We start from the raw sequence: 114,613 nt of genomic DNA on the forward strand, positions 1-114,613 counted from the left end.
ACTGGCGGCGTCTGGCCAAGCTGAAATCCACCTATGCGGATGCGCTGCTCAAGCTGATGGACCCGAAGACCCAGCGTGTGCATACCACCTTCCAGATGACGACCACGACCACGGGGCGTCTCTCCTCCAACGAGCCGAACCTCCAGAACATTCCCATCCGCACGGAGGAGGGGGCACGCATCCGTCAGGCTTTCGTGGCGGCTCCGGGGTACAGGCTTCTGTCTGCCGATTACAGCCAGATCGAGCTGCGCCTTCTGGCCCATGTGGCACAGATTGAGCCATTGCTGGATGCGTTCCGTCACGGGCAGGACATCCATGCCCGCACGGCGTCCGAAGTGTTCGGCATCCCGTTGGAAGAGATGGACCCGCTGACAAGGCGACGGGCCAAGGCCATCAATTTCGGCATCATTTACGGCATTTCGGCCTTCGGGCTGGCCCGGCAGCTTCAGGTGCCGCAGGGCGAGGCCAAACGCTATATCGAGGCCTATTTTGACCGCTATCCCGGTATCCGGGATTATATGGAAAAGATGAAGGAAGAGGCCCGGGAGAAGGGTTATGTGCTGACCCCCTTCGGTCGCCGCTGCTATGTGCCGGGAATCACGGCAAAGCAGGCAGCGCAGCGGTCCTATGCCGAGCGTCAGGCCATCAATGCTCCCCTGCAGGGTGGGGCGGCGGACATCATCAAGAAGGCCATGGTCACCCTGCCGGACCGTCTGGCCGAGGCCGGGCTGAAGGCCCGGATGCTGCTTCAGGTACATGATGAGCTGCTTTTTGAAGTCCCGGAAGCCGAGGCTGAGGAGACGGCGGCCCTCGTGAGGGAGGTCATGGAATCTGTGGCCAGGCTGGATGTGGCCCTCTCCGTGGAAACGGGGCTTGGCCAGAACTGGGCTGAGGCGCACTGATGCAGCCGGACAGGAATGAGGAGACAGGAACAGACATGACGGACCGTTCGAAGACCGGGGCAGGCCCGGAAACTGACCCGAAGAAAACAGTCGTCCGTCGGGCCGGGCTGGTCGTTCTGGGGCTGATACTGCTGGCAGGGCTGCTGGGCTATGGTGGTTACTGGCTCTCCACAGGGGCGGATGAAGGGGCACGGGTTCACGCACAGGGCAATGTGGTGGGCGGCTCCTTCCGGGTCTTTTCCCTTGGTGGTGGCATGGTGACGGAAGGTGATTTCCGGGGCTCATGGACGGTCGTCTGGTTTGTAGACCCACGCTGCCCGCCGGAACGCTGCCAGCCTCCGCTCAAGGCTCTGGACCAGACCCTCGTGACGATGAAGCAGAAAGGCCAGCCTGTCCTGCCTCTGGTCGTCTCGCTGGATGCCCGGGCGGAAGACCCGGACACGCTGAAGGACTATGTGATGGGCGTAGCCCCGCACATCTTCCCGGTCTTTGCGACCCCGAACATGACACAGGCCATGACACGCCTCTACCATGCGCCCTATGCGCTGGAGCCGGGGCAGAGTTACTATCAGTCGGCTCCATCTTTTGTGGTCATGACACCGGAAGGTCATTACGCTGACACGCTGCCCGTGACGGATGATGCAGCTGGTCTGACGGCGGGTCTGGAACAGATCATGGCCCGTTCAGGACAGAATTGAGAGCAAGGAAGAGCCCACATGCTACGTTACCCCATTCTTCTGCTGGATTATGACGGCACTTTGGCCGAGACCCGCCCTGCCATCCTGCGGAGTCTGGAGGAGGCCTTCACGGATATCGGCCGGACGCCACCGCCCCGTTCCTACCTGAAGGAGCGGCTGGGCAAGGGGGATGCGCTACAGGGGTTCTATCAGAGCATTGTGGATGAAGGGGCCTCCATGGATGAGGCCCAGCGTTATGTGGCTGCCTACCGCCAGCGTTATGCCCAGGCGGATGAGGAAGAAACCTATCTGTATGACGGAGCCCATGAGGTGCTCCAGATTCTCCAGGGGCGGGGCTACAGGATGATTGCCGTAAGCAACAAGCACGGCCCGACCCTGCGGCACAGCCTTGCCCGGTTTCAGCTGGAGCCGTTTTTTGAGGCGTCCATCGGTGCTGAAGAGGGGCTGCCCCGCAAGCCGGAGAAGGAGGTTTTCACGCAGCGTCTGGCCCATATGCTGCCGGGCTGGGGGGCGGAGCAGTGCCTCATGGTGGGTGATACGACAGCGGATATCGGGTTTGCCCAGACCCTTGGCATGGATGTCTGCTGGGCCAGTTACGGTCACGGTGTGGCAGAGGTTTGCAGGGAGATGAAACCTACCTATCAGTTTGACAGCTTGTGGGAACTGCCGAATCTGCTGTCAGAAACGGAAAGCTGACAGAACCCGGCGGACAGGTTCATACGGAACAGGCCCGGCTCATTTTCATGGGCCGGGCCTGTTTTGCAGGTGCGGAAAATCTTACAGCCCGATGTCGCTGCGGAGCATCTTGTCATCCCACTGGATGGTCGCAGCAGCTTCATAGGCCCGGGAGCGTGCCTTGGCCGCCGTGGGACCCGTGGCGCAGATGGTCAGGACACGCCCGCCATTGGCCAGAAGCCGGTCGCCATCCATCTTGGTTCCGGCATGGAAGACGGATACACCGGGCAGCTGTTCCGTCCGGTCCAGCCCGGAAATGACACCGCCCTTGACGGGCGCATCCGGGTATCCCTTGGCGGCCAGCACCAGAGAAATGGATGGCTTGTCCGAGAAGCGGATGCTGTCCTCGGACAGCGTGCCTTCCGCCAGAGCCTTGAGGGCAGGGAGAAGGTCGCTTTCCAGACGGATGAGCAGGGCCTGTGCTTCCGGGTCACCAAAGCGCACGTTGTATTCGATCAGCTTCGGCCCTTCTTCCGTCAGCATCAGGCCAGCAAAGATGACGCCACGGAACGGCGTGCCCCGGCGGACCATCTCGGCCAGCATCGGGCGGACCGTGAGGTCCAGTGCGGCTTCCTGCGCCGCCCGGTCGAAATCCGGTGGCGGGCAGATGGCTCCCATGCCGCCGGTGTTTGGCCCGGTATCGCCATCACCGACCCGCTTGTGGTCCCGTGCAGCCCCGATCAGGCTGGCTTTGTCATCCGCACAGAAGGCGAAGAGGGACACTTCCCGTCCGACAAGACATTCCTCGATCACCAGCGGCAGGCCGAGGCGGTCGATGGCTTCCAGAGCCTCATCCACGCTCTGGGCCACGACCACGCCTTTGCCGGCGGCCAGACCATCCGCCTTGATGACGATGGGAGCACCCTGTTCACGGACGTAGGCCTTGGCGGCCTCCTTGCTGCTGCTGGCGTCGAAACGCTGCCAGCGGGCGGTGGGGATACCGGCAGCATCGGCCACTTCCTTGGTGAAGGCCTTGCTGCCTTCCAGAGCGGCGGCAGCCTGGGAGGGGCCAGCGCAGGCGATACCCGCTTTCTGGCAGGCATCGGTCAGCCCTGCCACGAGGGAGACTTCTGGCCCCGGTACGACGAGGTCGATCTTTTCCTTCCGGGCGAACTCGACAAGACCGGCAATGTCATCAGCCGCAATGGGAACACAGCGTGCGCAGGCTGCCATGCCGGGGTTGCCGGGGGCGGCAAAGAGTGTGTCCAGCAGAGGGGACCGGGCAATGGCTGTGGCAAGGGCATGTTCCCGCCCACCTGAACCCACCAGAAGTACGCGCATCCTGTTTCCTTTTATATCTCGTGTGATGCAGATAGCCGCTTTCACGTCATCTGCCATTTAGCATAGAATGGCCGCATGATGGAACGAGAGAGCCTTCTTTCTCCCGCCGGACCGCAGGGCGGTACAGGGCCGGGGAGCAGCAACATACCGGAATATTCCGTAGGAGCCATTTCCTCGGCGATCAAACGTGTGCTGGAAGGCATCTTCGGGCGGGTACGTGTCCGTGGCGAGATCACGGAGATGAAGCGGTATGCTTCCGGTCATGTCTATCTCTCCCTCAAGGATGAGGGCGGGAAGATATCGGGTGTCATCTGGCGGGGGAACGTCTCCCGGCTGGGGATGGTGCCGGAGAATGGAACGGAGGTCATCGCCACCGGGAAGATTTCGTCCTATGGCGAACGCTCAAACTATCAGCTCATCATCGACAGCATGGAGTTTGCAGGGGAAGGTGCCCTTCTGGCCCGGATCGAAGCCCTGCGTGTCCGCCTGCGGGATGAGGGGCTGTTCGATCAGGGGCGCAAGAAGCCCATTCCGTTCCTGCCCCGTTGCGTGGGGGTGGTGACGTCCCGGTCCGGGGCGGTGCTGCACGACATCTGCACGACCATATCCCGCCGTTTCCCGCGGGATGTCCTGCTCTGGCCCGTGGCAGTGCAGGGGGAAGGGGCAGCCCGTCAGATCACCCATGCCGTGCAGGCCATGGGGAACCTTCCCAATCCGCCTGATGTGCTGATCGTGGCCCGTGGTGGTGGCTCATTGGAGGACCTGATGGCCTTCAATGATGAAGCCGTGGTACGGGCCGTGGCGGCCTGCCCCCTGCCGGTGATTTCTGCCGTGGGGCATGAGACGGATACGACCCTCGTTGATTACGCTGCCGACCGTCGGGCCCCCACACCGACTGCCGCCGCTGAAATGGCGGTGCCCCTGCGGTCCGAGCTGATGGCGGACCTCGCCCATCGGGCGGCACGGCTTTCTGGTGGTCTGGCGGGGATACTGCAGCGGCAGGGGCTGCGGCTCCAGGCCGTGGCGGCCCGGATGCCGGACCTTCCAGGGCTTCTGGACACAGCCCGGATGCGGCTGGATGATCGTGCCCAGAGGCTGGAGCTGGCCCTGCCGGGATTTGTGATGCGTGCCCGTGCCCGGCTGGGGCAGGCTGCCTATCATTTGCCCGCCGTGGAGACCGTCATGGGGCAGCGGCGTGGCCTCGTGGAGGCACAGGCCGGGCGGTTGCAGTCTGGTTGGGAGCGGTATCTGGATGGCTGCCAGATGCGTCTGTTGCGGGCGCCGTTGCGGCTGGAGACGGTGCAGTCCCGGCTTGCCCTCCAGCGGACGAGGCTGGAAGGGGTGGCCCGGCATCTGAAGGCCGTCTCACCCCTCGCCATTCTGGAACGGGGCTATGTTCTGGTGCAGGATGAGGCAGGTCATGCCGTGACATCATCCGCTGCCCTGCCAGTGGGGAGCCATGTGCAGCTTTCCTTTGCGGATGGTGTCCGGCAGGCCCGGCTGGACCCGGATGAAGGCCGCAGATAGTCTGCACAGGAGATTTCGGAGCCCCGGGAGCCATCATGGCGTCCCGGGGAAGGACAGGACATCCATGAGGATGTGGAGGAGGGATATGGTGCGTAACATTGCGAGGGGCCGCCACAGATGTGGCTTGCAGAGACTGGGCTGTGGCCTGCTTCTTGTGGCAGGGAGTGTCCTGGCAGGCTGTAGCAGCCAGCCAACAGCCCGGCAGGTCGAGGCAGCGCAACATCCGGCCATCCAGAGCTTTGCCGGGGCGCCGTCTGGTGGGGGGAGCGGGGACAGTTCGTCCTCACCACAGATGAAGACGAACCTGCCATCTGCTCCCGTCAATACACCGCTTTGTGGTACGGCCCTGCGTGAGCAGGCCAGTACGGGGAGCGAAATCTATGGTCGCAGTCTGGCCACAGGCAACAGCTGTACCCGTAATGCCTGCTTCCAGCCATTGACGGGGACGTTCATTGCGGAGGATGGCAACAATAGCGTCTGTCGCTAACATCATATTTTTTTTGTGGATGTGAAAAGGGCGGCCAGAGAGTGATCTGGCCGCCCTTTTTCATGGGCTCCGATGGGAGGGGGAGGAGGCGCCTTTAGCGCTTCCACCAGCCGACACGCCGCTTTTTGGGCTTTGCCTCATCGATATTGACAGGCTGCGGTGCTGCCACATTCTCGACCGGGGCTGTGTCCTCAGCCTTGGGGGCGGCTGCTACAGGGGCCTCTTCTGCCGTGTCCGCCTTTTTGCGGCGAGCTGGGCGCCGCCGACGGGCTGGTTTTGCCTCTGTCTCGGTTGGTGTCTCATTGTCCACACCGGTTTCAGCGACAGAAACAGGCGCCTCTTCCGCAGCCGGGGCAGCGTCCGCTTCTGCCGTTTCGTTCCGTGCCGGGCGGCGGCGGGGACGGGGGCGGCGCGCCTGACGACGAGCGGCTTCCTCTTCAGCCTCGGCAGGATCGACTGGACGGGCCGGTATCTTCACGACACGATTGTCGTCTTCTTCCTGGTCTTCGTCCACCACGATGCGGCTGCGTGTAGCCGGGCGGCGACGGGTACGGGTGCGACGGGCCGGTTTTTCATCATCCCCTTCTGCAGGGCTTCCCGTTTCCACGGGCTGCCTGTGGGGGCGGGAAGAAACGGCAGGTTCTTCTTCTGTGGCAGGAGGGGCTTCAGCACGTCCGCTCAGGCGGGCCTCCTGCTGTTCCATCATGTCGAAGATGTCGATGCCAGCCCCCTGGAAGGGATTGGCCGGTGTTGGTCCCTGATAGCCAGAAGATGCCTGACTGGGGGCCGGTTCATCCTGATGGCGTGCCGGGCGGCGACGGGATGCAGGGCGTTCACGGCGGCGGCTGGGCTGCTCGGTCTCTTCCTCACGGTGGCTTGGAGCAGACGGAGCGGCGGTCGTGACACGCCGTGTCCTTGTCCGGCGACGACCGGGCATGAGAGCCTGGTCATCATTGGTATCTGCCGTGCTGTCAGCCTCTGGCGCTGCGGGGCTCGCCTCCTGCAGGCTGGTCTCTGCCGTTTCGTCCCGGGTCTCCTGCTCGTTGCGGCGACGTCCACCACGGCGGCGGCGGCGACGACGGGAGATGCTTTCACTGCCCGTTTCCTGTTCGTCCCGGGTATCTTCGGCCTCGGCTGGCAGGCTGGCTTCCATTGCAGGGGCAGCCCCTTCCGTGATGTCGATCGTACGGACCGTGTTGACAGGGCTGTCCTCACGGGAGGGTTTCTGGCGTGCGGCCAGCCGTTCGATGCGGAGCTCGCCTTCCGGCAGGCTGTCGTCATTTTCGAAACGGATGGTCATGTCATGCCGTTGTTCAAGCTGGCTGATGGCAGCCCGTTTGCTGTTGAGCATGTAAAGAACGATGCTGGGGCTGACATGGACGATAATGTCCGAAGAGCGACGGCGGCTGGCTTCATCCTCCACGCTGCGGAGGACCTGGAGGGCCATGCTTTCCACACCCCGGATGAAGCCGGTACCCTGACAGTGCGGGCAGGGGCTGAGCATGCTCTCGGCAATGGAGGGGCGCAGACGCTGCCGGGACATTTCCAGCAGGCCGAAATGGGAGATGCGGCCCAGCTGGATGCGGGCACGGTCCACCCGGAGGGCATCCTTGAGGCGCTTTTCCACCTGGCTGTTGTGGCGGCGGCTTTCCATGTCGATGAAGTCGATCACGATTAGCCCGGCCAGATCACGCAGGCGCAGCTGGCGGGCGACCTCCTCGGCCGCTTCCAGATTGGTGCGGAGGGCGGTTTCCTCGATATTGCGCTGGGAGGTGGACTTGCCGGAGTTGACGTCAATGGCCACCAGAGCTTCAGTCTGGTTGATGACGAGATATCCGCCGGATTCCAGCTTTACCGTCGGTGAGAACATGGCCTCCAGGTGGCTCTCCACCTGATAATGGGCGAAGAGATTCTGCCCCCTGTTCTGCCACATGCGGATGCGGCTGGCATTGTGGGGCATCAGCAGGCGGGCAAATTCCTTCGTGTTTTTCCATGCCTCTTCCCCATCCACCAGTACGGTCTCGATATCACGGGTGAACAGGTCCCGGATGGCCCGCTTGATCAGGCTTGCTTCCTCATAGATCAGCGCCGGGGCGATGGAGGAGAGGGCGTGGTTGCGGATGTTGTCCCATAGCTGGAGAAGGTAGTCGCAGTCTTTGGTGATTTCCGCTTCCGGGCGGCCTGCACCGGCCGTGCGGATGATCATGGCCATCGTCCGGGGCAGGTCCAGCTTGCCGACAATGTCCCGCAGGCGACGACGGTCCGTTTCGGAGGTGATCTTGCGGGAGACCCCACCGCCACGCAGGGCGTTGGGCATCAGCACGCCATATCGTCCGGCAAGGGAGAGGTAGGTCGTCAGGGCGGCGCCCTTGTTGCCACGTTCTTCCTTGACAACCTGGACAAGGATCACCTGCCGACGGCGGATGACTTCCTGAATGCGGTAATTGCGGAGGAACCGGGCCATGCGGCGGCTGGCGCTCTGTTCCTCACCGGTATCATGTTCCCCGCTGACGATCTCCGGGCCGGGCTCGTCATCCTCGGGAAGGCTGTCTTCGTCATCATCAGCCTCTGGATCGCTGTCCCGGCCCCGCTGCTCGGCAGCGTATTCTTCTTCCTGCAGGGCAAGGAGCTTTTCCCTGTCCGCAACGGGGATCTGGAAATAGTCGGGGTGGATCTCGCTGAAGGCCAGAAAGCCGTGGCGGTTGCCGCCGTAATCCACGAAGGCCGCCTGGAGGCTGGGCTCTACACGGATGACCTTGGCGAGGTAGATGTTGCCTTTGAGCTGACGGCGCGCTGATGTCTCGACATCATAATCTTCAATGCGCTTGCCGTTCATGACCACAACGCGGGTTTCTTCGGCGTGTGTGGCGTCTATGAGCATCTGCTTTGTCATGAAGGACTGGACTCCGTGGCGCACGGGGCATGGCCCTGTCTGCGCCGATTGTCTTGGTCAGCAGAGGGCAGGTGGTCCGGTCTCTTGCGGGCAGATACCCTGAGGGGGTCGCCAGATTGGATAACACAGAACAGCATTGCAGCCTCTGGTAAACACGCTGATGGCAGGTCCTGCCATCGGGAATTGACGCAGCCCGCCGGGGGATGGTGTGGCCATCCGGGTAGGCTGCCTGTGGTTCGGATGCAGTGTCTCCGCCAGGGTGTGAGCACACCGGGAACAACCGTCCCGGGCTATCTGCACCAAACGGCGCGAAAGGTACTGCATGTGCGGGCCCTGTCTGATGCTGTCCTGCCTGCCCGTTGTCAGGGGCGGGGATGCATGGGAGATCCGGGCTTCTGCAAAGCGACAATGGCCTAAATCGGCCTTCATGGCAAGTGGGTAGTTGGGGGGTGGTGAAAGGGGCAGAATAAAGCCATTTTTTCCTGTCTGTATCGGGCTGTTAACCAAAGAAAGCAGGAAGATTGTTCCCGTGGCAGGAATGATCGCCTAATGGGGTGTGACAGGCAGGACCTGGACCGGAGAGGGAGGAGGATCACCATGGCAAAGCTGACACGTCGTCATCTTCTTGGTGCGGCTGCCAGCGGGCTGCTGGCGGGCGGAGCGGGAAAGGCTGCGGCAGCACGGCATGGCTTGCGGAAGGCCCCCGCCGTATTGCGTGGAGCATCACCGCCCAGACCCGTCATCATGCTGGACCCCGGCCATGGCGGAAAAGACCCCGGGGCCATCGGTGTCTCAGGAACGTATGAGAAGCATATTGCTGTGGCTGCAGCAACGGAGCTGCGCGCGCTTCTCATGGCGTCTGGCCGGTATGATGTGGTGCTGAGCCGGACGGATGACCGTTTCATCCCCCTTGCCGGGCGGGTGGAGCTGGCCCATCGGCACAAGGCGGATCTTTTCATCTCCATGCATGCCGATGCGCTGCATCAGTCTGATGTGCGTGGGGCCAGTGTCTATACGCTGTCCGGCAACGCTTCGGACAGGCAGACCGCCCTGCTGGCAGAGACGGAAAACAGTGCCGACCGTTTTGCCGGGCCGGGCATGGCCGACGTGCCGCCGGATGTGGAGGAAATACTCAACAGTCTTGTTCGTGAAGAGACGCGCCGGGGGTCTGCGCATATGGCGGCCAGTGTGATCCGGTCATTCCAGAACCGCATCCAGCTCCTGCATCATCCATCCCGCCATGCGGCCTTCCGGGTTCTGAAGTCTGGAGACATTCCGTCTGTTCTGGTGGAAATGGGGTTCATGTCCAACCATCTGGATGAACAGGCGCTGCGTCGTGCTGCCCACCGTACGCAGATCACCCAGGCCATGAAACAGGCCATTGATGGCTATTTCCTACGGCAGCGGAAAGGGATGCTGTAAAAAAACAGAGAGTTCCGCTTGCATTCCCTGTCATTGCTCGCTAGCGTGGAGGGGTAATGACATTTTTTCACGCCCTCCTTCTACGACTTATGAACCCCTGAACGCCATACAGGCGAGCAGGTTGCTTTGCTGCGTTCAGGGGTATTTTTTCCCATTTCGGGTTTTCGTAGATATCTGGAGTTAGAGCGTAGTTATGTCTTTTCAGCATCCTTCCTTTGGTCATGTTGCCGATAACCGTGTCATCATTTTTGACACGACCCTGCGTGATGGTGAGCAGTCCCCTGGTTTCTCCATGAATCTGGGCGAGAAGCTGCGGATGGCCCATGCGCTGGCAGCTCTGGGCGTTGACGTCATAGAGGCAGGCTTCCCGGCTGCATCGGAAGGAGACTTCGAGAGCGTGAAGCAGATTGCCGATAATGTGGATGGCCCCGTCATCTGTGGTCTGGCCCGCAGCGCCGCCAAAGATATCGAGGCTGCCGGAAGGGCCATCAAGGGCGCACGGCGTGGGCGTATCCACAACTTCATCTCCACGTCTCCACTGCACATGAAGTACAAGCTGCGGATGGAGCCGGAGCGGGTGTTGGAGCTGATCGCTTTCGGCAACAAGGAATCCCGCCGTTACACGGATGACGTGGAATGGTCTGCTGAGGATGGATCCCGCACGGACCCGGATTTTCTGTGCCGCTGTGTGGAAACGGCCATTGCCAACGGGGCAACGACCATCAACATTCCCGATACGGTCGGGTTTGCAACCCCCGATGAGATGGAGCGCATCTTCAATATGCTGAGGGAGCGTGTGCCGGGGGCGGATCAGGTCATTTTCTCCACGCACAACCACAATGATCTGGGGCTGGCTGTTGGCAACACGCTGGCAGCGGTTGAAGGTGGTGCCCGACAGATTGAATGTACGATCAACGGCATTGGCGAGCGTGCTGGTAATGCCGCTCTGGAAGAAGTCGTGATGGCCCTGCGGACCCGTCATGACCGTTATGGCATGGAAACCGGCATTGAAACGCCCCGCCTGCTGGGCATGTCCCGTCTGCTGGCGACCATCACGGGCTTCGATGTCCAGCCGAACAAGGCCATCGTGGGGCGGAATGCCTTCGCCCATGAGAGTGGCATCCATCAGGATGGCATCCTGAAGCATGCCGGGACTTATGAGATCATGACGCCGGAAAGCGTGGGCTGGACGAGCACCTCGCTGGTGCTGGGCAAACATTCCGGCCGTGCGGCCTTCCGGGACAAGCTGAAGGCTCTGGGTTATGATGACCTGACTGAAGAGACGGTCAATGCGGCCTTCCAGCGTTTCAAGACCCTGGCAGACCACAAGAAGATCGTTTTTGATGATGATGTGCGGGCACTGGTGGATGATGAGAGCCGTGACCATGAGCGTGTCCGTCTGACCTCGCTGGAGCTGAAGGGCGGTACGCAGCATGCTGCCCAGGTCGTTCTGGATATCGAGGTGGATGGTGAGGCCCGTCATGTCTCTGCCACGGGCAATGGGCCTGTGGATGCCGTGTTCCGGGCCATCGGTGAGGCCTTCCCGCATCAGGCGACGCTGGCGCTGTTCTCCGTGGCCAATGTGACAGAAGGTACGGATGCGCAGGCCCGTACGACCGTGCGTCTCCAGGAAGGGGGGCGCCTGGTGGACGGGCAGGGGAGTGACCCGGATACGGTCGTTTCGGCAGCCCGGGCCTATATCCATGCCCTGAACAAGCTGCTGGTGAAACGTCTGCGGGGTGAACCGGAAGAAATGTCTGCCTGAAGATGAGAGAAGGGGACCGGTAGCCGATACTGCCATGCCTGCATGTCGGCTGCTGTTTTCCTTCTGTCATGGTGGGGATGAAACGTTACCGCATGTTAATTGAAGCGGAGTTTTCTGCGAAAAATATTGTCTCTGGCAGGAATATGGCCTTGCTGAACTGTTGTGGGGCTCTATAATTTGTGGCGAATGCTGTGGGTGGTGTTCTGCTTATTTTCATTCCCCGTGCGTGCGGGGTTATCCGGCCAGGAGTTTTGAATGTTCTCTCGTCTGTTGGGGCTCATTTCCGCTGATATGGCGATCGATCTCGGCACTGCCAATACCCTCGTTTATGTCAAGGGGCGTGGCGTGGTGCTGAGTGAGCCTTCCGTCGTCGCTGTAACGGAAGTGCGCGGGCGCAGACAGGTCCTGGCCGTGGGAAATGAAGCCAAACTGATGGTCGGCCGTACGCCGGGGAACATTCAGGCCATCCGCCCTCTCCGTGACGGTGTCATCGCCGACTTCGAGAGTGCGGAGGAGATGATCAAGCATTTCATCCGCAAGGTTCACAACCGCCGTTCCTTCTTCAGTTCCCAGATCGTCATCTGTGTGCCGTCCGGTTCCACTGCCGTGGAGCGCCGTGCCATCCAGGAGAGTGCAGAGAGTGCTGGTGCCCGCAAGGTCTATCTGATTGAGGAGCCGATGGCCGCAGCCATTGGGGCCGGTCTGGCCGTGACGGAGCCTTCCGGCAGCATGATCGTGGATATCGGTGGGGGAACGACCGAGGTTGCCGTGATCTCCCTTGGCGGGATTGTCTATGCCCGGTCTGTCCGGGTTGGTGGCGACCAGATGGATGAGGCCATCATGGCTTATATCCGTCGCAACTATAACCTCATGATCGGGGAAAGCTCCGCCGAGCGGATCAAGATTGATCTCGGCGCTGCGTCTTTTGACGCCAACATACAGACGGAAGAGCGGACCATGCCGCTCAAGGGGCGTGACCTGCTGAATGGCGTCCCCCGGGAGATCACCGTCAGTGAGGCCCAGATTGCCGAAGCCCTCCAGGAGCCTGTCGGGCATATCATTGATGCCGTAGCCACCGTGCTGGAGCATACACCGCCGGAGCTGGCCGCTGACATCGTGGAGAAGGGCATTGTCCTGTCCGGCGGGGGAGCGCTGCTGCGGCGTCTGGATGATGTCCTGCGTCAGGCTACCGGCCTGCCGGTTTTCGTGGCAGAGAATGCGCTTTCATGCGTGGCTGTGGGGACTGGCCGCACGCTGGAGCACATGCAGCAGCTCCGCAGTGTCCTGAGCAGCATGTATTGATCCCTGGTCTCCGGCGGGGGGATGGTATCCTCCGTGACCGGGGGCTGAGGGGAGGGAAAAGGCGGGCCATGGTCTCCATTCACACACGTCAGCTTCTGTCCGGGCTTGTTCTGCCGGTCATGGTTTTTCTGGCTGTGGGGACTGTTCTGGCCGGGCAGATATGGCCGGGCAGGGCCATACAGATTCGCATGGCGGCGGCGCAGAAGGCCGGGGCCATCTATCAGGTTCTGTTGTTCCCTCAGCGGCAGTTTCATGAATGGCAGATCACCCTGCAGGGGGTGGGGGACCTGCTGGCCGCCAATGCGCAGCTTCGGCAGGAAAACCAGAAACTTGCTTACTGGCATGGTGAGGCCCAGACTCTTCGGCAGGAAAATGCCCGCCTGAAGGCTGTGCTGCACTGGGGAGCGGAAGATACCCGGGATTATGTCAGCGGATGGGTCGTTCGGGATGAGAGTGGCCCTTACCTGCGGGCGGTTCTGTTGCAGGTGGGGGAACACCGGGTGCAGCAGGGAAGTCTGGCCGTTGATTCTTTCGGGCTTGTCGGGCGTGTCAGTGAGGTGGGACCGCATGTGGTGCGAGTGCTGCTGATTGAGGATGCTGCCAGCCGGATTCCCGTCACGTTACAGAGCAGCGGGGGGGATGCCATGATGATTGGCGACAACACGCCTTATCCCCGTCTCATGTATTACAATCAGAGCCTCATGCCGGAAGAAGGCGAGCATATCGTCACACGGGGGCAGACAGGCCTGACAGGCGGTGTTGCCGTTGGTCATGTGCATTATCTGGCGCCAGGGCAGCCGGTTGTCATCCCTGATGCTGCTCTGGGAAAACTGGAGCTGGTTCGTATTTTTGATGGTGGCTTTACCCTGGAGGCCCCACCCAGTGCGGGAAGGGTCCGGGAGAAGCCTCCGCTCCTGCCGGATCATCGGGATGGGGAAGCCCCTTCGAATTGGCAGAATCTGCGCCGTTTTCTGCCATTTTCGTCTCTCAGGAACGGCTGAGGGTACTTTCTGGACGGTCGGCGTTCCTGATATACGGTCTCAAATTAAACCGTTTGTTATCATCAAGGCCTTATAAGGCGGTCAGGTGGCATTTGTGGCACGATTCGGGTAATGGCATGAAACCTGCCCCGAAGGCGTGATCTGCCCTCCAGGGAGGTTTGCTTTCTGTAGAAGAGAGCACTATTTCCGGGAAGGCACGGGGGCGGTGGAGCAGCAACGGGTACGGGGCTATGGCATTACGGTTGGAGCAGGGGCGTCTGGATCATGAGGCGCTGGAGGGAACACGGCAGCGCAAGCTGATGGTTCGTGTGCGGCGCAAGCTGTCCCCCTGTGTCATCATGGTGGTTCTGGCTTTTGTGTTGTCCGCCCCGTTCGGCATACTCGGGCAGACCGAACTCCAGACAGCCCTGACACTGGGGACGGTCTGGTTCTGGGCGCTTTACCGTCCTGCTTTCATGCCCCTGTTCGGGCTGTTCTGTAGTGGGGTGGTGATCGAGTTCTTCAGTGCCAATCCGCCCGGCGTGCTCCTGTTCTGGATGCTGGTAGCCTATGGCGTGGCTCATGGCTGCCGTGTTGGTCTGTCCCGTCGTGGATTCCTGCTTTCCTGGAGCCTGTATGGGTTGATTGTGCTGGGAGAGGCCCTGACAGACTGGGTGTTGATGGTCATCCGGGTCCGGGGGGCGCTGTCGGTCTATCCCATTGTTTTTCAGGAGGCTCTCGCTGTAGGGAGTTATCCCTTTCTGCATGTTCTGTATTTATGGGGGCTTTCTGTTATGGAAAAGCATGACAGACTGTAATAGACTATGACCATCTAAAGTGTGGAAGCCTTGAGTTTTCCTTCCTTAATCTTTTTTTAAGCGTATATTGCAGATGTTCTTCCGGCGTGATGAAACTCGTCCGCCATTTCGGAAACGAAGTGGGCCAGCGGCTGACCTGTCTTTTTCAGAAGAACAGGCTGTCGGTGGGGGTATGTTCACACGCCGTGCCCTGCTGCTTCTGGCAGCGCAGACAGGGGTCATGGGGACGCTTGCCCATCATCTCTATCAGATGCAGGTCGTTCATGGCGATGAGCTGAAGGAGCAGGCACGCCGCAACCGGACCAGCCGCCGCCAGATTGCACCAGCCCGTGGTGAGATCTACGACCGCTGCGGTGTGCTGCTTGCCGGCAACCGTCCCAACTGGCGTGCGCTGATCATGACGGAGGAAACGACGGACCTCCAGGCCGTGGTGGACCGCTTTGCTACGATCGTGCCGCTGGATGACCGTGACCGGGCCCGTATCGAGCATGATCGCAAACATATCCATCGTTACGTCCCGCTGACCCTCAAGGAATTCCTCTCCTGGGATGATGTCGCCCGGCTGGGGCTGAATGCTCCGACCCTGCCCGGTGTTCTGATCGATGTGGGAACAACACGGGAATATCCGTTCAAGGACCTGTTGTCCCATATCATCGGGTATGTGGCCCCTCCCAATGAGACGGATGTCCAGCGGGATGGCATCATGGCCCTGCCGGGGATGAAGGTGGGGCGTGCCGGGGTCGAGCAGACGCAGGAAAGCCATCTGCGTGGACAGCCCGGCACGGTGGAGATGGAGGTCAACGCCCATGGCCGTGTCATGGGCGAGCTTGAGCGTGTGGAAGGCCAGCCCGGGGCCCGGCTGGAGCTGACGCTGGATAGCGCCTTGCAGACCCGCATCCGGGAGCGGATTGGTGAGCGTGTGGCCAGTGCCGTGGTGATGGACTGCCGCAATGGCGAGGTGATGGGGCTGGTCAGCACACCTTCTTTCGACCCGACCCTTTTTGATGGTGGCATCAGCCGGACACAGTGGAACAGTCTGATCACCGACCAGCGCACGCCGCTGGTGGACAAGGCCGTTTCCGGCCTTTATCCGCCGGGCTCCACCTTCAAGCCTGCCGTGGCACTGGCCGCCCTGAAGGCCCATGCCATCACCCCGTCGGACCGTTTTTCCTGTCCGGGTTATTACGACATGGGGGGCGTGCGCTTCCACTGCTGGAGCCGTTACGGGCATGGGTCGATCAACCTGCATCAGGCACTGAAATATTCCTGCGATGTCTATTTCTATCAGGTGGCCCGGCGCTGTGGCATGGAGGCGATTCATGAAGCCGCCGCCTTCCTGGGGCTGGATGGGAAGCTGCCGATAGAGCTGCCCCACATGCGGGCAGGGTCCGTTCCGACCCCGGAGATGCGCCGTCGCCATGGTCACCACTGGAATGGTGGTGATACCGTCAATGCCGGTATTGGGCAGGGGCTGGTGCAGACAACACCTCTGGCACTGGCCACTTATGTATCCCGTCTGGCAACGGGGCGGTTTGTGCAGCCACATCTTCTGCGCTCGGTGAGCGGGCAGGGCATTGCACCGGTTCTGGATCCCCTGCCTTTCGCAAAGGAGGCCCTCGCTGCTGCCCGGGGGGGGATGTTTGCTGTGGTGAATGAGCCACAGGGCACGGCTCCGGCCGCCCGGTTGAGCCTGCCTGGTGTACAGATGGCTGGCAAGACCGGCTCTGCACAGGTGCGGAACGTGCCGAGAGCCCTGCGTGAGAGCGGGCACTTCAACTCCATGAACCTGCCGTGGCAGTATCGTCCTCATGCGTTGTTCATCTGCTTTGCACCTTATGACAATCCCCGTTATGCGGTGTCTGTCGTGGTGGAGCATGGCAATGCGGGTGCGACCGAGGCGGCCCCTCTGGCTGCACAGATCATGACGGATACTCTCATCAGGGACCCGGCCAGCCGGACCTCCCTGTCCCGGGGGGTCGTGGCGAGGGCTGACGGCCTGGATGACTGAGGGATAGAAGGACGTCATGCCGCTGAAGGACTTCACCGTTCCCCGTACGGCCCGCCGCCTGCTGCGGGCAGAGCCGAACCTGCGCATGTTCTCCCGGCTCTGGCAGATCAACTGGTTCTTTGTTCTGCTGGTCTGCTGTCTGGCCGGTGTGGGGTATGTTGCCCTGTATTCAGCCGGTGGCGGGCGTGCGGAGGCTTTTGCCCAGCCCCAGCTCATCCGTTTCTGTTTCGGTCTGCTGATGATGCTGGGCGTGGCGCTGGCCAGCCCACGGGTCTTGAGGATGCTCTCCGTGCCCATTTATGGGCTGTCCATCCTGCTCCTGGTACTGGTGCTGAAGATGGGGCATGTGGGCAAGGGGGCGGAACGCTGGATCAATCTGGGCGGCTTCCAGTTCCAGCCCTCCGAGTTTGCCAAGATTGCCCTGGTCCTCATGCTTTCAACATGGTTTTACCGGATCGGGCGGGACCGTATGGGCAATCCGCTGCGGCTCATCATCCCGGCGCTTCTGACACTTCTGCCGGTTGTGCTGGTGTTGAAGGAGCCCAATCTGGGGACAGCAACCATTGTTGGTGTGATCGGGGCTTCACTGTTCTTTGCGGCGGGGATGCGGTGGTGGCAGATCATCATCCTTGTTGCGCCCCTGCCGTTTCTGGGGCCCTTCATCTATAATCATCTCCATGATTATCAGAAGGCTCGGATTGATACCTTTCTGCATCCTGAGCACGATCCGCTGGGGGCAGGGTACAACATTCTCCAGTCCCGTATTGCTCTGGGGGCGGGTGGGCGCTGGGGGCAAGGCTACCTGCATGGCACGCAGGGGCAGCTGAGCTTCCTGCCGGAGAAACAGACAGACTTCATCTTCACCATGATCGGGGAGGAATGGGGGTATGTCGGGGGTGTGGCCGTCATCGGGCTACTGTTCCTGATCCTGCTGAGCAGCATGCTGATTGCCCTGCGTTGTCGGAACCGCTTTGGCCGGCTGGTCGGGCTGGGCATCGCCATGGATTTCTTCCTGTACTGCGTGGTCAATCTCTCCATGGTCATGGGGGTCATCCCGGTGGGAGGCGTGCCGCTACCGCTGATCTCCTATGGAGGGTCGGCCATGCTGACCATGATGTTCGGTTTCGGTCTGCTGCTTTCCAGCTGGGTGCATCGGGATGACCCTGACTGATCTATTGGAACCGTAGGGCCGAGACCCCATCTGGAGGAGGTCGGGTTGCGGAGTATCGTGGCCGGTTTTTTTCAGGTGTCTGTTTTTTATGCATCAGTGGCTTCTTCCCCTGCTGGCTTTTACGACCGCAGCGGCAATTTTCACCATCACGCCGGGGCTGGACTCCGTCATGGTCCTGCGGACGGCTGCCTCCGATGGGCGCCGTGCTGGGATCGGGGCCATTTTTGGCATTGCCGTGGGGCTGAGCCTCTGGGGGCTGGCAGCGGCCTTCGGGCTGACGGCCCTTCTGGCGGCGTCTTCCACGGCGTTCTTCGTCGTCAAATGTGTTGGTGCGGTTTATCTGGTCTGGATGGGCGTCAGCCAGCTTCTGCGCCCCCGCATGGCACTGACGACGGAGGCCGGGCCGGAGCAGGCCCGGCGGGTGGAACATCGCAACGCCTTCTGGCCGGGATTCCGCCGTGGGATGCTGACGGACCTGCTCAACCCCAAGGCGGGTATTTTCGTGATCACCTTTTTCCCTCAGTTCATCCCGCCCGCCACGGATGTGGTGGCGTTTACGCTCGTGCAGGTGGTGATCCAGGTCGTGCTGACCTTCATATGGCTGGGGCTGCTGGTGGCCCTGACGGTCCCGCTGGCACAGTTCTTCAACAGGCCCGTCGTGGTGCGCCGTCTGGACCGGCTGACCGGGCTGGTCTTCATCGGTTTCGGAGCCAAGATATTCCTGACAGACAGTCCCTCGCACTGAGAGGGACACATAAAAAAGGCCGTTGAGAGAACGCTCCCACCGGCCTTTTTATCGTAGCCTGTTTGTGAGACTGAAGCTCAGCCTTCGATCCGGCCAAAATCAGCAATCAGCTGGCCACTGCGGCTGAAGGCCGACAGCAGGCGCAGACGGTTGAGACGCTGGCCAGCATCTTCCGCATTGACGGTCACAGCCTCGAAGAAGCGGTCCATGATCGGACGCAGGGCGGCGAGATGCTGCATGGCACTGGTGAAGTCATCATCGGCCAGACTGGCCGTGATCTTCGGCCCGGCCTCATTCAGGGCCGCATCCAGGTCACGTTCCTCATCCTGTACATAGAGTGCCGCTTCAGGGGCCTGATGGTGCGGGCCGTCCTTTTTCTCCTCGATGCGCAGGATGTTCGTGGCCCGGCGGTAGGCTGCCAGAAGGTTCTGCCCGTCTTCCGTGCCCATCATGTCGGACAGGGCCTCCACACGGCTGAGCAGGCGGACCAGGTCGCCATCCAGATGATCGGTGAAGAGGCTCCTGTTTTCCTGCACCTGCGTGACGGCCAGCGTGGCATCCAGCACGTCGTGACGGCGGCCCTCATTGCGGAGCTGGACCCGGAGCCTGTCGGTGAAGAAGGGTTCCAGCTCACCCAGAGCGGAATCTTTGCCCTCCTTCCCGGCATAGGCCTCGGCTGCTCTGGAGAGCAGGCTGCCGAGATCGATACGCAGGCCATTGTCCCGGATGGTGCGGATCACCCCAAGGGCGGCACGGCGCAGGCCATACGGGTCGCCAGAGCCGGTGGGGGTTTCCCCGATGGCGAAGAACCCGGCCAGCATGTCCAGCCGGTCCGCCAGAGCGACGGCAACGGAGACGGGAGCACTGGCCGTGCCATCCTGCAACCCACGGGGCATGTAATGTTCGGCGACGGCCTGGGCCACTTCCGGGGCTTCACCATCATGGGCGGCGTAATAGCCGCCCATCACGCCCTGAAGCTCGGGGAACTCACCGACCATGCCGGTTGTCAGGTCGGCCTTGGCGAGCAGACCGGCCCGTTCGGCGTGTTTTACCTGTGCGTCACTCAGCTGCATGGCCGTGGCGATGATGCCTGCCAGAGTGCTGATGCGCCGTGCCCGCTCTTCCTGAGTGCCCAGTTTCGCATGGAAGGTGACAGGCTTCAGGGCCTCGACACGGCCGGCCAGTTTCGTCTTGCGGTCGAGGTCCCAGAAATGGCGGGCATCGGCGAAGCGGGCCCGCAGGACACGTTCATTCCCGGCGATGCAGAGCGTGCCGCCGTCGCTGAAGGTCTGGTTGGCCACGAAGGCGAAATAGGGAGCGGCCTTGCCGTCTTTCGTGCGCAGGGCAAAGTACCGCTGGTTGACCCGCATGGAGACCTGCATGACTTCCGGTGGAAGGTCCATGAAGGCATCATCGATGCGGCCCAGCAGGGGCACGGGATATTCCACCAGCCCGCTGACCTCACGGACCAGCCCTTCATCCTCGACAAGCGCCAGCCCCTTCTCATCAGCGAGCGCATGGACACCCTGACGGATGAGATCGGCCCGTTTCTCCTCGTTGATGACGACGTGGCGGGCTTCCAGCTCCTTCAGCCACTGTTCCGTGCCGGTGACGGTGAACGTGCCGGGGGAGAGGATGCGGTGGCCTTCGGTCACGTTGCCGCTCTTCAGCCCGTGGGCGTCGTCATCCTGACGGGCCAGGGTGAAGGGAACTGTCTGGCCATCCAGTAGGCAGACAATGTGATGGAGCGGGCGTACCCAGGTGAAGAGGGAGCCATTGCCCCAGCGCATGGCCTTGGGCCACGGGAACTTCCAGAGGAGGTCCGGCAGCTGTTCGGCAACCAGCTCCGCCGCCCTGACTGGCGGCAGGGTACGGTTGAGAACCCAGAAACCGTTTTCCTTCGTCAGCTCATCGGGGCTGACGCCATGTTTGCGGGAGAACCCGGCAAGGGCCTTTTCCGGGGCATTTTCCCGGGGGCCACGCTCGGAAATGGTGCGGGTGGGGATGCTCTCATCCACCTCGAGGCTGGCCGCAATGTGGCGGGCACCATGAAAGCTGCGGATGTTGCGGGGGTTCAGATCGGCGAGGGCCTGTTCCAGCAGGCGGGCGAGGTCCTCGGCAGCACGGGCCTGCATCCCGGAGGGGATTTCCTCGCAGAAGAGGTCAAGAAGCAGTTCAGCCATGGGTGGTTTCCTCCTCGTCTCCAGCAAGCCATGCTTCGCAGGCAGCTTTGGCCAGCGTGCGTACACGCCCGATATAGGAGGCACGTTCTGAAACAGAAATGACCCCTCGTGCATCCAGCAGATTGAACAGATGGGAGGCCTTCAGGCACTGGTCATAGGCGGGTTGGGCCACGCCAGCTTCGGAGAGGCGGATGGACTCAGCCTCGGCTGCCCGGAACTGCGCCAGAAGCATGTCCGTATCAGCCAGCTCGAAATTGTGCCGTGAATAGTCCCGCTCTGCCCGGAGGAAGACATCTCCATAGGTTAGGCCCCGGCCATTGAAGTCGAGGTCATAGACATTCTCGACCCCCTGCACATACATGGCCAGACGTTCCAGCCCGTAGGTCAGCTCGGTGGAGGGAACGACGGTCGGGATGCCACCAACCTGCTGGAAGTAGGTGAACTGTGTGACTTCCATGCCGTCGCACCAGACCTCCCAGCCCAGCCCCCAGGCCCCGATGGTGGGGTTTTCCCAGTCATCCTCCACGAAACGGATGTCGTGCTTTTCCGGGTCGATCCCGATGGCCCGGTAGCTTTCCAGCAGCAGGTCCTGGCTTTCCTGCGGGGTGGGTTTGAGCAGCACCTGATACTGGTAATAATGCTGGAGGCGGTTCGGGTTCTCGCCATAACGGCCGTCGGACGGGCGGCGGCAGGGCTGCACATAGGCGGCAGCCCACGGCTTGCGGCCCAGTGCACGCAGGGTCGTGTGAGGGGACAGTGTACCCGCACCCAGTTCAGTATCGTAAGGCTGGAGAATGGCACAGCCCTTCTGTGACCAGAACTGATGAAGGCGCAGGATCAGATCCTGAAAGCAGGGGGGCCGGGATGTGGACAATTCACTAGGCTCCATTAACGTAAAGATGTCTGCATATTACAGGATGAGAGGCCGGATCACCAGCGGGTAGGGGTGGGAGAGGGTAAAGAAGTTGCCGCCGTGCAGGGCGGTTTCTTAAGATGGTCTTTACGGCAGGTGCATTCTGTGGGCCTCTGCCGGGAGAAGAGGGGGCCAAGACCCTTGCGGGGGATGGAGAGCTGTATCATATCATGTGGCATGAAGAGACAGCGCCCATGTCGCGCCCCGCCCGGGCGGGCAGGGGCTGCTGAGCAGTTGTGAAGGACAGCACGCCCATGAACTCGGAAGAACGTGATCTCATAAGTCGCTTTGTTGCCCGTGTTGGGGGAGGCGTGGGGCTGCCGAATGGCCAGAGCCCGGCGTCCCTGCCGCCGATCGACCCGGAGGCAGACCGCTTCATCGCCGAGAATTTCCAGCGTTTCCCGGAGGCCCGCTACCGTATCACGCAGCTGGCTGTCGTGCAGGAGGCGGCTCTCTCCCAGGCGCAGGCCCGCATCCGTGATCTGGAGTTCCAGCTCCAGCAGGCGAGGGGGCAGATCGCCCAGCTCCAGCAGCAGGCCAGTCAGCTGGGGCAGCAGTCAGGTGGGTTCTTCTCCGGGCTGTTCGGTCGGGGGGCTTCTGCGTCCGCTCCACCGCCTCGCGGGGCCTCCCTGCCACCGGGCTGGGGGCCTGCCTCTGGTGCTGCTGCGCCGGAGATGGGGCGGAGCTATGCCCCGCCACCGGGTTATCAGCCGGGTATGTTCGGGCGGTCCGGCTCCGGCTTTCTGGGGTCTGCCCTGTCCACGGCGGCCGGTGTCGCAGGCGGGATGATGGCGGCCCATGCGCTGGAGGGTCTGTTCTCCGGGGAGCATGGCCATGAAGGTGTCGGTGGTGCTGGCGATGGTTTTGGCAGTGAAACGACCATCATCAACAATTATGGGGACAATTATTCTGATCCGTTTGCCGGAAGCGGGACAGATGCCGCAGGGTTCTCTCCGCAGGATTTTGGCCCGCAGGATGCGCCGGTTGATAATGGCGGTGGCTTCGGTGGTGATGACATCGACAGGGACGATTTTTTCTGAGATCGGCTCCGAACGGAGCATGATGCAGGCGGGGCCTTCAGGGGCCCCGTCTTGTCATCATGGAGTACATATTCCGGCCGTGATGGCCCCCTGTTCGGAACAGGCTATGTGACCGCCGGGGGCTGACAGAAAGGGACAGGACAGAGAGTTATGGAAAAAGCCCCCCAGCCCGTTCTCGGGCCTGATGCCAGCGCTGAGACACCGGACCAGCAGCCGGACCGGACCCTGTATGATGTGGCTGCTGTTGAGGATGTCAGGGAAGGAGAGGTTTTTTCTGTCATCATCAAGGAGCAGTCCATTGCTCTCGTGCGTGTCGGGGGGGAGGTTCATGCGCTGGGGGGGCGTTGCCCGCACAAGGGGGCGCCGCTGCGGGGGCGTCTGCACTGTTACAGCAAGGCTCACGGTGATGTGATTGTCTGCCCGTGGCATAAGGCGGTGTTTGGCGTACGGGATGGCCGGGTGAAGGAGCCGGTCGCCTTTTCTGGCCTGCCCGTCTATCCTGTCCGCCTCGTGGAGGGGCGGGTGCTGGTCGGGGTCAGTCCTTTGCCTGCCAGAGTTCCTGAGCCCTGCATGGAGGACAGTTCCGTGCTGGTGCTGGGTGGCGGTGCGGCGGCAGCCAGTGCCATCTATACCCTGCGTGAGGAGGGTTTTGCCGGTAGTATCATCCTCATCGGAGATGAGAGCCTGCCTCCTTATGACCGTCCATCGCTCAGCAAGGGCATTTTTCTTGGGGGGCCGGACAAGGTTCAGCCTCCGCTGCTGCTGAATGATGCTTTTTTTGCCCATCATGAGATCACCCGTGTGCAGGGGACAATCACCAGTCTGGACTGCACGGCAAAGCGTGTCGAACTGGCTGACGGGCGGGATTACAGTGCGGACCATGTGCTGATCACGACAGGGGGGCGGCCTGCGAAGCCGGATCTTCCCGGCATCGAGCTGACCGGGGTGATGACCATGCATGGCGTGCAAGATGCCCGCCAGATTGCAGAGGAGATCACGGGGGAGCAGGCTGTCGTGCTGATAGGTGGCGGGCTGACCACGCTGGAGCTGGCTTCTGCCCTGCGGCAGAAAGGGGCTGGTGTGACGGTGATTGCCCCGGAGCAGGTCATTCCCATGGAGGCCCAGTGGGGGCGGGAGGTCGGGCGCATCCTGCTGCGCCTGCATGCTGACAATGGCGTAGCCTTCATCACGGATAGTGAAGTGGTGAACATATACGGAAAGGACCATGTGGAGGGCATCGAGCTTGATGATGGCATGAAGCTGCCCTGCACCCATGTTCTGGTGGCTGTCGGCAATGAGCCATGTCGCAGTTTCCTGCCTGATGATGTTGGGACGGACGCTGATGGTGGGGTGTCTGGCATTGTTGTGGATGAGGACATGCGGGTTCTGCCCGGCATTTATGCAGCGGGGGATGTGGCCGCCTTCCAGCATGAAGGAACGCTTTGTCGCATTGAACACTGGCGTCAGGCGCAGATAGAGGGGCGGGCCGCTGCCCGGACCATTCTTGGTCTGTCCCGGCAGCCCATGCCCATCCCCTGGTACTGGACCCAGCAGTTCGGCAAAAAGCTGGAATATATGGGGTGGGGAGAGCCGTTCGACCGGGTCTTGATAGAAGGGGACTTGAGCGGGTTCGACTTCATGGCGGCTTACATGAGGGGGCAGAGGGTGGTGGCGCTGGTTTCGGCTGGCCGGTCTTCCGCCATGGCTCGTGCTGCGGTCGATTTTGATGGGTTCGTTGCAAAAGAGGTGCGGACAAGCATCGTGTGATAGGGCTTGCATCCTGTTTGTTCCACATGGTTAACGGCTGCCTTCTGCAGGGCAGCCGTTTTCTGTTTCCGCAGCCGTTTTGTCGGGAGAGGGGGACATGGGATGGCATGACTGTCAGCTCATGCTCATGCCGTGGGTACAAGTGAGAGTCTTCGTATCTGTTCTGCAATAATTGTAAGTTCTGTTTTTACCAAAAAGAAATATTAATGATACATTATGAATGTTTCATGTGGTCTGGATTTGCAAATTAAAAAAATAATTAATTTTTATATGATTATGCAAGTGCTATGAGGCGTAATCCATTCTTTTGTTACAACATGTATTGAGATATTATGCCAGATACTGCACCGTCTCGTCCGCATACTTCCATTTTTCATCAGGAATGGTGGCTTGCTACGGCCAGTCGGCAGGCAGTGTCCTTCATTGATGTGGAAATGGGGGGCAGGGTTGTTTCCCGTTTTCCTTTCGTAATGAAAAAGAGGCTTGGCTCTCCTGTCATCAGGATGCCCAAATATACCCGCACGCTGGGGCCGGATTTTGCTCTGCCACCATCAAAAACATTTCGCCAGGAGCAAAATATCAGGCATGTCGTGGACAGGACCGTTGCCAGCCTGCCCAAATATCATGGTGTCCATTTCTATCTGGACCCCGACAATGCGTCCTCCTTTGCGTTCAGGCTGGCTGGGTTCAGGGTGTACCAGGATTTCACCTTCCGCATCATGCCTGAAAAAACGCTGGACATGGCCTGGCAGGATTGTGACCAGAAGACCCGCAACCTCATCCGCACGGCGGATAAAAAACTCACTGTCCAGCAGTCTGGGGATGTGGCTCCGTTCATCGACTTGGTCAGGCAGGAACTGCCACAGAACCATCATGACTATGCCCTGCTGGAAGACCTGTTTACGGAGGCCCGTAATCGGGACCAGGCCATGGCGCTCTATGCTCATGATGGGGGCGTGCCCGTTTCGGCAGCCCTGCTCGTCTGGGATGACAGGGTACTGTACTACTGGCAGGCCGTCCGTGTCCGCCGCTCCAGAGTGCCGGGCATGAACATGCTGCTGATCTGGAAGGCGATCGAGGAAGCCAAGAGGCGCAACCTGATTTTTGATTTCGATGGTTTCGGGTCTGTCAGAACGGCCAAGATGCTGGCCAGTTTCGGGCAGAAGCCGGTCATAAGGCCGGAAATCCGCTTCGAGACGCCCCTTTACGCCATGAAGTGCCGTCTCATCAATGTTGTCCGGCGGCATGTGCTCAGGAAGTACCGGGGTTACGATCTTTTCTGAGGCCATCATCTGGCCCTGGTTCCGGGGTGGTGGCGCTGATTAGGATTGGCTTTTCCACCACGATTGGGGTAGGAAATCCCTTACGGGGAGAGCTGCGTTCAGGGCGTGGCCGCCATTCCATGTAGCGAGCCGGAGCATTGGGCACAGCCTGTGCGGAGCCGGGTCACAGACAGATTGACGAGGTTTGAATTCATGCATCAGTACCGTACCCATTTCTGCAACGCCCTGCGTGCTGATGATGCAGGCAGGAGCGTACGGCTGTCGGGCTGGATTCACAGCAAGCGTGACCATGGCGGGCTGCTCTTCATCGACCTGCGGGACAATTATGGCGTGACGCAGATCGTCGTTCCGTCCGAAGGGGCACTGCTGGAACAGGCCGAGCGTCTGCGGGTGGAGAGCGTCATCACCGTGACGGGTGAGGTCGTGGTGCGTGAGGAGGGGCAGCGCAACCCTTCCCTGCCAACGGGTGATGTGGAGGTCCGGGCCAGCGGGATTGACGTGCAGTCCCGGGCGGAGGTTCTGCCCTTCCAGGTGGCCGGGCAGGAGAACTATCCCGAGGACCTGCGCCTGAAATACCGTTACATCGACCTGCGCCGGGAGAAGATGCACCGCAACATCATGCTGCGTAGCCAGGTCATCACCAGCCTGCGCCGCCGCATGGTCGAGCAGGGCTTCACGGAATTCCAGACTCCCATCCTGACGGCCTCCTCCCCGGAAGGCGCACGGGACTTCCTCGTTCCGGCCCGTCTGCATCCCGGCAAGTTCTACGCCCTGCCGCAGGCTCCGCAGCAGTTCAAGCAGCTGGCGATGGTGGCCGGGTTCGACCGTTATTTCCAGATCGCCCCCTGCTTCCGTGATGAGGCCTCCCGTGCGGACCGCAGCCCTGGCGAGTTCTATCAGCTCGATTTCGAGATGTCCTTCGTCACGCAGGAAGACATCTTCAGCGTGCTGGAGCCGGTTCTGGCTGGCGTGTTCAACGAATTCACACCGGAAGGCTGGAAGATCACGGACGGGGCCTTCCCCCGCATCCCGTATGCCGATGCGATGCGGGATTACGGGTCCGACAAGCCGGACCTCCGCAACCCGCTCATCATCAGGGACGTGACGGAACAGTTCGCTGACTCCGGCTTCGGTCTGTTCGCCCGCATTGCAGCCTCTGGTGGCCGTGTGCGTGCCATCCCCGCACCGGGTGCGGGCAGCCGCCCCCGGGCGTTCTTCGACAAGCTCAATAACTGGGCACGGGATCAGGGGGCCGGGGGCCTCGGTTACATCATCTTTGATGAGGAAGGTGGCAAGGGGCCGATCGCCAAGAACCTGGAAGCTGACCGTGTCGAGAAAATCCGTGAAATCTGCGGCCTGAAGGCCGGTGATGCGGTCTTCTTTGCAGCGGGCAAGGGGGATGAGGTCGTCAAGTTCTCCGGCGTGGTGCGGACGAAGGTGGCGACCGATCTGGATCTCATCGAGAAGAATGCCTTCCGCTTCTGCTGGGTCGTGGACTTCCCGATGTATGAGCGCAACGAGGAAACGGGCGAGATCGACTTCTCCCACAATCCGTTCTCCATGCCGCAGGGCGGTCTGGAAGCCCTGAACACGCAGGACCCGCTGACCATCAAGGCCTATCAGTACGACATCGTCTGTAACGGTGTGGAGCTGTCCTCCGGTGCCGTGCGTAACCACCTGCCGGACGTGATGCTGCGGGCCTTCGAGATCGCCGGTTATGGCCCGGATGTGGTGGAGGCCCGCTTTGGCGGGATGCTCAATGCGTTCCGTTATGGTGCCCCGCCGCATGGTGGCGCTGCGCCGGGTGTGGACCGTATCGTCATGCTGCTGGCCGATGAGCCGAACATCCGTGAGGTCATTCTCTTCCCGCTGAACCAGAGCGGTGAGGACCTGATGATGGAAGCTCCGGCTCCGGTCGAGCCTGCCCGCCTGAAGGAACTTTCCCTCAAGCTGGACCTGCCCAAGCCGAAGCCCTCCGCTGGTGGCAGCAAAGCTCAGGAAAAGCAGGGCTGATTCTGGTTCTCTGATCTGTTGATCTGATCCGGGCAAGGCCGGGGCGGCGCGATCCGCTCCGGCCTTTTTCGTGTCAGGTGTTTCTTCCTGCGCCGCTCTGTCCCATTCTGGGAAAGAAAGGGAAGGAGACCTGTCATGAATTTTGATGAGATCATGCCGGATTATGTGCCGGAAATTGCACCGGACGTACGGGAGGAGGTCATGACCATCCTGCGTCAGATCGAGCGGGACCATGATGTTGACATCCTGTTCGCTGTGGAAAGTGGCAGCCGGGCCTGGGGCTTTCCCTCACCGGACAGTGACTACGATGTCCGCTTCATCTACCGTCACAGGCTGGACTGGTACCTGTCCCTGAAGCCGGGCCGGGACGTGATCGAGCTGCCCATTTCCGATGATCTGGACGTGAATGGCTGGGACCTGCGCAAGGCCCTGAACCTGCTGACGAAACCCAATCCAACCCTGATGGAGTGGCTGGTCAGCCCGGTGCGTTATCTGTGGCGGGAGGAAGCGGATGAGCTGGCTGCTTTTGCCAGACAGGTCGAAGCTGGACTGAGCTGCCAGCTTCACTACCTGAATCTGGGCCGCAACAGCTGGAGACGGGCGATCCGGGAGGATGGCAGCACGCATTACAAGCGGCTCTTCTATGCACTTCGTCCAGCCATGGCCTTACGCTGGATGCGCCTGCATGAGCATGGCCAGCCTCCGATGAACTTTCAGGCTCTCTGTCAGGGCTGCGACCTTCCGGCCGCCGTGCTCAGGCCCATCCGGGAGCTGCTGCACCTCAAGTCCAGAAGCCGGGAGCAGCAGAGCGGCCCTTCCATTCCTGCCGTGAATGAGCTGATCGAAGCCGAATTCGCCCATGCCGAGGCCATGACCCTGCCAAGGCCGGGCACGGACGTTCACGAGCAGGCCGAAGCCTTGTTTCGGAAGCTGGTGAAAGCCCAGTTCTAGGAAAGGCTGACCACTACCGGCACATGGTCGGATGGCTTTTCCCGTCCCCGTTCGTCCTTGTCGATGGTGAAGCCGGTCAGGCGGTCGGCAAGGCGGGGGGAGAGCAGGGCATGGTCGATCCGCAGGCCGGAATTGCGCTGGTAGGCTCCCGCCTGATAGTCCCAGAACGTGTAATGCCGCCCAGCAGGGTGCAGGCAGCGCAAGGCGTCCGTCAGGCCGGACCAGAGAAGGCGGCGGAAGCCCGCACGGCTTTCCGGGCGGAGCAGGGCATCGTCCGGGGACAGGGCCTTGGGGGCGTAATCCTCTTCTGTCGGGCAGACATTGTAATCCCCGATGAAGGTAAAGGATCGTTCCTCTTTTTGCAGGGTCAGGGACCGCTGGTGCAGGGCCTCAAGAAAGTTCAGCTTTTTGGCGAAACCGGCGTCCCCGCCTGAATTGCCATTGGGCAGGTAGAGATTGCCGATGGTGACCCCTTCAAGCTCCGTCTCGATGTAGCGGGCCTCGTCACTCTCGAAGCCGGGCAGATGATCGGTCGTGACGGTCAGAGGGACACGGCTGATGAGAGCCACCCCATTATAGGCCTTCTGCCCCGCCACGGCGACGTGAAATCCGGCTTCCTCAAAGAGTTTCGGAAACTGGTGCGCCTCGCACTTGATCTCCTGAAGGCACAGCAGGGTGCAGTCCGGGTTACGGTCCAGCCAGTCCTTTACCAGATGGGCACGGGTGCGGATGGAGTTGATGTTCCAGCTGGCAAAGGTCAGGGACATGGGGTGGAGGGCCTCCAGAGTGAAAAGTCAGGCGAGGGAGAAGCTGCTGCCACACCCGCAGGATGAGGCGGCATTGGGGTTGTTGACGGTGAAATGGGCACCCATCAGCTTGTCGATGAAGTCCAGCTCGGCCCCTTCCAGAAGGTCGAAGCTGACGGGGTCGATGAACACGCGGGCCCCGTCCTTTTCGATCAGATGGTCACCAGCCTTTTTCTCCCGCACCAGTTTGAACTGGTACTGGAAGCCATTGCATCCTCCGGCGAGAACGGACACACGCAGGGCCATGCCGTCCGGTTCGGACTGCTGGCTGATGATATCTGCAATGCGGGCAGCTGCCGCCCCTGAAATGCTAAAATCGGCCACGGACAATCTCCATAATCATCACAAAATTTCACGCCATTGCAGCATACATGGCGGAGAGATGTTGACACTATAAGGCCGGCCGCCAAGAATCGAAACCGGAAAGGCTGTATGCTTCGTGCGGCCCGCTCGGATATGGGGATGGCAGATGGAAATGGCCAGATACGCAGTGCAGCGGCAGGGTGCCCGTGGGCGTCAGTTTGCCGAGGAGGAAAGCCGCACCCGCACGCCGTGGCAGCGGGACAGGGACAGGGTGCTTCATTCATCCGGTTTCCGTCAGCTGCAGTACAAGACGCAGGTCTTCCTCAATCACGAGGGGGATTTCTTCCGTACCCGCCTGACCCATTCGCTGGAAGTTGCCCAGATTTCCCGTTCCATTGCCCGGACACTCGGTGTCAACGAGGACCTTGCGGAGGTGATCGCCCTGGCGCATGACCTTGGCCATACGCCTTTCGGTCATGCCGGTGAGGATGCGTTGCAGGCCGCCATGAAGGACTGGGGCGGGTTCGACCACAATATCCAGTCCCTCCGGCAGGTCACCGAGATCGAGGCCCGCTATCATGGTTTCGACGGCCTCAACCTGACATGGGAAACGCTGGAGGGGCTGGCGAAACATCACGGGCCTGTCCGCCGTCCTGCACCGTGGCTGGCCAGTTTTGATGGGCGCTACCCGCTGGAACTCTCCAGCCATGCCTCCGTGGAAGCGCAGATCGCCGCCATCTGTGACGACGTGGCCTATCACGGGCATGACCTTGATGATGGTCTCCGTGCCGGTCTTCTGAGTTTTGAGGACATCGAGGCGGTTCCCCTGCTGAAAACCTGCCTCGAGGAAGCCCGGTCTCTGAACTGGTCAGGGCATGGAGCGTTCGACCGTGACCAGCGTATCCGTCATGAAACGGTCCGGCGTGTCATCAATCGGCTCGTCAGCGACCTGATTGAACAGAGCCGGAAAGCTCTGGATGAGCTGAAGCCGCAGAATGCCGATGACGTACGCCATGCGGGTCGTGCCATCGTCGAATTCTCTCCGGAAATGGCAGACCGGAACAAGGAAATCCGCACATTCCTTCACGCCCGGATGTATCGCCACTGGCGTGTCCGGCGGATGACCCGCAAGGCCCGCATCGCTCTGGCCGACATATGTGCCATTCTGGGGGATGAGCCGGAACTTCTGCCCACGCCCTGGCAGGAGTTGGCCCTGGAGCGGCGACGTGCAGGCAACGAGGCTGCTGCACGTCGTGTCGTGGCTGATTATATTGCCGGGATGACAGACCGTTTCGCCATGGAGGAACATCGCCGCCTGATGGACCTGTCCGTTCTGGGGTAAGAGGTTGCAAGAATCGCCTGTTCTGGCAGCGAGTGCCTGCTGGGCTGTTCCAAAAAGAGGCGGTGGCTTTTATAGTGGCACGGAACAAGGATGGCAGGCAGTTCTGGTGGCCTGTCATGTAGTGGATCATGACCCCCTTTCAGGGGATTTTGACAGGTTGGATAGAGAAAGTTGCAGAATATGGCCGGCATTGCCCCGACAGCATCATCCCCGGATTGTCTTTTCGCCATCATGCGGGAGAAGGTCGTAACAGCTCTCAAGGCCGTTCTGCCAGACCTGCCGGACGATGTCGCAGCCCGGGTGGAGGTCACGCCTCCCCGTGATGCCGCCCATGGGGACATGGCCACCAATGCCGCCCTGCTGGCCGCCAAGCCCGCAAAGCGCAAGCCGTTCGAAATCGCCAGGGAGCTGGTGGCCGAGCTGGCCGCCCTGCCGGAGATCGCCCATGTGGAGATGGCCGGTCCGGGCTTCGTGAACATGACGCTGAAGCCGGAGCTGTTTCACGATGTCGCCCGGGCCGTGCTGAAGCGTGGGGCCGCCTATGGGCGGTCCACCCTCGGGGCGGGGCGCCGTGCCAATGTGGAATATGTGTCCGCCAACCCGACAGGCCCGATGCATGTCGGTCATTGCCGTGGTGCTGTTGTGGGGGATGCGCTGGCCAACCTGCTGGAGGCGGCAGGTTTCAGGGTCACACGGGAGTATTATGTCAATGATGCCGGGGCACAGGTCATCGCCCTGACATGGGCCGCCTACTGGCGCTACCTTCAGGCCATCGGTACGGATATTCCTGCCGAAGAATTCGGAGAGCTGGCACCCAGCGGCCTGCAATATCAGGGTGAGTATCTCATTGCCGTCGGGCAGGCGCTGGCCGGAAAGCATGGCCGCTCCCTCGCATCCGCCGATGGTGGCGTGGCCCCGGTAGACACATGGTTCGAGACCGTCCGTGCGGAAGCCCTTGAGCACATGATGGGCATGATCCGGGATGACCTTGCCGCTCTGGGTATCCATCACGAGATTTTCAGCAGCGAGGCCGAAGTGCTGAAGAGCGGCGAGGTTGATGCCGCCATTGCCAGCCTTGAGACGCGTGGCCTGCTTTACGAAGGCGTGCTGGAGCCCCCCAAGGGCAAGAAGCTGGAAGACTGGGAAGCCCGCCCGCAGACGCTGTTCCGTTCCACCGAATTCGGTGACGATCAGGACCGTGCCCTGCGGAAGTCTGACGGGTCCAACACCTACTTCGCCAATGATGTCGGCTATCACGCCCGCAAGGCGTCCCGCTCCGATCTGCTGATCGATGTTCTGGGAGCTGACCATGGCGGGTATGTCTCCCGCATGAGGGCTGCCGTCGCCGCCCTGACGGAAGGGAAGACGGATTTTGAGGTCGTCATGTGCCAGATCGTCCGTGTGGTGAAGGACGGTGAGCCGGTGCGCATGTCCAAGCGGGCCGGAACCTTCGTCACGCTGCGGGATCTGATTGATGAGGTGGGCCGGGATGCCGTGCGCTTCACCATGCTGACCCGCAAGGCCGATGCGCAGATGGAGTTCGACCTGAACGCCGTCGTGGCGCAGACCCGGGACAACCCGGTCTTCTACGTCAACTATGCCCATGCACGCTGCCGGTCCGTCCTGCGGTTGGGGGAAGAAACCTATGGTGCCGCCGCCGTGACGGAAGAGGCGCTCGCCGGGCAGGACCTGTCCATCCTGACAGCGGATGAGGAGCTGGCCGTCCTGCGCCGCATTGCCAGCCTGCCACGGCAGGTCGAGGCTGCCGCTCTTGCCCGGGAGCCGCACCGCATCGCCACATACTGCATCGATCTGGCATCGGACTTCCATGCGCTCTGGAACCGGGGACGTGAGGAAACCAGCCTGCGTTTCATCCAGGATGATGCACCGGAGGCCAGCAAGGCCCGGCTGGCCCTCGTGGCCGCCATTGCCTCAACATTGCGGATCGGCCTTGGCATCCTTGGTGTCGAAGCCGTAGAGGAGCTGCGCTGAACCATGTCCATGCCGGACGATCACCATAACGACATAGCGCCCCCTCAGGCTGATGACCGCCTGGGGGGAGGAAGCCGCAGGCCGCCCCGCAGCCGCCCTGATGAATCTCGGGGAGAACGGGCCGAGGTACGGTCAGGCCTGCTGGCGTCGCTCATGGGGGGGCAGTCCGGCACACGGGGATTGATGCTGCTTGGCGTGATCGGGGCTGCGCTGCTGCTGGGGATTGGTGGGGTCTGGAGCTGGATGGCCAGCCATCATCCGTCTGGTGTTCCGGTCATCGGTCCGCCACCTTACCCTGTGAAGGATCGTCCGGCTGATCCGGGTGGCATGATGGTCATGGGTGATGACACCACGAAGAGCGATGTGACCGGTCGTGGAGCCGTGCATCTGGCTCCCCCGCCTGAACAGCCGGATGCCAGCCTGCTGGCCGGTCGTCTGGCACCGTCCGACTCCGGGCCCGGGGCAGGAGAAGCGGCCCAGAAGGTAGCGTCTGCCAATAGCGGACCGGCAGGGGATGCAGTGTCGCCCGGGAAACAGGTGGCTGCCCCCGGAGGGGACGCGGATGCTGGAAAAGGTGGCGTGACCCAGGGCGGGGACATCCAGAGCACGTCCCTGCCGCCAGATGATACGGCGGATCAGACGGCAAAGGGAGATGTGGCGGATAAGGGGGCGTCCTCAGCCACAGTGTCCGCGCCGAAGAAGCGCGAGCCATCATCCGATGCTGGGGATGAGGCCGATGAGGCGGACAACAGTCCGGATGAGGCCAGCAGCAGGGTGGAGACGCCAAAGCGGAAGACACCGCCGGCCCGCAAGGCTGCTGGGGATGATGTGTCTGATGAGGCGTTGCCGCCGCCTGTACCCGCCCGGGCAAAGCCTGCCACCCCGATGGTGTCTTCTGAGGGACCTCGCAGAAAGGCTGCTGAAACAGGTGCGGCAGGGCGGTATGAGGTCCAGCTTGCTGCTCTGGCCAGTGAGGATCAGGCCCGGCAGGAATGGAGCCGCCTGCGCCACAGGCTGCCCGACCTTCTGGGAGGGTATGATCCGGTCTACCGGAAGGTGGAACGGGACGGGAAAACCTTCATTCGGCTGCGCATAGGCGGGTTTGAGGACAGGGCGGCGGCACGCCAGCTCTGTGTCCGGCTGCATGCACAGGCACAGGCCTGCGCCGTGGCGACGAACTGATCGTGGCGGCATCAGCCAGTGAGTGACGCATTGCATCTCGTGCTGGAGGGATTCGAGGGACCGCTGGACCTTCTGCTTGACCTTGCACGTTCCCAGAAGGTGGACCTCCAGCAGATTTCCATTCTCCAGCTCAGTGAGCAGTATCTGGAGGTTGTGGAGCGGGCCCGGCAGGGGGCGGCGGCCCTGCGGCTGGAAATTGCGGCGGACTGGCTCGTCATGGCAGCCTGGCTGGCGTGGCTGAAGTCCCGCCTTCTTCTGCCCTCGGCCGAGCAGGATGATGAAGCGGAGGATGCTGCGGGCCAGCTGCATGAGCGGTTGATCGACCTGGAGCAGATGCACCGGGCGGCCGCCTGGCTGGAGGAACAGCCACGGCTGGGACGGGATGTTTTCGCCCGGGCCGAGGCGGAAAATCACACACGGATTGAAATGGCACCGCTGAAGGGGGATGTGCCGTCCCTTGTTCTGGCCTATCTGGCGGCACGGCGGCGGGGAGGGCGCAAGCGGACCTATTCCCCCCGCGTGGCACGGTACTGGAGTGCCCAGCAGGCGCGGGAGGCTCTGGCCCGCCTGCTGGGGCGCAGGCGGGTGGCAGGCTGGCAGTCCCTGACAGATGTTCTGCCAGAGCTGATGGAAGGTGGAGCGCTGGAGAAGCGGGCTGCTTTGGCCGGTGCCCTGATGGCCGGGCTGGAAATGGCTCGTGGCGGCAGGCTGGAGCTGCGGCAGGACAGGGCCTTCGGCACTATTGAATGGCGGGAAAGAGAGGAGACCGGGCATGAATGAGAGAGGGCCAGCCTTTCAGGAGCTCCCGCCGGACATGGCCGGGCAGGATGAGTTTGCCAGAGCTGTAAGCCTCGTGGAGGCTCTGCTTTTTGCCAGTGCAGGGCCGGTGACGGCCAGCAGCATTGTGGGGCTTCTGCGGGAGCAGGGGCTGGAGGCACAGGCCGACAGTCCGGGTGCCGTGCTGGATGGGGTAGCCCAGCGGTACAGGGGCCATGCGGTGGAGCTTCAGGCCATTTCCGGTGGCTGGCAGTTTCGGACGAGAGCCATGTTCGGCCCGGCTCTGGCACGGGTGATCGAGCGGCCGAGACGGCTGAGCCAGGGGACACTGGAGGCTCTGGCCATCGTGGCCTATCACCAGCCCTGCACCCGGGTGGAGATCGAGACGATCCGCGGGGTCCGGCTGGGGCAGAGCATTCTTGATACATTGCTGGAGGAAGGGCTGATCACGCCCAGGGGTCGCAAGGAGGTACCGGGCCGTCCCGTACTGTGGGGAACGACGCCCCAGTTCCTGAAACTGTTTGGCCTTGCAAGCCTTGCAGACCTGCCCCGTAGGGAGGAATTGCTTTTCGAGCCTTCTTCCGATGGGGCGGGAACTGGGCTAGAAGACACCATACAGCCTTCATGAGGGGAGATGGCCACCGATGTTCGACCTGAGCTGGACAGAAATTGCCCTTCTGGTGATCGTGGCCCTCGTCTGCATCGGCCCCAAGGACCTTCCGGTAGCCATGCGGACCCTGTCCAGAGCCATAAAGGGCATCCGTCGGTTGGGGGCAGAGTTCCAGCAGCATATTGATGAGATGGTCAAGGAGGCGGATCTCAGCGAGGCGAGGGACCAGCTGCGGGAGATCAGGCAGTTCAGCCCACGGGAGCAGCTGCGCAGGGCCATTGACCCGGACCGCTCGCTGGACAGGCAGCTGGATGTTGGGCGGCAGGAAGGGATGCCCATGGCGCCTCCACCGCCACCACCACCACCTCCACCACCGCCCGCACCGGGCAGTGAGGAGTTGGGGGGCTCCCGGTCCCATGTTCCCCCCGCCCAGCCTCATAACGCCCGTATGCAGGCACAGGCAGAAGCGCTGGAGCGTGCCCCGGCCATCCTTCCTCCGACAACAGCCCTGCGGTTGATCGAGGAATCCCGTTATTGGCACCGTCCGGCATTTCTTCCGCCGGAGATTGCCCTGCATAATGGTCGTCGTGCGGCCATCCTGACAGCAGCCCAGCCCTCTGAGAGCATGAAAGGAGAGCCGCAGCATGGTTCAGCCTGAGACATCCGGTGATACGGCACGGACACCCGCCCAGCAGGTGGAGCAGCCTGCTGGGGCGCCGGGGGGCGGAACGGTGCCAGGGCAGGCGCAGGAGCGCAGCGTGGCCGGTGATACGCCCATGCCCCTGCTTGATCATCTGATGGAACTGCGGCGGCGGCTCATCTGGTCTCTGGCAACCTTTGTGGTGGCCTTTCTCGTCTGCTATCATTTTTCCGGCGAGATATACCGGTTTCTGGCGGCGCCTCTGGCCAGCATCATGCGGCAGAAGGGCGAGCAGCCGCATCTCATCTATACCGCCCTGTATGAGGCTTTCTTCACCTATGTGCGTGTGGCCGTATTCGGGGCGTTCTTCCTGTCTTTTCCCATGATGGCCATCCAGGCATGGATATTCATTGCGCCGGGCCTGTACCGCAATGAGAAGAAGGCGTTCGCCCCGTTCCTGATCGCCACGCCGCTGCTGTTTCTGGCCGGGGCGGCGCTGGCCTATTATCTGGTCTTCCCGTTTGCGTGGAAGTTCTTCCTGTCCTTCCAGCAGCTTGGTGGTGAGAACCAGATGGGGATTGAACTTCAGGCCCGCGTGTCGGAATATCTGAATCTGGTCACGAAGATGATCATGGCCTTTGGCATCTGTTTCGAGCTGCCTGTGGTGCTGACCCTTCTGGTCCGGGCCGGACTGGTGGGTACGGCCCTGCTGCGGCGCATCCGCCGTTATGCCTATGTAGGTGCCTTCGCCATTGCGGCGGTCATCGCCCCGCCGGATGCCATCACCATGCTTGGGCTGGCCATACCGCTGGTCGGGCTGTACGAGGTGTCCATCCTTGCCGCCCGCATGGTCGAGCCGAAGCCGGTTACGGCCGATGATGATGATGAGGCCCTGCCCGAGCGTGGGGACGCCGCCTGAAGGCGACATTTCCTCGGCAGGGGAAACTGGTATAGACAGACCCTGACAGTTGTAGAGACCCAGCGGAGTATCCCGACCCATGCATGACCTTAAAGCCCTACGTGCAGACCCCGCCGCTTTTGATGCCGCCCTTGCCCGTCGTGGCCTGCCCGCCGTGGCTGAATCCCTCGTGAAGGAGGATGAGCGGCGCCGTGCCGCCCTGGCCGAGTTGCAGGAGGCACAGGGGCAGAGAAAAGGGCTGGCCAAGGAAATCGGACAGGCCAAGCGCAAAGGTGAGGATACGGCTGGGATCGAGGCCCGTGGTGCCGCCCTGCGGGACCAGATCGCCACTCTGGAAGCCCGTGCCAATGAGATACAGAAGCGTATCGATGATGTGCTCCAGCAGCTGCCGAATCAGCTGGATGCAAACGTGCCTGATGGCCGGGATGAAAACGACAATGTGGTCGTGCATCAGCGGGGGGAGGTGCCGTCCTTCGCTTTCGAGGCGAAGCAGCATTTCGAGCTGGGCGAGGCTCTGGGCATGATGGACTTCCCCGCCGCGGGAAAAATTGCCGGGTCCCGCTTCGTGATGCTGCGGGGCGCCCTGGCCCGGCTGGAGCGGGCACTGGGGCAGTTCATGCTGGATACCCATACGGGTGAATTCGGTTATGAGGAAGTGACTGTCCCTCTGCTCGTCAATGATGCAGCCATGTATGGCACGGACAAGCTGCCGAAATTTGCCGAGGATTCCTTCCATACCGATGATGGCCGCTGGCTGATCCCGACCGGTGAAGTGCCGCTGACGGCCTCCGTCATGGGGGACATCCTGCCCGCCGAGAGCCTGCCACGCCGCATGACGACCCTTTCCACCTGTTTCCGGTCCGAGGCCGGGTCGGCAGGGCGGGACGTGCGGGGGATGCTCCGTCAGCATCAGTTCACCAAATGTGAGCTTGTGTCCGTCGTGGCACCGGAGGAGAGCGAGGCGGAGCATGAGCGCATGACCCGTGCTGCCGAAACGGTGTTGGAAAGGCTGGGCCTGCCCTTCCGCCGGGTGCTGCTCTGTGCCGGGGATACGGGCTTTGGTGCGGCAAAGACGTACGATCTGGAAGCCTGGCTGCCGGGGCAGCAGGCATGGCGTGAGGTGTCGTCCTGCTCCAACACGAGGGACTTTCAGGCCCGCCGCATGAATGCCCGGATGCGCCGGGAGAAGACGACGGTTTTCGTCCATACCCTCAACGGCTCTGGCCTTGCTGTGGGCCGGGTCATGATCGCCCTGATGGAAGTCCACCAGCAGGAAGATGGCAGCATCAGGGTGCCGGAGGTTCTGCGCCACTACATGGGTGGTCTGGACGTCATCCGGGCCTGAAAAAGCAGGAGGGATCATCCGTATCGGCTGGGATATGGATGATTGCTTGATGGTGCTTGAGGCCTGAAAAATATTTCCATTGAGTCATGAGCCTGCTTGCTGGTCAGTGGCGGGGGGCCTGTGATAGATGTCGTGGACTTGATCATGTGCAGGCGGCATGGACGCTCTGGCATATTTTGTTTTTCAGGATAACTCATGACACTGCTTCGTTCTCTGGGATGTGCCTTTGCTGTGGGTACATTGGCCCTGTCTGCCTGCTCATCATCTATCGGGCCACACAACATGCGGCGCGACCGGCTGGATTATGAGAAGGAGATGAGTCGGCAGCAGAATCAGGAGATGCTCTTCAACATCGTGCAGCTCCGCTATTCCCTGTCACCTACATTGATCGAACCGACACAGATCATCTCGGCCTATACGGCAGAGACGAATACCAGTGCGAACATCAGCGGTACGCCCTGGATTCAGGGTGCCGGGGGAACACTGGGCGGCTCGCTGGGCTATTCCTATAGTGACAGCCCGACGGTGACGTATCAGCCGGTTTCCGGGATGCAGTTCTCGGTCAACATCCTGCGGCCCATCTCACCGCAGACGCTTCTGCCGCTGATTTCCAGCGGTCTGCCGGTCGATACGCTGTTGCAGATGACGATGCAGTCCATCGGTCCAGCCAGCAACACGACCAGCACGATTGCCGGGACGGAAGGCAAGGAAGCTTCCATCCGTTTCACCTATCTGCTGCGGGCACTGCGGAAACTCCAGGCAGGCAATGCGCTGAGTATCCGGAGCATTGCGCCGACACCGGCAACCAAGACGCAACCCGCTCAGCCAGAACGGACCTTCATCCTGCTGCCCCACAGCAGTGCGCCGGAGATTACCGAGCTTCAGGGGCAGGTGCGGCAGGCTCTCCAGTTGCCACCGGGCTGTGAACAGGCCGAGGTCATCTATGGCCGTACGGCGGATCATCCGGGCCAGGTGGCGATGGTGACACGTTCCATGCTGTCGATCTGGGAAGACGTTGCGAGCACGATGGAAGTGCCGCAGAAGATGGTGGACAAGGGCGTGACGGCTCCGTCCGTGGTCCGTGGTCCGAACGAACCGCAGCCGGCCATCATCATTCATTGCAGTCCGGAGAAACCCAGCAACGAGCAGGCTTACACCTCCGTCGAGTATGAAGGGTCATGGTACTGGATTGCCAAGGATGACCTGGCCAGCAAGCTGGCTTTTTCGATGCTTCAGTTCATTCATGCCATTGCGGAGACAGCTTCTGCCAAGGGGGCCATGGTCACCATTCCCAGCCGCTGAGGCTGACTGGCTGACCTGAAACAGGAACGGGCGTGCCTTGTGAAAGGCCCGCCCGTTTTTTGAGGTGGATTATTCCTTCCTGCGCCGTTTGTGTGGTTTTTTCTTCTCGAAGCCTCCAGCCTTGCCTCGTGGTCCCTTGGGCCGACCATGATTTTCCTGCCGCCCGGGAGGCGGGCCAGTCCGGCGGCCCTGATGGCGGCGGGAGGATTCACGCATCCGGCTCTGGGTGCGAAGAACCTGCTCGATCCATTCATCGAGAATGGCGGCATTGCGTTCGGCAACGATGAGTTCCGGATAGTTCTCCGGGAAGCGCATGGCCAGCCACCGCCATGTGACAAGGCGACGATGGCGTTTCTCGGCCCGTTCCAGCTCTTCCCGCCCGGCCGTGGCCGCAGCGGGGAGGCGGCCCGTGCCGGGGGGGAAGATGCGCTGCCCACGGGCATGGAGGGCGGCCCATTCCACAAGGCGGGGGATGCCGTTGTCCCGTGTGTTGATCGGGCACATGGCGTAGGTCCAGCGGGTGGAGAGGTCCAGCCCGTCCACGCCTTCCAGTGCGGCGGCAATTTCCAGAGCCTGCTCCATGTCGGCAAGACGGTAATTTGGGTCATCCGGGCGGAGGACGGCCCGCTTGATGCGGGTCAGCACGCCGTAAAGGCTGTCTGATCCCATTTCCTGCGCAACGGCCTGCACGATGTCCGCATCGGGCTGGACGAGGGGGCGGAGTTCCAGCGTGGGTTCCGGCGGAGCGTCCAGCATCTGGCGGATGAAGCTGGGGCGGCCTGCCCCTTCCAGCACGCAGACCAGCCCTTCCTCATGCTTGCCGAAACGGCCTGCCCGTCCACCGATCTGTTTGACTTCCTGCGAGACAAGGTTGCGTGTCTGCCGTCCGTCATATTTGCGCAGCGTGCTGAACACCACCCGGCGGATGGAGAGGTTGAGGCCCATGCCGATGGCATCCGTCGCGATGAGGATGTCCGCTTCACCCCGGTTGAAGCGGGCGGCCTCGGCCCGGCGGACTTCCGGGCTTAGGGCACCATAGATGACGGCGACCCGGCGGTTATGGGCCATCAGTTCGGCCCGGAGGTCCAGCACGTCCCGACGGGAAAAGGCGATGAGGGCATCACCGGCCCGCAGGTCCGTCAGGGCCAGTGTTCCGGCGGGGCGGAGCGGGCTTTTGCGCTCCAGATGGATCTCATCCACCGGGTCATTGCAGAGTTCGGCAATGCGCTTGACGAGCGGGATGCAGTCCGCCGCTCCGAGGATGAAGACGTGCCGTGCCGGAACGCCCATGATGGCGGCCGTCCACGCCGCTCCCCGGTCCGGGTCGCTGAGCATCTGGGCCTCATCGATGATGGCTACGTCAACAGGGTTGCTGAAGGGGCACATCTCCACCGTGGCGGCCAGATGGCGGGCCGTGGGGTCGATGATGCGTTCTTCTCCGGTTGTCAGTGAGGCCGGAACACCCCGGCTGAGCATGGCTTCCCGGAATTCATGGGCCAGCAGCCGCAGGGGGGCGAGGGCCAGACCGCTCTCTGCCTGGGAGAGGGCCTCCAGTGCCGTGTGGGACTTGCCGGAATTGGTAGGGCCGGTCACCAGCGTGATGCGGCGTTTCAGCGCACGGGCAGTGCGGAAATGGGCGGCGAAGCGGTCCAGTGCGGCGACACGGGCGATGGCCGCATTGCCCTTGCGGGCCTGCGGGCTGTCATCATAGCCGTCACTCTCCTTCTGGCCCGTGCCACGTCGCCAGCTGTTGAGCAGGGGGCGGCATTTTTTCAGCTCTGCCGGGTCGAAATGGAAAATTTCCAGCCCGTCCGGCTGCATGTCCCGCTTGGCGACGGGGATGCGGTTCTCGGCGATCCAGCGCAGGGCCTCCCGGCGGGAGCAGTGCAGCAGGGCAGGAACCTTCTCGAAGCCGACAAGGGTGGCTTCCCAGTCCCTGATCTTCTGGAGTTCCCGTGCTCGGCGGGCTTCGGCCCTGGCCCGGATATCTTCCTGCTCCCGTGCCCGGCGTTCCTCCTCAAGGATCATCTCATCCTCGAAGCCAAGGTCCACGCCACCAAAGGCCCGGGCGATGCTGTGGGAGAGCCGTTCAATCTGCGTGCCGGAGAGGAAGGTGCCGACATCGGCAAAGTCCGCCCGCATGTCGTCCAGCACCCGCAGGGGGGTGTCTGCCATGTCCCGCCAGCGTTCTTCCAGCACGCTTTCCAGCACGGCGTTCTGGCCGTTCTCGTCAATCAGCGGATCGCTGATGCGTTCGGCCGCCAGAAGGACATCGGCCTTGCGGACCCAGACATCTCCGTTGCGATGGGCACGGTTCATCATGCCACTGGCCCAGCTGCGGCGGCGGACCTGGCAGAGCGCATGGAGCAGCTCGGCCTCGTTGATCTCCGTCTTGTCGGCTCCCAGCCGGCGGGCGACCTGCCGCAGGAGGGAGGCCCGTTCCCGTGGGGTGATGGCCAGGTGCGCCCCAAAGGCAGATTCAGCCTGTTCGAGGGCACGCTCTGCCGGGGAGGCGGGGGTGAAGGAGGAGGGATCGTGGGGCTGGGAACTGTCTGTCATGCAGGTGTTTTCAGGAGGGCAGGGCCGGGAAGTCAAGAGAAAAGGGGGCATGGCGTCCCGTTTCTGGTGACAATCGGGTAAAAGAAAGGCATGTTGTCGAACATGCCGGTCGGTGCCCCCGGTCTCCGGGTGGTGCCGTGCCCTGTTGACTGAACATGATGTGATTTTTGCATTTCTGGAGATGACGACGGATCATGAGCACGCCTTACCCCGCTGAATCCGCCCCCACACCCGTGATTGATGAGCCGTTGACCGGCCTTGTCCCCTTTGAAGGGCATGAGGGCCAGTATCGCCTTGCCGAACCGACCAAGGAATATGGTCACCTCTATCCGGCCAAGGTCCAGCAGGTCCATCACTGGACGAACCGCCTTTTCAGCTTCACAACGACTCGTGACCCTGGCCTGCGTTTCTCCAACGGCCAGTTTGCGATGATTGGCATCGAGGTGGAGGGCAAGCCGCTGCTGCGTGCCTATTCTCTTGCTTCCGCCAACTATGAGGATCAGATGGAGTTCCTCTCCATTGCCGTGGAGAATGGCCCGCTGACCTCCCGCCTGCGTCACGTCAAGGTGGGTGACACGGTGCTGATCGGCCGCAAGCCGGTGGGGACCCTGCTGCTGGACAACCTGAAGCCGGGCCGCAATCTTTATTTCCTCTCCACCGGGACAGGTCTTGCGCCGTTCCTGAGCCTCATCAAGGACCCGGACGCCTATGACCGTTATGAGAACGTGATCCTCACCCATACGGTGCGTGAGCGTGGCGAGCTGGCCTATCGTGATTACATCACGAACATCCTGCCCAAACATGAGTTCCTCGGTGAGGATGTGGCCGCCAAGCTGAAATATTATCCGGCTGTCACCCGTGAGGAGTTCCCCGTGCAGGAGCGCATCACGGCCCTGATCAATAACGGGCGCATCTTCCGTGACCTGAACATTGACGAGCTGGACCCCGAGCATGACCGCGTGATGATCTGCGGGTCCCCGGAGATGCTGGCCGATACCCAGAAGCTGCTGGAAGAGCGTGGCTTTGAGGAAGGCAACATGAGCCGTCAGGGCTCCTATGTGGTCGAAAAGGCTTTTGCCGAGCGGTAAAGGCGAGGCTGTAAAATCAGCGGACCCGTAAGCGGGCAGGTTCGAGCGGGTATGAGTAGGCGATGTGTGGCGGGGCCCCTCACGCATCGGTGAAGCCCCTCGGGCCTGCCCGTTCTGCTATCTGGTGGAAACGGGTCATGCAGGTGTGGCGATAATCAGGGCCTGTTTCCCCTGGCTGAAGGGGGAGAGGTGGGAGGAACGTTATGCAGGATTATGATCTCTTTGTGATCGGTGCGGGGTCGGGCGGGGTGCGCTGCGCCCGCATTGCAGCCCAGAATGGTGCCCGTGTGGGTATTGCCGAGCGCAGACACTGGGGTGGTACCTGTGTCAATCTGGGCTGTGTTCCCAAGAAGCTGATGGTCTATGCAGCCGAAACGGGCCGGATGATCGAGGATGCCCCGGCGTTCGGCTGGGATGTGCAGCGCCCGTCCTCCTTTGACTGGTACGGCTTCCTTGCCGCCAAGGACCGGGAAATCGAGCGGCTGAATGGTATTTATGTCTCCATGCTGGAGAAGGCCGGGATCGACCTCTACACGGGTGATGCCCGGCTGCTGGATGCCAATACGCTGGAGATCGGCCCGTCCGTTCTGGCACCGGAGGCTCCGGTCCAGCGCGTCCGTGCCAGGAAGATCGTTCTGGCACCCGGCTCCACCCCCGTGCGGCTGGATATTCCGGGTGCTGAGCTGGCCATCACCTCTGATGAGCTGTTCCATCTGCCCGAGCGGCCCCAGAGGGTTGCCATCATTGGCGGCGGTTATATCGGGGTGGAATTCGCCGGGATTCTGGCGGGCATGGGCTCGCAGGTGGACCTGTTCTACCGCCAGCCCCTGCCACTGCGTGGATTTGATGAGGAAGTCCGTACGCATCTCAGGGAGCTGATCGACCTGCATGGCATCACCCAGCATCCGGGCACCTCGCCGGTCCGTCTGGAGGATATTGGTGGCGGCAGGGCCGTCCGTCTGGTGATGGATGACGGGGCCTCTTACGAGGTCGATGCGGTCATCATGGCTACGGGGCGCCGGGCTGCCGTGGATTCCCTGGGGCTGGATGCCGCAGGTGTGGCGGTGGAGAAAGGACATGTCGTGGCGGGGGTGGATGGCAGGACCAATGTGCCCTCCATCTATGCCATCGGGGATGTCAGGGATCAGTACAACCTGACCCCTACTGCCATTGCGGAAGGTCACATGCTGGCCGAGCAGCTCTTCAATCCGCAGGGGCGGACATGGTCCTTCGAGACCCTGCCGAAGGCCGTCTTCTTCTCATCCCCCGTGGGTGTCGTGGGGATGAGCGAGGAAGAGGCAGCCAAAACGCATGATCTTGCCATCTATACGTCCCGCTTCACCCCCATGCGGCAGACGCTGCCCAAACGGGCAGGGAAGATACTGATGAAGCTGGTGGTGGACCGTCACAGTGATGTGGTGCTGGGTGCCCACATGGTCGGGCCGGATGCTCCTGAGATCATCCAGATGCTGGCCATTGCCGTGACGGCGAAGCTGACAAAGAAGCAGCTGGACCAGACCGTGGCCCTGCACCCCAGCACGGCAGAAGAGTTCGTGACGATGAGGACGCCCACCCGTCTGGTGGACCGCCACTGAACGGGCTGGCAGGAGGGCAGGGCGGATCATGAACTGGCTCAAGTTACAGCCGAATACCCTGAGTGCCGTTCTGTTCTCCCTGCGGACGACCATCGCCTCGCTTGTGGCGCTTGCCATCGCCTTCTGGATGGAGATGGGATCGCCCCAGTGGGCTGCCATGACGGTCTGGATCGTGGCGCAGAATTCCCGTGGGATGAGCCTTTCCAAAGGGCGCTGGCGCATTGCCGGAACCCTGCTGGGCATGGTGGGAGGCATCAGCCTGATAGCGGTAGCCCCGCAGCATCCGTGGATTTTCTTTGTGTTGCTGGCCGGCTGGGTTGGCTGGTGTACCGGCATGGCCTGCATGCTGGAGAATTTCCGGGGTTATGCCATGGTTCTGGCCGGTTATACCGGGGCCATCATTGCTGTCGGTGCTTCGGAACATCCCGATCAGGTCTTCTATATTGCCATGGCCCGCGGGTCTTACATCCTGCTGGGTGTGGTGTGTGAAATGGTGGCAGGAATGGTCACCGTGCCGGGGGCAGACCGGGTGGCCCGTACGGACCTCCAGCAGCGTATGGCTGCCCTGCTCAGCCAGACAGCCGCGGCTCTGGCCCTCATCCTGCGTCAGGACGAGAAGGGTGTGGCGGAGATGACCCGCATTCTTGGCTCGTTGCAGGGGTTCAATGATCAGCTTGAATTCATCCGTATTGATTCCCGTCATGCAGGCGAAGAGGCGGATCAGGCCTATGTGACGCTGGAGCGTGTGTCCTTCGTGCTGGCCCGTGGGGTGGGGGTCCGCTCCCGGCTTGCATCAGCACCGCACATACCGGCCCGGCTGGCAGCCGGCCTGGAACGTGTCGCCGGGGAGCTGGATGGCATCGCAGCCCTGCTCAGGCAGGACACGGCTCATGTCATGGCTGGGCTGGGCCAGCTTGAAACCATGCTCCAGGAAAATCATGACGAGCTGGAACGCTGCCTCTCCCGGGATGATGAGGATGCTCTCCAGCAGGGTATTGTTGGGGTAGGGGTGGAGATCATGCTCATTGATTTCCGCTCGGCGGTGGAGTCCCACTATGCAGGTCTGCGGAAACTGCCCGCCCTGAAACGCCATCGCATAAAACGTCAGGCGGATGGGCGGCTTGCAACCATCAACGCCATCCGGGCTGCCGTGGCCATATTGATCGGCGCCTTTGTCTGGGAGGTGACGGCATGGTCCTATGGGGGGGCTTACATGAGCCTGCTCAGCGTGGTGTGCGCCCGGTTCGCAATCATGAACAACATGATCCTGATCAGCAAATATTTCTTCTATGGGGCTGTCTGCTCCGTACTGGCCAGCATCATTCCGGTTTTCCTGGTCATGCCCATCACGTCGGACTATGCCGTTTTCGCCATACCGGTTGCCGTGCTGATGTTCCTCGGGGGGCTGGCACTGCGTATACCCGCTCTGGCAGGGGTTGCAGCGTCCTATGTCAATTTCTTTCCGTGGGTTCTAACTCTGGACAATCAGGCCAGGGTGGATGAGGTGACATGGTTCAACCAGTCGCTTGCCCTGTTGCTTGCCTTGTGGAGCGGTGTGCAGGTGTTCCGCACGGTTCTGCCTTTCTCCGTGACACAGGCATGGGCACAGTTGCGGCGGCAGCTGGTCAAGGAGATTCAGAAGCTGAAAGAGCCCCTGCGGGGACGGGCCCAGACCCAACGGCTCTGGACCAACGAGACAACCCTGCGGATGGAGCAGATCATCCGTTTTGCGGGCCAGATCCCGCAGGATGAGGTTGACAGCATGATTCGTGGCACGCTGGCCGTCATGACGGTCGGGCGGAACCTGTTGACCCTGCGGGACCTTGTTGCGCTCGGGCGTCTGCCCCCAAGCGCCCTGGCCGCCGGGGAGCATATGGTCCGGGACATCATCCATCTGACTGAACAGGGGCAGGAAAGCAGCCCGATGACGGTGGAAGAGTTCACGCAGGAACAGGCCCATCTGGAAACTGTCTTCCATGGCAGTAGAGGGCTGTCCCGTCGGCGGGACCTTGCTGCCGGGATAGGCTGCCTCAGGATCATCCGCTTTGAGTATCAGACAAGCCGGACGTTCTTTCTCAGGGGGTATGGCGCCGCAGCAGGGCAGGTACTGGGGGCAGGATGAAAAAAAGCCCCGTCTCCTAGCGGGGAGACGGGGCTTTTCCGGGGGCGGGCTGACCGTTTACAGGTCGCTTTTCCCCTCAGAAACCATTGCCGCGCGGGGCGACCCAGCCATTGCCGGTAGCGTCACCCACCTGGCCACTCTGGATGGGGTTGGTATCCTGATAGGAGCTGCCGAATTTGCCGAGATTGCTGCCCGTGACAGCATCACGGTTGGAGCGGAGATGGGCCTCGTGCTCCGGGTCCGGGCCATTTTCGAACTCCGTGGAGGGAACATCCTGATAGCCCGGCGGCGGCGGACGATGCCCCCGGGCACGGAAGTGCTCACCACCTTTCACGGCGTTTTTCTGTGCCTGCTGGGCAGCCTGTTTTGAGGAGGTAGTGGCGGGGTTGTCCTGATAGGGGGTGCTGAAGTGGACCGTCTGGGCCATGGCACCCGGCATAGCAGCCGGAACAAGAGCCGCAAGACCGAGGGCAGCCGTCACGGCTGTCAGGCATCTGGAGACTGAATGAAAAGGCGAAGCCATGTGTGTTCTGTTCCTGCGTAGATGGGAAGTACTTCCTTCCCCCATATATCCTTTCAGGCGGCGGGATGATCAAGCCTTTTCAGGGTAAAATGATGAAGGAACCGCAGGGCGGTCATGGCATGGCCGCATGGGCGAAAGGAGCCGGGTTGAATATTTTGCGGCCTGCTCTACCATTCGGCGGGCATTTCGGTCATAAAATCACCCACTGGAATGACAGCTCCAACCATTACGTTACGGGCGGCCCATCCCATGAGCAGGGTCGCTTCCCTTGTCGCAGGAGAACAAGATGCAGCAGTCAGACGGGCACAGCAGCACGACACAATGGTCACCGGCCAGCTGGCGCCTGCGTCCGATCCGTCAGGCCCCGACCTATGAGGATGGGGCAGCCCTTGCCGCAGTGGAAGAACGTCTGCATCGCTATCCGCCGCTCGTTTTTGGCGGGGAGGCCCGCCGCCTGAAAGAGCGTCTGGCGGCTGCCTCCCGCGGGGAGGCCTTCGTTCTTCAGGGAGGGCCTTGTGCCGAAAGTTTCGGGGAGTTCACCGGGGACATCATCCGGGATACGTTCCGTGTCCTGTTGCAGATGGCTGCCATCCTGACCTTCTCCGCCAAGGTTCCGGTCGTGAAGATCGGGCGCATGGCCGGGCAGTATGCCAAGCCCCGTTCTTCCGATGTGGAGAAGCGGGATGGCGTGGAGCTGCCCTGCTACCGTGGTGACAATGTCAATAGTCCGGAATTCACTGCCGAGGCCCGCAGGCCGGACCCGGCCCGTATGGAGATGGGCTATTTTCAGGCGGCAGGCGTGCTGAACCTGCTGCGGGCCTATTCCCGGGGCGGGTTTGCCAATCTGCATGACATCCATCGCTGGAATCTGGACTATGTCCGCAACTCCCCGCAGGGTGAGCGTTATGAACAGCTGGCCTCCCAGGTGGAGGATACGCTGGCCTTCATGAAAGCCTGTGGCGTGGAGGACAATGCCCCGCATTACGATGAGGTGGAGTTCTATACCTCTCATGAAGCCCTGCTCCTGCCTTATGAGCAGGCTCTGGCCCGTGTGGATGAGGTGACAGGCCGCCATTATGGCCTGTCGGCCCATTTCCTCTGGATTGGCGACCGTACCCGCCAGCCGGAGGGGGCGCATGTGGAGTTCCTGCGTGGGGTGGACAACCCGATCGGCATCAAGGTCGGGCCGACCACGACCATTGAGGATCTCCAGAAACTTCTGGAAATCCTTAATCCGCAGGATGAAGCAGGCCGCATCACGCTCATTTCCCGCATGGGCCACAGCAAGGTGCGTGAGCTCCTGCCCCCGTTGCTGGAGGCCGTGCGCAGGACAGGCCGGACCGTGACATGGATATGTGACCCCATGCACGGCAACACCACCACGTCGTCCAACAAATACAAGACCCGTGCTTTCGAGCATGTTCTGGACGAGATCATGGGCTTCCTTGATGTGTTCGAGCAGGCCGGTGTGGTGCCTGGTGGCATTCATCTTGAGATGACCGGCAGCGACGTGACGGAATGTACGGGTGGTCCCCGGTGTCTGACGGATGCCGATCTGCCGACCCGGTACACGACATTCTGTGACCCGCGGCTGAATGCCGAGCAGTCTCTGGAGATCGCCTTTCAGCTTTCAGACCGGCTGAAGCGTATTTTCGGAAAACGCTGAAGGTGTCCGCCCGGCCGTAAGCGCAGGATCGGCCCAGTTCTGTCAGGGGAGACAGCGTGATGAGTTGGAAACAGACTCTCGAGCAGGCCCGCAGCCCGCAGGAGGCGTTGGATGCGCCGCAGATCGAGGGACGGACGGATGCCTATTTCCTGCGGATGCGGGACATCGTCAGCCAGTTTGGCGATTGTGAGGTCACCTATGCCGTGTTCGTCCGCCGTCCAGTCGTGGCGGCCTATGGGCTGGCCCTGCAATGGGTGCAGAATGTCGCCCGGCATCAGGGTTTTTCCGTCAGGATCACGGAGGTGCATCCAGAAGGTACATGGGTCGGAGCAGGGGATCCGCTCTTCTATTTGACAGGGTCGCTTGTTGCGCTGGCGCCGTTGGAGACGTTGCTGCTCCAGAAGACGGGTGCTGCCTGCGTGGCAGCTCATAACGCCTACCAGATGGCCCTTGCCCTGCCGAAGGTGCCTTTTCTGGCGATGGATGCCCGTCATTGTGCCGGTGGTGAGATGCAGGAGCTGATGGCCTATGCTGCCGCCGTGGGGTCACGGGCGGCACAGGCGGAAGGGGCCGTGGGCTTCATCGGCAATGCCAACCATGCCACGGCCCGTTTTTTCGGGCAGGAGCGTGGATTGGGGACCATGCCTCATGCCTTCATCGGTTATGCCGGGTCTACCCTGCGGGCGGCGGAAATGTATGTGGAGCGGTTCCCTGATGAACCTTTGACTGTGCTGGTGGACTATTTTGGGCAGGAAGTGACGGACATGCTGGAAGTCTGTCGCCGCTTTCCGGAAAGGGCCGCCGCAGGTGAGTTGAGTGTGCGGCTGGACACGCACGGAGGGCGCTTCCTCGAAGGGCTGGACCCGCAGCGTTCCTATGAGGTGCTGGAGCGGAACACGCCAGGCACCATCCGCCGCTACCGGTCGGAAAAGGAGCTGCGCTATCTGGTAGGGACGGGCGTTTCTGCGGCCGCCATCTGGCGGATGCGGGAAGCGTTGGATGAGGCAGGTTTTCCGAAGGTGAAAATTGTCGTTTCGTCCGGGTTCGGTATTTCCAAATGCATGGCCATGCATGATGCTTCTGCACCGATCGACATTGTGGGGACGGGGTCGTTCTTGCCGGATCGTTGGTCAGAAACCTACGCCACGGCTGATATTGTTTCCTACGACGGTGAGCCGAGGGTGAAGATCGGGCGTGAGTTCCTTCTTCAGAAAATTCAGGAAAGGGCCGGATGATGAATGACGAGGATAAAGAAGCCAGACGGGCTTTCATCAATGGAATCCGGGGCGGAGAAAGCGGGCAGAGTACGGAGGAAGCCGTGCAGGCAGAGGCCGAGGCAACCATGAAGCAGGATGAAGCCGGTTGGGTTGTCCGTATTCTGGATCAGTCCGGCGCCAGTGAGGGTGACGATGATGTGGTGGAAGAGGTGAAGGGCTTCTTCGACCTCGCCCACGCCAACGCTTTTGCCCGGGCCTATGTGCGGGACAGCATCGAGCGGTGCCGTGTCCCCGGTGCGGCGGATCGGGATGTGTTGCAGAGCTGGTTTGCTTTTGGCGAGAATGCCGAGGTCGTGGATGCTGGGGAAGACGGATGGAAGTCCAGCACGGAACTGGATGATTTCGTTTCCAGCCCGGCCACGCCGATGGAACGTGACTGGCGGGCACTGGACCCCCGCCGCCTCGTGAGTGACGAGGAACTGGCCGGACCGCCTGATGAGGACGGTCAGGATGACGATGATGATGAGGCCTTCGTGGCGGAGGTCATCCGCCGCCGTCAGGACGGGCAGCAGTAAGGGACCGGGAACCGGTCCTGCAGCCATGCGTCCCATGAGAGAATGAGAACAGAGTACGGTATGAAAGTACGTTTTGCCCCTTCACCAACAGGGCATCTTCATGTTGGCAATGCCCGTCTTGCCGTGGCGAACTGGCTGTTCGCCCGTCGGCATGGTGGCCGGTTCCTGCTGCGGATGGATGATACGGATACGCAGCGTGGCAACAGTGCCTACGAGGAAGCCATCCGCCGGGACCTGACCTGGCTGGGGCTGGACTGGGACGAGTACGCCCGCCAGTCGGAACGTCTTGCCCGGTATGAGGAGGTGATCGAGCACCTCAAGGAAACGGGGCGGCTCTATCCCTGCTTTGAGAGTGAGCTGGAGCTGAAATACAAGCGGGAGCAGCGTCTGCGGGCCGGCAAGCCGCCGCTTTATGACCGTGGCATGCTGAAAATGACGGCCGAGCAGCGTGCCCGGGCAGAGGCCAACGGCAAGGTGCCGTACTGGCGTTTCAAGCTGAGCGGGGCTACCCGCCGCTGGACCGACCTCGTGATGGGGGACTGCCATGTGAAGCTGACCGCCGTTTCCGATCCTGTTCTGGTGCGGGCGGATGGCAGCATCCTCTACACGCTGGCCTCGGTGATTGATGATCTGGACATGGGCATCACCCACATCCTGCGGGGTGAGGACCATGTGACCAATACGGGCGTGCAGCTTGACCTTGCCGAGGCCCTCGGGGCGAAGGAAGGGCGTTTCACCTTCGGGCATCTGCCGCTGCTGCTGGGGCAGGATGGTGGCAAGCTGTCCAAGCGTCTGGGCGGGCTGGCCCTTTCCACACTGCGTAATGACGGGATCGAGCCCCGTGCCCTCGTGGCCTATCTGGCCCGTCTGGGCAGTTCGGATGACCCGCAGGCCGCCTCCAGCATGGATGAGATCGTGCGCGGCTATGACATCGGCCATGTGTCCCGGTCAGCGGCCCGGTTCGATGTTCCGCAGCTGCTGGGGCTGAACCGCCGTGTCCTGCATGGCATGTCCTATGAAGAGATACGGCCTCACCTGCCGGAAGGGGCTGATGAGGCCTTCTGGCTGGCCATCCGGGGCAATATCGATCTGGCCGTGGAGATCGCTCACTGGTGGTCTGTCGTGCAGGGGGACATCGTGGCTCCGTCCCAGCCTGAAGAGGCAGGGTTTCTTCAGGAAGCAGCCCGTCTCCTGCCGGAAGGACCGTGGGATGGGACGGTCTGGAAGCGTTGGACTGACGTGCTGAAGAGTGAAAGCGGCCGCAAGGGAAAGACGCTCTTCCTGCCCCTGCGTCTGGCCCTGACAGGCGAGGATGCCGGGCCTGAACTGGCAGCCCTTCTGCCGCTCATGGGGCGGGAGCGGGTCCTGCACCGTCTGCAGGATGCCATGCAGCATTGACCTGATGAGACCGGGGCGGGCTGCCTGTCAGTCTGTCCCGGCAGAGGTCTCATCTGTCACGGTGATGGGCTCCTCATCCCTGGCGGGCAGCGGGTCTGGAGATGTCGTGTGGAAGAGGCTGAAATCCACTTCCATCAGGCCCTGTCCGGAGGCTCTCAGAAGGCTGACGAAGCGTGCCCCGTAGAGCATGTCCTGTGCCATGTAGGTATGGTGGGCGAAGACATCCTGCGCTGAAACGGGATCGGTGGCATTGAAGATGAGGAAAATGCGGGCCTGTTGTTCCTCAAGGGTGGCTTTGTCCAGCCCGTGGAGTGGACTGCTTTCCGTGATGTGGTGGGTGAAGGAGAGGCTGACCGGAAAAACCGGGAAATGGTTGTAAACCAGTGGCAGTATTTCCAGCTGGAGCGAGGTATGGCCATTTTCGTCGCATCGCGTACGGGCCAGAATGGCCTCCACGCTGGTATTCATCAACGGTGTATTGCGCAGGTTTCCCAGCCGGAAATTGAGTTTGAGATTCTCCCCCTCCTGGAAGATCGTGACGATGCTGCTGAACAGGACCCTGGCCTGCGGGCGTGAAAAACGGGCGAAGACAAGCCCGGTGATGATGGCGGTCGAGATGACCCCCACCAGCATCTCGAACGTGGCGAGTGCATTGGCCGCTGGGCTCTGGGGATAGATATATCCATATCCGACTGTGGAGAGGGTCTGGGCGCTGAAGAAGAAGTCTCCCCAGAAATTTCCACTGTGCACGTTGCTCAGCCCATGCGGCACGAGATAGAAACCGACGCTGAACAGCAGGTTGAGCAGCAGATAGGCGGCTGTCATCGTGGCAAAGAAGGGCAGCCACCCCATGGTCAGACAGTTGTGATACATGTCTCCCAGCAGGCGGCCCTTTGTTTTCCTGCGCGTGACGATGTTCAGGATGTTGTCCTGCGAGAGAAGGCTCAGACCCGGTGTCTGTGGTGCCGTCTTATGCTGGTGGAGCAGGGTTTCTGGCAGTTTCAGATGCATGGGGAGCCTATGGCAGGATGGAGGGATGGGGATGCTGCCTGCCCGGAATCTGGCCGGGCAGGCTGGGACGGGTCATTTCATATGGCGGATTTTCCGGGCCCGTGAGAGTTCGCTCACGACACCATGCAGTGTCCGCAGTTCCTGCTCTGTCACCTCTCCACGGGCGAAAAGATGGCGCAGGTTGCGGATCATGCCCGGCCTTTTCTGCTCGTGGTGGAGGAAACCGCACTCATCGAGGTCCCGCAGCAGGTGGGTCATGAAATTTTCCACCTCGCCCTTGGTTGCCACATGCGTCTCGTTGGTCATGAGATACTGCTCCGGCACCGTATCTTCGGTCAGGTACCACTCATAGGCCATGACCAGCACCGCCTGGGCCAGATTCAGCGACATGAAGCGAGGATTGAGCGGATAGCGGATGAGTGTGTCCGCCCGGGCCATGTCCTCATTGTCCAGCCCTGCCCGTTCGGGACCGAAGAGGATGCCGCTTTTCAGCTTCCGGCTGCTGGTGGCCCGCAGTTCTGCTGCTGCTCCACGGGCTGTCATGACCGGTTTGATGATGTGGCGGGGGCGTGGACAGGTGGCAAAAACACGGTGGAGGTCGGCGATGGCGTCATCCACCGTCTCGAAGACCGTGGCCTCTTCAAGGATGCGGTCGGCACCGGAGGAGGCATACCAGGCCCGGGGCTGCGGCCAGCCGTCACGGGGGGCCACGAGGCGGAGATGGAACAGCCCGCCATTGGCCATGGCCCGGGCGGTGGTCCCGATATTTTCAGCCAGCTGCGGGCGGACAAGGATGACGACGGGGTCAAAGGGAGCGGGCGGAGCCAGATCAGCTCCACCATTACGGCCTGTCATGGGATGACTTATCCTTTCCGCCATGTTGTGCCGGCAGGTCCATCTTCCAGAAGGATGCCCTGTTCTGCCAGGTCGTTGCGTATCTGGTCGGCCAGTGCAAAGTCACGGGCCTTGCGGGCGGCCAGACGTTTTTCAATCAGGGCTTCAATGGTGGCGGGATCAAGGTCTGTCCCTCCCTGGAACCAGTCTGCCGGTTTCATGGTGAACAGCCCAAGCAGCTGCCCGCCGGCCCAGAGGTGGTTCGCAGCACTCTGCTGGCCTTCCAGCGCAGCATCGGCGTAACGGTGGAGAGCGCTGAGGGCCAGCGGCGTGTTGAGGTCGTCACACAGGGCTTCCAGCATGTCGGCCGGAATGCTGTCCGTGCTGGCTGGTGGCGTTTTCTCCAGCGCCCGGTAGAATCGGTCCATGATGCGGCGGGCTTCGTCCAGCTTCTCCCATGTGAAGTCCAGCGTGGAGCGGTAATGGGAGCCAAGAAAGAGCAGCCGCAGGGCCTCGGCTGGAGCACGCTCCAGCACCTCATGGATGGTATGGAAGTTGCCCAGGGATTTGGACATCTTCTCACCATTGGAGAGCAGCATCCCGGTATGGACCCAGTGCCGGGCGAAATGGCCATGCGGATAGCAGCAGAGGGATTGTGCCCGTTCATTCTCGTGGTGGGGAAAAAGCAGGTCGTTTCCACCGCCGTGAATGTCGAAACTCTCCCCAAGATAGCGTTCTGCCATGGCGGAGCATTCAATGTGCCAGCCGGGGCGGCCACGGCCATATGGGCTGTCCCAGCCCGGCTCATCGTTGCGGGAAGGTTTCCAGAGGACGAAATCGCCAGGGTTGCGCTTGTAGTCGGCCACGTCCACTCGGGCACCGGCCAGCATGTCCTCCAGCGAGCGGCCCGACAGGGCCCCGTAACTGGGGAATGATGTGACGTCGAAGAGAACATGCCCCTCCGTCTCATAGGCATGGCCCTGCGTGATGAGGCGGCCGATCATCTCCAGCATGTCGGGAATGTGCTGGGTGGCTCTGGGTTCCACAGTGGGAGGCAGGATGTTCAGGGCAGCAAGATCGTCGTGGAAGTCTTTCGTGGTCCGTTCTGTCAGATGGGAGATGTCTTCATCATTCTCCCGTGCCCGCTGGATGATCTTGTCGTCAATGTCGGTAATGTTGCGAACGTAGGTAACCTGTGGGTAGAGCGCCTTGAGCAGCCGGACAAGCACGTCTGCACTCAGCATGGAGCGCAGATTGCCGAGATGGACCCGGTCATACACGGTTGGCCCGCAGAAATAGAGGCGGACATTGCTGGCATCATCGGGGGTGAAGGGAACAGTGGTGCGCTGATGGCTGTTGTGAAGCCTCAGGCCGGGCCGGGGGGAGATGGGGGCTGTATTGCTCTTCTGCGTGCTCATGTCTGTTCAATGCGACAGAGATGCGTTTGGTGCAACAGGGGAATTTATTTTTAGAATTTGCACTTTGCTTTATATGCGATAGAGACGGTCTCATGTCTGCATCACGTATGAAACAGGGCCCCCAGATTGTGGGGATGCCGACCCATATCCGCACTCTTGTGCAGGTTGGCCTGCCTCTTGCGCTGTCCCAGCTTTCGGAGATGGCCATGGCGGTGACGGATACCGTTCTGCTGGGCAGCCTGGGGGTGGATGCAGTCGCCATCGGGGGAATTTCCAACAATTTCTTTTTCACGACGATGATCTCCTTTCAGGCCGTGCTTGGTGGAGTCGGCGTGTTGCTGTCCCATGCCCGTGGTGGTGTGGAGCATGGCCATGGGGGCGGGCATGACAGGCGCAGCATCATCAGTGCGGGGGTCGTGCTGGGCATGGTGGCGTTTATTCCCTGTCTGCTCCTTCTTCTCTGTTCCAGCGGTATTTTCAGCCTGATGGGGGAGCCGGAGATGGTGACCAGGCAGGGAGGGCAGTTCATCAATGTGCTGCTCTATGCCCTGTGGCCCAATCTGGTTCTGCTTGGCCTGTGTCGTGTGGCTCTGCCATCCCTGGGAGCGGAATCCCTGCTGTTGTGGACGATGCCAGCCATGGCCCTGTGCAATGGGGTGCTCAATGCGGCCCTGATTCATGGCTGGTTCGGCCTGCCAGCCTATGGGCTGTTCGGGTCCGCTCATGCCACGATGCTGACGGGCTGGGCCATGAGCCTCGTCCTGCTGCTTCTCTGCCTCGGGCGGCCACAGCTCCGGCACCTGCTGAAGCCTGCGAGGGTCCACTGGCCGCTCTTCAGGGAACTGCTGGTGCTGGGTCTGCCCATGATGGTCACGGCAGCCTCCGAGCTGCTGCTGTTCCAGATCACGACTCTCAATGCAGGGCGATTGGGGACACGCAGCCTTGCGGCGCATCAGGTTGCATTGAACACGATTTCTTTGCTTTTCATGGTGTGTCTGGCCATCGGGCAGGCGGCGAACGTACGGGTGGCTTACTGGCGGGGGGCCCGGAAGAGGGCAGAAGCCTGTCGGGCTTCCAGCGGTGCCCTGTTGCTGGTGCTGGCCTGGACCATTCTGACGGGCCTTGTCCTCATGCTGCTGCCGGGTTGGATCGCCCGCCTCTATTATACTGGTGGACCACCGGATGCCGGTACGTTCGCCACTACCGTCCTGCTGCTGAAGATTGCCGGAATTTTCCAGATTGTCGACGGGGTGCAGGCTGTCTGCAACGGGGCGTTGCGGGGCTGTGGGGATACCTTTGTTCCGATGGTGATCAGTATCGTGAGTTATGGTGTCGTGGGGATCGGTCTGGGGTACTGGCTGGCTTTCCACCAAGGCTATGGTGTGGAGGGGCTATGGATCGGCCTTGCGGCCGGGCTGGGTGTGACGGCCTTTGCCCTTGGGGCACGGCTTTACCTTCTGCTGTACAGGACGGGGGATGCACGGCCTTAAAAAGGTCACTTGCGGGAAGACCCTGCGGGAGGATAGGTAATCTGAAACATTTTTCAGGTTGTTAAATGTTACTTTATAGGGATTGAGATGCTGGTTGTCTCAATTCGTTTGAAAAAAGGGGTCATGCTCCCGTATCGTCGGGCGCTTCGATGTGTAAAAAAGATGAGTGGTCTGGTTGGTCAGATGCTTTGCGAGGGCAGGTGTTTCCGTATGTACGGGGGCAGGCCCTTCAGGGCTGTGTGTTGTCCCCGTAGCTGGAAACAGGAGCGTGCATGAAGCTGCCCGGAGTATTTTCTTTCAGGGCTCATGGAGCCCCAAGGTGGGGGCTGGCCCTGCTCATGGTGCCTTTGCAGGGTTGTGCCGGGATCGGGGCGCCGAGTTTTCCTCTGGCCGGTGCGTATTTTCCGGCCTGGCTCATCTGCCTGTTCATCGGTGCGGTGTCCGCCGCCCTGCTGCGGCTGGTCTTTCTGATCCTGCATATTGATGGCCTGTTGCGGTATCATCTGGTCACCTACCTTTCCATGGGCACGATGATAGGGCTTGTCGGCTGGCTTCTTCTCTACGGGTAATTCAGGGGCGGTTTCATGAAAAAAGAACGGATTAAAGGCCGCTTCCCGGTGGGGAGCGTGATTGCAGCAGCCACGCTGTTATGTGCTCTCCTCGGTGTCCTGTATGTGGATCACCGGTCAGGCCAGCATCCCAACAGTGATAGTGCTGTCATCTATACGGAAAGCGTACATGTGGCCGCTCTGGTGGGTGGGCGCCTCCAGACTCTTTCTGTCCGGGAGAATCAGGTCGTCCACAAGGGGGATCTGCTGTACCAGATTGATCCCGAGCCCTATGAGATTGCCCTGCACAAGGCTGAGGCCAGTGAAACACAGGCACAGGCCGACCTGAACGACGCCCGCCGTGCTCTGGCCGTCCGCATGGCCAATGCGGCAACCAACGAGCGCAAGCGGCACCAGGCCGAGGATGAGAAGGACCTTGCCTGGCGTACGGTGACCCGTCTCAAGCCATTGGCCGAGCAGCATTATGTGTCATGGCAGGTCTATGACCAGGCCGTGACGAAGTTCAACTCTGCCGTGGATGCCCTGGCAGAAGCCCAGCACGAACAGCAGGCCAGCCAGGTGGCTGTCGGTGATGTCAAACACGCCGAGGCCATGTTGCAGGAAGCATCCGTGGCGGTGGAACATGCCCGCTATGAGCTGCGTCAGACCCGTGTGACGGCCAACATAGATGGCTATGTGACGAGTCTGAATGTTCGGGAAGGCGAGGTGCTGGCTGCCAACGAGAACCTGTTTACACTGGTTTCCAAGGATGAGTGGTATGCCATTGCCCCAATCCGGGAAATCAACCTGAAGCCGGTCCGTCCGGGTGACTGCGCCACCGTGTATTCCATGATCGACCGCAGCCATGCCATCCACGGGGTTGTCGAGAGCATTGGCCGGGGTGTGACGACCGATTACATGAGGGAAAGCGAACGTGGTGTGCCGTCTGTCGAGCGGCAGATGGACTGGGTGCATATTGCCCAGCGCTTCCCTGTGCGCATCAGGATCGAACATGCTCCTGAACATCTGATGAGACTGGGGGCAACAGCCAACGTGGAAATTCTCCATGGTGCTGCCTGTCATGGTTAAACCCTATCTGGACGCCTTCATGCGTCTCTGGCGGTTGGCCGTAAGGCCAACCCGTGGGCGCACGGCGCTGGCCTTGCGGACCGCCATCGTATGCATGGCGCTCGTCCTCATAGGTGAGATATGGCAGCTGCCCATGTTGACCCTGCTCACGCTCACCCTGGGGGCGTTGTGGCAGGGGAACAGGGTGGCGAACATGAAGATCTCCGTCATGTACATCATCTTCTTTTCCGGTGTGACGGGGGCTCTCTATGTGGGGGTTGCCACGACAATCAACAATTTTCTGGCAACGCTCATTTTCAACCTTGTTCTCAGCTTCGTCTTTTTCTTCCTCAGCACGACAACCATCCTTGGCATGATCAGTGTCATTGGCGGGTTGATCCTTTCCTACATGCTGGTGGCGCTGGACAATGTGCAGAGCGGTGACAGTATCGCCCGTCTTGTTCTGTCGGCATGGCGTGTGTTTCTCATCATCGCCGGCATGATGGCCTTTGTGGGGAGCTGTCTTTCTCCGTCTCCAGAGCATGTCCTCACGGACCAGATCATCGAGCGGCTGCGCCTGTCGGCGAAATGTCTGGGACGGCGGGGCGAGGGGCGCGGCATCCCTCAGGCCTGGCAGGATGCTGTCATGGATACCGTGGGTGAGGGGGTCAGCGGCATGTTCGGCATGCTCGGTGCTGCCACCGCGGAACAGCGCTGGAGCCCGGAAGACCTGTCCTACCTGCGCCGGGCAGCTCTGAACAGTTTTGGTATCCTGCAATTTGTTGAACGCTGCCTGAAGCCCAACGCCCCCATTTCCATGGAGGATTGTGCGTATCTGGCCAAGCGGCTGGAAGAAGCGGCGGAGTGTTTTGAAACAGGTGGCCGCCCGGCCGAAACGGGCACGGATCAGGTCTGCTCAGGTGATATCGCCCAGGAGATGGAGCGCCTGCTGAACAGTCTGGACCAGCCCCTGACAGCCGAGGACGTGCAGCTGCCTTCCAGCCAGTCCGGAAATGCCGCACCGAAAAAGAAATCGGGCTTTTTCCTTCCTGGTGCCTTTACGGACCCGGAGCATGTCCGTTTTGCCGTCAAGGGGACCGTCTCTGTCTGCCTCTCCATCATCACATACAAGATGCTGAACTGGCCGGGGGTGCATACGTGCATCATCACCTGCTTCATCGTGTCCCTGCCGACGATGGGGGCTGTGCTGGACAAACAGCGGCTGCGTATTGTCGGGGCTCTGATAGGCTGTTTCATGGCCATGGGCACCATCGTATGGCTCATGCCACACATGACGGACATAGCCGAGATCATGCTGGTCATGGGTGTGGTCATTTTCATCGGGGCATGGGTCAAGGCCGGCGACCAGCGCATTTCCTACCTTGGGTTGCAGATCATCGTGACCTTCACGCTGGCTGATCTTGCCAAATATGCGCCAACGACGGATTTGACGGTGCCCCGTGACCGTATCATCGGTATCTTGATCGGTCTGGCCATCACATATGTCGTGCATACCATGTTCTGGCCACACAGTGCGATGGGTGGGGCCCTGCAAAAGCTCAAGGCGCTTGATGGCCTGCTGGCGCAGGATATCACGGACTGGAATCACGACCAGCGCATGCTTCAGGCGGCACGGATACAGGAAACGGCCAGTGGGGCCATGAGCCAGCTGCGGCAGGTCATGATAGAACCGGCCGCCATGCGTCCGACAAAACATCGCATGAGGCAGTACATGCTGTTCCTGCGGCGTGCGGCCATGAGTGCCGGGTGTCTGTTCGGGGATATTGCTGCCAGCCAGCAGAAACAGTCTCTTCGTCTGGGGCAGATACTGAAGGGGGGAGAGACCGCTTCCCTTAAGGAAGGAGGAGGTCTCTGATGGATGGTTTTGAGTGGAAACAGGTCATGGAGCGTAAAAAAATGCAGCAGCCGGGGAAGGTATGGCGCAGGGCCGTGCTGGTCTGTAGTGCCCTTCTCTGCAGCAGTGCGTTGAGTGGTTGCCAGACAACGGCCATGCGGAATATGCCGCCTGCCCCCAACCAGCCATGGAATGCACCGGTTGATGTGAATGGTCATATCATCGAGGGGCATGAAAAAGGGGCACCGGGCCAGAAGGGGGGACGTGTCCTGAAAATGCCTGCGGGGTACCGCCTCGCATCGGACCGTGTCCTGCCGCAGCCTGCTGCACTGGGCACCGTGCAGGTGGATCATTCCTACGATCTGGCCGATCTGATCGACATGGCCCAGTCCATCAACCCCTCTACACGTCAGGCCTGGGATGCAGCACGGGTCAGTGCGGCAGAGACGGGCATTGCCCGCTCGGCCTATCTGCCGCATCTGACAGCCGTAGCCATGGGGGGGTATGGCCTGCTGGAGCCACACAACCGCTTCCGGGTGGCAGGCCAGCATGCGAGTCTGAATACCCGCCTTCAGGGCACACTGGAACGTCAGCAGGTCGGGCTGGAATGGTTGCTGTTCGACTTCGGCAAACGTCGTGCCGTGATGGAGGAAGCGACCCAGAAGAGCATCGGGCAGAACATCCTCTTTACTGGTGAACACCAGAAGGTCATCCACAAGGTGGCTCTGGCTTATTACCGTTATGCGGCTGCTCTGAACAATGTGGCGCTTGTGCGCCAGTCTCTTGAGAATGCCCATGCGATTGCCCGGGCCGCAGATGCCAACCTGAGAAACGGGGAAGGGACGGTCATTGATACGTCACAGGCCGAGCAGGCCGTGGCGGAAGCCGAGCTGGTGCTGGCCAGAACGGAAGGGGATGTGGAGACGTACCGGCTGGAGCTGCTGGCTGCCGTGGGCGTGAATCCATCCCAGCCATTGCATGTGCAGACGGACAGCGGGAGGAACATCCGCGTTGAGGATATCCGCCTGAGTGATGAGATGGTGCATGAGGCTGTGGCCCGTCGGCCGGATGTCCTGGCAGCCTATACGAGCCTGCGTGCCGCCCAGAGTGCGGTGGAAGGCGCCCGTGCCAGCTACAGGCCGCAGATTTTCATGAGTGGCAATGTCGGGTACAACTTTGATGACCTGCATTTTCGCAATCTGCCGCTTGTCAATGTGAACTCGATCAACGATCGTGTGCATACATTCGGGGGGCTCATCACGGCAGGTATTTCCGTGCCGATCTATGATGGCGGGCTGCGTCGCAATCGTCTGCGGCAGGCGCATGAGCGGGAAGACAGTGCCCGTGCTGCGCTGCAGGACACGCAGAACAATGCTGTCCGGACGATCGTGAGTGCAGAGGCCATGCTGCATACGGGCATCACGGCCTATCAGGCGGCACTGAGCCTCCAGAAGGCTAGCCAGACCGGCTTTGATGCCGCCCTTACAGCCTACCGTTCGGGTGATGGTACGATGACCCGGATGCTGGAGCTCCAGAATACGCTGCTCAATGCCCGCCTGTCCGTTTCGGACAGCTATTACGGCATGTTGAGTGCAGCCGCATCATTGGCTTATGCGGCTGGTACGCTGGGCAGCAGCAGTGTTCTGTCCAATATTGAAGGTTCATTGGAAGAAGCAGCTCCGGCTGTGCCGGTCTCCAGCGGTCAGGCCCCCGGCTGAGGGGCCTGCCGTTTTTTCATGGCTTGTGAAGGCGGGCGACCTGGAGCGTGACGAGGTAGATCAGCAGCCCGCTGGCTGAGAGGATGGCCCCGCCCCAGCCAACGGCGCTGATGCCCAGGCCGTGCTCTACCAGCATGGCACCCAGGGATGCCCCCAGAGCGTTGGCGATGTTGAAGGCCGAGTGATTCAGCGAGGCTGCCAGCGTCTGGGCATCTCCGGCAACATCCATGAGACGGGCCTGCATGGCAGGACTGAGGATGATCGTGGCAGCAGGCAGGAAGAAGCAGACAACCAGCATGGCAGTACTGGAGGGAAGCAGCAGCCAGAAGGCCAGCATGAAGACAACGCTGGCAATCAGGCTGAAAATGGTCGTGCGGTTCAGGTTCCTGTCAATCATGGCCCCGCCGAAGGCATTGCCGGCGACCATTCCGCATCCCCAGATGACCTGATAGAGCGTGACCATCCAGGGGCTGAGATGCGTTACCTGTCCCAGCCCGGAGGTCAGGAAGGTATAGACGGCGAACATGCCGCCGAAACCGATGGCCCCGGTCAGCAGGGTCAGCAGGACGTGGGGGTTCCTGAAGGCGGACAGCTCGGAACGGGCATTGATGTTGTTCTGCGGGCGGTCAGCGGGGATGAAAAAGGCTACCCCGGCCACGCAGATCAGCCCCAGAACGGACAGGGCTCCATAAATCACTTCCCACGGAACATATTGGGAGAGGAACGTGCTGAGTGGTGCGCCTATGACGGTGGAGATCATGATGCCGGACAGGACCATGCTGATGGCCCGTCCCCGCCGGGCCCGTTCGACCATGGAGGCACCCGTCAGGGCAGCGATACCGAAATAGGCCCCATGGGGCAGCCCTGTGATGAAGCGCATGACCTCGATGGGCAGGAGTGAGGTAAAGAGGATGGTGCCGATATTGCCGATGCAGAACAGGGAGAGCAGAAGCAGCAGGACTGTCCGGCGGGGCAGGCGGGCTCCGGCGATGGCCATGATGGGGGCACCCACTACCACGCCAAGAGCATAGGCGGAGATGACGGCGCTGGCCTGCCCGATGGAAATGTCAAGGGCATGGGAGAAGGCAGGCAGGATGCCCATCATTCCGAATTCTCCCGTGCCAATGGTAAAGGTCCCGAGCATGAGGGCTGCAATGGCCGGGGCGACGCCATGAGGCGGGGTCAGGCGTGGGCCTGTAACCGTTTCGGTCTGCTCCATAAAGGGAGTGCTCCAGTCTGATTGGGGATGACGAGGATATACGGGATATGGCCTGTTTTTTCCAATCTCTTCTTGCCGTTCAGGCATGGCGTACGACCTTCCCGCATGGTCGGATTTCTTGACACTCTGTCCTGCCTCGTGTAACGGCAGTGCCATTGCCGGGAATGTTGGATGGTCTGGCCGGGATGATGCGTGCTGTGGCGCACTGTTCCATGAGGTCCGCAGGCTGTTCCGTTCTCCAAGTACCCCATGATGGGGGAGGGGAACCTACCGGTGCAACAAAGGGCTGTCGCACAGGGCCGCCGGTCTGAGAGAATACGGGTTTAACCGATGTCAAAACGTCTTGAGAGCAAGTACAAGATCAACCGCCGCCTCGGCGTCAACCTGTGGGGCCGTGCCAAGTCCCCGGTCAACCGTCGTGAATATGGCCCGGGTCAGCATGGTCAGCGCCGCCGTCAGAAGCCGTCTGACTACTCCGTGCAGCTGATGGCCAAGCAGAAGCTGAAGGGCTATTACGGCAACATCAGCGAGAAGCAGTTCCGCCGTTATTATGACGAGGCCGTGCGCCGCAAGGGTGATACCTCTGAGAACCTGATCGGCCTGCTGGAGCGTCGTCTGGATGCCGTCATCTACCGTCTGAAATTCGCCATGACGCCGTTCGCTGCCCGTCAGTTCGTCAGCCACGGTCATGTGCTGGTCAACGGCAAGCGCGTCAACATCCCCTCCTATCTGGTGAAGGAAGGCGATGTGATCGAGGTGCGTGAGAAGTCCAAGCAGCTCGCCATCGTTCTGGATTCCGTCCAGAGTGCCGAGCGTGATGTGCCGGAATACATCGAGGTGGATCATCGCCAGATGAAGGGTACCTTCATCCGTGTTCCGCAGCTCTCCGATGTGCCTTACCCGGTGCAGATGGAACCGAATCTGGTGGTCGAGTTCTACTCCCGCTAAGATACGGCTACTGGCTGTATATGGAGGCGCCGGGCGGTTTTACCGTCCGGCGTTTGCCGTTTCTTACGCTCTCTTCCCAGGAAGGCTGATATGTCCGACCCTACCATCGCTGCGGAGATTCCCCGGCGGCGCACTTTTGCCATCATTTCCCATCCTGATGCCGGTAAGACCACGCTGACAGAGCGCATCCTGCGGGCAGGTGGGGCCATCCAGATGGCCGGGAATGTCCGGGCCAAGGGAGAGCGGCGGCGGACACGGTCGGACTGGATGAGCATCGAGAAGGACCGTGGCATTTCGGTCGTCACCTCGGTGATGACCTTCAATTATGGTGGATGTGTCTTCAACCTGCTGGACACGCCGGGCCATGAGGACTTCTCCGAGGATACCTACCGCACGCTGACAGCGGTGGACTGCGCCGTGATGGTGATTGATGCCGCCAAGGGCATCGAGGCCCGGACCCGCAAGCTGTTCGAGATCTGCCGTCTGCGGGATATTCCCATCGTCACCTTCATCAACAAGATGGACCGTGAGGCGCAGGACTGTTTTGCCCTGCTGGATGAAATCTCCAGTGCGCTGGCTCTGGACGTCTCCCCGGCGACATGGCCGGTCGGGCGTGCGGCGAAATTTGCCGGTATTTATGACCTTCGTACGAAGTCCTTGCACCTGAAGGAAGAGCTGCCCGAGGATGATGAGCGGCTGGCCCAGATGCGGGAAGAAGTAGAACTGGCCGAGGTGGCCCTTCCTCCTTTCGAGAAGGAATTTTTCGATGAAGGACATCTGACACCCGTTTTCTTCGGTTCAGCCATGAAAGAGATTGGGGTGACGGACCTTCTGGATGCTCTGGCTGCCTATGGGCCGCCGCCCCGTGCCCAGCCCTCTGAGACACGGGATGTGCAGGCGACGGAAGAGAATGTCACGGCCCTGATTTTCAAGATTCAGGCCAATATGGACCCCAATCACCGGGATCGCATGGCTTTTGCCCGTGTCTGTTCAGGGAAGCTGACCCGTGGGATGCGTCTGAAGCATGTGCGTATCGGCAAGCAGTTCGCCCTTCATACGCCACAGTTTTTCTTTGCGCAGGACCGGCAGCTGGTGGAGGAAGCCTTTGCCGGGGACGTGGTGGGGATTCCCAACCATGGGACACTTCGCATTGGTGATACGTTGACGGATGGTGAAGACCTGCGCTTCACGGGGGTTCCGCATTTTGCCCCGGAAATCCTGCGTCGTGTGCGGCTGGATGATGCCATGAAGGCGAAGAAGCTGCGTCAGGCCCTCGTGGAGCTGGCGGAAGAGGGGGTCGTCCAGCTGTTCCGCCCGCAGGATGGAGCCCCGCCAATCGTGGGCGTGGTGGGGACCCTCCAGCTGGACGTGCTGCAGTCCCGCCTTCAGGCGGAATATAACGTGCCGGTCGGTTTTGAGAGTACGCCTTTCACGCTTGCCCGTTGGGTCACGGGCGATAAAGCTGCCCTGGAGCAGTTTGTGGCCCTAAACCGGAGTGCGATGGCTGATGATCTGGATGGTGATCCAGTCTTCCTTGCCGGTTCTGGCTTTATGATGAACCGGGCTATCGAGATGAATGAGGCTCTCAGTTTCCATGACATCAAGCAGATCGGGATGTCTGGAACGGCCTGAAGTTCTTCCTGCCCGAAACATGAGGAAAGGCCCGGGCGGGAGACCGTCCCGGGCTTTTCTGTTTTCAGGGCAGCCTGATCTGCACGGAGACAGGACAGTGGTCTGAAAGGGTCAGCCCTTGTGCCACATTGCGCAGGAGCATGACACGGAGACTTCCCGGAATGAACCAGTCCCGGGCCTGATTGCCGAGCAGGATGTGATCGATGAACAGGTCACCACTGCGGCGGCAGGGGCTGGTAAAGCCCGCCGTGGTGAGGGTCAGGCTGGCGTCGTTCTGGAGATTTTGCATGAGAGGGTCAGCCGGTGTCAGGCGGCGGTTGAAATCTCCCAGAATGGCAAAGGGCGTCCCGTCATCCACCCTGTCCAGTATCCAGTCCTCGATGACATGGAATTGTTGATAGAGCAGGGAACAGGCACGTTTTCTGGCAGCAAGAGGCTGTGCCCAGCATCCGGTCTTCAGATGGACGATGAGCAGTCTCAGGCTGGAGGCTCCTTTGCGGAGGGTGACATCCATGCCGCCCCGGAGGGGGTGATGATGCCCCGGCTGTGGGATATTGAGAGCCGTGATCTCGGGATTGACGGTGACACTCAGGCCGGCCGTCCGCCGGATCGCCAGTCCGACCTTCTGGGGAATAGGGTCTGGCGTGATGTAGAGGTCATACTCGTCCTGAGGGAAAACAAGCTGGGCCGCCGCAAGACTGTCCACTTCTTCAAAAGCGAGGATGTCACTGTGGAGACGGTGTGCCTGATGACGCAGGGCTGCGAAGTCCGCAGCCGTGCGTGTGGGGGCATCAGGGGGCAGGGTATGGTCATTGGCAGGGCGGAGGGTGAGCCAGTCCATGTTCCAGCTGGTCAGCTTCAGGCTTTCCGAAGCCTGTGCTGGGGACAGCAGCAGGATGAAGCTGCACAGCAGAGAGAGTGCAAGGGACAGGGCGTGGCATGAAAAACCGCCTGCCCCGGGGGACAGACGGCTCTCCGGTGCCAGAAAGGGCACGCTGTCAGGCATGGTTGGTTGTGCCGGTTTCCTTGAGAAGGGCGATGGCCTCTTCAACGGAATATTCCGTCTTGTTATTCTCGTGGAGAATGTACATGCGTCCATTCTGGATGTCGTAGTACCAGCCTTGTACGTTCAGCTCGTTACGGGACAGAGCCTTGGCAACGATCGGGTGTGTCTTCAGATGGGTGAGCTGAAGGCGGACATTGGCCTCAGCCAGATCGCGGACATCTTTGGGGCCAACATCTTCAGCCCGCAGATCGCCGATGGTGGCAGCAGCGGCCTCGGCATTGTGCAGCCAGCGGCGGACGGTTGGCATGTCGGCCAGCTTTTCCGGGTTTGTGGTCAGATTGATGAGGGCGGACATGGCCCCGCAGTTGGAGTGGCCACAGATGATGATGTTTTTTACCCCCAGAGCTCCGACGGCGTATTCGATGGCGGAAGCCACGGCCCCGACCATGTTGCCATAGGCCGGAACGATGTTGCCGACATTGCGGATGAGGAACAGCTCACCCGGTTCTGTCTGGGTGATCAGGCTCGGGCTGATGCGGCTGTCGGCGCAGGTGATGAATAGCGTTGGTGGGTTCTGATCGTAAGCCAGACTCTGGAAGAGATCCTTTTTTCCCGGATACACCTCTTCTTCAAAGGTGCGGACGCCATCAAGGAGTTCCAGAAGAGTGTTACGGTGGAAGACCATAGCGTTATGTTTCCTGATCAAAGACGCATCATGCGGGGCAAAGCCCTGGCGAGCCCACTATGGGCGAGGCAGGTCACGGTGCCCATAGGCCATATATTAAAAATCTTTTTAAGAAGCGTCCAGACGAAAGCCCCTCCTGATTCATGAAATGTCTTTCATGACCTGGGCGGGCAAGGCCAGAGCAGGATCATCTGCAAGAAAAAAGCGTCAGGCCCTCCATAACAGGCCTGACGCTCTCTTCAGGGTAGTTCTTTTCGTCAGAAAAGAGGTCTCGCAGGTCTCAGCCTTCGGCCAGTGTCTTGCGCAGCATGGCGAATACGGCATCGACAGCCGGTTCGGAGCCACCAGCCTGCGCCATGTCAGGGCGGCCACCGCCGCCTTTGCCGCCCATCAGGGCGGAGGCTTCCCGGGCCAGCTTCACGGCATCGAAGCGGTCCGTAAGGTCCTTGCTGACGGCGATGACGATGCTGCCCCGGTCATTGGCGCCGGAGATCAGGGCCACCACGCCGGAGGAGATCTGCTTCAGCAGGCCATCAGCCAGCCCCTTGAGGTCCTTGGGGCTGACATCCTCAAGGAAGCGGGCCGCCAGAGTAACGCCATTGATGGTCTCGCTGGAGGCAGACCCTTCCCCCGTGGCCAGCTTGTGCTGGAGGGAGGAAATCTGCGCATTGAGGGCCTTGCGTTCTTCCAGCAGGGCGGCAAGACGGGCCGGAGCCTCGGCAGGCGTGACCTTCAGGAGGGCAGCCATTTCGGCCAGCCGTTCCTCACTGGTGCGGATGGTCTGCTCGGCCGCAGCCCCGCAGACAGCCTCGATACGGCGGACGCCGGAGGAGACGCCACTTTCGGAGACGATGCGGAACAGGCCGATCTCACCCAGACGGGTCACATGCGTACCGCCGCAGAGTTCGATGGAATAGGCCTGACGGTTTTTCTCATCCTCATTGCCCATGAAGACGACACGGACTTCATCGCCATATTTCTCACCGAAGAGGGCCATGGCGCCGCTTTCAATGGCCTGTTCCTGCGTCATCAGGCGGGTTTCGACCGGGCTGTTCTGGCGGATGCGGGCATTCACCTCGGCCTCGATGGTCTTCAGCTCATCCTCCGTCAGAGGGCGGGGCTGGCTGATGTCGAAGCGCAGACGGTCCGGCGTGTTCAGGCTGCCCTTCTGGGTGACATGCTCACCGATATGGCGGCGCAGGGCCTCATGCAGGAGATGGGTTGCGGAGTGATGCCCCCGCACGGCGGTGCGGCGCACGTGGTCGATCTCGGCATGAACATCCATGCCCGGCCTGAGCGTGCCTTCCACGATGCGGCCATAATGGACGATCAGGGAGCCGTTCTTCTTCTGCGTGTCAGTGATTTCGATCCGCAGGCCCGGGGCTGTCAGCGTACCATGATCGCCAACCTGTCCGCCGCTTTCCCCATAGAAGGGGGACTGGTTGAGCAGGATGGCGACTTCGTCACCGGCTTTGGCTTCGGCAAGCTCATCGCTGCCACGGAAGACGGCCTGCACCTGGGCATCGGCAGCCTCGCTCACATAGCCGAGGAACTCCGTGCTGCCGAAGCGGTCACGGGCATCGAACCAGACGGTCTCCACGGCACTGTCACCGGAGCCAACCCAGGCGGCACGGGCACGCTGGCGCTGCTCGGCCATGGCACTTTCAAAACCGGCCTCATCGACCTTGTGGCCACGCTCACGCAGCACGTCCTGCGTCAGGTCCAGCGGGAAGCCGAACGTGTCATAGAGCTTGAAGGCCACGTCACCGGGCAGATGACCGTTGCTGGAGAGGCGGCCCATCTCGTCTTCCAGCAGGGCCATGCCACGGCCCAGAAGGGCGGAGAAGCGTTCTTCCTCACCCTTCATGGTTTCGGTGATGAGGGCCTTGTGCTGGTTCAGCTCAGGATAGGCATGGCCCATCTGCTGGATGAGGGCAGGCAGCAGACGGTAGAAGACCGGCTCCTTCGCCCCCATCAGGTGGAGGTGACGCATGGCACGGCGCATGATGCGGCGCAGCACATAGCCACGTCCCTCACGGGAGGGCAGAACACCATCGGAGATGAGGAAGGCGGTGGACCGCAGATGGTCGGCCACCACACGATGGCTTGTCTTGAAGCGTCCATCCGCATCCTGTTTCAGCAGGTCGGCAGAGGCCTCGATGAGGGCACGGATCGTGTCCGTGTCGTAATTGTCCTTCTTGCCCTGCATGACAGCGGCGAAACGCTCCAGCCCCATGCCGGTATCAATGGAAGGGTGGGGAAGATTGGTCCGCTTGCCTTCGCCTTCTTCAAGGAACTGCATGAAGACGAGGTTCCATATCTCGACGAACCGGTCGCCGTCTTCATCAGGGCTGCCTGGAGGGCCACCGGCCACGGACGGGCCATGATCGTAGAAGATTTCGGAGGACGGACCGCAGGGGCCGGTATCGCCCATACGCCAGAAATTGTCGGACGTGGCGATGGGGATGATCTTGTCATCCGAGAGGCCAGCGATCTTCTTCCAGAGGGAAGCGGCCTCATGATCGTCCGCATAGACGGTGACGAGCAGCTTCTCGGCCGGGATGCCGAAGCCTTTGGTCAGCAGCGTCCAGGCAAATTCGATGACCTCAGCCTTGAAGTAATCTCCAAAGCTGAAATTCCCCATCATTTCAAAGAATGTGTGATGACGTGCCGTGTAACCGACATTGTCCAGATCATTATGTTTGCCACCGGCACGGACGACCTTCTGGACTGTTGTGGCCCGCTTGAAAGGCAGGGTCTCCTGCCCGGTAAAAACGTTCTTGAAAGGCACCATCCCCGCATTGGTGAAGAGCAGGGACGGATCATTCTGCGGAACCAGAGAGGCAGACGGAAGGATGCGGTGCCTGTGGGATTCAAAATACTGAAGGAATTGTGCGCGGATATCGTTGGTACTGATCATGAGTCTGTAGGTCCGGGTTCCGGAGAAAGAAAGGATGGTTCCTGTTTTCTAGCCGATTTTCTGTCTTTTGGAAATGGAGGTCCGATGGAGGAGATGCAGGGAAGCGTGCAGGTAAAGAAGACCACCAGCCGGGGAATGGGCTTTATGACTGGGGGGTCTTCTTGTGAAAGACGAAGTGATGGCAGAGGGCAAAATTGATGAACATGCCGCCTGCTGTCCCGCAGAGCAGAGCAATGACGGTGTAATGCCGTGTCAGCGGCCAAAGGCTGAAGAGGGCCAGCACGATCCCACGGTTGATGATGAAACCGGGAAGATTGGCCAGTACAAAGCGCCCCCATTGATGATGCACCTTGTGGCGTTTGCGGCAACAGTCCCGGAATGTCCAGTAACGGTTCAGAATCCAGTTGTTGCTTGAGGCAATGACATAAGCGAGCAGGGCGGCAGCACGGAGCCCGACAACATGGCGGAAAAGGGAGAGGCTTGCCCAGTCCACGAGAAAGCCGACAGCTCCCACAACGCCGAAATAGAAGAAGCGCTGCATGAGAGGAAGGAACTTCATCAGACTTCTGGGAATGAACTGTTCAAGCATTTTTCAGCTGGAAAACCATAAGGATTGTTGCAGAGGCGGAGGGGACCCTAACACAGCTTCACAGGGGAGAGGTAAATCTTTTCTTGTGAAAGATTGCACAGGAGGAACGGGCCATAAAAAAAGGGTGCCCGAAGGCACCCTTTTTCCGTAACCGTAAGGCCCGGGCTGAAAATCAGCTCTGAAGATTACTTCAGGATGATCTCAACGCGACGGTTCTGCGGCTCACGCGTGTTCTTGGCAGTTGCCACCAGCGGGTTGGCATCGCCGTAACCGTGGATGTCGATGGCCGTAGCCGGAACGCCCAGACGGATCAGCTCAGCCTTGACGCTGTTTGCACGACGGAGGGACAGACCCATGTTGTACTTCTCACCGCGCGGACCCGGATGAGCAGCGGAGTTATCGGTGTAACCGTTAACTTCGATGCGTGTCGTCTGCACGTGTGTGGAAGCCTGGGCAGCCTGGGCAACGATGTCGCGGGCGCGGCCTGTCAGGTTGGACTTATCCCAGTCAAAGAAGACGAGGTAAGTACGGGCAGCCTGAGCCGGCGGCGGAACGACAACATGCGGAGCCGGCGGCGGCGGCGGCGGAGCATTGTTGAAGGCATAACGCAGGCCGAGCATGAACTGGTGCGTGTAGCGCGTGTTGAAGCTTACGCGGTCACCCTTGCCATGGTTCTCGTTGTTGTTGTGCAGGTACTGACGGCCGCTGGTCACGCCGCTCATGGAACCCGTCTGGCCCATGAAGCGATACTGCGTGGTCAGAGCCAGGCCCGGAACGCCCGGGATGTCGTAAGCGGCACCAGCGATGAACTGAGCAGCGAAACCACCCTGGGTGTTGTTGAAGTTCGGGTCAGGACGACCGGTGCTGCGGTTGTAGACCTTGCGGTAACGCTGCCACATGTAACCAGCACCGATACCGACGAACGGTGTAACCGGAACATCGTTCAGGCCGAACATGCCGAGATCGATGTCATACAGCACGTTGGCGAACCCGCCCCAGCCTTCGCTCTTGCCGTGGGCCTTGCGGTTGCCACCAGCGGCAAAGGCGCCACCCAGACGGGTGATGTGGGTCTGGTTGTAGGTGCCCTCGATTTCGAGGCGCAGGCCGTTACCGAAGCCGTAACCAGTGGAGAGGTAGCCATTGAAGCCGGTGCCGGAGTGGGCGTTGCCACCGATGCCACGACCGTGGGAGGTGCCAGGGTTACCCTGACGGAACTGCTGGTGCTGAACCAGGTTGTAACCGCCTGCCATGTCGACATACGGGCCGGTGATCGTGCTGGCCATGGCAAATGACGGCAGGGCCACCATTGAGGTCATGGCGAGAAGTGCATTACGAATACGCATTTACTTCCTCAGTCCTTAATTCTGTATACTTACGGCCATTACGGTTGGCGGGCGTCGGAACGATCACCGTATGGAGCCAGCGCGGCCGATAACCGAGATGTAATGGAAAGCTGGTGGGAAGTTAAGAGGTTTTCCGCCCTGCGTTTGCGATGGAACATACACTGTGACCAATACAACACATTATCGGAATAAAGGCTGGAATGTGGCGGTATCAGGGGGCAAAACCTTCAGCCAGAAGCAGGGCCCGGACATCATCCATGGCGACATCACGGCAGGTGAAAGCCATGCCGATTCCGCGGAGCAGAACGAAGGTGATCTTCCCGTCGCGCAACTTCTTGTCCCGGCCCATGTGGTTCAGCAGGGTTTCCGTACTGAGGCCGTGGGGCAGGTCTGCTGCACCGGCGGGCATTCCCAGGGCGTGGAGATGGGTGTCAAGCCGTGCCAGGTCATCCTCGGGGGCAAGCCCCATCCTGACGGACAGTGCCAGGGCCATGTGCAGGCCGATGGAGACGGCTTCCCCATGCAGGAGGCGGCCGTCATAATGGAACTCGGCTTCAAAGGCATGGGCGAAGGTGTGGCCCAGATTGAGCAGGGCCCGACCGCCTGATCCTGCCTGCTCCCGTTCATCGTCCTGTACGACTCCGGCCTTGAAGGCACAGGCCCGGCGGACAGCTTCACCCAGCTTCCCGGGCTCTCCCTCCAGAACGGCCTGACCATTGGCTTCGCACCAGGCAAACAGTTCGGCATCAGCGATGAGGCCTGCCTTGACGATTTCTGCATAACCCGCCACGAGCTGGCGGCGGGGGAGAGTGGCCAGCGTTTCCGTATCGGCCAGCACGAGCCGGGGCTGCCAGAAGGCTCCGATGAGATTCTTTCCGGCCCGGGCATTGATTCCCGTTTTGCCTCCGACAGAACTGTCCACCTGTGCCAGCAATGTTGTGGGAATCTGGATGAAGGGAATCCCGCGCAGCGCCGTAGCCGCCACAAATCCGGCAAGGTCACCAATGACCCCCCCACCCAGGGCAATGACGGTGGTGCCACGCTCGATGCCCCGTTCGAGCATTTCTTCCATGACGGCTTCAAAACGGGCGAGAGATTTGCTGCCCTCTCCCGGAGGCACGATGATGGTGTGAAAGCGGATGCCGACCTCACGGAAACTGCGTTCCAGCGTGGCCAGATGATGGGTGGCAACTGTCTCGTCGGTCAGGATGATGGCGTGGCCATTGGGCAGATGGGGCTTTATCCGCAGGCCCGCCTGCGCCAGCAGCTCACGGCCGATGAGAACCTCATAACTGTGGCCGGCGAGAGCAACCGGGACATGATGGGGCAGACTCGTATTGGCAAGGGTATCAGTAATGGTCCGGGTGGCCTGTTCCACGCTTTCATCTCCACAGTCGATAATGATGTCTGCCTCGGCATAGCGCGGATACCGCACGGTGGCGAGCTGACGCAGGGTGGCCGCCGGGTCGCCCTGGGCGAGGAGGGGGCGGCTTCCACGGTTGTTGAGCAGGCGTCTGAGCAGGACAGCCATGGGGACATGCAGCCAGACAGCACAGACATCTGCTGCCTTGTGGATGAGGGCACGGGTCTGCGGATGCATCCAGGCGCCACCACCGGTGGCCAGAATGCAGGGGCCGTTCTTCAGGAGGCGGCGTATGACCCGATGTTCCCCGGCACGGAAATGGGCTTCGCCATGGTGGGCGAAGATTTCCGGGATGCTCTGGCGGGAGGCTTTTTCGATCTCGGCATCGGTATCGATGAAGGGGATGCCATAATGCTGGGCCAGCATCCGTCCCAGAGTCGTTTTTCCGGCCCCCATGAGGCCGACAAGGACAATGATGCGGAACGGTGGTCTGGCTGGCTGCGGGGCGTGCAAGGAAGGGGACATGCTGTCCCTCTATCACGGGTGAGAGAGGTGGGGTAGGTCTCTCATCGCCCATGTCTCTGGGAGAGTGTGTCTCCGGTGGAAGAGAAGAGGGTTTTTAAAACGGGATGATCCTTCTATAAACGGGACGTATCCTTTGACATGGAGCCGTCTTATGAAAACCGTTGCCCGTCTGGTGCTGGTCCTGCTGGTTCTTGTGGTGTTGGTGGGGGGTGGGTACGTCCTGACGGCTCACGATACGCAGCCCCCGGCACCGGTGATGGTGCATCGTGACCTGACACCGCAGGCCGTGTCCCCTGCCACCTCTGCCCAGAAGGCGGCCCCGGGCCTGCCGGAGCTTCCACCTGTTGGAGGGCATTGAGGAGCGGCCCTCATGACGGACGGGCGGGAGGTCCGGCGCTGCCCTGCAGAATCTGCTGCCCTGATAGAGGCGTTTCTTGAGGCCATCGTGGCAGAACGGGGAGCAGCAGAGCAGACGAGAGCGGCCTATCGGGCTGATCTGGAAGATTTTGCCTGCTGGTGTGCGCCCCTGTCGTTGGCAGATGTATCCCGGGGCAGTGTACAGGCCTATTTTGCCGACCAGGGGCGCCGTGGCATTTCCGCCCGGACACAGGCCCGCCGTCTTTCCTGCTTTCGGCAGTTTGCCCGTTTCATGCTCCAGATGGGCGTGCGGGCGGACGAGCTGACCGCCGGGCAGGCATCTCCCCGCTATCAGAGTGGTCTGCCTCATCCATTGAGTGAGGATGAGGTCAGGCGACTTCTGGAAAAGGGCACCTGCGGCCATGCGGATCTGCGCCGGGACCTTCTCTCCCGTGTGGCGCTGGAGATGCTGTACACGACAGGCCTGCGCATCAGCGAGCTTCTGAGCCTGCCAGCGGGCTGTGTCCGGCAGAGAGGCGGCATGCTGCCCGTGCGGGGCAAGGGCGGGCGGGAAAGGCTCGTGCCTTTCTCCAGCGCAGCCAGGGAAGCGGCAGAGGCGCTGCTGGCCTATGATGCCGTGCTGGACAGCCCGTGGCTGTTCCCGGGGCGCAATCCCCGGAAGCCACTGACAAGGCAGGGATTCGACAAGATACTTCATGCCTGTGCGCTCAAGGCCGGGCTGGACCCCCTGCGTGTCAGCCCGCACGTGCTGCGTCATTCCTTTGCGACCCACCTGCTCAACAGGGGGGCGGACCTGCGGGCGCTTCAGGTGCTGCTGGGACATGCCGATATCACGACGACCCAGATTTACACGCAGGTCATGACGGAGCGGCTGAAAGAAGTTGTCCGCCAGCATCATCCCCTGGGGCAGGACAGGCAGAGCGGGGAGGCGGGAAAGCGGGGGTGATAGCCGGCTCCGGCAGAGTTTTCCTGCTTCGTGTCAATTTAGGGCTGTCTTGCGTCCTGTTTGCGTGCTATCGGGCAGAACATGCGCCAGTTCCTAGATTTCGAAAAATCGGTTGCCGAGCTTGAGACCAAGATCGGTGAACTTCGTCAGGTTGGTCGCCAGGAGGATGGCGCTGGTCTGGATGGTCTGAACATTGATGAGGAGACAGCCCGCCTTGCGGAGAAAGCGGACAAGCAGCTCCGCACGCTCTACAGCAAGCTGACCCCTCTCCAGAAAGTGCAGGTGGCCCGTCACGCACAGCGGCCTCATGCGCTGGATTACATCCAGTCGCTGATGACGGATTATACCCCGCTCGCCGGGGACCGTGTTTTTGGGGATGATCAGGCTCTTGTAGGGGGGCTGGCCCGTTTCCGTGGGCAGCCGGTCGTGGTCATCGGGACCGAGCGTGGTTCTGATACGGAGAGTCGTCTCCGTCACAATTTTGGCATGGCCCGACCGGAAGGGTATCGCAAGGCCCAGCGTCTGATGCGCATGGCAGAGCGTTTTGGCCTGCCGATTCTGACATTCGTGGATACGGCCGGTGCGTGGCCGGGGATTGATGCCGAGGCCCGCGGGCAGGCAGAGGCGATTGCCCGGGCGATTGATACCTGCCTTCAGGTCAAGGTTCCGCTGATCGCTACGGTGATCGGCGAGGGCGGGTCTGGTGGTGCCATTGCCATTGCCGCAGGCGATCGTGTTCTGATGCTGGAACATGCCATTTATTCTGTCATCTCTCCCGAGGCGGCCGCTTCCATTCTCTGGCGTGACCCCAAGATGGCGCCAGCCGCTGCCGAAGCGCTTCGTCTGACGGCGCAGGATCTGAAAAAACTTGGTCTGATCGATCATGTGATTGATGAGCCGGTGGGGGGCGCCCAGCGTCTTCCTGCTGAAGCCATCAATCGCGTGGGTGAGGCCATTGCTGCAGAACTGGCCTCCGTCCAGGGGCTCTCAAAGGAAGAGCTGCTGGCCCGGCGTCGGGAGCGTTATCTGGAAATGACACGGGTAGGCTGACCGTTCCGCCTGACTGATATGGAGTTTTTGGGAAAGCCGCCTTTTTAGGCGGCTTTTTTTTCAGGCTCCTCGTGGAGGATCTCCCTCCAGGGGGGTGAAGCCCAGGCTGGCAAGAAGGGTGCGCAGGGCCGCCCCAGCCAAGGTGACAGCCTCAGCGTCATAGCCTTTTGCAACAAGGGCCACACCCCGCTTCTGTCCTTCGTCAAACGGGTAGGAGCCGATATCCAGTGTAGGGAAGTCATGCTGGATGGCCGTGAGTGCCTCGGCAAGATCGCCTTCATAGACATTGTAACTGTACCAGCTGGCACTGGTCAGTGGAGCTCCGCCCTCAAGACGTGGCATGAGCCAGCCCACCATGGCTTGAAAGATGCGGGGGACTCCGGCCATGACATGAACATTGCCCAACGAGAACCCGGGTGCTGTGGACACGCTGTTTTCTATGGGTGTGGCGCCTTTGGGCAGCCACGCCATGCGCTGTCTGGCCTTGTTGAATTCTCCCGCCGGGAAGAGGGCTTCCAGTTGGTGGAAGCTCTTTTCATGGCATGTCAGGGGGACCCCAAAGGCCTCGGCCACACATGCAGCGGTAATGTCGTCATGGGTGGGGCCGATGCCGCCGCTGGTGAAGAGAAGATCGAATCGGGCCCGGCAGTCATTGATGGTGGTTATGATGTGTTCCGGGATGTCGGGAATGACCCGGACTTCAAGAAGCCGGATGCCTCGGCCATTCAGGGCCTGGGCCAGGACACGGATGTTGGCGTCCTGCGTGCGGCCTGAAAGGATTTCATTGCCGATGACAAGAAAACATGCAGTACGGGGAGCCATGAGCCTGTAATACCTTGGTGCTGGCCGCATTGTTTTTCTGCGGGCTTGGGGCCCTCGGGCGTGGCATCCGGGGGTGTGGAAATTGAACCTTCTTCATTATATGGGAGGGTATGGCCTTTTAGAAAGGGAGAGATGCCTGTGAAGCTGGAACACCATAAGCCCGTGTGCCTGTCAGAGTTTCGAGCAGTGCTGGGGGAGGGGCCGGTCTGGATCAAGGCAGAAAATTCTTTCTATTTTGTCGATATTGTGAGCCACCGCATTCATCGGTACAGCCTGACGGATGGCTCCCTGTCAGGCTGGGATGCTCCCAATCGTACGGGTTTTCTTCTGCCTGTCAGTGACGGGACATTTCTGGCCGGTCTGCCGGATGGTCTGCATCGGTTTGATGTGAAAAAAGGCTATTTCGAGCGGGCCTGCGTCATCGAGCCGGACGATGAGGGGAACCGGCTGAATGATGGCTGTGTCGACCAGCGGGGGCGCATCTGGTTTGGTACGATGGATGACGGGGAAAGTCGGGAGAGCGGGTCTCTCTACCGGGTTGACCACAGGAACGGCCAGCTGGATATCTCACATTGGGATAGTGGTTATACCGTTTCCAACGGTCCGGCCCTGTCACCTTGTGGTCGGGTGCTTTATGCCTGCGACAGTCCCCGGCAGCGTATCTACGCCTTTGATGTCGCAGCAGATGGCCGCCTGACAGGCAAGCGCATTTTTGCCACTTTCACCAAAGGGTATCCAGATGGGGTTGTGACGGACAGCGAGGGCAATCTCTGGTGCGGGACATGGGCAGGGGGACAGATCACCCGCTTCCGCCCGGATGGCACCATGATGGACCCGATTGTCCTGCCGGTCGCCAATGTCACGAAGGTGGCGTTTGGTGGGGATGATTACAGGACCGTGTTCGTGACGACAGCCCGCAAGGGGTTGGACCCCGAGGAGCTGGCAGCCCAGCCGCAGGCTGGTGGCATTTTTGCGTTCCGGACGGACGTTCCGGGCAATCCGCAGCACAGTTTCGTGCTGGAAGGTGTCTGATCCTTCGTCTGTTGAGGGTAGACCTGCCAGGAAAGGGGCTTTCGAGGGCCCCTTTCGTCCATGTCAGCCCAGCAGGGCCTGAATACGGGGAACAAGAGGGGCATCGGCCTTGGGCATGGGGTATTTATCCAACCTTGAGGCAGGCACCCATGCCAGTGTCTGGCCTTCCCGCCCGACAGGGTCATTCTCCCACTCCCGGACAAGATAGAGCGTCATGAGCAGGTGGAAGGTAGCACAGTCTTCACTGACAAACGTGAAGGGTTCCAGGCGGTCGGGTTGAACGGTAATGCCCAGCTCCTCATGGAGCTCCCGTGCCAGGGCGGTTTCCGGGGATTCGGGTACTTCCACCTTTCCACCGGGAAATTCCCACAGTCCGGCAAAGGTTTTTCCCTCCGGCCGCTGTGCCAGCAGGACAGAGCCATCCGGCTGGATGAGGATGGCTGCCACGACAAGCAGAGTGTGGGGACGGAAAGGTGAGGTCATCAGAGGCTCCGTATCCAGAGTGTCCTGTTGTATGGGATGCCAGTTGAAAATGCGCCTTTTATGTCACAGGGGAAAGAGGAAACGTTAAAAAAACGTCATAACCTTTGCGGCAGAGGCTGCTGCTCTGTAGGAAGTCCACCATAACATGAGTTGATAGCTGCCCTGACAGGGAGACAACCCTGACATGGGCTTTTTATTGTGTGCCAATATTGTTGGGAGTGCCAGACGCATTGCGCCGCCATCTTCTTCTGTCCTCTGCTGCCATTTTTCTGGGAATGGGGAGTGGAACTGCCTTTGCCCAGACCCGTTCATCAACTCCGGTGAGTTCCGCTGGTAAAACGGCAGGTGTTTCTGCCGCACAGCATGGTGGGCACACCCTGACGGGGCACCGGCATGGCAGTCGCCGGGATATGACAGGCAAGGGTGGAAACCAGGCAGCAGCGGCAGGGACTGGTGCAGGGCGTGTGAAGGCGGCCAGCCATCACAGGCCGAAATATGTGTCTGCTCATGGGGTGCAGAGCCTGTCCGTCCACGCCTCGCACGTCAGCCGGGCGGCGGAGCTGGTCGTACCGAAAAGCGTGATGAAGGAATATGTGCCCGGGACCAGCCCCTACAAGGCACTGGACCGTATGCCGGGCGTGAGCTTCACCTCCACGGACCCGTTCGGAATCGACAGTTTCGGGGCGAATCTGTACGTCCGTGGCTTTTTCATGAACCAGCTGGGCGTGACGCTGGATGGCATTCCCCTGAATGACCAGACCTACCAGTCCGTCAATGGTCTGAGCCTTGCCTCGGCCATCATTCCTGATGACATCGGCAGCATGACGATGTCGCAGGGCGGAGGTGGCGTGGACGTGCCGTCCACCAACACGCTGGGCGGGACCATCCGTTTCACCTCCGGCGATCCATCCGACAGGCTGGGGGGCAAGGTCAGCCAGGCCTTTGGCAGTTACGGGTCTTATCGCACCTATGCCCGGTTTGATTCCGGCCGTCTGAATGAATCCGGCACGAAATTCTACACCTCCTACGCCCGTACGGATGAAGGCATGTGGGAGGGGAAGGGGGACCAGTTCCTTCAGCAGGTCAATGCCAAGCTGGTGCAGCCGCTTGGCGAGCGCAGCAGGGTTTCGGCCTTCTTCGACTGGACGGACCTTCAGCAGCAGAACTATCCGGACCTCTCATTGGGGATGATCAACAATCTGGGCTGGCGTGTCCCGCATCTCTACCCGGATTACGGCAAGGCCTATCAGTGGGCGCAGCAGTGCAATAACAGCCCGAACAATTTCATGGCCTATCCGGGGTCCAACGGGCAGGTGAATGCCTGTCAGATGCCCTATTATGACGGTGGGCAGCATGAGACCAATTTTCTGGGTGGCCTGAATCTTGATCTTGCCCTGACGGACCATCTGACATGGCATACCACGGCCTATGGTCATGCCCAGTCCGGCAATTACAGCTACACGGCTGCCGCATCCGCCGCTTCGGAGGACCCTGACCTTCAGGTCGCCACGCCGAATGGCGTGCCGCTCTATCAGGAAGTCTGGAAGAACAGCCAGCAGCGTTTCGGCATCAACAGCAGTCTGGACTATCGCTGGGGGCATCACAGGATCAATACGGGTGTCTGGTACGAGAACAACAACCAGACCGCCGGGCTTTACAATTATCTGGAGCCGGAGCTGGGGGCGGGTGCGCCCGTCAAGGCGGTCGGGCCTTACAATGTGTATGGGCCGGCCGACCGGGTCTATAATTTCAGATGGCGTACCAATGTGGTGCAGACCCACCTTCAGGACACCTACACCATCCTCAAGGGGTTGACGCTGACAGCGGGTTTCCGCTCCCTGATCTCCCAGACATCCGGTGGCGGGCATGAGAATGACGACTCATGGGCGGCTCTGGATGCCGGTGGCCTGCCCTCCGGCTCCCTTCATGCCACGGGAGCTTTCCTGCCCCATTTCAATCTGGACTGGCGTCTGAACCGGCAGAACGAGTTCTACATCGACGTCTCCAAGAACATGCGGGCCTATGAGGTCTCCGGCACGGGTGTGGCCAACTCGCTCTTCTCCGTGCCCAACCAGCAGGAGTTCCTGCGGCAGAAGGCGCAGACCAAACCGGCCCGGGCCTGGACCTACATGGGGGGGTATCGTTTCACGTCCTCCATCGTGCAGCTGGATGCGACCGTCTATCACTCCACCCTGATGCACGAGCTTCTGGCCGGGGCACGGGGAACGATGTTCAATCCGATTTCTGAAGAATTCGATTTCGGGCGCATCTCCATGACGGGGGCCAATGGCAGCGTGTCCGTCCGTCCCCTGCCGGGGCTGATCATCACCAATACGCTCAGTTACAACAAGGGCACCTATGACCGGAACGTGACCTCCAGTGCCGGGAATTATTACCCGCTGAAGGGCAAGAACATCGTCAATTACCCGGCATGGATGTACAAGGCTTCCATTGCCTATACATGGCGTGGGCTGAATGCACATTTTGATGCCAACTATTTTGGCAGGCGGTATTACAGCTTCATGAACGACACCTCAATCGGCAGCTACTGGCTGGCCAATACGGGGGTGACTTATACGTTCAGGAAACTGGCAGGCGTGCGGGACCTGACGGTCAGCTTCAACGTCTACAACCTGTTCAACAACAAATATATCGCCATGATGGGTGAGAACAACAACCCGCCCGTGGGGGATTACCAGTCCCTGGAGCGCGGGGCGACACGGGAATATTTCGGAACGATCAGTGCAGCCTTCTGACTGGTCCGCAGCATGAAGAACGGCCCGCTCTGGTTTCAGGCGGGCCGTTCTGCCGTTCAGCGGGCTTCTTCGGTCAGTTCGGCACTCAGGGCGGTGATGAACTGCGAGGCGACCCGGCCGGAGCGGCTGCCCCGCTGCATGGCCCATTGCAGGGCACGCCGGTGCAGCTCCTCCCTAGCGATGGGGAGCTGCCTCTCCTCCGCATAGGCATCGATGATGCTGAGATAATGGGGCTGGGAGGCACCATAGAGGCCGATCCACAGGCCGAACCGGTCGGAGAGGGACACCTTCTCCTCGATGGCCTCGCCCGGGTTGATGGCATCCCCCGCTTCATTCTCGATCATGTTTTGCGGCATGAGGTGACGGCGGTTGGAGGTGGCATAGACCAGCACATTGTCAGGCCGTCCGGCGATGCCTCCATCCAGGACCGATTTCAGGGACTTGTAATCCGCATCCTGCGTCTCGAAGGAGAGATCGTCACAGAACAGGATGACCCGGCGGGAGGTGCGGCGCAGCAGGGCCAGAAGCTGCGGCAGGGTGGCGAGGTCATCCCGTGGAATCTCTATCAGTGCCAGCGGGGGGTGGCCGTTCCTGCGCTGTTCCTCATTGACGGCCAGAAGACAGGCCTTGACGAGCGAGGACTTGCCCATGCCTCTGGCACCCCAGAGCATCACGTTGTTGGCTGCCAGTCCGTGGGCAAAGAAGCGTGTGTTGCCCATGACCTGCCTGATCTGCCGGTCAATGCCCTTCAGCAGCTTCAGCGGGACGGCCTGCATGTGGGGGATGGGCAGCAGATGGCCGCTCCCGCCCTGCCAGATGAAGCTGTCCTGCGTGGGGTCATCCAGCATGGCAGGGTCTGCTGGTGGAGGAGCCATGCGTTCCAGACTTTCGGCAATGCGGGTCAGGAGAGGGAGAAGAGCGGTTGCTGGCATGGTCTTCCTGTGTAATGAGCTTGACGTGACGGTCTGGCACGATATGGTCCACAATTATCTCATCAAGATGGAACCAACACCACCTATGCACAATATTCTTTTTTCCACGGCTTATGCCGCTGATGCCGGTACCAATGGCGGCGCCTTCAGTTCGGCAGCGCTTGTGCAGTATGCACCTTTCGTGCTGATCTTTGTGGTCTTCTATTTCTTCCTGATCCGCCCACAGCAGAAGCGCCAGCGTGAACTGCGGGAGGAGCAGAACAGCCTGCGTCGTGGTGACCGGATTGTCACGGCAGGTGGCATCGTGGGGACGGTACAGAACACCCGTGATGATTCGCAGGAAGTGGATGTGGAAATCGCACAGGGCGTGAAGGTGAAGGTCATCCGCAGTACGATCACGACCATCCTGCGGCGTGAGGGCAAGCCTGCCAACGAGGCGTAAGGGAACGTTCCTCAGCGGGTTTCATGCCCAGCTGGCACCATAAAGAAAAGGCCCTGCCACGATGAACCGTGGCAGGGCCTTTCTCATGTCGGGTGGGCCGGACGATCAGGCACCCTTCAGGCAGCTCTCGGCGTACTCGTAGTTGGCGAGACGGTCGAGGAAGTTGGTGACGTAGTCCGGACGACGGTTGCGGAAGTCCAGATAGTAGGAGTGCTCCCACACATCCAGCCCCAGCAGCGTACGCCCCTCATCCTCGGAGAGCGGATTGGCGGCATTGGCCGTCTTGGTGACCTTGAGCTTGCCATCGGAGCCCAGAACCAGCCATGCCCAGCCAGACCCGAACTGTGTCGTGGCAGCCTGCTTGAAAGCGGCCTTGAAGGCATCAACGGAGCCGAAATCCTCGGTCAGTTTCTTCTCCAGCGCACCGGGGATGCGGCCGCCGTTGGGGGAGAGGCAGTTCCAGAAGATGCAGTGGTTCCAGTGCTGGCCGGCATTGTTGAAGACCGGGGCCAGGGAGGAATCAGCGTGAGACAGGGCAATGATTTCTTCAAGGGCCTTGCCTGCCAGTTCCGGCTTGCTCTCGACGAAGCCGTTCAGGGCTGTGACATAGGCCTGATGGTGCTTGCCGTGGTGCAGCTCCAGTGTTTCCTGGCACATGCCGGCATCGGCCAGGGCGTTTTCGGCATAGGGGAGTTTTGGGAGTTCAAAAGCCATGTGAATCTTCCTTGACATATGAGGGGCAGGAGGCATCCCTCCTGCCAATTCATGACCCCCTCTAGCTATGGTTGCCGGGCGGCAACGTCAAGGTGTGTGGGGCGGAGTGTCTTAAAAAAAGAGTAAAACAGTCCCAATAGTGGGAAGAAGGACCGCTGGGTACCTTTCAGCGGTTGGCAGCCTCCCGTTCCATCCGGGCAATCAGGGCGGAGTAATCGTCATCAGCATGATTCCGATTGGAGGCGGCCAGATTCTGGGAGGCTGCCGCCATGCCGTGCATCGGGACGCCACAGCGGCGGGCGGCCTCCATCAGCAGGCCCATGTCCTTGCTCATCAGGCGGGTTGGAAACTGGGAGGGGAAATGCCCTGCCTTGCCCATGCCGATCTTGCGCTTGTGATGGGGGCTGATGACGGCCAGTTCCTGAAGGGCATCGAAAAGGACGCTGCGCTCCACGCCAGCGGCCAGGCCATAGGCGATCCCTTCAGCAATGATGTTCAGCGTGCCCCCCATGATGCCGTTGACGACGAGCTTCAGCCGGGCTGCGCTCCCGGCCGGACCGGCATGGATGGTGATGCGGCCGATGTGGTCCAGAATGGGGCGGGCGAGCGTTACGGTTGCTTCCGGGCCTCCCACCAGCATGATGAGGGCCCCTTTTTCGGCTTCCGGCGTGCTGCCTGACATGGGGGCGTCCAGCACGGCGACATTGCGCTCACCCAGCAGGGCTGCGAGGTGGTCGGCCTGTTCCGGTGAGACGGTGGAGGTGTCCAGCACGAGCTGCCCGCTCCGCAGTCCCGCCAGGAGGCCATCCGGGCCATGCAGGGCCGTGTTCTCCGCCTCGTCATTCGGGACACAGATGATGATGGCGTCGCTCCTTTCCGCCACGAGGCGGGGAGAGGCCAGCATGGGGACATCCGCCTCAGCGCCATTGCTCCGGCCTGATGGCGTGTGAGCGACGACATCGTATCCGGCCCGGACCAGATTGCGCCCCATGAGGGACGCCATGGCACCATAACCGATGAAACCGATGGTCTTGATGGACATGGGCGGGTTCCTTTCAGGGTTTGTTGAGTCAGTCTTTACGGGGGAGATGGACCGGGGCGGGTAAGGATTAAAGAGGGATGGCGGAAGCGTGATGGAAAGCCGCCATGAAAAAACCCCGCCGGAGCGGGGTTGGAAAAGGATCATTCCTCGTCGTCATAGTCGTCGGCATCGGCCGGGTGGCGGATGGGAGGACGGGACCGGTTGTCCGCATTGCGGCGGGTGAAGTGATGGGCGATGTCCGCCAGCTCCACGAAGTGGTCCGTCTGGCGGCGCAGGTCGTCACCAATCATCGGTGGTGTCGTCTTGACGGAGGAAATGACCGTGACACGCACACCACGGGACTGCACGGCCTCCACGGCACGGCGCAGGTCGGAATCCCCGCTGACGATCACGATATGGTCCAGCCGGGGGGCCTGTTCGATCAGGTCCACGGCCAGCTCGACATTCATGTTGCCCTTTACGCGGCGTTGGCCGGATTGGTTGGTGAATTCCCGTGCCGTCTTGGTGACCAGATGATAGCCGTTATAGGCCAGCCAGTCTGTCAGCGGGCGGAGGGGGGAGTAATCTTCCGTCTCCGGCATGGCCGCATAATAGAAGGCCCGCTGGAAGGAACACTGCTGTTCGAAAAGATCCCGCAGGGCGAGGAAATCGACCTCGAACCCCAGGTTGCGTGCGGCGTGGTGCAGGCTGGCCCCGTTGATGAAAAGTGATGTGCGATCGTTTTTGCGTAGGAGAAGGTTGGACATATGGCTCACATATGGTCTTGGGTTAGTCTTGGGTGCGGGGAGTGTTGATCAAGAAATGTCCTGTCAGTCTCGGGCAGGGCTGCCCTTTGATTGTTTCCCTGTTCCGTATGTATGGCGGACTCAGCACCAGATTTGATGATGGAAGGCATGTCGGGTGGAGAAAGCAGGACAGCCTCCTGCTTCCCTCTTACAGCTTTGCGTTGCGTCAATAAAGGCCTTTGTGGTAACAAAAGTCCAGATTGTGAGATAGCAATGGGACAGGCTGCCTGTTTCGGCAGGTGGGGCTGTCCCGGCCCGTTTGCAGGGGCCATTTCAGCATGTGAGTGGGGAGCGCCGGTTTTATGGCACGTGTGACCGTAGAGGACTGCATCGAGAAGGTTCCGAACCGTTTTGACCTGGTGCTGCTGGCCGCCCAGCGGGCCCGTGGTCTTTCCCGCGGGGAGGAGATGCAGGTTCCGCGGGATAATGACAAGAATACCGTTGTTGCCCTGCGTGAGATCGCCGAGGATCATGTGAGCCTCGAGGGGCTGAAGAACGGCATTGTCCGCTCCATGAGCAACCAGCCGGAAGTCGAGCCTTCCGATGAGGAAGTGATGGACCTCATCCCGACAGACCAGAACATTTTCGGTCTTCAGGATGTATCTGCGGAAGAGGAAGCTGCCAACATGGCAGCTGATGAAGCCGGCTCCGGCCGGGGGCGTCGCTAAGCCTTTCAGGAACTGAGGTGTGCGCCCTGGGGAAGGGCCCCCTTTTCTTCGCCTTCGGGCGGGGATGGGATGCAGGTTCTTCCATCAGTGAAGAATGGGGGCTGATCCATGGCTGATGAAACGCTGCTTTCCACCGATCTCCCGGCGGAGACGGTGGCTGGTGCCGGGGACGCCCTCTTGCAGGATTTCCACCCCTCCATAAGCGGCCTGCTGGAGCGGGTCCGCTGTTACGATTCCCATGCTGATCTGGCCCTGATGCAGGAGGCCTACGATCTGGCCGCCAAAGCCCATGAGGGCCAGTGCCGGGACAATGGTGATCCTTACATCACCCATCCGATTGCCGTGGCCAACATACTGGCCGGGTTCCGTATGGACCCCGTGTCCATCATGGTGGGTTTCCTGCATGATACCGTGGAGGATACGGGCATCTCTCTGGAGATGCTGGCAGGGCGTTTTGGCAAGGATGTAGCGGCCATCGTTGATGGCGTGACCAAGCTGACACGGCTGGAGCTTCAGTCCGACAGGACCAAGCAGGCGGAGAATTTCCGCAAGCTGGTGCTCGCCATGTCGCGGGACATCCGTGTGCTCATCGTCAAGCTGGCGGACCGGCTGCACAACATGCGGACGCTGCATTATGTCCAGCGGACAGACCGGCGGCAGCGTATCGCCAGGGAAACACTGGACATCTACGCCCCTCTGGCCGAACGCATCGGCATGGACCGGGTGAAGACGGAGCTCCAGGATATTGCCTTTGTCAATCTGGAGCCGGAGGCTGATGCCACCATCCGGGCCCGGCTGAATTACCTGCGTGGGCAGGGTGCGGACATGATCGAGCAGATACGCTGCGAGCTGGCCACACTCTGCAAGGAAGCCGGGGTGGAGGGGGCGACCGTCATCGGGCGGGAAAAATCCCCCTATTCCATCTGGGAAAAGATGAAGCGGCGGAATGTTGCTTTCGAGCAGCTTTCCGACATCATGGCGTTCCGCATTCTCGTGCCCACGAGAGAGGCCTGTTATGCGGCGCTGGGGGCGGTGCACGGGGCCTACCCCATGATTGCCGGACGCTTCAAGGACTACATCTCCACCCCCAAGACGAACGGCTACCAGTCCCTGCATACAGGGGTGACGCTCTATCGGCCGCACAGCCAGAAGATCGAGGTGCAGATACGCACACCGGAGATGCACGATCTGGCAGAGAATGGCGTGGCCTCCCACTGGAGCTACAAGGATGGCAGCAGCCCCAGCGAGCATGAGACGGCCGTTCTTTCGGAAACATTCGGGGCCTATACCCGCAAGCTGCGTTGGGTGCAGGACCTGCTGGACATTCTGGAGGACAGTCAGGGGCCGGACGAGTTTCTGGAGAATACCAAGCTCGAACTCTATCAGGATCAGGTCTTCTGCTTCACCCCCAAGGGACAGCTCATTTCCCTGCCTCGTGGGGCTACGCCGGTGGATTTTGCCTATGCCGTACACAGTCAGGTCGGGGACCGGTGTGTGGGGGCCAAGGTCAATGGGCGTCTTGTCCCGCTGAAGCATGTTCTGGAGAATGGCGACCAGATCGACATCATGACGGCACGGGGGGGCACGCCGTCCCCGTCATGGGAGCGGTTTGTCGTCACGGGCAAGGCCCGTGCCCGTGTGCGGCGCTTCGTGGCCCTCCAGCAGCGGCAGAACAACGTTGAGAATGGCCGTGGTGCTGTTGCCCGTGCGTTCCGCCAGAAAGGTGTTGATGGGTCGGAGAAAGTGCTGGAGGGCCTTCTTGGCACGCTGAAGCAGAACAGCCTTGATGAGCTGTATGGCAGCGTCGGTGCCGGGCAGCTGGACCCGAGGGATGTTGTAGGGGCGGCCTATCCGGAGCTGTCCCGTCAGGGGCAGGTGCCCCGTATCGTGCCCGGCCTGTCCCCCCGGCTGGAGGGAAGGCTGGACCAGAAGCCCCTGCCGCCAAGACGGCCTTCCAGTTATGAGGGCACGTTGGTCAATGGTGTCGGGCGGGGTATTGAACTGCACTTTGCGGGTTGCTGCCGTCCTTTGCCGGGGGACCGCATCGTGGGCATCATTGCCCAGGGCAAGGGAGTGACCGTACATCGGCGCAAATGTCACAATCTCAGCATGTTTTCGGACATGCCCGAGCGCTTTCTTGAAATCTCATGGAGTGAGGAGGCCCTTGGGCGGACAGGGCGGGATGCCCCCCGTTACACGGCCCGCCTTTCCGTCGTGGCGGGAAATGACCCGGCTGTTCTGGCAGCGCTGACCAACCTGGCCACACGGCACGAGGCCAGCGTGATCAATCTGCGGATCGTGAACCGCCAGCTGGATTTCATGGAAATTCTGGTGGACCTCGAGGTGCGGAGCAAGGGGCATCTGGCAACGGTTCTGGCAGGGTTCCGGGCCGAGAAGGGTGTTCTTCAGGCCGAACGGACAAAGGGATGACCTCATGATTCTGGGGATCGGGGTTGATCTCTGCTCCATCGGGCGGATCGAACGGGCCCTAGCCCGCCATGGGGATGCGTTTCTGGAGCGTGTGTTCACGCTGGAGGAGCGTCAGTATGTGCAGACATTGCGGGGGGCGGCCCGGGCAGGGGCCTGTGCCAAACGCTGGGCAGCGAAGGAGGCCTGCGCCAAGGCTCTGGGGACAGGCTTTGCCCAGGGGGTGCAGCTTCAGGATATTTCCGTGGGGCGGAATGATCTGGGGGCTCCTGTGCTCAGCCTTTCGGGCGCAGCGGCGACCCTTCTGGACCAGCGCCTGCCGGCAGGGCATCGGGCCGAATTGCTGTTGAGCCTGAGTGATGAGCCGCCCATGGCCATGGCACAGGTGCTGATACAGGCTGTTGCCCTTTAGTCTTGGCGGCTTGAAATATCGTCAGGATGGAATTAACGCATGACCCGGCGGGTCAGGCAGGCTATGGCAGAAACGGGCAGGGCAGTCTGCCTGCTTCTTGCCAGAACAGGATGAACAGGGACCATGAACGAAGACAGACAGGAAGAACAGACAGAAAAGCCGGAAAGCCTTCTGGCCTCCATAAGACAGATTCTTCTATGGCTCATTCTGGTGGTTGCCGTACGTTCACTGCTGGTCGAACCGTTCAATATTCCGTCTGCCTCCATGATCCCGACCCTTCAGGTCGGGGATTTTGTGGCGGTCTCCAAGATGAGCTACGGTTATTCCCGGTATTCTTTTCCGTTCTCGCCGCCGTTCATTTCGGGACGTGTGTTCGCTTCCATGCCGCACCGTGGGGATGTGGCGGTGTTCCGGTTCACCAAGGATACGTCAGTCGATTACATCAAGCGGATTGTCGGCCTGCCCGGGGATCGCATCCGCATGGAACAGGGGCATCTCTTCATCAATGGTCAGGAAGTGCCGCGGGAGGACCGGGGGCATTACAGCGTGATGGATGAGCGGGGCTATGTGCTGTCTGGGACCCGTTATCGGGAAATGCTGCCCCGGGAGGATGGCAAGACGGTACCGCATGATATCCTGAAGATGCGGGATGATGACCTTGCCAACAATACGCCTGAATATACCGTGCCAGAGGGCTGCCTGTTTGCCATGGGGGATGACCGGGATGACAGTTCGGACAGCCGCTTTCAGGGAGGGCATGAGAGCGGTGCCTGTGCTGTCCCGGCCGGGCGTGATTATCTGACGGATAGCGGCGGTCATGATCTGGGGTTCGTGCCTGTGATCAATCTGGTCGGACGGGCAAAGATGGTGCTGTTCTCCGTTGATATGCGGCATCCGGCCTGGCAGTTCTGGTATTGGCCGACAGAGATACGCTGGGGCCGTTTCCTGCGTGGTATTGACGAATGATGACACGTGATGAGGCTGTCCGCCATGTCGAGGCGAAGCTGGAACACCGTTTTGCTGACCCCGCACTTCTGCATGAGGCTTTGACCCACCGGTCCGCCGTGCCACGGCGGCAGGGACGGAACCGGGGGCGGCAGAAGGGGCATCCTTCGGGGAAAACGCCACGGGGGCAGGGGTCCAACGAGCGTCTGGAGTTCGTGGGGGACAGGGTGCTTGGCCTGCTGATGGCGGAATGGCTCTTTGAGCGCTATCCGGAGGAGCAGGAAGGCGCTCTGGGGGCCCGCCACGCCCATCTGGTCTCCCGTCCTGTTCTGGCCCGGATTGCGGAAGGGATTGAGCTTTCCGAGGCGATACAGATTGCCCAGCATGAGGAAAGTGCCGGCATACGTGTTCTGGCCAGCGTTCTGGCCGATGCGATGGAAGCCCTGCTGGGCGCACTCTATCTGGATGCCGGGCTGGACCCGGCCCGGCATGTGGTCCGTCGCCTCTGGGACAGGGACATCGAGAAGAGTGGACAGCCCCACAAGGAGCCGAAAACGCTGCTTCAGGAGTTTCTGCTGGGGCGTGGCGAGGCCTTGCCGCATTATGAACTGACCGCCGCTGATGGGCCGTCCCATGCACCGATCTTCCGTGTGGAGGTCCGGGCACTGGGGCAGGTGGGTGTTGGCCGTGCAGGCAGCAAGCGGCTGGCTGAAAGTGCGGCGGCGACAGATTTGCTGAAGAAGATGGGGCAGGAGACAGAACGTGCCTGAGGATACAGAAAAGACCGCCACGGGCGGAGAGACACGCTGCGGTTTTGTTGCTCTTGTCGGGGCTCCCAATGCAGGAAAATCCACCCTGCTGAACCGCATGGCTGGGGCCAAGCTGTCCATTGTCAGCCCCAAGGCGCAGACGACACGGTTCCGTACGCTTGGCATTGTGATGCGGGATGCGGCGCAGATCGTGTTTGTGGACCTGCCGGGCATCTTCAAGCCCCGCCGACGGCTGGACCAGGCGATGGTCAATGCTGCCTGGAGCGGGTCGCAGGATGCTGACCTCAACCTGCTGCTGGTGGATAGCCGCATCGGTCTGACAGACGAGATCAGGGAGATCATCGCTCGACTGAAAGAGGGGAAGCGGCCTGTCTGGCTGGTGCTGAACAAGACAGACCTCATCCAGCGGGATCAGCTTCTGCCCCTGACGAAGGCCATCACGGACCTCCTGCCGGTGGAAGAGGTCTATATGGTCAGTGCCCGGTCCGGTGATGGGGTTGAGGGCCTGCTGGACGGGTTGGCCAGGGCCATGCCCGTTGGGCCTTACCATTACCCTGAAGATGATCTGACAGATCTGCCAGACCGTCTGCTGGCAGCGGAAATCGTGCGGGAGCAGGTCTTCCTCCAGACCCATGAGGAGATTCCCTACCATGCCACGGTGGAGACGGAATCCTTCAAGACACGCAAGGACGGATCCATCCGCATCGACGTGACGATCTACGTGTCACGGGCAGGGCACAAGGCCATCCTCATCGGGGAGCGGGGGCAGCGCATCCGGGAGATCGGGATGCGGGCCCGGAAACAGCTGGAAGGCCTTCTGGATGCTCCCTGCCATCTTTTCCTCAATGTGAAGGAGAGGGCTGCGTGGGACAAGGAAACAGCCCGCCTGCGGGCCCTCGGTCTTGCAGATTATGGCTGAAGCGCACGAGTTTCGCTTGTTCATGCAGGGGTAGCTCTGTATGAGGGAGCAGACAGATTTCAGGACATCATCAACCAGAGAGCCGGTACGATCATGAGCACCGCCCCCCAAGAGCCGAACTTCCCTTATAAACGGGTCCTTCTCAAAGTGTCTGGCGAGGCGCTGATGGGCAAGGGAACTGCCGGTGTTGACCCGGAGATGGTGGACATGGTGGCTGCGGACATCGCCGGTGTGGCCGCTCTGGGCGGGCAGGTCTGTCTCGTCGTGGGGGGAGGCAACATCTTCCGTGGACTGGCCGCTGCCGCCAAGGGAATGGACCGGGTGCAGGGGGACTATGCCGGGATGCTGGCAACGGTCATCAATGCCCTGATGCTCCAGAATGCGCTGGAGAAGCGTCATGTGGAGACCCGGGTGATGACGGCCATCCACATGGCCTCCATTGCCGAGCCTTATATCCGCCGCCGGGCCGTCCGTCATATGGAGAAGGGCCGTGTGGTCATCTTCGCAGCCGGTACGGGCAATCCGTTCTTCACAACTGATACGGCTGCTGCCCTGCGGGCGAACGAGATGGAGTGCGATGCCCTCTTCAAAGGAACGCAGGTTGATGGTGTCTATTCCGATGATCCTCGCCTGAATCCCGATGCCGAGCGTTATGAACAGCTGACCTACATGGATGCCCTGGCTCGCAATCTGAAGGTCATGGATGCAGCAGCTGTCAGTCTCGCCCGGGAGAATGCTCTGCCGATCATCGTGTTCAACATGCATGCGCCGGGGGCTTTTGCGGCAGCCATGAAAGGTGAAGGGCGCTTCACCCGGATTGTTGAGGGTTGAGAGCGAGCGACCAGATTACCATGTCAGCCCGCACCGGCTGACGAACGGAACGATTACTGAGGAAGTGATTTGCCATGAGCACAGAACTGAACGACCTGCTTGATGACCTCAAACGTCGCATGGAAGGGGCGCTGGAGAGCCTGCGCCGTGATCTCTCTGGCCTGCGCTCCGGCCGTGCCAGCCCGAACCTTCTGGAGCCGGTACGTGTGGAGGCTTATGGCTCCGTGGTGCCCCTCTCCCAGGTTGGTTCCGTTGCCGTGCCGGAAGCCCGGATGCTGACGGTCTCTGTCTGGGATGCCAGTGTTGTTTCCTCTGTTGAGAAAGCCATCCGTGACAGTGGGCTGGGGCTGAACCCTGCTGCTGAAGGGCAGACCATCCGTGTGCCCATCCCGCAGTTGACAGAGGAACGACGCAACGAGATGGCCAAGGCCGCTGCCCGTTACGCCGAAGGTGGCCGTGTGGCCGTGCGTGGTGTCCGCCGGGATGGCATGGACAAGGCCAAGGCCCTGGAAAAGAATGGCGATATCAGTCAGGACGACATGAAGGTCTGGACGGCTGCCATCCAGAAGCTGACAGATGAGCATATCGGCCGTGTGGACAGCCTGCTGGCTGACAAGGAGCGGGACATCAAACAGGTCTGATCGCCAGAACATTGTCGGAACTTCACCCTTCTTCCCGCCCGGCTGGCACACTCCCACGTCATGTTGCCGTCATCATGGATGGCAACGGACGCTGGGCCAGAGCACGTGGCGTACCGATCGCACAGGGCCATCGTGAGGGAGGCGAGGCCGTGCAGCGTTGCGTCCGTGCCGCCATGGAGCATGGGGTGGATTATCTGACACTCTATGCATTCTCATCAGAGAACTGGCGCCGGTCTGGTGAGGAGATCAGCGACCTGACAGGGCTGATGCAGTTTTATCTGCGGCATCGTTTCCGGGAGCTGGATGAGCAGGGTGTCCGGCTGCGCATCATTGGTGATCCTGAACGTTTCGGGGCGTCTTTCTGCCGGGAGCTGCGTCGGGCAGAGGAAAAGACACGCCACAATACCCGGCTGACTCTGGCTCTGGCTCTTTCCTATGGCAGTCGTGCGGAGATTGCCGGAAGTGCCCGCCATTTGGCCGAACGGGTCCGGGCGGGCACGCTGGAGCCGCATGAGATTGACGAAGCCCTGTTCGCCAGTGCCCTCCAGACGCATGACATGCCCGACCCCGACCTTGTCATGCGGACGAGTGGAGAGAGCCGACTTTCCAATTTCCTGCTCTGGCAATCCGCCTATGCAGAACTTGTGTTTCTTGACGTGCTCTGGCCGGATTTCGGTGAGAAGGATTTTGCCGAGGCCATGATGCGGTACATGCGCCGTCAGAGGCGTTTCGGTGGGCGGCCAGAATGACAGAGTTGCAGAAACGCATCCTCTCCAGCCTTGTGATTGTTCCGGTGGTGCTCCTCTGTCTCTGGTTTGGTGGATGGGCCTATCGGGTACTGGTGCTGCTCGTCATGGTCGGGATTGTCTGGGAAGGGGAAACCCTGCTTGGCCAGCCGATGAAAAGTCTGCGGGGTGCTCTGCTTCTGCTCTGGCCTCTCTGTGGTGGACTGATCGCCATCAAAGGGCAGTGGTTTGCGGCCTTTTACCTTCTGGTGTCCAGCGTCCTGTTTGGCAGGCGGGCCTGCGGTCCGGTTCTGGTGGCCATGCTGGGTGGTTTTTCCCTGCTCTGGCTGCGGGGGCGGCCTGACGGTTTTTTGGAGACCTTTTTCGTCATTTTCGCCGTCATAGCCAGTGACAGCTGCGCCTACGCCACCGGGCGTCTGATTGGCGGGCCGAAACTGGCCCCGGCCATTTCTCCCGGCAAGACCATTTCCGGCTCGCTGGGGGGCATCGTGGGAGCCGTGATCCTCGGCGGGCTGGTCGGGCACTGGTCGGGTCATGGTTGGTCGTTCTCTGCCTGCCTGACGGGCGGAGTGATTGCCGTGGCGGCCCAGGCAGGCGATCTGCTGGAGAGTGCCTTCAAGCGGCGTCTGGGCGTCAAGGATTCAGGGCGGCTCATCCCCGGTCATGGGGGACTGCTGGACCGGCTGGATGCCCTCCTGCTGGCGGCCCCTGTTGCAGCCATCCTGGCCCTCATGGCCGGAGAGGGGCCATTCTGGCAGCTTTTCCGTTAAGTCTTATTCTGGAGCGGCAGTCTCTGCTATAGGTCTGTCATGAGGCAGACCCGCCATCACGTATCATGTTGAAATCATCAAGGGAGAGGTATTCCATGGGGGGAGGTTCCGGGCGTCGGCGCATTAGTGTGCTTGGCAGTACAGGCAGCATTGGTGTCTCGACAGTCGATCTTCTGAAGCAGCAGGCAGACTCCATCCAGGTGCGGGCTCTCGTGGGGGGAAAGAACGCCGCCCTTCTGGCCGAACAGGCCCGTGAGCTGAATGCCGAGCTGGCCGTCCTGAATGATGAGCAGCATTACGAGGAGCTGAAAGAGCGTCTCGCTGGCACCGGCGTGAAGGTAGCTGCCGGACGGCAGGCTGTCATCGAGGCCGGTGCGCTGGAAGCGGACTGGACGATGGCCGCCATCACTGGGGCTGCCGGCTTGGCCCCCACGCTGGAAGCCATCCGCAACGGGCACAAGGTGGCTCTGGCCAACAAGGAAGCTCTCGTCTGTGCTGGCAACGTCATGCTGGAAGCTGTGCGTGATGCCGGAGCCGAGCTGCTGCCCGTTGATTCCGAACATAATGCGATCGTGCAGTCCCTGGGCGGAGCGGACATGTCCCTCGTGGAGAAGATCGTCCTCACGGCCTCTGGCGGACCGTTCCGCTGCTCCACAAAGGAGGAGATGGCGAAGGCCACGCCCGAACAGGCCCTGAAGCATCCCACATGGTCCATGGGGGCCAAGATCACGATTGACTCCGCCTCCATGGCCAACAAGGGGCTGGAGGTCATCGAGGCCGCCCGCCTGTTCGATCTGCCTGAACATCAGATAGACGTGCTGGTTCACCCGCAGTCAGTCGTGCATGGCATGGTCTGTTTCCGTGATGGCAGCTTCGTGGCCCAGATGGGGACGGCGGACATGCGGATTCCCATCGCACACACGCTGGCCGCCCCGACCCGGATGCAGACGGGATGCGAGCGTCTGGATTTCGTGAAGCTCGGGCAGATGAATTTCGAGGCAGTGGATGAGGACCGCTTCATCCCGCTGCGTCTGGCCCGTCAGGTCCTGCGGGCTGGTGGCGTGGCCCCGACCGTGTTCTCCGCTGCCAACGAGATTGCCGTGGAGGCTTTCCTCGCCGGGAAGATCCGTTTCCTTGGCATTGGTGAGCTGATTGATGCCAGCCTTCAGGCCATGCCGGAAAACCCGGTGCCGACATCTCTGGAGGATGTCTATCACTGGGACGAAATGGGGCGTGAGCTGGCCCGGACACAGATGAAGCGGATGGCCGACCATGCATAGTCTTCAGAGCATCCTTGCCGGTCTGGCCGTTTTCGGGATCGTCGTCTTCATTCACGAGCTGGGCCATTATCTGGCTGCACGCTGGCGTGGTGTGCAGGTGACCGTCTTTTCCATCGGGTTCGGTCCTGCACTGACATCATGGAAGGACCGGGTCGGAACACGCTGGCAGATCAGCCTGCTGCCGCTGGGAGGGTATGTCAAACTCCACGGGTTTGAGAACCGTCCCGATGCGCCCCGGGAAGAAGGTGACGAGAATGCCTTCAACCGCAAGTCTGTCCTCTCGCGGGCAATCGTGACGGTGGCGGGGCCTGTCTTCAACTTCCTGCTGACGATCCTTCTGTTCGTGGTGCTGCTGTCCTGCTTTGGCAGGCCGGAGGCCCGGCCCGACATCGGCACGCTGGCCCCGAATGGTGCAGCCATGAAGGCCGGGCTTCAGGTGGGTGACGAGATACAGCGTCTGGACGGGCATCACATCCTGAGCATTGGCGACATCCAGGCGCAGGTGGCGGCCCATCCGGGTGAGGTCATGAAGGTTGGTCTGCTGCGGAAGGGGCAGAGCCTGGAGCTTCCGGTCACGCTGGACCGTATCCAGCAGGGGGGGCATGACGTCGGTCGGCTGGGGGTCGGTTTTGCCGTCAGCCACAGTGCGCCCCTGCCTGTCTACAAGGCTGTTCCGGCGGCCATCGGGCAGACGTGGGACATGTGCGGCAACATGCTGGAGGGAATCTGGCAGATCATCAGCGGGCAGCGGAGCGCCAGGCAGCTCTCCGGGACCATCGGCATCATTCACATGTCCGGGCAGGCCGTGGATTATGGCGTGGCCAGTGCGCTGGGGTTCGTGGCTCTCCTGTCCCTCAATCTTGGCCTGCTGAACCTGTTTCCCGTGCCGATGCTGGATGGCGGCCATCTGCTTTTCTATGCTTTTGAGGCAGTTCTGGGGCGGCCTCTCTCCGAGCGGACACAGAGCTATGCCCTCCAGTTCGGGCTGCTGCTGGTCGTGGGGCTTTTCATTTTCTCAACGGTGAATGATCTCAGAGGGTTGGGAGTTTTTCACTGGTTGTTTGCACATGGGGGTTGATCTTTCCCCCTCCAATGATGGAAAAGACCTTCTAGGGTAGAGTATATAACTGAAACAGGCAGCTCCCTTCATTGTGATGTCGTGGGAGTCTGTCTGGTGCGGTTGTGCGTATGGGACTGTCTGGACCTCCTGCATCAGGGTTGTGTGGCGGGATGGCCGTTCGTAGAAATTTGGGACGAGGAATACCGGTTTTGTCAGGATTGCGTACGAAAAGGTTCCGGCCGATGGCCGTTCGACTGGCTCTGCTGGCTTCTGTCTGTACGGCACCGGCTTTGCTCTGTGCGGCAGAGGCAGCCCCCCAGAAGGGGCGCAGCATCCATCATGCCCGCCGGTCTGCGGGGGATGGCTATGCGCCGGCCGGTGGTCTGATCCAGGCCATCGAAGTCCACGGCAATACCCGGATCGAGACCAGTACCGTCCTTTCCTACATGGTCGTGCAGCCGGGCGACAGTTTTGACCGTGATGCGCTGAACCGTTCGCTGAAGACACTTTACGCTACAGGTCTCTTCAGGGATGTGACGCTGAGGCGTGAAGGCAGCACCCTGCTGGTGGAGCTGACGGAAAATCCCGTGGTGAACCGGATTGTCTTCGAGGGGAACCATGCCCTCAAGGACAAGGATCTGATGAAGGAGATCAGTCTGCGGACCCGTGCCGTCTTTTCGGCCCAGACCGTGGCTGTGGACAGGCAGAAAATCCTGAACATGTATGCGGCCCGTGCCCGCTATGGGGCCACGGTGGTGCCGCAGGTCATCCGTCTGTCCCACAATCGTGTTGATGTGATCTTCAACATCAATGAATCCCAGCAGACACTGGTCCGGAAGATTGCTTTTGTTGGCAATGACAGTTTCAGCGAAGCTGCCCTGTCTCATGTCGTGTCTTCCAAGGAACATGCCTGGTACCGTTTTTTTTCTTCCTCGGATGAATATAACCCGGAGCGTATCCGCTACGATGCGGAACTGCTGAGACGTTTCTATCTGCATAGCGGCTTTGTGGATTTCCACATGGTGGATGCCACGGGTGAGCTCTCTCCGGACCACAAGAGCTTCTACGTCACCTACACCCTGCATGAAGGGCCACGGTACCGTCTGGGCAAGATTGGTGTGCGTTCCAATGTGCATCATGTCACGGCTGACACGATGAAGAGGCACATCGAGGTTTACAAGAACCAGTATTATGACGGTACGGCCGTGCAGGACAATGCGACGGACATGCAGGAGTGGCTCCAGGCCAACGGGCACCCGTTTGCCATGGTCCGGCCTGAGATTGCCCGCAATCCTGAAAAGAAGGTCGTTGACCTGCTGTTTGATATTGTCGAGGGGCCGCATGTTTATGTGGAGCGGATCGACATCAACGGCAATACGATCACACGTGACCATGTGATCCGCCGCAACCTGCCGATGGTCGAGGGCGATGCCTATACGCCGTTCAACCGCAAATATTCCAAGCTGGCCCTTCAGGATATGGGGTATTTCAGCAGCACCAATGTGGACCAGTCCCAGGGGTCTGCGCCGGACAAGGTCAATGTCAGTGCCAATGTGGTGGAGAAGCCAACCGGCGAGTTCTCCCTCGGCGGTGGGTACTCGACCGATGCCGGTATCATGGGGAATCTTGGGTTGAAGCAGCATAACCTGCTGGGGACCGGGATTGATGCCGGGTTCTCCGGTACGGTTGCCTATTATGAGAAACAGGCCGACCTGTCTGTGACGGACCCATACTTCCTCGGGCGCAATTTCGTGGCCGGGTTCGACATTTATACGATCCAGAACAATTACCAGACGTATCAGAGCTATAATGAAGGCCAGTATGGTGCGTCTGTCCGGCTTGGTTATGCCTATAACCGGTATCTTTCCCAGTCCTGGACCTATACGGTCGTGGACCGTCACGTGGGTAACGGGGTGCCGGGGTCGCAGTATCCGGGGTGGGAAGATGACACGCCGTCCGTTTATGTGCGTGATGCCGCAGGCTGGTCGCTCCTTTCCCAGATTGGCACGAACATCACTTATGACCGTCGTGACAACCGCATGAATCCACGGTCTGGCTACGTTCTCAGTGCCGGAGGTGATTTTGCCGGTCTGGGTGGCAACGAGAAATATTACCGTGTCAAAGCCAATGGCAGCTATTATCTGCCGCTGGATGACCTGACAGGCAGCCACAGCTGGGGCTTCCAGTTCAAGGGCGGTGTTGGCTACATGCATGACTGGAGCTCCAGCGGCGACCGCAACATCGTCGACAACTTCTACCTCGGTGGTCAGAACCTGCGCGGGTTCCTCCAGGGTGGTGTCGGGCCCCGCAGCAGTCATTACAAGGCGCCCTGCCACAGCGGTGCCGCCAATACGCCGCTGGGGCAGGCCCGTAATGGCTACTGCCCGGGTGCCGGACAGGAGGACCTGATCGGTGGTACTTTCATGTACACGGCATCTGTCCAGCTGAATTTCCCGCTGCCGATGGGTGACAGCCTTGGCATCTCCGGGCGTGGCTTCATCGATGCTGGTAGTCTTTCCGGCAAGCGTGTGAAGGACCGCAACCATTACCGTAACTGGAACGACCCGTACTATACGCCGATTGGCGGCAGCACCATGACGCCCCGTGTCTCTGGTGGTCTTGGTATTTCCTGGAAGAGCCCCTTCGGCCTGGTCAATATTGACGGTGCGGTCCCGATCCATCGTGAGCATGGGGACAGGCTTTATCCGGTTCGCTTTGGCTTCGGGCAGCAGTTCTGAGGAAAGGTGCAGGCCACGATGCCGGCTTCATTCCGGGCTGGCAGGGTGACCTGGGGGATGCCCATTTTCATAAAGAGGTTTTTCATGTCACGTTTTTCACTGCCTTTGACCCTGATGACCGCGAGTGCTCTGGCTTTCATGGCGGTTGGTTCTTCCGTGGCTGCTGATGGCAATGATGGAAACGGTGCCTGGTTTGTTCCGAAAACGGCCCAGCCATCGGCTCCAGCCGCCTCCCATCATCATGCGGCTCCGGCTGCTGCTCCTGCTCCGGCTGCCGTACCGGACATGGCAGGCCTGGATGACGGTGGTGATGCTGGCGCTCCGGATGGGGAAGGCCAGCAGCAGGCAGCGCCCGTGCTGCCTCTGCCGTCTGTACCGTCTTCTCCGGCTGTTCCGAAGGAAGATGCCCCGCCGCCGGTTGTGCTTGGCCTCATCAGCGTTCAGGGTGTGATGCAGCTTTCCACGGCCGCGCAGGAAATGCAGCAGGTGCTTGGTGAGCGTCGTGACCGTCTGGCCCGTGCGGTGCAGAAGGAAGAGGGCGCCTGGAGGGAAGAGCAGCAGAAGCTTCAGGTTCAGGCTCGCACTCTGACATCCGACCAGCTCCAGCTCCGTGTCCGTCATCTGCAGGAGCGGCGTGCGAAGGATCAGAGGGATTTCAGCAACAAGGCCCGGATCATTCAGGAAGCCTATCAGGTGGCATTCCATCAGATCGAGCGTGTGCTGGAGCAGCGTGATGGAATCATTGCCAAGGTGGCTGCGGCCCATGGCATGAATCTTGTTCTGCATGCCGAGCAGGCTGTCCTGCATGTGGATGGTCAGGACATAACCGAGGAGGTAGCAGACCGTCTGAACAAGGTTCTGCCGCATGTCTTCATTCCGGATGACGGGGTGGACCCGGAGGTTCTGGCAAAATCCGGGAAGATGCCGACAACGGCTGATGAAGAACGCCTGATGAATCAGGCGGCTCCGCAGCAGCCTGCCGAGGCTCCGGCACAGGCCAAGGGGTCCATCCTGCGTCGCCAGAAGTAAGGGGAAGGGCGATGGTGGCGGACCAGCTCCCGGGTGATTCCCGTTTTTTCAGGCGGTGTGGCCCTTTTGCGTTGAAGCACCTTCTGGAAGTAACGGGAGCGGAGGCCGCAGGTTGCGCTGAGATGGGGGCGTCTTTCGAGGGTGTGGCCCCGCTTCATGCTGCTGGCCCGCAGCACATCTCCTTTCTGGACAACCGCCGCTATCTGCCCCTTCTCAAGGAGACGAAGGCTGGCGCCGTCGTGCTGGCCCCTGCTTTTGCGGACAAGGTGCCAGAAGGCTGTGCCGCTCTGGTCAGTCGGGAGCCCTATCTGGCATGGTCCCGGGTTGCCCGTCTGTTCCATCCTCTTCCGCCTGCACGGGCCAGCCAGCATCCGACGGCTGTCATTGGTGAGAATGTCGTCATTGGTGACCGGGTGGAGATAGGTCCTTTTGCGGTCATCGGCGATGGCGTGCAGATTGGTGATGGCTGTGTCATTGGGCCTCATGCCATGCTGGGGGACCATGTCGTGCTGGGAGATGGCTGTCGGATCGGGGCGCATGTAACTCTCACTCATGCTCTGCTGGGGGAGCGGGTCATCCTGTATCCCGGGGCCCGGATCGGGCAGGATGGTTTCGGCTTTGCGGTGGGGCCTGACGGATTTGAGACCGTTCCCCAGCTGGGGCGTGTCATCCTTGAGGATGGTGTGGAGATCGGTGCCAATTCAACGATTGACCGAGGCTCCATGCGGGATACGGTCATCGGGGCCGGGACCCGGATCGATAATCTGGTGCAGATTGGTCACAATGCCCGTCTGGGTCGGTGCTGCATCGTGGTATCGCAGGCTGGTGTTTCAGGTTCCACCGAGATTGAGGATTTCGTGACGATTGCAGCCCAGGCTGGGCTCATCGGTCATATTCACATTGGCAGCAAGGCCCGTATCGGGGCGCAGTGTGGCGTGATGAATGATGTGGAAGCCGGGGCTGATGTCATCGGCAGCCCGGCTATGCCGTTCAGGGAATTCTTCCGAAATGTGGCGACTTTGCGTAAGCTTTCGCGCAAGTAAGATGATCCAGTTGGTGTTTCGGGATTTTTTTTGGTAATAAGGTGTAGACATTGACTGCCTCTCCCCGCGGGGACAGGGGCGGACGGTTGCATTTTGTCGAAAAAAAAACCGGGAGATGAGATAAGTGGGTGATGCTGCTGGGCAGACACATCAGGTGCCTGAGAGCGTAGATGTGATGCAGATTATGAAGGCGATTCCTCATCGCTATCCTTTCCTCCTGCTGGACCGGATGGAAGAGATCAAGGCGGCGGAATCAGCCGTTGGCATCAAGAACGTGACAGTCAATGAGCCATTCTTCCAGGGGCATTTCCCAGCACGCCCTGTCATGCCGGGTGTGCTCATCGTTGAGGCCATGGCCCAGACGGCGGCCACGCTTGTCGTGCTGACACTGGGCAAGGCCTTCGAGGGCAAGCTGGTCTATTTCATGACGGTGGAGAATGCAAAATTCCGTCGCCCGGTCGGGCCGGGGGATCAGCTGCGCATTCATGTCAACAAGGAACGCGCCCGTGGAACGGTCTGGCGGTTCCGTGGGGTTGCCAAGGTTGATGGAACCACGGTGGCGGAAGCATCTTTCAGCGCCATGATCGTGGACTGATCCTGATGCCAGAACCGGGACAGCGCCCTGGAAAAACCGAGATTCATCCCACGGCTCTTGTGGATCCACGGGCGTCCCTCGGTCAGGGAGTGAGGATTGGTCCCTGGTGCATGGTCGGTGCGGATGTGCGGCTGGGAGATCATGTCCGGCTGCACGCTTCTGTCATGGTGGACGGGCATACGGTGCTGGAGGATGGGGTGGAGGTTTACCCCTTTTCGACCGTAGGCTATCCCCCGCAGGACCTGAAATATGCTGGAGAGCCGACCAGGTGCCATATTGGTGCAGGGACGGTTGTACGGGAGAATGTGACCATCCATCGGGGCACGGCACAAGGCACGGGAGAAACCCGGATTGGCCGGGGCTGCCTGCTCATGGCCAATGCCCATATCGCTCATGATTGTGTGTTGGGTGATGGTGTCATCATCGTCAACAACGTAGTCATGGGGGGGCATGTCCTGATCGGGGACAATGCCAGGATCATGGGCTCTGCGGCCCTGCATCAGTTTGTCCGCATCGGGCATGGGGCTGTTGTCGGAGGGCTGTGCGGTGTGGAGATGGATGTCATCCCGTACGGCAGCGTCCTGGGTAACCGGGCCAGGCTGGTTGGGTTGAACTGGATCGGTCTCAAGCGGTCTGGCGTGGAGGCCAGTGAGATCCAGCAGATGCGTCTGGCGTTCCGGGAGCTTTATCCACGGTCTGGCCGTGGTGGGCCGCTTTTGGGAGAACGCATGGACCAGGTGCGTCAGCGTTATGGTCACATTGAGCGTGTACGGGAAATGCTACGCTTCATGGAGGCTCCCAGCCGCCGTGGGCTGACGCGGCCGGGACAGGCTGGCAGTGACAGGGATGTTGACAGGTGAGCAGGCCTGCACGGGTTGGGATCCTGGCCGGTGGCGGGCCGCTTCCAGCCCAGGTGGCAGAGGCTCTCAGGAAAAGAGGGCGGGAGCCTTTTCTCATAGGCTTCCAGGGTTTTGCTGATGAAGCCCTGCTGGCCCCTTATTCTCATGAAATGATCCGTCTGGTAGCGGCCGGTGCGATCCTTCGGTCTCTGCGTCGGCAGGGATGTTCCGAACTTGTCCTGATAGGACCTGTCCGCCGGCCCTCATGGCGGTCTCTGCGGCCAGATGCGGAGGGGGTGCGCCTGCTGGCCCGGCTTGGGCGTGCCCTGTTTGCCGGTGATGACGGCCTGCTGGCATCCATCATCCGGCTGCTGGAAGAAGAAGGCTTCCGGGTGCGGGGAGCGCATGAATTCCTGGATACGGAGAGCAATCACTGGGGAGCATGGGGCAGGGTTCCCCCTGACCGTCAGGCCATGGCCGACATTCATCAGGCCGTGCGCATATTGTCTGTCATGGGGCCTCTGGACATAGGGCAGGGATGTGTGGTGCAGAATGGCCTGACACTGGCTGTTGAGGCCCTTGAAGGAACAGATGCCATGCTGCATCGCTGTGGAGGTCTGCGGCAGGATGGGGTAGCTGGTGGGGTGCTCGTGAAAATGCCAAAGGCAGGACAGGAGCTGCGGGCTGACATGCCTGCCATTGGGCCGGTCACTATCAGGAATGCGGCAGCAGCCGGGTTGCGGGGGATCGCCTTTCCCGCGCGGCTTACCTTGGTCATGGAGCCAGATCGCTGTATAAAGGAGGCGGATCGTCTGGGACTGTTTCTCTACGGGCTGGGACCAGACTTCCTTTCTGACAAAAGGACATAAAGATATATGAGCATCTATCTTCATACGATGGTCCGTGTGCGGGACCTTGATCGCAGTCTGGCTTTTTATCACCTTCTGGGCATGCGTGAACTCCGTCGGCTGGAGGTGCCGGAGGGGCGTTTCACGTTGGTTTATATTGGTTATGAGGGTAATGCCCGTGGTGAGGCCGAGATCGAACTGACCTATAACTGGGATCAGACCGAGGATTACACACACGGGACAGGCTTCGGGCATTTTGCTGTTGGCGTGCGTGATGTCGCAGCAGCCGTGGACGTGGTCCGCCAGGGCGGTGGGCGTGTCACCCGTGAGGCCGGACCGATGGGCAATACGGGTATTGTCATTGCCTTCGTGCAGGACCCTGATGGCTACAAGATCGAGCTGATTGAAAAGAAGGACGCCTGAGCTCAAAAGCCGGGTACAGCTTCGGGATCTGTCCGCTCTGGATGGAATTGCAGGATTGACAGGGCAGGGCCATCCCCTTAAAAGCCACTCCCTGAGTGGAGGGGCGTTACTGGGTGCGTCCTGTTCTGATACACGCCTTCACAGGTGTGTTGTTGAGATTAGAGGATTGAAAAGATGAAGCGCACATATCAGCCTTCCCGTCTGGTTCGTAAGCGTCGCCACGGTTTCCGCACGCGTTCCGCTACTGTTGGTGGTCGTCGTGTTCTGGCAAGTCGTCGCGCCAAGGGCCGCAAGAAACTTTCTGCCTGAGCATGAAACAGCCTGACCGCCTGAAGAAGCGGTCGCAGTTTCTGCGTGTGGCCCGCAAGGGCCATAAGGTCGTGTCTCCCGGGCTGATTGGCCAGGTTCTGCCGGAGCCGGGGGACGTGACGGTACGGGCCGGTTTTACCGTGACCAAGAAGGTCGGTAATTCTGTCGTGCGCAACCGTACCCGTCGCCGCCTGCGGGAGGCTCTCCGCCTGGTGGTGAAAGAGGAAGGCTGTTCTTCCTCTGGTGATCTCGTCCTGATCGGACGCGCCGCAACCAGAAAGCGGCCTTTCCCCCTTCTGAAGCATGACGTGCGTCGGGTTCTGCAGGCCCTTGGCCGGGAAGAGGCAGAGTGAGGGCGGCCAGCGGGCTGTTTTCGCTTCTTCTGTTGGGGCTGATAAGGCTCTATCGCCTGTTCCTCAGTCCATTCATGGGACGGCAGTGCCGTTTTCATCCCAGTTGCAGCGTTTATGGCGAGGAAGCCATCCGCCGTCATGGTCCTGTGCGGGGTGGGTGGCTGACACTTTGCCGCATTTGCAGATGCCATCCTTTTCATCCGGGTGGCGTGGACTATCCCCCCTGATCCGCCTCTGATGCTCTGGCAGAAAATGTAAAAAAAATGGCGTGGCTATTGTTTTGAGGACGATTTTACGCCAGTGAAGAGGCAATCTACCCTTCCAGCATGAAGAAAGAGCGGCTCCAGCCCGATGGAAAGTAGCAAACGTATTATTCTGGCCGTCATCCTGTCGGCCATGATCCTGATCGGTTTCAACATCTTCCTTCCGCCGGACAGACACAAACCGGTGGAGGATCAGGGGTCTGCTCCGGCACCAGCGTCTGCCGTGCAGCAACCCGCTCTGGCATCTCCGGCGCCTGCTGGCCCTATGGATGAGGCGGATGATCACCAGGAACATCGGCTGAAGGTTACGTCATCGGATGTGCAGGGTTCCTTCAACCTTCGTGGTGCACGGCTGGATGATCTGGAGCTGACCCGCTATCGTGAGACGATTGCCAAGGACAGCCCTCTGGTCCGTCTGCTGGACAGGGCAGGCGGTGCCCAGCCGACCTATCTGGTCATTGGCTGGGAAAATGCTGCCGGGTTCACCACCCGTCTACCCAATGGCCATTCCCTCTGGCAGGTTGATGGGGAGCAGACCAGCCTGACGCCGGAATCCCCGGTCAGCCTGCATTGGGACAATGGGGCAGGGGTCCGCTTTCTCATTCATCTGGAGCAGGACCACCACTACATGGTGACGGTGCGGCAGGAGGTGGAGAACCATTCCGGCCAACCCGTGTCGGTCTATCCGTTCCAGCGTGTCCAGCGTGACTATCTGCCGGAGGATACCGGTTCCTTCACGGCTTATGAGGGGCCAATCGCCGTCATGAATGGCCGTCTGGCGGACAAGGGGTACAAGTCCCTGCGGACTGATGGCACCGGCCCGGACCATGTGTCATGGACAGACGCCGGAAAAGGCGGCTGGGGTGGCATCACGGATAAGTACTGGCTGACAGCCGTTGGGGCGGATGCGTCTGCCAACGTGCGCATCCGGTACAGCTACCTGCCGGAAGAGCACGGGTCCTATCGTGTGACCTTCACTTCGCAGGAGCCGCAGGTCATTCAGGACGGGGCCCGCCTCGGGCAGGGCAGTTACCTGTTTGCCGGGGCCAAGGAGCCGGGCCTGCTGCGCTATTATGGTCGTAAGCTGGGGCTGCCCCGTTTTGATGACAGCATCGACTTCGGCTGGTTCAGCTTCCTGACGAAGCCGATCCTGTTTCTGCTGCACTGGCTCTATGCGCATATCGGCAATTTCGGCCTTGGGCTGATGGCCATGACGCTGATCGTCAAGATTGTCCTGTTCCCGCTGGCCTCCAAGGCGGCGCAGTCTTCGGCCCGCATGCGCATGATTGCGCCGAAGGTCACGGAGATCCGTGAAAAATACAAGAATGATCCGGCAACCATGAACCAGAAGGTCATGGCCATGTATAAGGAAGAGAAGATCAACCCGGCAGGTGGATGTCTGCCCATGCTGATCCAGGCACCGATCTTCTTTTGCCTGTACAAGATGCTCAATCTCAGCATTGATGAGCGTCATGCGCCCTTCTTTGGCTGGATCAAGGACCTTTCCGTACCGGACCCGACCAATCTGTTCAATCTGTTCGGACTGCTGCCGTTTGATCCCACGCACATCTTCTCCTTCCTGCATCTCAGCATCTGGGGGGCGGCACTGGGCATCACCTTCTGGCTGCTCCAGAAGCACAGCATGGTCAGCATGGACCCGGCCCAGGCCCGCATCATGCAGTTCATGCCCATCGTGTATGTCTTCGTGATGTCCAGCTTCCCGGCGGGCCTGCTGGTCTACTACACATGGAACAACGTGCTGACTTTCCTCCAGCAGCATTACATCGAGCGTCGGACCAGCCTGCCCGTGCCGTTGATCGGTCGCAAAGGCAAGGCACCGCGCAAGGGCGGTGAGAAGAAGAAGGGCTCGTGATGGAGCAGATGCAGACAGTCCTGCCCAGCGAGGATGAGCTGGAGGAAGGCCGCAGACTTTTTTCAGGTCCCTGTGATTTCTTCTTCGGGGCGCAGACAATCGAGCAGCTGCCCCCGCCCGACCGGGCGGAGGTGGCGTTTGCTGGCCGCTCCAATGTGGGCAAGTCCAGCCTCATCAATGCGCTGACAGGCCGGAAGGCTCTGGCCCGGGCTTCGTCCGAGCCGGGGCGGACCAAGCAGCTCAATTTCTTCAATCTGGGGGGGAGGCTCTCCCTCGTGGACATGCCCGGTTACGGCTTTGCCAAGGCCTCCAAAGCGGTGAAGGAAGATTGGCAGAGGACGATGTTCGCCTATCTGCGGGGCAGGCCGAATCTGGCCCGCGTGATCCTGCTGATTGACGGGCGTGTGGGCCTCAAGGATTCCGACAGGGAGGTCTGCGACCTGTTGGACAGGGCCGCTGTGGTGTTCCAGATTGTACTGACGAAATGTGATGCTCTGTCGGCTTCCGCTCTGGCCACACGGCAGAAAGAGGTGGAGGCTTTGGCAAAGACCCATGCGGCGGCTTTCCCGCATATTGTGGCAACAAGCAGCACGACATCATTGGGGATTGCCGAGCTGCGTGGCATAATGGCCCGCTTTGCCGAGCCCGCCGGTACACGGCCCTGAAAAGTTTTTCTGTATAGTGAAATGCCCATGTCTTCTTCTGATACCTCTTCTACCGCTTTCCCGGATGCCCTGATGGCCCATGGTGGCCTGCTGAGCGACCAGCAGCAGGCTGCCGTCCTTGCCGGTGCGCTGCCTTATCTGCGCCGTTATGCTGGCGACACCATCGTGGTGAAGTATGGTGGCCACGCCATGGTCGAGAACAGCCTTGCCGCTACCTTTGGCCGGGACATTGCCCTGCTCAAGCTGGTGGGCATCAACCCGATCGTGGTGCATGGCGGTGGTCCGCAGATCAACAGCATGATGAAGCGGCTTGGTGTTGAGTCCCGCTTCATTGATGGCCTTCGTGTCACGGACCGTGAGATGATCGATGTGATCGAGATGGTCCTCTCCGGCACGGTGAACAAGCAGGTGGCCGATCTCATCAGCCACGCTGGAGCGCTGGCCGTGGGCATTTCGGGGCGTGATGGGCGTCTGATCCAGGCCAGCCGTCTTGTCCATTATCACCGGACGGAAGGAAACGGGCGGGAAGCGGTCGATCTGGGCTTTGTCGGCAAGCCGGAGCATGTGGACCCCCGGGTGCTGTATGCCCTGCTGGGGGCTGGCCTGATCCCGGTCGTGGCGCCGCTCGGGGCTGGGGATGAAGGTGAGATTTACAACATCAATGCGGATACGGCTGCTGGTGCGGTTGCCGGTGCCGTGCGGGCCTCCCGCCTGCTGATGCTGACGGATGTTCCCGGCGTGCTGGATGAGAATGGCCAGCGCATCGAGGAGCTGACAGCCGAGGAAGCCCGCCGTCTCATCCGGGAGGGGCACATCACGGGCGGCATGATTCCCAAGGTGGAGACCTGCCTCAAGGCCGTGCAGGCCGGGGCCAAGGCGGCCGTCATTCTGGATGGTCGGGTGCCACATACCTGCCTGCTGGAACTCTTCACCAGGGCAGGGCAGGGTACGCTCATCAAGGCGGACTGAGAGATGGGGCAGGGCAGCCTGCCTGGATTATGGTTGTAGAATAAGGAGCGTTTTATGGATCACGCAGAGCTTCGCAAGCAGATTGAAACCCTTTGGGAAGACCGTGCCAGCCTGTCCCCGCAGACGCAGGGTCAGGCCCGTGATGTCGTGGAAGCCGCTCTTGCCGGGCTGGATGACGGGACCTTCCGCGTTGCCGAGCAGCAGGAAGATGGACGTGTCGTGCATGAATGGCTGAAGAAGGCCGTCCTCATGTCCTTCCGCCTGTATGAATCCGAGCCGATGGCCAATGGCTGCGGTGGGGCTCCGGGTTTTGACAAGGTGCCGCTGAAATTCGCCGGCTGGGGCAAGGCAGAGTTCGAGAAGGCCGGGTTCCGGGCCGTTCCGGGGGCTGTCGTCCGCCGTTCCGCCTACATCGCTCCGGGTGTCGTGCTGATGCCGAGCTTCGTCAATCTGGGTGCCCGTGTCGAGAGCGGTACGATGATCGATACATGGGCCACGGTCGGCTCCTGTGCACAGATCGGCAAGAACTGCCATATCAGCGGTGGTGCCGGGATCGGCGGTGTTCTGGAGCCGCTCCAGGCCGCACCGGTCATCATCGGGGATGACTGCTTCATCGGTGCCCGTTCCGAGGTGGCCGAGGGCGTGGTCGTGGAGCGTGGCTCAGTCCTCTCCATGGGCGTGTTCCTTGGGGCCTCCACCAAGATCGTGGACCGTACGACGGGTGAGATCCATATGGGGCGTGTTCCAGCCTACTCCGTGGTCGTGCCGGGAACCCTGCCGCCGAAGACTCCGGGCGGGCCGTCCCTGGCCTGTGCCGTGATCGTCAAGCGTGTTGACGAGCGGACACGCTCCAAGACATCCATCAATGAGCTGCTGCGTGACTGAGTGACCTCATGAGCCATCCATCATCTCCTTCCAATCCCGTCACCCTGTTGCAGGACCTTCTGCGGTGCCGCTCCGTCACTCCGGCGGATGACGGGGCACTGGGCGTCGTGGCCCGGTCGCTGGAGATGATGGGGTTTGAGGTCACACGCCTTGCCTTCGGTCCCGAAGGCGGGCAGACGCCCAACCTCTATGCCCGGCTGGGGCAGGGCGGTCCCTGTCTCTGCTTCGCAGGGCATACGGATGTCGTTCCTCCCGGTGAGGGCTGGAGCTGCGACCCTTTCGCCGGAGATATCCGGGACGGGCATATCTACGGCCGTGGCACGGCGGACATGAAGGGCGGTGTCGCCGCTGCTCTGGCTGCCGTAGCCCGCAGGCTGGAGGCCGGACCGCTGAAGGGCAGTCTGGCCTTCCTCATAACGGGGGATGAGGAAGGACCGGCCCGGTATGGCACCCGTTCCGTGCTGGAATGGATGAAAGAACAGGGCGAGGCCCCGGATTTCTGCCTGCTGGGCGAGCCGACCAATCCGGCTGAAATGGGCGAGGTCATCAAGATCGGCCGCCGTGGCAGCATGAATGTGGTGATTACCGTCAAGGGCACGCAGGGGCATGTGGCCTATCCGCATCTGGCAGACAATCCCATTCACCGCCTTGTGCCGATCCTGCATGATCTGACATCCCGCACGTTGGATCACGGCAGTGACTGGTTTGCTCCGTCTTCCTTGCAGATCACGAGTGTGGATGTCGGGAATCCGGCCACCAACGTCATTCCCGCCACGGCACAGGCCCGGGTGAACATCCGTTTCAATGACCTTCATACGAGCGGCAGCCTGCGCAACTGGATTGAGGATGTCGTTGCCTGCCATGCGCCGGAGGCTGATCTTGATGTGGCTGTCAGCGGGGAATCTTTCCTGACGGAACCCGGTGCCGAGGTGGAGAAACTCTCCCAGGCCGTGCAGGCCGTGACGGGGAGGACGCCGAAGCTCGACACGGGCGGGGGAACATCCGATGCCCGCTTCATCACGCATTGCTGCCCCGTGGCGGAGTTCGGGCTTGTGGGGGCCACCATGCACAAGCGTGACGAGCATGTGTCTCTGGCTTCCGTGGAGCAGCTGACACAGGTTTATCTGGAGTTCATGCAGCGTTTTGGTGTCTGAGCTTCTTTCACAATGATGGATGTCTGGGAAACCCGCCCGTCTGAGGCGGGTTTTCTGTATACAGGGCGGGACTCTGTAGCACGGCCGATACTGGAAAGAGGAGAGAGCCCCGCATGTCCAGAGGGAACGGGTCATCACGGATGAGACTGCTGGCTCCTGCCATGCTGCGGTCCTTCGTCCGGCGTGACGGGCTGGGGCTGTTCCTGCTGGCCCTGCTGACGGGGGGACTGGCGGGCTGCTGTGTCCTGCTGATCAATGTCGTGACCCTCGGCCTGCATGTCGTGTTCTATGGCCTGCATAACGGTGGCAGACTGTCGGAACTGCCTGCACTGCCACTATGGCGTTGTCTGCTGGTGCTGGGCGGTGGTGGTCTGGCGGTTGGCGGGCTGAGTGCCCTGCTGCGTCGCTGGATGGAGCGGCGCCCGGTGGACCCGGTGGAGGCCAATGCCCTGCATGGCGGGCGCATGTCCGTCCGGGACAGTATCAGTCTTGCCGTGCAGACGGTCCTGTCCAACGGCGTGGGGGCCTCCATCGGGCTGGAGGCTGGCTATGTGCAGATATCCGCTGCTTTCGGTTCGTGGCTGGGGCGGGTCTTCCATGTCCGGCGGGAGGACATGCGGATTCTGGTGGGAGCCGGGGCGGCCGGGGCTGTCAGTGCCGGGTTTGATGCTCCGATTGCCGGAGCCTTCTATGCGTTCGAGCTGGTGCTGGGAACGTACAGTCTTGCCAATCTGTTCCCCATTGCGCTGGCGGCCATGGCCGGGCTGGGTGTCCGGCATCTCATGCGGATGGATGGCGGCCTGCCACCGCTGGTGACCAGCTGGCAGATGGGCTGGGCTGATGTGCCCGGGGTCAGCCTGCTGGCCCTTCTGTGTGCTCTCGTGGCCATTCTCATCATGTACTGCGTGACGCAGACCCAGGCGGTGTTCCAGAAGCTGCCTGTACCGGTCTGGCTGCGGCCTGTCGCTGGTGGTCTGCTTGTGGCCTGTCTGGCGGCACCTTTCCCCTCGGTCCTGTCGGCCGGGCATGGTGGGGTTGGGCTGGTGCTGAAGGGGGAGATCGTGCCGTCCCTGGCTCTTCTGCTGCTGGTCCTCAAGGCGGTGGCGTCGTGCCTGTCCATCGGGTCGGGTTTCCGGGGTGGCCTGTTTTTTGCCTCGCTGTTTCTGGGTGTTCTGGCCGGTGAGGCATTCGGGGCTCTGCTGGCTCCTTATGGTCTGGCCCCGGCTGATGGTCATGTCTGTTCCGTGTTGGGCATGGCGGCCATGGCCACGGCCATCATTGGAGGCCCCATGACGATGATCTGCATGGTGCTGGAAATGACGGGGATCATGCCGCTCAGCAGTGCCGTGGTGCTGTCGGCCACCCTGTCCCTGCTGACGGTCCGGAGGCTCTTCGGATACAATTTCGCGACATGGCGTTTTCACCTGAGGGGAGAGACCATCCGGTCCGCCGTGGATGTGGGCCGCTTCCGTACCCTGACCGTGCAGAAGCTGATGCGGGTACAGGTCCGCAGCTTTCCGGCGGCCATGACCATCCGGCAGGCACAGGCGCAGCTGACACTGGGGATTGAGGAGCGGCTCGTGCTGGTGGATGAGGAGGGCCGGTATCAGGGAATTGTCCTGGTGTCCGAGATCACGGCGGCCTGCGCAGGCGAGGAGCCTGTCTCCAGTCTGGCCTGTTATCGGGACATCATGCTTGAGCCGCACATGACCATCCGTGAGGCAGCCGACCTGTTTGCAGAGGCGGAAGCTGACGTGCTGGCCGTGGTGGAAGACCGTCAGTCCCGCCAGCTTGTCGGGCAGCTGAGCGAACGGCACACGCTGCGCTGCTACGCCGTGGAGCTGGAGCGCAGCCGCCGGGACCTTGCCGGGGATGGACGTTTTTCCGTGTGATGGTCCGTCCCCGGTGGAGCGGACTTATGGAGTGGTGCCGAGGATGGCCTGTCCGGCACTGTAGATGTGATAGAGGCTGCTGGCGGGCATGTGGTCCGTGGCAGTCTTGCCCTGCTCATCCAGCCGGTCGATCCACCCGCCATTGAGCGGGGCCGGGGCATAATGGGTGAAGAAGAGCTGGCTCATGGTGGCGAGCCGTTCCTGCCGGGACTGGAGATCCGCCGGACCATGCTGGGCCAGAAGGCGCATCATTTCGGTCTGGGGCCAGATGCGTGTGGAGGCTTCCAGCATCGAGCCATCATCCAGCAGGGCATCCGGCAGGAGAGGGCCGGGAGCGGTCTTCTGAAGGCGGTCATGGAGGCGCTGCTGCGCCTGACGGGCAGCAGCGGCGTGCCTGCCATCGGGGGCAAGACGGAGATACTCTCCCAGCAGCCAGCACCATTCCGCCTGATGGCCGGGTTCGACACGGTTCTGGCCCGCAGGCCGTTCCGGCTTCCATTCCGGCGTGAAGAATTCCAGCAGGGCATCCATTCCGGCCGGGATGAAGGAGTGCAGGGCCAGTTTCAGGATGGCATCGGCATGATGGAGGAACACCTCCCGACCCGAGACCTCGAAAAGTGTCAGACAGGCTTCCAGCAGATGCATGTGGGGGTTCTGGGAGTGCCGGTCCGACGTGGCAGGCAGGACATCCCGGTATCCGCCATGTGTGGAGGGGAAGAGCTGGTCGATTTCGGCCAGGCTGGCCTCAGCCCTGTGCAGCAGGGCGGGGTCTTTGCCCAGACGGTAGGCCCATCCATGGGCAAAGAGGATGAAGGCGTGGCCGTACAGGTCCCGTTTCGTGTCGGAAGGGGCCAGATCAGGCCCAAG

At 61.0% G+C, this 114,613-nt stretch carries 100 protein-coding genes (2 of these 100 cut by a window edge); 75 read left to right on the forward strand and 25 right to left on the reverse strand.

Features of this window, described 5'->3' with window-relative positions:
- The 3 genes in view from polA to DTI93_RS01020 are tightly spaced (at most 35 nt apart) and all read left to right on the forward strand, a layout consistent with a single transcriptional unit that may run on beyond the window.
- Positions 1 to 902 carry the end of a DNA polymerase I gene (polA, locus tag DTI93_RS01010; protein WP_249079724.1) on the forward strand. Its footprint begins 1,879 nt before the window's first position, so the window shows 902 of its 2,781 coding nt (coding positions 1,880–2,781); its start codon lies beyond the left edge, outside the window; the stop codon is at positions 900 to 902.
- A 35-nt stretch (positions 903 to 937) separates the two neighbouring features.
- Complete coding sequence (locus DTI93_RS01015; RefSeq protein WP_043561521.1) at positions 938 to 1,600, forward strand: SCO family protein; 663 nt, start codon at positions 938 to 940, stop codon at positions 1,598 to 1,600.
- Between the two features lie 18 nt (positions 1,601 to 1,618).
- Complete coding sequence (locus tag DTI93_RS01020) at positions 1,619 to 2,296, forward strand: HAD family hydrolase (protein ID WP_103765371.1); 678 nt, start codon at positions 1,619 to 1,621, stop codon at positions 2,294 to 2,296.
- An 81-nt stretch (positions 2,297 to 2,377) separates the two neighbouring features.
- Here the strand turns inward: DTI93_RS01020 and purD are convergent, their stop codons facing one another.
- Positions 2,378 to 3,616, reverse strand: a complete 1,239-nt coding sequence (gene purD, locus DTI93_RS01025) for a phosphoribosylamine--glycine ligase (RefSeq protein WP_086431138.1) — start codon at positions 3,614 to 3,616, stop codon at positions 2,378 to 2,380.
- 75 nt (positions 3,617 to 3,691) lie between these two features.
- Here purD and xseA point away from each other — a divergent pair, with 75 nt between their 5' ends.
- On the forward strand, positions 3,692 to 5,143 hold the full coding sequence (gene xseA / locus DTI93_RS01030) for an exodeoxyribonuclease VII large subunit (RefSeq protein ID WP_249079366.1): 1,452 nt from the start codon (positions 3,692 to 3,694) through the stop codon (positions 5,141 to 5,143).
- An 85-nt stretch (positions 5,144 to 5,228) separates the two neighbouring features.
- Positions 5,229 to 5,630 (forward strand): hypothetical protein, encoded by a 402-nt coding sequence (locus DTI93_RS01035; protein WP_052349135.1) that lies wholly within the window; start codon positions 5,229 to 5,231, stop codon positions 5,628 to 5,630.
- Between the two features lie 94 nt (positions 5,631 to 5,724).
- Here DTI93_RS01035 and DTI93_RS01040 read toward each other — a convergent pair whose 3' ends face one another.
- The gene (locus tag DTI93_RS01040) at positions 5,725 to 8,523 is read right to left on the reverse strand and encodes a ribonuclease E/G (protein ID WP_052349133.1); all 2,799 of its coding nucleotides are present in this window, start codon (positions 8,521 to 8,523) and stop codon (positions 5,725 to 5,727) included.
- Between the two features lie 597 nt (positions 8,524 to 9,120).
- Between DTI93_RS01040 and DTI93_RS01045 the strand changes: the two genes are divergently transcribed.
- The 8 genes from DTI93_RS01045 (at position 9,121) to DTI93_RS01080 (ending at position 18,734) form a co-directional block, all read left to right on the forward strand.
- On the forward strand, positions 9,121 to 9,945 hold the full coding sequence (locus DTI93_RS01045) for an N-acetylmuramoyl-L-alanine amidase (RefSeq protein ID WP_043561514.1): 825 nt from the start codon (positions 9,121 to 9,123) through the stop codon (positions 9,943 to 9,945).
- A gap of 193 nt (positions 9,946 to 10,138) precedes the next feature.
- A complete protein-coding gene (locus tag DTI93_RS01050) occupies positions 10,139 to 11,710 on the forward strand; it encodes a 2-isopropylmalate synthase (protein WP_043560779.1) in 1,572 nt (523 codons plus the stop codon).
- A gap of 255 nt (positions 11,711 to 11,965) precedes the next feature.
- Positions 11,966 to 13,012 (forward strand): rod shape-determining protein, encoded by a 1,047-nt coding sequence (locus DTI93_RS01055; protein ID WP_043560776.1) that lies wholly within the window; start codon positions 11,966 to 11,968, stop codon positions 13,010 to 13,012.
- 68 nt (positions 13,013 to 13,080) lie between these two features.
- Positions 13,081 to 14,013: a rod shape-determining protein MreC gene (mreC, locus tag DTI93_RS01060; RefSeq protein ID WP_043560775.1), complete on the forward strand. Its 933-nt coding sequence runs from the start codon at positions 13,081 to 13,083 to the stop codon at positions 14,011 to 14,013.
- 230 nt (positions 14,014 to 14,243) lie between these two features.
- On the forward strand, positions 14,244 to 14,810 hold the full coding sequence (locus DTI93_RS01065) for a hypothetical protein (protein WP_043560774.1): 567 nt from the start codon (positions 14,244 to 14,246) through the stop codon (positions 14,808 to 14,810).
- Between the two features lie 172 nt (positions 14,811 to 14,982).
- Positions 14,983 to 16,818, forward strand: a complete 1,836-nt coding sequence (mrdA, locus tag DTI93_RS01070; protein WP_227449652.1) for a penicillin-binding protein 2 — start codon at positions 14,983 to 14,985, stop codon at positions 16,816 to 16,818.
- 16 nt (positions 16,819 to 16,834) lie between these two features.
- On the forward strand, positions 16,835 to 17,989 hold the full coding sequence (gene rodA, locus DTI93_RS01075) for a rod shape-determining protein RodA (protein ID WP_052349127.1): 1,155 nt from the start codon (positions 16,835 to 16,837) through the stop codon (positions 17,987 to 17,989).
- An 88-nt stretch (positions 17,990 to 18,077) separates the two neighbouring features.
- Positions 18,078 to 18,734 carry a LysE family translocator gene (locus DTI93_RS01080; RefSeq protein WP_043561507.1) on the forward strand — a complete coding sequence of 219 codons (657 nt, stop codon included), beginning with the start codon at positions 18,078 to 18,080 and terminating at the stop codon, positions 18,732 to 18,734.
- Positions 18,735 to 18,811: 77 nt separating this feature from the next.
- On the opposite strand, the gene glyS is transcribed toward DTI93_RS01080, so the two are convergent.
- Entirely contained in the window at positions 18,812 to 20,917 is a 2,106-nt protein-coding gene (gene glyS, locus DTI93_RS01085) for a glycine--tRNA ligase subunit beta (RefSeq protein WP_249079368.1), read from the reverse strand.
- Positions 20,910 to 21,806: a glycine--tRNA ligase subunit alpha gene (locus DTI93_RS01090; RefSeq protein ID WP_081562978.1), complete on the reverse strand. Its 897-nt coding sequence runs from the start codon at positions 21,804 to 21,806 to the stop codon at positions 20,910 to 20,912. The genes glyS and DTI93_RS01090 overlap by 8 nt, the downstream gene beginning before the upstream one ends.
- A 278-nt stretch (positions 21,807 to 22,084) precedes the next feature.
- Here DTI93_RS01090 and DTI93_RS01095 point away from each other — a divergent pair, with 278 nt between their 5' ends.
- The 5 genes from DTI93_RS01095 to DTI93_RS01115 all read left to right on the forward strand — a co-directional run bounded on the left by DTI93_RS01095 (position 22,085) and on the right by DTI93_RS01115 (position 28,884).
- Complete coding sequence (locus DTI93_RS01095) at positions 22,085 to 22,870, forward strand: DUF2076 domain-containing protein (RefSeq protein ID WP_249079371.1); 786 nt, start codon at positions 22,085 to 22,087, stop codon at positions 22,868 to 22,870.
- 150 nt (positions 22,871 to 23,020) lie between these two features.
- A complete protein-coding gene (locus tag DTI93_RS01100; RefSeq protein WP_249079373.1) occupies positions 23,021 to 24,637 on the forward strand; it encodes an FAD-dependent oxidoreductase in 1,617 nt (538 codons plus the stop codon).
- A gap of 332 nt (positions 24,638 to 24,969) precedes the next feature.
- Positions 24,970 to 25,920: a GNAT family N-acetyltransferase gene (locus DTI93_RS01105; RefSeq protein WP_081562980.1), complete on the forward strand. Its 951-nt coding sequence runs from the start codon at positions 24,970 to 24,972 to the stop codon at positions 25,918 to 25,920.
- 192 nt (positions 25,921 to 26,112) lie between these two features.
- Positions 26,113 to 27,933 carry an aspartate--tRNA ligase gene (gene aspS / locus DTI93_RS01110; RefSeq protein ID WP_249079375.1) on the forward strand — a complete coding sequence of 607 codons (1,821 nt, stop codon included), beginning with the start codon at positions 26,113 to 26,115 and terminating at the stop codon, positions 27,931 to 27,933.
- A 135-nt stretch (positions 27,934 to 28,068) separates the two neighbouring features.
- Positions 28,069 to 28,884, forward strand: a complete 816-nt coding sequence (locus DTI93_RS01115; protein WP_249079377.1) for a nucleotidyltransferase domain-containing protein — start codon at positions 28,069 to 28,071, stop codon at positions 28,882 to 28,884.
- Here DTI93_RS01115 and xth read toward each other — a convergent pair.
- Positions 28,881 to 29,651, reverse strand: coding sequence for an exodeoxyribonuclease III (gene xth, locus DTI93_RS01120; protein ID WP_249079379.1), 771 nt, complete (start codon positions 29,649 to 29,651; stop codon positions 28,881 to 28,883). The genes DTI93_RS01115 and xth overlap by 4 nt on opposite strands.
- Positions 29,652 to 29,678: 27 nt before the next feature.
- Positions 29,679 to 30,014: an iron-sulfur cluster assembly accessory protein gene (locus DTI93_RS01125; protein ID WP_249079381.1), complete on the reverse strand. Its 336-nt coding sequence runs from the start codon at positions 30,012 to 30,014 to the stop codon at positions 29,679 to 29,681.
- Positions 30,015 to 30,159: 145 nt separating this feature from the next.
- Between DTI93_RS01125 and DTI93_RS01130 the strand changes: the two genes are divergently transcribed.
- The 9 genes from DTI93_RS01130 (at position 30,160) to DTI93_RS01170 (ending at position 40,102) form a co-directional block, all read left to right on the forward strand.
- Complete coding sequence (locus tag DTI93_RS01130) at positions 30,160 to 31,335, forward strand: deoxyguanosinetriphosphate triphosphohydrolase (protein ID WP_081562981.1); 1,176 nt, start codon at positions 30,160 to 30,162, stop codon at positions 31,333 to 31,335.
- A gap of 180 nt (positions 31,336 to 31,515) precedes the next feature.
- The gene (gene argS / locus DTI93_RS01135) at positions 31,516 to 33,327 is read left to right on the forward strand and encodes an arginine--tRNA ligase (RefSeq protein ID WP_408902090.1); all 1,812 of its coding nucleotides are present in this window, start codon (positions 31,516 to 31,518) and stop codon (positions 33,325 to 33,327) included.
- Between the two features lie 3 nt (positions 33,328 to 33,330).
- Positions 33,331 to 34,509 carry an SPOR domain-containing protein gene (locus DTI93_RS01140; RefSeq protein ID WP_249079383.1) on the forward strand — a complete coding sequence of 393 codons (1,179 nt, stop codon included), beginning with the start codon at positions 33,331 to 33,333 and terminating at the stop codon, positions 34,507 to 34,509.
- 18 nt (positions 34,510 to 34,527) lie between these two features.
- On the forward strand, positions 34,528 to 35,289 hold the full coding sequence (locus tag DTI93_RS01145; protein ID WP_081562984.1) for a ScpA family protein: 762 nt from the start codon (positions 34,528 to 34,530) through the stop codon (positions 35,287 to 35,289).
- The gene (gene scpB / locus DTI93_RS01150) at positions 35,282 to 35,914 is read left to right on the forward strand and encodes an SMC-Scp complex subunit ScpB (RefSeq protein WP_081847733.1); all 633 of its coding nucleotides are present in this window, start codon (positions 35,282 to 35,284) and stop codon (positions 35,912 to 35,914) included. Before DTI93_RS01145 ends, scpB begins: the two co-directional genes overlap by 8 nt.
- Positions 35,915 to 35,930: 16 nt before the next feature.
- Positions 35,931 to 36,554 carry a Sec-independent protein translocase protein TatB gene (gene tatB, locus DTI93_RS01155; RefSeq protein WP_052349119.1) on the forward strand — a complete coding sequence of 208 codons (624 nt, stop codon included), beginning with the start codon at positions 35,931 to 35,933 and terminating at the stop codon, positions 36,552 to 36,554.
- Between the two features lie 118 nt (positions 36,555 to 36,672).
- Positions 36,673 to 37,455 carry a twin-arginine translocase subunit TatC gene (gene tatC / locus DTI93_RS01160; protein WP_043561487.1) on the forward strand — a complete coding sequence of 261 codons (783 nt, stop codon included), beginning with the start codon at positions 36,673 to 36,675 and terminating at the stop codon, positions 37,453 to 37,455.
- 79 nt (positions 37,456 to 37,534) lie between these two features.
- A complete protein-coding gene (serS, locus tag DTI93_RS01165) occupies positions 37,535 to 38,800 on the forward strand; it encodes a serine--tRNA ligase (protein WP_249079386.1) in 1,266 nt (421 codons plus the stop codon).
- Positions 38,801 to 38,995: 195 nt separating this feature from the next.
- Entirely contained in the window at positions 38,996 to 40,102 is a 1,107-nt protein-coding gene (locus DTI93_RS01170) for a hypothetical protein (protein ID WP_052349118.1), read from the forward strand.
- Between the two features lie 69 nt (positions 40,103 to 40,171).
- Here the strand turns inward: DTI93_RS01170 and DTI93_RS01175 are convergent, their stop codons facing one another.
- On the reverse strand, positions 40,172 to 42,661 hold the full coding sequence (locus DTI93_RS01175; RefSeq protein ID WP_249079388.1) for a helicase-related protein: 2,490 nt from the start codon (positions 42,659 to 42,661) through the stop codon (positions 40,172 to 40,174).
- Positions 42,662 to 42,855: 194 nt separating this feature from the next.
- On the opposite strand from DTI93_RS01175, the gene DTI93_RS01180 reads away from it, so the two are divergent.
- From DTI93_RS01180 to DTI93_RS01190, 3 genes are all read left to right on the forward strand, one after another.
- Positions 42,856 to 43,749 (forward strand): ferredoxin--NADP reductase, encoded by an 894-nt coding sequence (locus DTI93_RS01180; protein ID WP_081562988.1) that lies wholly within the window; start codon positions 42,856 to 42,858, stop codon positions 43,747 to 43,749.
- Positions 43,750 to 43,952: 203 nt separating this feature from the next.
- Positions 43,953 to 45,344, forward strand: coding sequence for a glutathione-disulfide reductase (gorA, locus tag DTI93_RS01185; protein ID WP_249079390.1), 1,392 nt, complete (start codon positions 43,953 to 43,955; stop codon positions 45,342 to 45,344).
- Positions 45,345 to 45,372: 28 nt separating this feature from the next.
- A complete protein-coding gene (locus DTI93_RS01190; RefSeq protein WP_081562990.1) occupies positions 45,373 to 47,466 on the forward strand; it encodes an FUSC family protein in 2,094 nt (697 codons plus the stop codon).
- A gap of 76 nt (positions 47,467 to 47,542) precedes the next feature.
- Here DTI93_RS01190 and DTI93_RS01195 read toward each other — a convergent pair whose 3' ends face one another.
- Complete coding sequence (locus DTI93_RS01195; RefSeq protein ID WP_043560745.1) at positions 47,543 to 47,989, reverse strand: hypothetical protein; 447 nt, start codon at positions 47,987 to 47,989, stop codon at positions 47,543 to 47,545.
- 286 nt (positions 47,990 to 48,275) lie between these two features.
- On the opposite strand from DTI93_RS01195, the gene DTI93_RS01200 reads away from it, so the two are divergent.
- The 4 genes from DTI93_RS01200 to gltX all read left to right on the forward strand — a co-directional run bounded on the left by DTI93_RS01200 (position 48,276) and on the right by gltX (position 52,845).
- Positions 48,276 to 49,655 carry a class II 3-deoxy-7-phosphoheptulonate synthase gene (locus DTI93_RS01200; RefSeq protein WP_043560743.1) on the forward strand — a complete coding sequence of 460 codons (1,380 nt, stop codon included), beginning with the start codon at positions 48,276 to 48,278 and terminating at the stop codon, positions 49,653 to 49,655.
- Between the two features lie 59 nt (positions 49,656 to 49,714).
- Complete coding sequence (locus DTI93_RS01205) at positions 49,715 to 50,890, forward strand: nicotinate phosphoribosyltransferase (RefSeq protein ID WP_043560740.1); 1,176 nt, start codon at positions 49,715 to 49,717, stop codon at positions 50,888 to 50,890.
- A 107-nt stretch (positions 50,891 to 50,997) separates the two neighbouring features.
- Positions 50,998 to 51,447 (forward strand): hypothetical protein, encoded by a 450-nt coding sequence (locus DTI93_RS01210; protein ID WP_154981695.1) that lies wholly within the window; start codon positions 50,998 to 51,000, stop codon positions 51,445 to 51,447.
- A gap of 60 nt (positions 51,448 to 51,507) precedes the next feature.
- Positions 51,508 to 52,845, forward strand: coding sequence for a glutamate--tRNA ligase (gene gltX, locus DTI93_RS01215; protein ID WP_192848025.1), 1,338 nt, complete (start codon positions 51,508 to 51,510; stop codon positions 52,843 to 52,845).
- A gap of 27 nt (positions 52,846 to 52,872) precedes the next feature.
- Here gltX and DTI93_RS01220 read toward each other — a convergent pair whose 3' ends face one another.
- The 3 genes from DTI93_RS01220 to cysS all read right to left on the reverse strand — a co-directional run bounded on the left by DTI93_RS01220 (position 52,873) and on the right by cysS (position 56,108).
- Positions 52,873 to 53,856: an ion channel gene (locus DTI93_RS01220; protein WP_103765385.1), complete on the reverse strand. Its 984-nt coding sequence runs from the start codon at positions 53,854 to 53,856 to the stop codon at positions 52,873 to 52,875.
- Positions 53,857 to 53,928: 72 nt separating this feature from the next.
- On the reverse strand, positions 53,929 to 54,711 hold the full coding sequence (locus DTI93_RS01225) for an RNA methyltransferase (RefSeq protein WP_043560726.1): 783 nt from the start codon (positions 54,709 to 54,711) through the stop codon (positions 53,929 to 53,931).
- Between the two features lie 8 nt (positions 54,712 to 54,719).
- Entirely contained in the window at positions 54,720 to 56,108 is a 1,389-nt protein-coding gene (gene cysS / locus DTI93_RS01230) for a cysteine--tRNA ligase (protein ID WP_248630397.1), read from the reverse strand.
- 92 nt (positions 56,109 to 56,200) lie between these two features.
- On the opposite strand from cysS, the gene DTI93_RS01235 reads away from it, so the two are divergent.
- The 5 genes from DTI93_RS01235 (at position 56,201) to DTI93_RS01255 (ending at position 62,787) form a co-directional block, all read left to right on the forward strand.
- Entirely contained in the window at positions 56,201 to 57,598 is a 1,398-nt protein-coding gene (locus tag DTI93_RS01235) for an MATE family efflux transporter (protein WP_232086312.1), read from the forward strand.
- A 272-nt stretch (positions 57,599 to 57,870) separates the two neighbouring features.
- Positions 57,871 to 58,167, forward strand: a complete 297-nt coding sequence (locus tag DTI93_RS01240; protein ID WP_081562994.1) for a YtcA family lipoprotein — start codon at positions 57,871 to 57,873, stop codon at positions 58,165 to 58,167.
- 15 nt (positions 58,168 to 58,182) lie between these two features.
- Positions 58,183 to 59,235 (forward strand): multidrug transporter subunit MdtN, encoded by a 1,053-nt coding sequence (mdtN, locus tag DTI93_RS01245; protein ID WP_043560724.1) that lies wholly within the window; start codon positions 58,183 to 58,185, stop codon positions 59,233 to 59,235.
- On the forward strand, positions 59,213 to 61,090 hold the full coding sequence (locus DTI93_RS01250) for an FUSC family protein (protein ID WP_081562996.1): 1,878 nt from the start codon (positions 59,213 to 59,215) through the stop codon (positions 61,088 to 61,090). Before mdtN ends, DTI93_RS01250 begins: the two co-directional genes overlap by 23 nt.
- Positions 61,090 to 62,787 carry a TolC family protein gene (locus tag DTI93_RS01255; RefSeq protein ID WP_052349106.1) on the forward strand — a complete coding sequence of 566 codons (1,698 nt, stop codon included), beginning with the start codon at positions 61,090 to 61,092 and terminating at the stop codon, positions 62,785 to 62,787. Before DTI93_RS01250 ends, DTI93_RS01255 begins: the two co-directional genes overlap by 1 nt.
- Before the next feature lie 16 nt (positions 62,788 to 62,803).
- Here the strand turns inward: DTI93_RS01255 and DTI93_RS01260 are convergent, their stop codons facing one another.
- Positions 62,804 to 64,006 (reverse strand): MFS transporter, encoded by a 1,203-nt coding sequence (locus DTI93_RS01260; protein ID WP_043560722.1) that lies wholly within the window; start codon positions 64,004 to 64,006, stop codon positions 62,804 to 62,806.
- A 330-nt stretch (positions 64,007 to 64,336) separates the two neighbouring features.
- On the opposite strand from DTI93_RS01260, the gene rpsD reads away from it, so the two are divergent.
- Both rpsD and DTI93_RS01270 read left to right on the forward strand, forming a co-directional pair.
- Complete coding sequence (gene rpsD, locus DTI93_RS01265) at positions 64,337 to 64,954, forward strand: 30S ribosomal protein S4 (protein ID WP_043560719.1); 618 nt, start codon at positions 64,337 to 64,339, stop codon at positions 64,952 to 64,954.
- Positions 64,955 to 65,044: 90 nt separating this feature from the next.
- Positions 65,045 to 66,586, forward strand: a complete 1,542-nt coding sequence (locus DTI93_RS01270; RefSeq protein ID WP_043560717.1) for a peptide chain release factor 3 — start codon at positions 65,045 to 65,047, stop codon at positions 66,584 to 66,586.
- A 64-nt stretch (positions 66,587 to 66,650) separates the two neighbouring features.
- Here the strand turns inward: DTI93_RS01270 and DTI93_RS01275 are convergent, their stop codons facing one another.
- The 6 genes from DTI93_RS01275 to aroB all read right to left on the reverse strand — a co-directional run bounded on the left by DTI93_RS01275 (position 66,651) and on the right by aroB (position 75,017).
- Complete coding sequence (locus DTI93_RS01275; protein WP_249079392.1) at positions 66,651 to 67,592, reverse strand: endonuclease/exonuclease/phosphatase family protein; 942 nt, start codon at positions 67,590 to 67,592, stop codon at positions 66,651 to 66,653.
- Positions 67,585 to 68,277, reverse strand: coding sequence for a carbonic anhydrase (locus DTI93_RS01280; protein WP_249079393.1), 693 nt, complete (start codon positions 68,275 to 68,277; stop codon positions 67,585 to 67,587). Before DTI93_RS01280 ends, DTI93_RS01275 begins: the two co-directional genes overlap by 8 nt.
- A 280-nt stretch (positions 68,278 to 68,557) precedes the next feature.
- Complete coding sequence (alaS, locus tag DTI93_RS01285) at positions 68,558 to 71,197, reverse strand: alanine--tRNA ligase (RefSeq protein WP_249079395.1); 2,640 nt, start codon at positions 71,195 to 71,197, stop codon at positions 68,558 to 68,560.
- Positions 71,198 to 71,339: 142 nt separating this feature from the next.
- Entirely contained in the window at positions 71,340 to 71,756 is a 417-nt protein-coding gene (locus tag DTI93_RS01290; RefSeq protein ID WP_166651622.1) for a GtrA family protein, read from the reverse strand.
- Between the two features lie 215 nt (positions 71,757 to 71,971).
- Positions 71,972 to 73,129: an OmpA family protein gene (locus DTI93_RS01295; protein WP_043560711.1), complete on the reverse strand. Its 1,158-nt coding sequence runs from the start codon at positions 73,127 to 73,129 to the stop codon at positions 71,972 to 71,974.
- 211 nt (positions 73,130 to 73,340) lie between these two features.
- On the reverse strand, positions 73,341 to 75,017 hold the full coding sequence (gene aroB, locus DTI93_RS01300) for a 3-dehydroquinate synthase (protein ID WP_249079396.1): 1,677 nt from the start codon (positions 75,015 to 75,017) through the stop codon (positions 73,341 to 73,343).
- A gap of 151 nt (positions 75,018 to 75,168) precedes the next feature.
- On the opposite strand from aroB, the gene DTI93_RS01305 reads away from it, so the two are divergent.
- From DTI93_RS01305 to DTI93_RS01315, 3 genes are all read left to right on the forward strand, one after another.
- A complete protein-coding gene (locus tag DTI93_RS01305; protein WP_043560710.1) occupies positions 75,169 to 75,375 on the forward strand; it encodes a hypothetical protein in 207 nt (68 codons plus the stop codon).
- Between the two features lie 12 nt (positions 75,376 to 75,387).
- Entirely contained in the window at positions 75,388 to 76,341 is a 954-nt protein-coding gene (locus tag DTI93_RS01310) for a tyrosine recombinase (protein WP_081562999.1), read from the forward strand.
- 81 nt (positions 76,342 to 76,422) lie between these two features.
- On the forward strand, positions 76,423 to 77,391 hold the full coding sequence (locus tag DTI93_RS01315) for an acetyl-CoA carboxylase carboxyltransferase subunit alpha (protein WP_043560709.1): 969 nt from the start codon (positions 76,423 to 76,425) through the stop codon (positions 77,389 to 77,391).
- Between the two features lie 60 nt (positions 77,392 to 77,451).
- On the opposite strand, the gene DTI93_RS01320 is transcribed toward DTI93_RS01315, so the two are convergent.
- Positions 77,452 to 78,213 (reverse strand): molybdopterin-binding protein, encoded by a 762-nt coding sequence (locus DTI93_RS01320; protein ID WP_249079398.1) that lies wholly within the window; start codon positions 78,211 to 78,213, stop codon positions 77,452 to 77,454.
- A gap of 138 nt (positions 78,214 to 78,351) precedes the next feature.
- On the opposite strand from DTI93_RS01320, the gene DTI93_RS01325 reads away from it, so the two are divergent.
- Positions 78,352 to 79,245: an SMP-30/gluconolactonase/LRE family protein gene (locus DTI93_RS01325; RefSeq protein WP_249079400.1), complete on the forward strand. Its 894-nt coding sequence runs from the start codon at positions 78,352 to 78,354 to the stop codon at positions 79,243 to 79,245.
- Positions 79,246 to 79,308: 63 nt separating this feature from the next.
- Here the strand turns inward: DTI93_RS01325 and DTI93_RS01330 are convergent, their stop codons facing one another.
- Positions 79,309 to 79,728, reverse strand: a complete 420-nt coding sequence (locus tag DTI93_RS01330) for a (deoxy)nucleoside triphosphate pyrophosphohydrolase (protein WP_349292519.1) — start codon at positions 79,726 to 79,728, stop codon at positions 79,309 to 79,311.
- Between the two features lie 218 nt (positions 79,729 to 79,946).
- Here DTI93_RS01330 and DTI93_RS01335 point away from each other — a divergent pair, with 218 nt between their 5' ends.
- Positions 79,947 to 82,484: a TonB-dependent receptor gene (locus DTI93_RS01335; RefSeq protein ID WP_249079401.1), complete on the forward strand. Its 2,538-nt coding sequence runs from the start codon at positions 79,947 to 79,949 to the stop codon at positions 82,482 to 82,484.
- 56 nt (positions 82,485 to 82,540) lie between these two features.
- Here DTI93_RS01335 and DTI93_RS01340 read toward each other — a convergent pair whose 3' ends face one another.
- On the reverse strand, positions 82,541 to 83,416 hold the full coding sequence (locus DTI93_RS01340) for an ATP-binding protein (RefSeq protein WP_081563002.1): 876 nt from the start codon (positions 83,414 to 83,416) through the stop codon (positions 82,541 to 82,543).
- Between the two features lie 85 nt (positions 83,417 to 83,501).
- Here DTI93_RS01340 and yajC point away from each other — a divergent pair, with 85 nt between their 5' ends.
- Positions 83,502 to 83,858, forward strand: coding sequence for a preprotein translocase subunit YajC (gene yajC / locus DTI93_RS01345; protein ID WP_043561439.1), 357 nt, complete (start codon positions 83,502 to 83,504; stop codon positions 83,856 to 83,858).
- A gap of 105 nt (positions 83,859 to 83,963) precedes the next feature.
- Here yajC and DTI93_RS01350 read toward each other — a convergent pair whose 3' ends face one another.
- The 3 genes from DTI93_RS01350 to DTI93_RS01360 form a co-directional block, all read right to left on the reverse strand.
- Positions 83,964 to 84,572 carry a superoxide dismutase gene (locus DTI93_RS01350; protein ID WP_043560695.1) on the reverse strand — a complete coding sequence of 203 codons (609 nt, stop codon included), beginning with the start codon at positions 84,570 to 84,572 and terminating at the stop codon, positions 83,964 to 83,966.
- A 166-nt stretch (positions 84,573 to 84,738) separates the two neighbouring features.
- Complete coding sequence (locus tag DTI93_RS01355; protein WP_249079403.1) at positions 84,739 to 85,614, reverse strand: NAD(P)-dependent oxidoreductase; 876 nt, start codon at positions 85,612 to 85,614, stop codon at positions 84,739 to 84,741.
- Positions 85,615 to 85,754: 140 nt separating this feature from the next.
- Positions 85,755 to 86,360: an NYN domain-containing protein gene (locus tag DTI93_RS01360; protein WP_103765397.1), complete on the reverse strand. Its 606-nt coding sequence runs from the start codon at positions 86,358 to 86,360 to the stop codon at positions 85,755 to 85,757.
- Positions 86,361 to 86,701: 341 nt separating this feature from the next.
- Here DTI93_RS01360 and rpoZ point away from each other — a divergent pair, with 341 nt between their 5' ends.
- The 28 genes from rpoZ to DTI93_RS01500 all read left to right on the forward strand — a co-directional run bounded on the left by rpoZ (position 86,702) and on the right by DTI93_RS01500 (position 113,746).
- Complete coding sequence (gene rpoZ, locus DTI93_RS01365; RefSeq protein ID WP_043560688.1) at positions 86,702 to 87,067, forward strand: DNA-directed RNA polymerase subunit omega; 366 nt, start codon at positions 86,702 to 86,704, stop codon at positions 87,065 to 87,067.
- Between the two features lie 108 nt (positions 87,068 to 87,175).
- Positions 87,176 to 89,497, forward strand: coding sequence for a bifunctional (p)ppGpp synthetase/guanosine-3',5'-bis(diphosphate) 3'-pyrophosphohydrolase (locus DTI93_RS01370; RefSeq protein WP_249079405.1), 2,322 nt, complete (start codon positions 87,176 to 87,178; stop codon positions 89,495 to 89,497).
- 4 nt (positions 89,498 to 89,501) lie between these two features.
- Positions 89,502 to 89,906, forward strand: coding sequence for a holo-ACP synthase (acpS, locus tag DTI93_RS01375; RefSeq protein WP_249079406.1), 405 nt, complete (start codon positions 89,502 to 89,504; stop codon positions 89,904 to 89,906).
- Between the two features lie 123 nt (positions 89,907 to 90,029).
- Positions 90,030 to 90,872, forward strand: a complete 843-nt coding sequence (lepB, locus tag DTI93_RS01380) for a signal peptidase I (RefSeq protein WP_043560682.1) — start codon at positions 90,030 to 90,032, stop codon at positions 90,870 to 90,872.
- Positions 90,869 to 91,621 carry a ribonuclease III gene (gene rnc, locus DTI93_RS01385; RefSeq protein WP_154981595.1) on the forward strand — a complete coding sequence of 251 codons (753 nt, stop codon included), beginning with the start codon at positions 90,869 to 90,871 and terminating at the stop codon, positions 91,619 to 91,621. Before lepB ends, rnc begins: the two co-directional genes overlap by 4 nt.
- Positions 91,614 to 92,540 carry a GTPase Era gene (gene era / locus DTI93_RS01390; RefSeq protein WP_052349102.1) on the forward strand — a complete coding sequence of 309 codons (927 nt, stop codon included), beginning with the start codon at positions 91,614 to 91,616 and terminating at the stop codon, positions 92,538 to 92,540. The genes rnc and era overlap by 8 nt, the downstream gene beginning before the upstream one ends.
- Before the next feature lie 93 nt (positions 92,541 to 92,633).
- Positions 92,634 to 93,371, forward strand: a complete 738-nt coding sequence (gene pyrH, locus DTI93_RS01395) for a UMP kinase (RefSeq protein WP_043560680.1) — start codon at positions 92,634 to 92,636, stop codon at positions 93,369 to 93,371.
- A gap of 74 nt (positions 93,372 to 93,445) precedes the next feature.
- On the forward strand, positions 93,446 to 94,012 hold the full coding sequence (frr, locus tag DTI93_RS01400) for a ribosome recycling factor (protein WP_043560677.1): 567 nt from the start codon (positions 93,446 to 93,448) through the stop codon (positions 94,010 to 94,012).
- Positions 94,013 to 94,023: 11 nt separating this feature from the next.
- A complete protein-coding gene (uppS, locus tag DTI93_RS01405) occupies positions 94,024 to 94,761 on the forward strand; it encodes a polyprenyl diphosphate synthase (protein ID WP_043560675.1) in 738 nt (245 codons plus the stop codon).
- The gene (locus tag DTI93_RS01410; protein ID WP_043560672.1) at positions 94,758 to 95,528 is read left to right on the forward strand and encodes a phosphatidate cytidylyltransferase; all 771 of its coding nucleotides are present in this window, start codon (positions 94,758 to 94,760) and stop codon (positions 95,526 to 95,528) included. Before uppS ends, DTI93_RS01410 begins: the two co-directional genes overlap by 4 nt.
- 95 nt (positions 95,529 to 95,623) lie before the next feature.
- Positions 95,624 to 96,808, forward strand: coding sequence for a 1-deoxy-D-xylulose-5-phosphate reductoisomerase (gene dxr, locus DTI93_RS01415; RefSeq protein WP_249079408.1), 1,185 nt, complete (start codon positions 95,624 to 95,626; stop codon positions 96,806 to 96,808).
- A complete protein-coding gene (rseP, locus tag DTI93_RS01420; RefSeq protein ID WP_103765399.1) occupies positions 96,801 to 97,886 on the forward strand; it encodes an RIP metalloprotease RseP in 1,086 nt (361 codons plus the stop codon). The genes dxr and rseP overlap by 8 nt, the downstream gene beginning before the upstream one ends.
- Positions 97,887 to 98,110: 224 nt before the next feature.
- A complete protein-coding gene (gene bamA, locus DTI93_RS01425; protein WP_043560665.1) occupies positions 98,111 to 100,606 on the forward strand; it encodes an outer membrane protein assembly factor BamA in 2,496 nt (831 codons plus the stop codon).
- Between the two features lie 84 nt (positions 100,607 to 100,690).
- The gene (locus DTI93_RS01430; protein WP_043561426.1) at positions 100,691 to 101,635 is read left to right on the forward strand and encodes an OmpH family outer membrane protein; all 945 of its coding nucleotides are present in this window, start codon (positions 100,691 to 100,693) and stop codon (positions 101,633 to 101,635) included.
- Between the two features lie 11 nt (positions 101,636 to 101,646).
- Positions 101,647 to 102,678: a UDP-3-O-(3-hydroxymyristoyl)glucosamine N-acyltransferase gene (gene lpxD / locus DTI93_RS01435; RefSeq protein ID WP_043560663.1), complete on the forward strand. Its 1,032-nt coding sequence runs from the start codon at positions 101,647 to 101,649 to the stop codon at positions 102,676 to 102,678.
- Positions 102,679 to 102,853: 175 nt separating this feature from the next.
- The gene (gene fabZ / locus DTI93_RS01440; RefSeq protein WP_154981692.1) at positions 102,854 to 103,273 is read left to right on the forward strand and encodes a 3-hydroxyacyl-ACP dehydratase FabZ; all 420 of its coding nucleotides are present in this window, start codon (positions 102,854 to 102,856) and stop codon (positions 103,271 to 103,273) included.
- A gap of 5 nt (positions 103,274 to 103,278) precedes the next feature.
- A complete protein-coding gene (gene lpxA, locus DTI93_RS01445; RefSeq protein WP_086431108.1) occupies positions 103,279 to 104,133 on the forward strand; it encodes an acyl-ACP--UDP-N-acetylglucosamine O-acyltransferase in 855 nt (284 codons plus the stop codon).
- A complete protein-coding gene (locus tag DTI93_RS01450) occupies positions 104,130 to 104,981 on the forward strand; it encodes an LpxI family protein (RefSeq protein ID WP_249079410.1) in 852 nt (283 codons plus the stop codon). Before lpxA ends, DTI93_RS01450 begins: the two co-directional genes overlap by 4 nt.
- 6 nt (positions 104,982 to 104,987) lie before the next feature.
- Positions 104,988 to 105,383, forward strand: coding sequence for a lactoylglutathione lyase (gene gloA / locus DTI93_RS01455; protein ID WP_043560652.1), 396 nt, complete (start codon positions 104,988 to 104,990; stop codon positions 105,381 to 105,383).
- Between the two features lie 174 nt (positions 105,384 to 105,557).
- Entirely contained in the window at positions 105,558 to 105,692 is a 135-nt protein-coding gene (gene rpmH / locus DTI93_RS01460) for a 50S ribosomal protein L34 (RefSeq protein ID WP_081563011.1), read from the forward strand.
- A gap of 2 nt (positions 105,693 to 105,694) precedes the next feature.
- Positions 105,695 to 106,045, forward strand: coding sequence for a ribonuclease P protein component (gene rnpA, locus DTI93_RS01465; protein WP_043560650.1), 351 nt, complete (start codon positions 105,695 to 105,697; stop codon positions 106,043 to 106,045).
- Complete coding sequence (gene yidD / locus DTI93_RS01470) at positions 106,042 to 106,272, forward strand: membrane protein insertion efficiency factor YidD (protein ID WP_081563013.1); 231 nt, start codon at positions 106,042 to 106,044, stop codon at positions 106,270 to 106,272. The genes rnpA and yidD overlap by 4 nt, the downstream gene beginning before the upstream one ends.
- Positions 106,273 to 106,396: 124 nt before the next feature.
- Positions 106,397 to 108,181, forward strand: coding sequence for a membrane protein insertase YidC (gene yidC / locus DTI93_RS01475; RefSeq protein WP_249079412.1), 1,785 nt, complete (start codon positions 106,397 to 106,399; stop codon positions 108,179 to 108,181).
- Positions 108,181 to 108,846, forward strand: coding sequence for a ribosome biogenesis GTP-binding protein YihA/YsxC (yihA, locus tag DTI93_RS01480; RefSeq protein ID WP_408580063.1), 666 nt, complete (start codon positions 108,181 to 108,183; stop codon positions 108,844 to 108,846). The genes yidC and yihA overlap by 1 nt, the downstream gene beginning before the upstream one ends.
- Before the next feature lie 72 nt (positions 108,847 to 108,918).
- Entirely contained in the window at positions 108,919 to 109,815 is an 897-nt protein-coding gene (argB, locus tag DTI93_RS01485) for an acetylglutamate kinase (protein ID WP_043561420.1), read from the forward strand.
- Between the two features lie 54 nt (positions 109,816 to 109,869).
- Entirely contained in the window at positions 109,870 to 110,700 is an 831-nt protein-coding gene (dapD, locus tag DTI93_RS01490; protein ID WP_081563016.1) for a 2,3,4,5-tetrahydropyridine-2,6-dicarboxylate N-succinyltransferase, read from the forward strand.
- Positions 110,701 to 110,708: 8 nt separating this feature from the next.
- Positions 110,709 to 111,854 carry a succinyl-diaminopimelate desuccinylase gene (gene dapE, locus DTI93_RS01495; RefSeq protein ID WP_249079414.1) on the forward strand — a complete coding sequence of 382 codons (1,146 nt, stop codon included), beginning with the start codon at positions 110,709 to 110,711 and terminating at the stop codon, positions 111,852 to 111,854.
- Positions 111,855 to 111,967: 113 nt separating this feature from the next.
- A complete protein-coding gene (locus DTI93_RS01500) occupies positions 111,968 to 113,746 on the forward strand; it encodes a chloride channel protein (RefSeq protein ID WP_249079416.1) in 1,779 nt (592 codons plus the stop codon).
- 24 nt (positions 113,747 to 113,770) lie between these two features.
- Here the strand turns inward: DTI93_RS01500 and DTI93_RS01505 are convergent, their stop codons facing one another.
- Positions 113,771 to 114,613, reverse strand: the 3' portion of a protein-coding gene (locus DTI93_RS01505; protein ID WP_249079419.1) for an AGE family epimerase/isomerase. It continues 291 nt past the right edge of the window; only the last 843 of its 1,134 coding nucleotides appear in the window; its start codon lies off the right edge, out of view; its stop codon occupies positions 113,771 to 113,773.

Source organism: Parasaccharibacter sp. TMW 2.1884, assembly GCF_023337695.1.
Classification (GTDB): domain Bacteria; phylum Pseudomonadota; class Alphaproteobacteria; order Acetobacterales; family Acetobacteraceae; genus Bombella; species Bombella apis.

Bases quoted from the DNA above. Each gene is read 5' to 3' on its own strand.
- DTI93_RS01015 (WP_043561521.1), top strand. From the start codon at position 938: ATGACGGACCGTTCGAAGACCGGGGCAGGCCCGGAAACTGACCCGAAG.
- DTI93_RS01020 (WP_103765371.1), top strand. From the start codon at position 1,619: ATGCTACGTTACCCCATTCTTCTGCTGGATTATGACGGCACTTTGGCC.
- purD (WP_086431138.1), bottom strand. From the start codon at position 3,616: ATGCGCGTACTTCTGGTGGGTTCAGGTGGGCGGGAACATGCCCTTGCC.
- xseA (WP_249079366.1), top strand. From the start codon at position 3,692: ATGATGGAACGAGAGAGCCTTCTTTCTCCCGCCGGACCGCAGGGCGGT.
- DTI93_RS01035 (WP_052349135.1), top strand. From the start codon at position 5,229: ATGGTGCGTAACATTGCGAGGGGCCGCCACAGATGTGGCTTGCAGAGA.
- DTI93_RS01040 (WP_052349133.1), bottom strand. From the start codon at position 8,523: ATGACAAAGCAGATGCTCATAGACGCCACACACGCCGAAGAAACCCGC.
- DTI93_RS01045 (WP_043561514.1), top strand. From the start codon at position 9,121: ATGGCAAAGCTGACACGTCGTCATCTTCTTGGTGCGGCTGCCAGCGGG.
- DTI93_RS01050 (WP_043560779.1), top strand. From the start codon at position 10,139: ATGTCTTTTCAGCATCCTTCCTTTGGTCATGTTGCCGATAACCGTGTC.
- DTI93_RS01055 (WP_043560776.1), top strand. From the start codon at position 11,966: ATGTTCTCTCGTCTGTTGGGGCTCATTTCCGCTGATATGGCGATCGAT.
- mreC (WP_043560775.1), top strand. From the start codon at position 13,081: ATGGTCTCCATTCACACACGTCAGCTTCTGTCCGGGCTTGTTCTGCCG.
- DTI93_RS01065 (WP_043560774.1), top strand. From the start codon at position 14,244: ATGGCATTACGGTTGGAGCAGGGGCGTCTGGATCATGAGGCGCTGGAG.
- mrdA (WP_227449652.1), top strand. From the start codon at position 14,983: ATGTTCACACGCCGTGCCCTGCTGCTTCTGGCAGCGCAGACAGGGGTC.
- rodA (WP_052349127.1), top strand. From the start codon at position 16,835: ATGCCGCTGAAGGACTTCACCGTTCCCCGTACGGCCCGCCGCCTGCTG.
- DTI93_RS01080 (WP_043561507.1), top strand. From the start codon at position 18,078: ATGCATCAGTGGCTTCTTCCCCTGCTGGCTTTTACGACCGCAGCGGCA.
- glyS (WP_249079368.1), bottom strand. From the start codon at position 20,917: ATGGCTGAACTGCTTCTTGACCTCTTCTGCGAGGAAATCCCCTCCGGG.
- DTI93_RS01090 (WP_081562978.1), bottom strand. From the start codon at position 21,806: ATGGAGCCTAGTGAATTGTCCACATCCCGGCCCCCCTGCTTTCAGGAT.
- DTI93_RS01095 (WP_249079371.1), top strand. From the start codon at position 22,085: ATGAACTCGGAAGAACGTGATCTCATAAGTCGCTTTGTTGCCCGTGTT.
- DTI93_RS01100 (WP_249079373.1), top strand. From the start codon at position 23,021: ATGGAAAAAGCCCCCCAGCCCGTTCTCGGGCCTGATGCCAGCGCTGAG.
- DTI93_RS01105 (WP_081562980.1), top strand. From the start codon at position 24,970: ATGCCAGATACTGCACCGTCTCGTCCGCATACTTCCATTTTTCATCAG.
- aspS (WP_249079375.1), top strand. From the start codon at position 26,113: ATGCATCAGTACCGTACCCATTTCTGCAACGCCCTGCGTGCTGATGAT.
- DTI93_RS01115 (WP_249079377.1), top strand. From the start codon at position 28,069: ATGAATTTTGATGAGATCATGCCGGATTATGTGCCGGAAATTGCACCG.
- xth (WP_249079379.1), bottom strand. From the start codon at position 29,651: ATGTCCCTGACCTTTGCCAGCTGGAACATCAACTCCATCCGCACCCGT.
- DTI93_RS01130 (WP_081562981.1), top strand. From the start codon at position 30,160: ATGGAAATGGCCAGATACGCAGTGCAGCGGCAGGGTGCCCGTGGGCGT.
- argS (WP_408902090.1), top strand. From the start codon at position 31,516: ATGGCCGGCATTGCCCCGACAGCATCATCCCCGGATTGTCTTTTCGCC.
- DTI93_RS01140 (WP_249079383.1), top strand. From the start codon at position 33,331: ATGTCCATGCCGGACGATCACCATAACGACATAGCGCCCCCTCAGGCT.
- scpB (WP_081847733.1), top strand. From the start codon at position 35,282: ATGAATGAGAGAGGGCCAGCCTTTCAGGAGCTCCCGCCGGACATGGCC.
- tatB (WP_052349119.1), top strand. From the start codon at position 35,931: ATGTTCGACCTGAGCTGGACAGAAATTGCCCTTCTGGTGATCGTGGCC.
- tatC (WP_043561487.1), top strand. From the start codon at position 36,673: ATGCCCCTGCTTGATCATCTGATGGAACTGCGGCGGCGGCTCATCTGG.
- serS (WP_249079386.1), top strand. From the start codon at position 37,535: ATGCATGACCTTAAAGCCCTACGTGCAGACCCCGCCGCTTTTGATGCC.
- DTI93_RS01170 (WP_052349118.1), top strand. From the start codon at position 38,996: ATGACACTGCTTCGTTCTCTGGGATGTGCCTTTGCTGTGGGTACATTG.
- DTI93_RS01175 (WP_249079388.1), bottom strand. From the start codon at position 42,661: ATGACAGACAGTTCCCAGCCCCACGATCCCTCCTCCTTCACCCCCGCC.
- DTI93_RS01180 (WP_081562988.1), top strand. From the start codon at position 42,856: ATGAGCACGCCTTACCCCGCTGAATCCGCCCCCACACCCGTGATTGAT.
- gorA (WP_249079390.1), top strand. From the start codon at position 43,953: ATGCAGGATTATGATCTCTTTGTGATCGGTGCGGGGTCGGGCGGGGTG.
- DTI93_RS01190 (WP_081562990.1), top strand. From the start codon at position 45,373: ATGAACTGGCTCAAGTTACAGCCGAATACCCTGAGTGCCGTTCTGTTC.
- DTI93_RS01195 (WP_043560745.1), bottom strand. From the start codon at position 47,989: ATGGCTTCGCCTTTTCATTCAGTCTCCAGATGCCTGACAGCCGTGACG.
- DTI93_RS01200 (WP_043560743.1), top strand. From the start codon at position 48,276: ATGCAGCAGTCAGACGGGCACAGCAGCACGACACAATGGTCACCGGCC.
- DTI93_RS01205 (WP_043560740.1), top strand. From the start codon at position 49,715: ATGAGTTGGAAACAGACTCTCGAGCAGGCCCGCAGCCCGCAGGAGGCG.
- DTI93_RS01210 (WP_154981695.1), top strand. From the start codon at position 50,998: ATGAAGCAGGATGAAGCCGGTTGGGTTGTCCGTATTCTGGATCAGTCC.
- gltX (WP_192848025.1), top strand. From the start codon at position 51,508: ATGAAAGTACGTTTTGCCCCTTCACCAACAGGGCATCTTCATGTTGGC.
- DTI93_RS01220 (WP_103765385.1), bottom strand. From the start codon at position 53,856: ATGCATCTGAAACTGCCAGAAACCCTGCTCCACCAGCATAAGACGGCA.
- DTI93_RS01225 (WP_043560726.1), bottom strand. From the start codon at position 54,711: ATGACAGGCCGTAATGGTGGAGCTGATCTGGCTCCGCCCGCTCCCTTT.
- cysS (WP_248630397.1), bottom strand. From the start codon at position 56,108: ATGAGCACGCAGAAGAGCAATACAGCCCCCATCTCCCCCCGGCCCGGC.
- DTI93_RS01235 (WP_232086312.1), top strand. From the start codon at position 56,201: ATGTCTGCATCACGTATGAAACAGGGCCCCCAGATTGTGGGGATGCCG.
- DTI93_RS01240 (WP_081562994.1), top strand. From the start codon at position 57,871: ATGAAGCTGCCCGGAGTATTTTCTTTCAGGGCTCATGGAGCCCCAAGG.
- mdtN (WP_043560724.1), top strand. From the start codon at position 58,183: ATGAAAAAAGAACGGATTAAAGGCCGCTTCCCGGTGGGGAGCGTGATT.
- DTI93_RS01250 (WP_081562996.1), top strand. From the start codon at position 59,213: ATGGTGCTGCCTGTCATGGTTAAACCCTATCTGGACGCCTTCATGCGT.
- DTI93_RS01255 (WP_052349106.1), top strand. From the start codon at position 61,090: ATGGATGGTTTTGAGTGGAAACAGGTCATGGAGCGTAAAAAAATGCAG.
- DTI93_RS01260 (WP_043560722.1), bottom strand. From the start codon at position 64,006: ATGGAGCAGACCGAAACGGTTACAGGCCCACGCCTGACCCCGCCTCAT.
- rpsD (WP_043560719.1), top strand. From the start codon at position 64,337: ATGTCAAAACGTCTTGAGAGCAAGTACAAGATCAACCGCCGCCTCGGC.
- DTI93_RS01270 (WP_043560717.1), top strand. From the start codon at position 65,045: ATGTCCGACCCTACCATCGCTGCGGAGATTCCCCGGCGGCGCACTTTT.
- DTI93_RS01275 (WP_249079392.1), bottom strand. From the start codon at position 67,592: ATGCCTGACAGCGTGCCCTTTCTGGCACCGGAGAGCCGTCTGTCCCCC.
- DTI93_RS01280 (WP_249079393.1), bottom strand. From the start codon at position 68,277: ATGGTCTTCCACCGTAACACTCTTCTGGAACTCCTTGATGGCGTCCGC.
- alaS (WP_249079395.1), bottom strand. From the start codon at position 71,197: ATGATCAGTACCAACGATATCCGCGCACAATTCCTTCAGTATTTTGAA.
- DTI93_RS01290 (WP_166651622.1), bottom strand. From the start codon at position 71,756: ATGAAGTTCCTTCCTCTCATGCAGCGCTTCTTCTATTTCGGCGTTGTG.
- DTI93_RS01295 (WP_043560711.1), bottom strand. From the start codon at position 73,129: ATGCGTATTCGTAATGCACTTCTCGCCATGACCTCAATGGTGGCCCTG.
- aroB (WP_249079396.1), bottom strand. From the start codon at position 75,017: ATGTCCCCTTCCTTGCACGCCCCGCAGCCAGCCAGACCACCGTTCCGC.
- DTI93_RS01305 (WP_043560710.1), top strand. From the start codon at position 75,169: ATGAAAACCGTTGCCCGTCTGGTGCTGGTCCTGCTGGTTCTTGTGGTG.
- DTI93_RS01310 (WP_081562999.1), top strand. From the start codon at position 75,388: ATGACGGACGGGCGGGAGGTCCGGCGCTGCCCTGCAGAATCTGCTGCC.
- DTI93_RS01315 (WP_043560709.1), top strand. From the start codon at position 76,423: ATGCGCCAGTTCCTAGATTTCGAAAAATCGGTTGCCGAGCTTGAGACC.
- DTI93_RS01320 (WP_249079398.1), bottom strand. From the start codon at position 78,213: ATGGCTCCCCGTACTGCATGTTTTCTTGTCATCGGCAATGAAATCCTT.
- DTI93_RS01330 (WP_349292519.1), bottom strand. From the start codon at position 79,728: ATGACCTCACCTTTCCGTCCCCACACTCTGCTTGTCGTGGCAGCCATC.
- DTI93_RS01340 (WP_081563002.1), bottom strand. From the start codon at position 83,416: ATGCCAGCAACCGCTCTTCTCCCTCTCCTGACCCGCATTGCCGAAAGT.
- yajC (WP_043561439.1), top strand. From the start codon at position 83,502: ATGCACAATATTCTTTTTTCCACGGCTTATGCCGCTGATGCCGGTACC.
- DTI93_RS01350 (WP_043560695.1), bottom strand. From the start codon at position 84,572: ATGGCTTTTGAACTCCCAAAACTCCCCTATGCCGAAAACGCCCTGGCC.
- DTI93_RS01355 (WP_249079403.1), bottom strand. From the start codon at position 85,614: ATGTCCATCAAGACCATCGGTTTCATCGGTTATGGTGCCATGGCGTCC.
- DTI93_RS01360 (WP_103765397.1), bottom strand. From the start codon at position 86,360: ATGTCCAACCTTCTCCTACGCAAAAACGATCGCACATCACTTTTCATC.
- rpoZ (WP_043560688.1), top strand. From the start codon at position 86,702: ATGGCACGTGTGACCGTAGAGGACTGCATCGAGAAGGTTCCGAACCGT.
- DTI93_RS01370 (WP_249079405.1), top strand. From the start codon at position 87,176: ATGGCTGATGAAACGCTGCTTTCCACCGATCTCCCGGCGGAGACGGTG.
- acpS (WP_249079406.1), top strand. From the start codon at position 89,502: ATGATTCTGGGGATCGGGGTTGATCTCTGCTCCATCGGGCGGATCGAA.
- lepB (WP_043560682.1), top strand. From the start codon at position 90,030: ATGAACGAAGACAGACAGGAAGAACAGACAGAAAAGCCGGAAAGCCTT.
- rnc (WP_154981595.1), top strand. From the start codon at position 90,869: ATGATGACACGTGATGAGGCTGTCCGCCATGTCGAGGCGAAGCTGGAA.
- pyrH (WP_043560680.1), top strand. From the start codon at position 92,634: ATGAGCACCGCCCCCCAAGAGCCGAACTTCCCTTATAAACGGGTCCTT.
- frr (WP_043560677.1), top strand. From the start codon at position 93,446: ATGAGCACAGAACTGAACGACCTGCTTGATGACCTCAAACGTCGCATG.
- DTI93_RS01410 (WP_043560672.1), top strand. From the start codon at position 94,758: ATGACAGAGTTGCAGAAACGCATCCTCTCCAGCCTTGTGATTGTTCCG.
- dxr (WP_249079408.1), top strand. From the start codon at position 95,624: ATGGGGGGAGGTTCCGGGCGTCGGCGCATTAGTGTGCTTGGCAGTACA.
- rseP (WP_103765399.1), top strand. From the start codon at position 96,801: ATGCATAGTCTTCAGAGCATCCTTGCCGGTCTGGCCGTTTTCGGGATC.
- bamA (WP_043560665.1), top strand. From the start codon at position 98,111: ATGGCCGTTCGACTGGCTCTGCTGGCTTCTGTCTGTACGGCACCGGCT.
- DTI93_RS01430 (WP_043561426.1), top strand. From the start codon at position 100,691: ATGTCACGTTTTTCACTGCCTTTGACCCTGATGACCGCGAGTGCTCTG.
- lpxD (WP_043560663.1), top strand. From the start codon at position 101,647: ATGGTGGCGGACCAGCTCCCGGGTGATTCCCGTTTTTTCAGGCGGTGT.
- fabZ (WP_154981692.1), top strand. From the start codon at position 102,854: ATGCAGATTATGAAGGCGATTCCTCATCGCTATCCTTTCCTCCTGCTG.
- lpxA (WP_086431108.1), top strand. From the start codon at position 103,279: ATGCCAGAACCGGGACAGCGCCCTGGAAAAACCGAGATTCATCCCACG.
- gloA (WP_043560652.1), top strand. From the start codon at position 104,988: ATGAGCATCTATCTTCATACGATGGTCCGTGTGCGGGACCTTGATCGC.
- rpmH (WP_081563011.1), top strand. From the start codon at position 105,558: ATGAAGCGCACATATCAGCCTTCCCGTCTGGTTCGTAAGCGTCGCCAC.
- rnpA (WP_043560650.1), top strand. From the start codon at position 105,695: ATGAAACAGCCTGACCGCCTGAAGAAGCGGTCGCAGTTTCTGCGTGTG.
- yidC (WP_249079412.1), top strand. From the start codon at position 106,397: ATGGAAAGTAGCAAACGTATTATTCTGGCCGTCATCCTGTCGGCCATG.
- yihA (WP_408580063.1), top strand. From the start codon at position 108,181: ATGGAGCAGATGCAGACAGTCCTGCCCAGCGAGGATGAGCTGGAGGAA.
- argB (WP_043561420.1), top strand. From the start codon at position 108,919: ATGGCCCATGGTGGCCTGCTGAGCGACCAGCAGCAGGCTGCCGTCCTT.
- dapD (WP_081563016.1), top strand. From the start codon at position 109,870: ATGGATCACGCAGAGCTTCGCAAGCAGATTGAAACCCTTTGGGAAGAC.
- dapE (WP_249079414.1), top strand. From the start codon at position 110,709: ATGAGCCATCCATCATCTCCTTCCAATCCCGTCACCCTGTTGCAGGAC.
- DTI93_RS01500 (WP_249079416.1), top strand. From the start codon at position 111,968: ATGTCCAGAGGGAACGGGTCATCACGGATGAGACTGCTGGCTCCTGCC.